Raw genomic sequence first — 112072 nt, 5'->3', positions numbered from 1 at the left:
CCCGCAGCCGCCTGCGCGCGCTGCTGGGCTGACCCGCCCACGCCGGTTGTCGCGACCGGCCGGACGGGTCAACATGACCGCCGCCTTCGACCGCCTGCGATCACCGATGAACGAACCCGCCAACCGCCTCCCCGACGATGCCAGTGCGCCCGTGGAAACCCTGTACGAGGGTCGCTGGCTGAGCCTGCGCAAGCGCGGCCGCTGGGAATACGCCGAGCGCAACAACCCCGCTGGCGCGGTGATCATCCTGGCGCTGACGCCCGAGGACAAGGTGCTGTTCGTCGAGCAGTACCGGGTGGCGATCCAGCAGAGCACCATCGAGATGCCGGCCGGGCTGATCGGCGACCTGGCCGATCAACCGGAAGAAAGCGCGCTGTTCGCGGCGCAGCGCGAACTGGAAGAGGAAACCGGCTATCGCTGCCAGCGGGTGGAGTTCGTCCATCGCGGCCCCTCGTCGTCCGGCATGAGCACCGAGATGATCACCTTCGTGCGCGCCCTGGATCTGCAGCGGGTCGGCCCCGGCGGCGGCGACGAAAGCGAGAACATCGTGGTGCACGAGATCCCCCTCGGCGAAGCCGGTGCCTGGCTGTTCGAGCGGGAGGCGGCCGGCTATTCGATCGATCCGAAGCTTTTCGCCGGGCTGTGGTTCATCGAGCATTGCCGTTCGGGCCGCTCCGAACCCTAAAGGTTTTCCGGGCATGGCCGATCTCAGGGTGCATGGTCCCCTGATTCCGGAATGCCCATCATGAAATTCAGCCTGCTTGTTTCCGCCCTGTGCCTGTTTGCTCCGATGGCAGCCAACGCAGCCTGCACCGCCACGGATTTCGTCATCAAGGATTTCTCCGTCAGTGCCGCTTCGGCCGGCATGCGTTCCAAGATGGTCATGAAGGGCGAACTGGTAAACCACTGCGCCGAAGCGGCCGCGGCCCAGATCGAAGTCCAGGCCAAGGACGGCAGCGGCAACGTGCTGCAGACCAAGAAGGGCTGGCCGGCCGGCACCACCAATATCGCGCCCGGCAAGTCGGTGCAGTTCGATCTCGGCCGCCAGTTCCATTACGACCCCAGCATGCAGACCTATGCCGCCGGCATCGTGAACGTGCGCAGCTGGTAAGCCGACCGCGGCAGCCCGCCGGATGACAACCATCCGCAGCCGGTCATCGGATGCCGCGCCGGGGCGCGCTCCCGGCTGGCTGCACGACCGCTCTAAAGTTTTCCGTGCCCCTGCCGCTTAACAGGTTTACTCCCCCCACCCGATGATGAGATAACCCGAGATGAAGAACTTTCTGCTCGCCTCCGCCCTGCTCCTTGCGGCCCCCATGGCGGCACACGCAGCCTGCTCGCCCACCGATTTCGCGATCCAGGACTTCAAGGTCGCCGCCGGCTCCAACGGCATGAGCTCGAAGATGACCATGAAAGGTCAGCTGGTGAACCACTGCGCCGAAGCGGCCGCCGCCCAGATCGAGATCCAGGCCAAGGATGCCAACGGCAACGTGATCGCAAGCAAGAAGGGCTGGCCGGCCGGCACCACCAATATCGGACCGGGGCAGTCGGTGGAATTCGATCTGGGCCGCCAGTTCCATTACGACCCCAGCATGCAGACCTACGCGGCCGGCATCGCCAACGTCCGCGCCTGGTAAGCAGACCCGACGATCGGCGCCCGTCCGACGGGCGGGCCGATCGTCGTCAGCATGCAGCTTTCGGATACGGGTCGCCATCATGGCGGCCCGTATTCGCTTGCGCGCGTTGCATCGCTGCATCGTCGACCCGGCACGGGAGTCAGTCCATGCTCCGCGCGGGACCGGTCGGTTACCACCGGTGACCGGCCCCGCTCCGGCAGATGTACAAAGGCTCCGGAACCCGGAGCCTTGAGGCACAACGCACACGCCGACGCGACGGAGTCCGCCGGGCCGGGCCCGGCGACACCCGGCCCGCCTCGCCGCGGGAATCAGTGCAACACGAACAGTTTGTCGAAGCCGGCCACGCGCAGCGTGCTGCGCAGTTCGCTGCCGGCGTTGACGATGCGGATCTCCGCACGATCGGCGCCGGCGTGTTCGCGCAACAGCAACAGCATGCCCAGCGCCGAGCTGTCCATGCTGGTCACCTCGCCGAAGTCGATGACGTAGCTGCGCGCCGGGGCGCCACTACCCAGGCAGGCGTCGTGGAACTCGCGGTGAATGCTGAAATCGAAGCGCTGGCCCAGCTGCAGGGTCAGGCAATCGTGCTCTCCATCGTGATGGACGATCATGGTGCGTTCCTCAGAACAATTCGATTTCGCCGGCGTCCATCGAGCTTTGCAGCGCCGGACCCCGTGAGCGCAAGCGCGCCTTTTCGCGTTGAACCGCCAGCCGGCTGCGCACCATCTGCGCCCGTTGGGCCAGGTTGTCGGCGTCGATCGGCGCGCAGGCCAGTTCCTCGATGTCGTGCGTGCATTCGGCGACCACGTCCTGCAGCTCGACCAGCCGGGTGCGCGTCTGCTGCAGCAACTGGCTGAGGATGTCCTCGAACTGCAGCGAGCGGATCGTGGTGGAGACATCGCTGCCGAGGCCGCGATTGATCTCGACCACCTGGTCGGCCACGGCACTGGTCCGCGCGTCGCTTTCGGTGACGTGCGCCATCATGGCGTCGATGCCGCCCTTGGCCGAGAGCGCCACATTCAGATCCTGCGAGGCCATGCTGCCGACCAGCCCGCGCAACTGCTCCATGGCCAGCCGGGCGCGTTCGACATGGCTGCCGATCTGCTCGTTGAACTGGTTGGAGTTGCTGGCCAGGTTGCGGATCTCGCCCGCCACCACGGCGAAGCCACGGCCGGATTCGCCGGCCCGCGCCGCCTCGATGGCGGCGTTCAGTGCCAGCAGGTTGGTCTCCTCGGCGATCGTGTTGACGTTCCTCAGCAAGCCGAACACGGCGTCCATCTCCTTCGCCATGCCGTCGATGCGGTAGACGATGCGCAGGCTCTCGCGCGACATCTGCACGATCATGCCGACGAAATGCTCCAGCAGGTCGCCGGTGCGGGCGGCGAAGTCCTGCACCGACACACCGCCTTTCTGTGCATCGATGATCTGCTTCAGCAACGACTGCTGCAGCCCGGTCTTCTGCGACAGGCCGTCGAAGCCGCCGCCCAGTTCCGACACCGCGTCGCGCAGCAGGTCCAGGCCCTGGTGCAGTTCGCGCGTGGCATGTCCGAGCTCGTCGACCAGCGCGCCGCGCACGTCCTCCAGCGCCTCGCGCACCGGCGTGTTGTTGCTGAGCGTGGCGACGGGAAACTCCAGCGTGACATGACGCCGGCTTTCGACGATCCATACCGCGGTGAGCACGATGATCAGCAGCGGCGCCAGCCAGGCCGGATGCCACAGCAGCGACGACGACAGCGCCAGCGTGCTGGTCAGCCAGCCGTACAGCGGGCGATTGGCGAAGAGCCGGGAAATTCGAGATATGAAAAGCATGAGCCGGTATCCGGAGTTCAGGCGCGCAAGGCACCCTCGTGAGATGGGTGCGCCAGGGCAAGCAGGCGCGCGGCAATCTGATCCAGCGGCAGCATCTCGGCTGCCGCTCCAAGCTTCCAGGCGGCGCCGGGCATACCCCAGACCACCGAGCTGGCCTCGTCCTGCACCAGGGTCGTGGCACCGGCCTGCTTCAGTTCGAGCAGACCCCGTGCGCCGTCGTCGCCCATGCCGGTAAGCAGGGCGGCAATCGTGCCCACGCCGGCGCTGGCCGCCATCGAGCGGAACAACACATCCACGCTGGGCTTGTGCCGGTTCACCGCCGGGCCGTCGTGCAGCCGGCAGACGTACTTGGCGCCATCCCACATCACCAGCAGGTGATGGCTGCCCGGGGCGATGTAGGCGTGGCCGGTCTGGATCGGCTGGCCGTCCTGCGCTTCGCAGACGCGCATCGCGGAACAGCGATCCATGCGTGCGGCGAACGGAGCGCTGAAGGCCGCCGGAATGTGCTGGGTCACCAGGATCGGCGGTGCGTCGGGCGGCATGGATTCCAGCACCACGCGCACTGCTTCGGTGCCGCCGGTCGAAGCGCCGATCACGATGATCGGACTGCCTCCGCGCGTGCCCTTGGTCTGCACGCGCGGCAATACCGCATCGGCCGACAGCCGCGGAGGCACCTCCAGCTTCCTTACGGCAGTGCGTGCCCGTGGCCGTGCCTTGGCCGCCAGCTTCACCTTGGCGCAGATCTCCTGCGCACTCTCGCCGAAACTGCTGGCCAGGTCGCTGCTCGGCTTGGCCAGGAAATCCACCGCGCCCAGCTCCAGCGCGCGCAACGTCACCTCGGCACCCTGCACGGTCAGCGACGACACCATCACCACCGGCATCGGGCGCAGGCGCATCAGGTTCTCAAGGAAGGTCAGGCCATCCATGTGCGGCATCTCGACGTCCAGCGTGAGCACGTCGGGATTGAGTTGCTTGATCTTCTCGCGCGCGATCAGCGGATCGGCAGCGGTACCGACCACCTCGATCGCCGGATCGCAGGCAAGCATCGCCGTCATCAGCTTGCGCACCAACGCCGAGTCGTCGATTACCAGAACACGCACTCTTTCCATTGCCATCCATCTCACCTGCCAGGAAACACAAGCCACGTCGCGTTCGACAGCGGCCTCGTCGATATTCACGGGGTCGAATGCCGCTAGAACAGCTCGACCTCACCCTTTATCGGGTCATTTGCCAAACGCTTGAGGTACGTGCTCTCGTCGGCGACCAGCGCGACGTCGTCGTGACGACGCAGCAGGCGCACGCGCGCGCGACCGGTATGGGGGAAGAACTGCACCTGCCGCGGGTAGACGTCGCCCAGGTCCGCGGCGCACAGGTTCAGGTTTTCGGTGGCGATGTAACGTTGCACGAATTCGATATTGCGCTGGCCGATGTCGGTGAGCTGCGCCAGCACGCGGCCGCCGCCGAAGATCTTCACCTGCAGGTCCGCGCGCTGGCCGCCGGCGGCCAGGATCGTGTTGATCAACTGCTCCATCGCGTCGCTGCCGTAACGCGCCGCGCGGCCGACGGTGGAGGTCCAGCTGTCGCGCTCCCCGCGCGGCTCGGGCAGCATGAAATGGTTCATGCCGCCGATGCCGCGGCGAACGTCATGGATGCATGCCGCCACGCAGGACCCCAGCACCGTGGTGACCAGCTCATGCTGGTTGCTCACATAGAACTCGCCCGGCAGCACCTTGACGGTCATGCACGATTGGGTCGGGTCCCAGTAGCGGCGCAGGTGCTCGAATCCGGGCAACGCCGGCGCCCGGCCCGGTGCCGTCGGACGCCTGTCGGTCAGCAGGGTCATCGGCCCAGCTTCCGGTAGACCGTGCGGCCGATCAGCTCGAACTGGTCATTGATCCCGTGCAGCGACTCGGAATGGCCGAGAAAGAGATAGCCGCCGGTGGGCAACAGGTCGGCATAACGGCGGAACAGGCGCTGCTTGGTCGGCTGATCGAAATAGATCACCACGTTGCGGCAGAAGATCGCGTCGAACGGACCACTCATCGGCCACGGATGCAGCAGGTTCAACGGTTCGATGGTCACCAGCTCGCGCAATCGCGGATGCACGCAGGCCAGCCCCTCGTATTCGCCGGTTCCGCGCAGCATCCAGCGTTGGCAGCGCTCCGCGCTGATGCCGGCCAGGCGCTCCAGCGAATACACCCCCTTGCGCGCGCTTTCGAGCGCCTGCGGCGAGAGGTCGGTGGCCAGGATCTTCGCATCCAGCGTGCCGTCGCTGCGCTCCAGCGCCTCGGCCAGCACCATGGCCAGCGCGTAGGGTTCCTCGCCGGTCGAGCAGCCGGCCGACCAGATCCGCAGGCGGTCGCCATCGCGACGCTTCTGCTGCAGCCAGCGCGGCAGCAGCTCGTCGGTGAGCAGGTCGTAGTGATGCGCCTCGCGGAAGAACGAGGTGACATTGGTGCTGATCGCGCTGGCCAGCTCACCGAGCTCGCTGTGCGGATCGCGCCGCAGCAGCTCGCAGTAGCCCTGGAAGTTCGACAGGCCCAATGCGCGCAGACGTCGAAGCAGGCGACCCTGCACCAGTTGCCGCTTCTGCTCGCCGAGGGCGATACCGCAGTGCTCGAGCACAAAGGCCCTCAGGTACTGGAACTCCACCTCACCCAGTGCCGGGCCGGTCGCACTCGAGGCGGTAGCGGTGACAGGGTCATCGAATTTGCCGGTCACCGCGTTCACTTCAGAACTCCTTCCACGCACCCGGTGCAGCGGTCGCTTCGGCCGGCATGCGCACCGGCCGCGCCGGCGCCGGAGCGGAATTGCGCACGGCGGCGAACACCGCTTCGGCCTCGGCCACGGCGGTCCTGGCACGTCCGGATTCGAGCTGATTGTTGGCTGCCACGGCGGCGTCGCTCAGCTGGAAGAAGCCGACCTGGCGCGTCAGTTCGCCGGCCTGCTCTTCCATCGCGCGGGCGGCAGCGGAGGCTTCCTCGACCAGCGCGGCGTTCTGCTGGGTCATCTCGTCCATCTGCATGACCGCATTGTTGACCTGGTCGATGCCGGCGGACTGTTCCTGGCTGGCCGCGGCGATCTCGGCCACGATGTCGGTGACCTTCTTCACGCTGTCGACGATCTCGGCCAAGGCCTTGCCGGACTGGTTGACCAGCTCCGAACCGCTGCGCACCTTCTCCGCGCTGTCGCTGATCAGGCCCTTGATCTCCTTCGCGGCACCCGCACTGCGCTGGGCCAGGCTGCGCACCTCGGTGGCGACCACGGCGAAGCCCCGTCCCTGTTCGCCGGCGCGGGCCGCTTCCACCGCGGCATTGAGCGCCAGCAGGTTGGTCTGGAAGGCGATCTCCTGGATCAGCCCCACGATGTCCGCGATCTTGCCGCTGGAGGCGTTGATCTCGCTCATCGCCATGATCGCCCTGCCCGCCACTTCGCCACCGCGCTCGGCCTGTTCACGGGCGCCACGGGCCAGCTGGTTGGCATGGCTGGCGTTCTCGGCGTTCTGCTTGACCGTGGAAGTCATCTGCTCCATCGACGAGGCGGTCTCCTCCAGGCTGGAGGCCTGTTCCTGCGTGCGCTGGCTGAGGTCGTCGTTGCCGTGGGCGATCTGCTGTGCCGCCGTGCTGACCGCATCGGAACCGCGACGCACTTCGCCGACGGTCGAGGTGAGACGTTCGTCCATCATCCGGAACGCCTCCATCAGGCGGCCCAGTTCGTCCTTGCGCCGGGTGGCGATGTTGTGCCCCAGCTGACCCTGTGAAATGGCGTTGGCGACCTTCACCGCACGATTCAGCGTGCCGACGATCGAACGGATCAGGAAGAATGCCATCAGGATCGCCAGCAGCATGCCGGCACCCAGCGCGACAAACGTCATCACGCGGATGCGCTGATAGCTGGTCACGGCCGATTCGTAGCGCTGCCGGCTCTCGTCGACCTGCATCGCGATCAGCTTGCTCATCTCCGAGCTCATGATCGACACATTGGGCAACACGTCGGAATACAGCAGCGCATTGGTGCCGTCGTCGGCCTTGTCCAGCGAGTCCTTGATTTCCGCCATCGAGGACGAAACGTCTTCGCGGGCACTCTGGAACGCCGCCCATTGCTTCTTCACGGCCGGCGACATCGAGGTCTTCGCCAGGCTCTTCAGCAGCGCCGCATTCGCGGCCTCGACCTTGGCGACGTCGTCGAGCTTCTGCTTGACGATCGCCTTGTCGTCCTTGTGGAAGGCCGCTTCGCTCAACGCGATGAAGTTGTTCAGCGATCCGCGGGCCACCTCGTTGATGCTGGTCAACGGAATCAGCTCGTCCTGATAGATCCCGCGCGCACTCTCGTTCGCCTTGGCCATGCCGCCGAGCCCGATCCAGGCGCCCACCAGCAGCATGACGCACAACAGACCGAGCACACCGACGAGGCGGGCCTTGACCGTCAGCGTGGTCAGGCGGGACAAGCTTGCTTTGAAACTCTTCATCTTCATCTCGATTCCCGGGTCAGGCTGCAACTTCAACTTCCTGGATGGCCGGCAGCGCCGCCTCCAGCGTTTCCACGTCTTCCGGACGCATCAGTTTTTCCACGTCCAGCAGCATCACCATCCGTTCGACATGGGTGGCAAGCCCCTTCAGATAGCGGGTATCGACCACCGCCCCCATGTCGGGCACCGGCTTGATCGCCGCCGGGTCGATGTCGATCACATCGGAGACCGCATCCACCACGATGCCGAACAGTCGTTCGCCGATGGCGACGACGATCATCACCGTGTCGTCCCCGTAGCTCTCGCGCTGCAGGCCGAAGCGCAGGCGCAGGTCCATGATCGGTACGACCGCGCCACGCAGGTTCAGCACGCCCAGCACGTAGTCCGGTGTTTGCGGAATGCGGGTGACGCGCGACCAGCTGCGGATTTCGCGCACGGCCAGGATGTCCACGCCGTACTCTTCGCCAGCCAGGCTGAAGGTGAGTTGTTGCAACATGGGTACCGCGGTCTGGTTGTCTTGGTACATGGGCCTGTTACCTGTGAAGGACGTCTGTTGTCGTCCTGCTGCCTTGTCTGTGTCGGCGTGCACGGCCGGAACTTGAATGCCGAACGGCCTTTTTTCAGGCCGCCTTGCTGCGCAGGCCCAGCTGCACGACACCGCCCACGTCGACGATCAGGGCGACCGAACCATCGCTGACGATGGTCGCGCCGGAGATGCCCTGCACGCGCTGGTAGTGCGCCTCCAGCGACTTGATCACGGCCTGTTGCTGGCCCAGCAGATCGTCCACCAGAAGACCCACGCGCCTGGCGTCCTGCTCGATCACCACCACGATGCCGCGCTCGATGTCGGTGATCGCCCCGGCACAGCCGAACGCCTGGTGCAGCCGGATGATCGGCAGGTATTCGTCCCTGAAACGGAACACTTCGCCGCCACCGGCGATCTTGCGCACCATGTCGGCGCGCAGCCGCAGCGATTCGACGATCGAGATCAGCGGCACGATGTAGCGCTCTTCGCCCACCGCGGTGACCAGTCCATCGATGATCGCCAGGGTCAACGGCAGGGTGATCGTGAACGTGCTGCCGTTGCCGGTGACGCTGCGCACGCCGACGCTGCCGCCCAGGTCGCGCACGTTGCGGCGAACCACATCCATGCCGACACCGCGTCCGGACAGATCGGTGGCCTGGGCCGCGGTGGAGAAGCCGGGCTGAAAGATCAGTTCGGCCACCTCGGCATCGCTGAGCTCCTGTCCGTCGTTGATCAGGCCGCGCTGCTTCGCCTTGGCCACGATCGCGGCGTGGTTGAGGCCGGCGCCGTCGTCGCTGATCTGCACCACGATGTTGCCGCCCTCGTGATACGCGTTCAGCTTGAGCGTACCGGTCTCGGACTTGCCGGCGGCCTTGCGTTGCGCCGGCGATTCCAGTCCGTGGTCGATCGCGTTGCGCACCAGGTGCACCAGCGGATCGCCGATTTTCTCCAGCACCGTCTTGTCCAGCTCGGTGCCCTCGCCGTGCAGTTCCAGCTTGACCCGCTTGTCGAGCTTGCGCTCCAGGTCGTGCACCAGCCGCGGGAACCGATTGAACACCGAGCCGATCGGCAGCATGCGGATGCGCATCACGCTTTCCTGCAGCTCGCGGGTGGTGCGCTCCAGGTGCACCAGCCCCTCGCGCAGGCGGGCCAGCTGCGACAGCTCGAATTTCTCGCCGATGTCGCTGAGCATCGACTGGGTGATCACCAGTTCGCCCATCATGTTGATCAGCGCATCGACCTTGTCGATGCCCACCCGGATCGAACCTCCCTCGCTGGAGGTCGGCGCGGATTCGCCGCCGGAGCGACCGGCGCCGGCCGGACGCGGCTGCGGTGGATTCGCCGGCGACGCCGGCACTGCCGCGACGGTGGCCGCTGCGGGCGTCTCGGCCAGGGCCTTGATCACCAGTTCGCAGTCGCCATCCAGCCAGTCGAATACCGCATCGATGTCGGCGCGCGGCACGTTGCCGTGCAGATGCAGCGCCCAGCCCAGGTAGCACGAGGTCGGATCGATCTCGGCCAGGTGCTCCGGCGCGCCATCGACGATGAACGCGCGGACCACCTCGAGCTTGCCGAGCTGCTGCAGTTCGCGGAAAAGCCGGATCGGATCGTTGCCGGTCCGCAGCAGGTGCGGCAAGGCGGTGAAGACGATTTCCCAGCCGCTCACCGCGGCGGCCTGGGCGGTGCCGGCGACAGCGCTTTCGCCCTGCTCGCCGCTGACCAGGCGCACCAGATCGGCACGCAGGGTTTCGCTTTCGGCATCGCTCACCGGCTGCCCGGCGCTCGAACGGCCCAGCATGGCGCGCAGGCAATCGACCGACCGCAGCAGCAGCTCGATCAGCTCCGCATCGACCGCCCGGCGCTCGCTGCGCACTTCCTCCAGCAGGGATTCGGCGACGTGGGTAAATGCCGCCACGTCGGCAAAGCCGAACGTCGCGGCGCCCCCCTTGATGGAATGGGCGGCGCGGAAGATCGTGTGCACCAGCTCGCCGTCGCTGGAACCCGCGTCCAGTTCGAGCAGGGCCGCCTCCATTGCATCGAGACCTTCCAGACTCTCGTCGAAAAAGGTCTTGTGGAATTGAGTCAGGTCGACCGCACTCATCAGCGTTTAGCCCAGCACGCGCTTGACGGTGGCCAGCAGTTGCTCCGGGTCGAACGGCTTGACCAGCCAGCCGGTGGCACCGGCCGCCTTGCCTTCCATTTTCTTCTCGGTGTGCGACTCGGTCGTCAGCATCAGGATCGGCACGCCCTTGTAGGTATCCAGCGCACGCAGTTCGCGCACCATCGCGATGCCGTCCATCACCGGCATGTTGACGTCGGCCAGCACCAGCTCGAACGAGCTGCCGCGAGCGATGTCCAGCGCCAGCTGGCCGTTTTCGGCCTCGGTCACCTCGTGTCCGGCGCCGCGCAGGGTGAAGGCGACCATGCCGCGCATGGATGCCGAATCGTCTACCGCAAGTATCTTTGCCATCTCGCCACCTCGAGTCAGACCGGCGCTGGGGCCGGCATTTCCAATGTTTGTGTCAGGCCGAGCACGGCGGCCGCCTCGCTCAGGGCATCGCTCGCGCCACGCCAGCTCAGGCTGCCGCCGCCCATGGCCACTTCCCGCCGGAACAGCAGCAGCAACTGCAGGACGGCCGTATCGGCGCGCTCGACCCGGCTGCCGTCGAGCACGATGGCGCCGGCGCCCAGGGCGCCCAGCAGCTGCTCCTTCAGGGATGGCTGCGCCGCCATCCGGCAATCCGCCGGCAACATGATCTCGGTCGGCCCGGCGACGCCCGCCACCGTTGCCGCCGGCGCACCGACGACCGCCTCAGCGGCCGTTTCGCCTGTTTCCCGCCTGGTTGCCGTCCGTTTGCCGGCCATGCCACGACTCCACTCACGCGAATTGCGCTGACGAGAGGCTTATCGACCGGTTCGGCGATCGCTTTAGGGATACTGCGGGCGGGTTTGCACACCTTCCGACCGACGTGGCGAAGGCCTGCTCAAGTTTGTGCCGGGGCGGCCGTTAGCCCATATGGACGAAACCCGTTCAAATCATGCCAGGCGAATCCTCGCAGGACGTTCCCTTGATCATCCAGCCCACCAGTCTCGCCGCGCTCACCTGGGCCGGCGCAGCGTCCGGCACCACTGCGCAGAGCTGGCGCATCGGCACCGTTTTGTCGGCGCGGCCCCTGGGTATCAGCCCGCAGGGACAACTGGTGCTGCAGGTCGGCGCCCTGACCGTGGAAACCGAGGTCACCAGCAACGCACTGCCGGCACAGTTCCAGGTGCGGGTCCTGAATGCAGGCGCCCAGCCGCTGCTGGAAGTGCTTTCCTCCTCCTCGTCCCCCGCCGAACAGACCTTCCAGCGTGCCTTGCTCGAACGGCTGCCCCAGCAGAACGGCTACGCGCCGCTGCTGGCCACGCTCGGGGCACTCTCCCAGCGCGCGTCGTTGCGCCAGCTTTCGCCCGACCTGCGCACCGCGCTGGCGATGCTCGAACAAGCCACGCGCACGCCGGCCGACATCACCAGCGGTGAGGGCCTGCGCCAGGCGATCCTCCGCAGCGGCCTGTTTTTCGAGGCACAACTGGCCCAGCCGCAAGGCACCACTCCGACCGCCCTGGCCGAGGACGACTGGAAAGGCGCCCTGCTGCGGGTGCTTGGCGTGCTCGGCCAGCGCCCGTCGGCCGGGTCGAACACCGCGTCGGCATCGGCAGCTGCATCAACCGCATCGTCATCATCAGGCCGTACCGATACGCCGCCGCCGCTGCTGCAGCGCGGACTGCAGACGCAACCGCGCATGCCGGTACCGCTGATGACCGAGGCCGACGATGTGAGCTCGCTGTTGAGCCGCCTGCATGGCGACGTCAAAGCCGCCGTGGCCCGGGTGGAAGTGGCTCAATTGGAAGCCACCACCGTGCCGGCCTGGATGATCGAGATTCCGCTGCAGGGCCGGGACGGCCGCGACGTCCTTCAGCTGCATCTGGAATACCTCAACGAAGCCCCCGAAGGCTGTCCCGGCTGGACGCTCGGCTTTGCGCTCGACCTGCCCTCGCTGGGTCCGGTGCAGGGCGAACTGCAGCTGCGCGAACCTCGGCTTTCGGTACGGTTGTGGGCCGAACGGGCGGAGACCGCGCAGCAACTGGAACACCAGTTCGCACCGCTGCGCCAGCGGCTCGCCGCCTGCGGCCTGCTGCTGGACCAGCTCAGTTGCCAGGTGGGCCTGCCGCAACCGGCAAGCCGGCACAGCGCCGTGCTGCTGCAGGCGACCGCATGAACACGCCCCTTCCGCCGACCTATCGCAAGGTCAGCCTGCGCCTGGCCAGTGGCGCCGGCGAGCTCAAGGCCATGCCGGCCGAATCCCTGGACCTGCTGCTGGCGCGTGCCCGCGCGCTGGGCATGCCGTTGCATCACGAACCGCAGATCGCCGCCTTGCTGGCCGCACTGAGGTTGCGCGACGACGTCCCCGTGCAGCTCTATGCCGCTGCCGCCTCGGTGCTGGCCACCGTCTACGACGCCGCGGAAGAATGAGCCCGACGTCCTGCCGCGACGTGCCGGCTCAGCGCTCGACCGGGTGCAACTGCCGGACCAGCGTGGCTTCGTCGCGCGACAATCCGCACCGGGCAATCAGCTGTTCGACGTCGGCACCCTCGCGCGCGAGCTGCTGGGCCAGCTCGTAGGACACCGCCGACCTCGTCGGCTGCTCGAGCTGGGTCAGACGGCGCTCCAGCCGTCCCAGTACGCTCACCAGCATCGAGGTCGGCACATCGGTGTAGGCCTGGCTGGCATTTCCCGCGAGCAGGCGGACACCCTGCTCGAGCCGGCGCAGGCGCCGCCACAGCGGAAACAGCAGGGCCGACTGCAACAGCGTCAGCAGCAGCACCAGCCCGATGCCGATCTCAAGCCACATCATCGCTCTCCGTGGTCAGTCGACACAGTCGACGCACGTCGAACAATGCCACGAAACCACCCTGCCAGCTCAACACGCCGCTGACCGGGTCGTCGCTGCGACTGGCCCGGCCCGGCGGCGGCGGCGCAATCACGGCGTCGCCGATGCACAGCAGCTCCCCCACCGCATCCACCCGCAGACCGACGAGCTGGCCGGCATGCGACAGCATCACGATGCGCACGCCGGCCGGGTCGGCCGGCGGCTGCTCGTGCAGGCCGAGGCGGAGCCGGCCGTCCAGCACGGGAACGATGCGTCCGCGCAGATGCGTGATCCCCAGCAGGTCGGCACTGGCGCCCGGCACCGGCGTCAGCTCGCCACCCCGGATGACTTCGCTGACCTCGAGCAGGGGCGCCGCATAGAGCTGGTGGCCGATCTGGAACGACAGCCAGTGCTGCTCCCCGTCCCGAGGGCTCGATGCGACGGCGACGGCGCTCATGCTGCCACCCCGCGACGTCCCGCGCGGTGCGGGCGCTGGTCGCTCGCCGCTCGCCGCACGGAGCCGGTCGCTCGATCCGCGGCTGCGCTTCGGCCTGGACGGACTGCACGGTGGCTGATCATGGGTTTCGCCTTTCTGAAGTGCTGCGCACGGAAGTGTCCCGTGCGCTGAGTACGGTGGGCGCCGGCGCAGCGGGTTCACGCGCCGCCACTCCCGGAGACGGATCGGGAGCGGCAGTGTCCCGGATGAGCGGTGGCGTCGGCAGCGCGCCGGCGCCGCGACTGGATGGCGAGGCACCGGCGTGGACATGCACGGTGGGCAGCGAATCCACAACGGCAGCCACCGGGTTCGGTGTCGGCATGCCGAGCTGGTCCGGCGCGCTGCGGAATCGCTCCGACGGGGCGTGGTCGCCTTCGACCACCACCAGCACCCGTCGATTCTGGTTGCGTCCGTCGCTGGTGGCATTGTCGGCAATCGGTCGCACGTCGCCCCAACCGATGATGCCGAGCCGGGCGGGGGCGACGCCGTGTTCGGCGAACAGGCGCGCCACGCTGGCGGCGCGTGCGGCCGAGAGCTCCCAGTTGGAGGGATAGACCGGCGTGCTGATCGGCACGTTGTCGGTAAAGCCTTCCACCCGCAGCGCGTTCGGGAACGGCCCCAGGATCGAGGCCACGCCCACCAGCACCCGGCTGGCCGGTGCCGACAGCTGCGCCGCGCCGCTGGAAAACAGGATGTCGGTGCGAATCTCGATTTCCAGCCGGTCCGGCGTACGCCGCAGGAGGACCAGTTTGCGGTCGATCAGCGGCTGCAGCGCCTGCTGGATCTGCTGCTCGATCCGCGCCAGCGTGGTCGGCTTCGCCGCAACGGCTTTCGCCGCGTGTTCGGCCGCCGGTGCTGCCGGCGTGCCGCGCAGCGGGATCGGCAGGCGGATCGGCGAACTGGAGGCATCGTTGGTTGCCGGAACCGTCGGCGGCGCGATCGCGCCGGTCTTGCCGGCAGCCACCGGCACCACCAGCGCCGGATGACCGTTGAACGCATCCATCATCGACTCGGACATCACCCGGTACTTGCCCGTATTGACCACCGAGACGGCGTACATCACCACGAAGAACGCCAGCAGCAGGGTCATCAGATCCGCATAGGGGATCGCCCATGCCTCGTGATTGAGGTGCTCCTCGTGCCGTTTCTTTCTCATTCGAGGTAGCCCTGCAGCCGGGCCTCGATCTGCCGCGGGTTGTCGCCCTGGGCGATTGAGGCCAGCCCCTCGATCACGATCTCGCGCATCTGTGTCTGCCGGCTGATCAGGCCCTTCAGCCTTGCCGCCATCGGCAACATGAACATGTTGGCCAGCGCCACGCCGTAGATGGTCGCCACGAACGCGGCGGCAATGCCGTGGCCGAGCTTGCTCGGGTCGGCCAGGTTCTGCATCACCGCCATCAATCCCATGACCGCACCGATGATGCCCAGGGTCGGCGAGTAGATGCCGGCGTTCTCGTACACCTTGGCCCCGGCCAGGTCGACCGACTCGCGGGTGTCCAGGTCGACTTCCAGCACGCCGCGCAGCACTTCCGGCTCGCTGCCGTCGACCAGCAGTTGCAGCCCCTTGATGATGAACGGGTCGCTTTCCGAATCGATCTGCGACTCCAGCCCGAGCAGGCCCTGCCGGCGGGATATCTCGCTCCAGCCCACGATGCGCCGGATCAGGTCGTCGGGCCGGTGACGGGGTGGCCGATAGATCATCGACAGCATCGACAGCGCGTGCTTCAGCACCTTGCCCTGGTTCTGCACCAGCAGCGCGGCGAACGTCCCGAAGAACACGATCACGAACGCCGCCGGATTCCACAGCGCGCCCACGGTCGAGCCCTTGAGCACGGTCCCGACGATGATCACCAGGATGCCCAGAATCGTGCCGATGATGCTTACCAGGTCCATGCGGCTCAGGCAGTCAGTTGCAGGGAGGGGAGAAGTTGCCCGGTGCTGTCGGCCACACTGGCCAGATCCACCACCAGCGCCAGCCGGCCATCACCGGTGACGGTGGCACCGGCGATCCCCGGCACGCCGCCGAACAGCGGGCCGAGCGGTTTGACGATGACGTCCTCGCGCCCCATGACCTGATGCACCAGGCATCCCAGGCGCACATGGCCGATGTGCAGCACCACCACATGGCGACCGGCGGCGGCTTTCGTCCCCGCCCAGCCGGCCAGGTTGGCCAGCGGCAGCGCACGGCCTCGATGGTGTGCGACCAGCCGGCCGTCGAGCAGGCGATCCTGGCCCTCGACCAGCTCGAACACCTCCTCGACATTGGACAGCGGCAGCGCGAACAGCCGCGTATCGACGCGGACCATCAGCACGCGCAGGATCGCCAGGGTCAGCGGCACGGTCAGCTCCAGTTCGCTGCCCTGGCCGAGTTTCGAGCTCACCCGCAAGGTGCCGCCGAGTTCTGCCACGCGCGTCTTGACCACGTCCATGCCGACACCGCGACCGGAGATGTCCGAGACCGTCGCGGCGGTACTGAAGCCCGGCCGGAAGATCAGTTCGTAGCATTCGTTCTCGGTCAGGTGCGCGGCCTGGCCCGCGTCGATCACGCCCTTCTCCACCGCCTTGCGCCGCAGGACCTCCGCATCCATGCCGCGGCCGTCGTCGCTGACCGAGATCACGATGCGTTCGCCGCGCTGGCTGGCGGACAGGCAGACCCGGCCCTTGCCCGGCTTGCCGGCCTGCTCGCGTTCGTCCGGCATCTCCACGCCGTGGTCGAGCGCGTTGCGCAACAGGTGGATCAGCGGGTCGGCCAGCGCCTCCACCAGGCTGCGGTCGAGATCGGTGCCCTCGCCTTCGAGCACCAGTTCCACGTCCTTGCCGAGCTGGCGGGCGAGGTCCCGCACGATTCGCGGGAAGCGCTGGAACAAGCGTCCCACCGGCTGCATGCGCATGCCCATCACGGCCATCTGCAATTCGTCGGCCACGCGATCCAGTTCGCCGGCGGCGGTGACCAGCGCCTCGCTACCGTCGCGGGCGGCCAGGCTGAGCAGGCGGTTGCGCACCAGCACCAGTTCGCCGGCGTAATTGACCAGCACGTCGAGACGGGCGGTATCCACCCGCACCGTGGTCTCGGCCACCGCCGCGGCACGCGCGAGTGCGGGCGCGGCTTCCGGCTTCGTCGCCACGGCGGCCGGCGCCGGTGCCGGCGCGACGGCCGGCACCACCGCGGTCGGGGCGGCGGTGCCGTGCAGCGCATCCAGCAGTGCCTCGAACTCGTCGTCGTCGATCGCCGGGGCACTGCTGCTCGTCGCCACCGGCAAGGGTGCCGCCTCGACGGTGCCCGGCGCGTTGGTGCCGTACATGCTGTCCAGCAGCGCTTCGAATTCGCTGTCGTCGATCGCGCCGTCGCCGGTCGGCGCTGTCGCCGGCGCGACCGCGCTGGGCGGGGCAACGACGGCGGCGCGCGGAAGCAGGGATTGCAGCAGGCCGGCCGGCGGCATGCTTACCGGTGCTTCGGCGCTTACCGCCGCCATCATGTCGTTGAGCAGGTCGAGCGCGTCGAGCAATGCATCCATGTGCCCCTGGCCGAGCATGACCTTGCCGCCACGGGCCTCGTTCAGCAGGTCCTCGGCGTGATGGCACAGCAGCACCATCGGCTCGATCGCCAGAAAGCCGGCGCCGCCCTTGACCGTATGGAAGGCGCGAAATACCGCGTTCAGCAGCTCGCTGTCGCGCGGCGAGCTTTCCAGGCCGACCAGTTGCTCACCCAGACGCTGCAGCAGTTCGCCCGCCTCGACCAGGAAATCCTGGCGCAGCTCGCTGTCGAATTCCGCATTCACGGCGCCAGAGCCTGCTTATGGTCCCCAGGCGCCCCGCGCCGGGAGCTGTTTGCGCGCAGGCCAGGGAAGAACGAAGGAGTGGACGTCCGTCCACGACCGAGTGATGACGCCGGCATGCGGGCAAACAGACCCGGCCCTTCCGGTTGCCATCGAGGGGCGGCCATGCAGCAGCGCGCGACTTGACCTGACGGCCAGTCAGGCGCTGCGCCACGCACTACCACCTGGCGGCCACTCGATGACAACGCGGGATGCTTGGGGACCATAAGCATGCGCTCGTCAAAACCCGAATTCGCTGAGCAGGCGGTCGGCATCGTCCTGACTGGATACCTTGACGGGGCTGTCCGGCTTCTCGCTGCCGGCCAGTGCGCCGGTCAGCCGAACCAGTTCCAGCAATGACGATTCCACCGTGCCGATGAAGCTGGAGACCTTCTTGATGCGCTGCCCGGTGAGATCCTGCCAGGACTGCGCCAGCACCATGTCGGCCAGCCCATTGCGGCAGTTCGTGGCGAATTCGTTCGCCTCGCGCGCCAGCACGGCGGCGGCATCGTTGCCGCTGGTCCATTCCAGCACCGCGCTGGCGTTATGCGCCAGCGACTCGGCCTGCGGCCGCAACCGGTCGGCGAAATCGAGGCTGCGATGGGCTGCCTGCGCGCTCATCTCCAGCGCGTCCTGCAGGTGCTGGCGTGCATTGGCGACCATGTCGGGCAGACCCTCCGCGGCCAGCTCGCCGCCGAGCCGGCGCACGGCATCGTGAAGATCGCGCGCCAGCTGGCCGAGTGCGCGGAACAGGCGTTGCTCGCGCTGGCGAACCATCACGTCCAGGGCCTGTTCGAAGGCGGCGCCGTCGGGACTGTTGAGCAGCTCGCGCAACTCGCTCGGCAGCACCTCGTCGACCGCAAGGGGAGTGATCATGTTCATGCGCTGACTCCACTGGCGGCGATCCGCTCGAAGATCTTGGTGAGCTTTTCCTTGAGGGTGACGGCGGTAAACGGCTTGACGATGTAGCCGTTCACGCCGGCCTGCGCCGCCGCGATGATCTGGTCGCGATTGTTCTCGGCGGTCACCATCAGCACCGGCATGCCTTTCAGGGCATCCTCGGCGCGGATGGCCCGCAGCAGGTCGATGCCGGTCATGTTCGGCATGTTCCAGTCGGTCACCACCAGATCGAACGGCTGGGTGCGCAGGATCGCGATCGCGCTCTCGCCATCGTCGGCTTCCTGGATCAACGGATTGCTGAAACCCAGCTCGACCAGCAGGTTACGCACGATCCGCCGCATGGTGGAAAAGTCGTCCACCACCAGGATTTTCATGTTCTTGTCCAAATGCTCTCTCCAAGTGCACGGTGCTGGCCAATGCGCGGCCTCAGAAACTCATGTGTATAGATCGATCAACCGCGCCAACCGGTCAGCCGTGCACGAAGCCGGATGACCGCCTGGCCATGAATCTGGCAGATCCGCGACTCGCTGACCCCGAGCACGGCGCCGATCTCCTTCAGGTTCAGCTCCTGCTCGTAGTACAGCGACATCACCAGTTTTTCCCGCTCGGGCAAGCCATCGATCGCTTCGGCCAGCGCATCGCGCATGCCGTCCCGCTCGATGTTTTCCTGCGGGTTGAGGCCGCTTTCGTCGGCCACATCGAGTACCGAACCCTCCTCGCTGTCATCCGAGGTGGTCAGGCTGAGCAGTCGCACGCAGGCCGCGTCGGCGAGTACCTGGTGATACTCCTCGGCACTGATCCCGAGCCGGCGCATGATCTCGGCATCCTCCGCCTCGGCCCCGGTTTCGGTTTCGATCTGGCGGACGACCTCGGCCACCTCGCGGGTCTTGCGATGCACCGAACGGGGCGTCCAGTCGGTGCGCCGCAATTCGTCCAGCATCGCGCCACGGATGCGGATACCCGCATACGTCTCGAAACTGGCGCCCTTGTCGGAGGCGAAATGTCGCGACGCCTCCAGCAAGCCGATCATCCCCGCCTGTATCAGGTCACCCACATCGACACTCGCCGGCAGTCGCCCCATCAGGTGATAGGCGATCCGGCGCACCAGCGGCGCATGTCGAAGTACCAGCTCGTCGGCACTCTCGCGCGAATTTTGCAGATATTCCAAGGCCACACTCATCTCAGTACCCTGCCGCCGGTGTCACCCGGTTACCAAAAAAGGCGATCCGGTCGTGCCCTGCGCGCTCAGGTTCTGCCCATGTATCGACCGCACTGGCCAATTGCTTGAATGCCAATGCCGAACGACTGGACGGCCACAGGTCCACCACCGCACTCTGACGCCGGATGGCCTGCCGCAGGCGCTCGTCGTGCGGCACCCATCCGCTGAAATTGATCACCACCTCGAGGAAGCGGTCGCTGACCCTGGACAGCTTGTGGTGCAGCTGCCGGGCCTCGCCTTCATTGCGCACCATGTTCGCCACCATGCGGAAGCGACGCACCCCGAAATCGCGGCTGAGCACCTTGATCAGGGCGTAGGCGTCGGTGATCGAGGCCGGCTCGTCGCACACCACCAGCACCACGTCGTCGGCGGCGGCGGCGAACATCGCCACGCTGTCGGTCAGGCCGGCCGCGGTGTCCACCAGCAGGTATTGCGGCGGCCGGGTCAGCTCGTCGAACGCGCGGATGATCGCGGCATGCCCGTTGCTGTCCAGCTGCGCCAGCCGGCGCGCGCCGGACCCGCCCGGAATCACCTGCAGCCCCCGCGGCGCGGTCAGCAACAGATCCTCCAGCCCGCACTCGCCATCGAGCAGATGGCCGATATGGCGCGACGGCGCCAGCCCGAGCAGCACGTCGACGTTGGCCAGTCCCATGTCCGCATCCAGCAGCATCACCTCGTGGCCGGCCATCGACAGCGACATGCCGAGATTCACCGCCACGGTGCTCTTGCCGACGCCACCCTTGCCGCCGGCCACGGTGATCGCGTGGCAGCGCGGGCGCGGTTGTCCGGCTGCGGCGAGCAGGCTGCTGGCCTGGTGACCCGGAGCGGGCGGCAGCTCCTGCCGGCCGACCATCGCCGACAACATGTTCTTCAGACCCCAGGCCTGATCCATCGCGAGTGCTCCGTTCATGCGCTTGCCACCGCCAGACCGAAGCGCTCGGCCATCAGGCTTTCGTCCGGCACGTATCCCTTCAGCGACTGCGCGGCGCGGCATACCAGCACCCGCGCATCGGCAGCCGCGATGTCCTCCGGCACGCGCTGTCCGTCGGTGGTGTAATCCAGCGGCAGGCGGTGGCGGATCAGCACCGACAGCGCGCCGCCGAGGTTCGGCGCCTCGTCCAGCTTGGTCAGGATGCAGGCGCGCGGTTTCAGCGGCAGATAGGCGCGCACCGCCTCGTCCAGCGACTGCGACTGCGCGTTCGCGGCCAGCACCATGCAGGCATGCAGTTCGCCCACCTGCGAGAAGATCTCCATCTGCTGCGCCAGCCGCGGATCGTTGCCGGCCACGCCGGCGGTGTCGATCAACACGGTATGCCGGCCGCGCAGCAACTCCAGCACCTTGCGCAGGCTTTCCGCGTCGTAGGCCGGGTAGACGCGCACGCCGAGCAGTCGACCGTAATGTTCCAGCTGCGCCGAGGCGCCGATGCGATAGTGATCGGTGCTGATCAGGGCGACCTGCTCCGCGCCGTGGCTCAGCACGGCGCGTGCGGCCAGCTTGGCGATGGTGGTGGTCTTGCCCACTCCGGTCGGGCCGACCAGGGCGGTGACGCCGGCGCTGGCGGAGACGGCGCGACCGCTGACCGCGAGGCTGCTGCTGAGCATCCCCAGCGGCAGGTAGCGCGCCTGCTCGGCATTGATCTGGGCGGGCAGTTCGGCGACCAGCTTGCGTGCCACATCGGCATCGATGCCGATCCGGGTCATCTCCCGCAGCACCCGCGCCCGCAGCGGCTGGCGCCGCTCCATGTCGTTCCAGGCCAGGCTGGACAACTGGGTCTCGAGCATTTCGCGCAGGCTGCCCAGTTCGTTGCGCATGCGCGCCGTGTCCTGCATCGCCCGCTCGATCATCGGATGCGCCGGCGGGACTTCGTTGGCAGCCACCGCGCTCGCCGGCGCGGGAACCGCAACCAGCGATGGCGGCGGCGACGGAATGTGCTGGCGGCGCGAGGGACGCGCCACCGCTGCGGCCGGCCTCTGTTCGACGGCGGGCGGCGGCGGGCTGGCGGGCGCGATGGACGTGGCGGGCTGGGCGGGCGCGGCCGGCTGCAGGTCCGCCGCCACCGGGGCGCCGTGCCGTGCCGCTTCGCGCACCAGCGACTCGTCGTAGTCGATGGCGGCGATCACCTCAATGCCTTCGTCGATGCGGCGGGTGGACAGGATCACCGCTTCCGGGCCCTGCTCCTCGCGCACCTCGCGCATGGCCGCGCGCATGTCGGCTGCCACGAATCGTTTGATCTTCATGCCGACCTGCCCCCGCGCGAGATGGCGCCCGGGGCATGCGCGGCAGAACCTTCACCGTTCGCGCTGCACGGCACGCCGCGCGAGCGCGTACCGCCCATCCGTTGCCGCTGTCCTGCTGCCGATTCGTGCATCATCTCGTTCACCTCGATCATCGTCCCAATGCCTGCACCAATCGCACCCGGCGGTTGTCAGGAACCTCGTTGTAAGCCAGTACGTGCAGGTTCTGTGCCACGTGACGCGTGAAGCGCGCGAGCCACGGTCGCAACTGCGGCGCGACCAGCAATACGGCCGGTTCGCCACTCGCTTCCTGGCGTCGCGCAGCGTCCGCCACGCTCTGCTGCAGACGATCGGCCAGGCCCGGCTCAACCGCCGCCCCAGCTACTCCGCCGCCGCCCGAGAGGGAGGTCAGCAGGATCTGTTCGAGCTCCGGCGCGAGCGTGATGACCGGCACCTCGGTGCCCAGGCCGGTGATCTCCTGCAGGATCTGCCGGCCCAGCGCCACCCGCACCGCGGCGGTCAGAACGCCGGGATCCTGACTCTGCCCGGCGTGCTCCGCCAAGGATTCGACGATGCTGCGCATGTTGCGGATCGGCACCCGCTCGGCCAGCAGGTTCTGCAGCACCTTGACCACCACGCCCAGCGCCAGCCGCTTCGGCACCAGGTCCTCGACCAGCTTCGGCGCGGTGGCGGCGAGCCGGTCCAGCAGTTGCTGCACGTCCTGGTGGCTCAGCAGCTCGTGCGCATGGGTCTGCAGGATGTTCGACATGTGGGTGGCGATCACCGTGGCCGGATCGACCACGGTGTAGCCGTAGCTCTGCGCCAGTTCGCGCTGGCCGCTGTCGATCCACACCGCCTCCAGGCCGAACGCCGGATCCTGGGTGGGAATGCCCTGCAGGGTCCCGTGCACCTGGCCGGGATTGATCGCCATCAGCCGGTCGTTGTGCACCTCGGCCTCGCCCATCGGCACGCCCATCAGGGTGATCCGGTAGATGTTCGGGGCCAGGTCCAGGTTGTCGCGGATGTGCACCGCGGGCACCAGGAAGCCCAACTCCTGCGACAGCTTGCGCCGCACCGACTTGATCCGCCCCATCAGCTCGCCGCCCTGATGGGTGTCGACCAGGGGGATCAGCCGGTAGCCCACTTCCAGGCCCAGCGGGTCGACGCTGGCGACGTCTTCCCAGCCGAGCTCCACGCGCTCGGCCGGCTTGGCCGACGCCGGCGCCTCGGCCACCGCCTCGGCCAGCTGGGCGCGGGTCTCGCGCTCGCGCTTGAACAGCAGCCAGGCGGCACCGCCGCAACTGGCGCCGAGCAGCAGGAAGGCCATGTTCGGCATGCCCGGGATCAGCCCCATCACGGTCAGCACCGTGCCGGCCACGGCCAGCGCACGCGGCTGGCCGAACACCTGGCCGATCACCTGCTTGCCCATGTCCTGCGACTTGGATACGCGGGTGACGATGATCGCGGCGGCCACCGACAGCATCAGCGCGGGCACCTGGGCCACCAGGCCATCGCCGATGGTCAGCAGGGTGTAGGTCCGGGCCGCCTCGCCGGCCGACAGGCCGTGCTGCAGCACGCCGACGAAGAAGCCGCCGATGATGTTGATCAGCAGGATCAGGATGCCGGCGGTGGCGTCACCACGCACGAACTTGGACGCGCCGTCCATCGAACCGTAGAAATCCGCTTCCTCGCGCACCTCCTGGCGGCGCTCGCGCGCCTGCTCCTGGGTCAGCAGGCCGGCGTTGAGGTCGGCATCGATCGCCATCTGCTTGCCGGGCATCGCATCGAGGGTGAACCGCGCGGTGACTTCGGACACGCGGGTGGCGCCCTTGGTCACCACCACGAAGTTGATGATGGTGATGATCGCGAACACCACCAGGCCGACCGCGAAGTTGCCGCCGATGACGAACTCGCCGAACGCCTCGATCACCTTGCCCGCGGCGGCGGGGCCGTCGTGGCCGTGCAGCAGCACCACACGCGCCGAGGCGATGTTCAACGCCAGCCGCAGCAAGGTGGCCATCAGCACCACGGTGGGGAACGCGGCGAACTCCAGCGGCCGCATCACGTAGATCACCGCCAGCAGGATCACCAGCGACAGCGCGATGTTGAAGCTGAACAACATGTCGAGCAGGATCGGCGGCAACGGCAACATCATCATCGCCAGCATCACCAGCACGGCTACCGGCGCACCGATGCCGCGCCGAGCCAGATGCCTGAAGTTGCCCAGTAAGGTCTCGCCCGTCATTTGCATGGCCTGTTACACATCACGATAAGGTCCCATCAGGTCGGGATCGACCTCGGGGCTTGGCGGCACCGGCGCGGTCTCGCCGTGTGCAGTCGCCTGTTTCAACTGGTAGACATAGGCCAGCACCTGCGCCACCGCCACGAACAGGGCGGCGGGGATTTCCCGCCCCAGCTCGGTGGTGGCGTAAAGCGCGCGAGCCAGCGGCGGCGCCTCGACCAGCGGAATCCGGTGGCTGGCGGCGACCGTGCGGATCTGCTGCGCCAGCAGGTCGATGCCCTTGGCGACGACCCGCGGCGCGCCCATGCGGCCGTCGTCATAGACCAGCGCCACCGCGAAGTGGCTGGGATTGACCACCACCACGTCGGCGCGCGGCAGCTCCTCCATCATGCGGCGGCGCGACTGCATCTGCTGCACCTGGCGAATGCGCCCCTTGAGTTCCGGGTTGCCCTCGCTGTCCTTCATCTCGTCGCGGATTTCCTGCTTGGTCATGCGCAGGCGCTTGCCATGGTCGAACTTCTGGTAGGCCGCGTCGATGCCGCCGATCAGCGCCAGGATCGAGCCGAACCACAGCGCCGCGTTGCCGAGCAGGCTGATCGACTGGGTGATCCCGGCCATCACCGAACCGCGTCCGGTCGCCTGCAACTGGCCCTGCCAGTGACGCAGCAACATAAGCAGCACGGCACCGATGAACAGCAGCTTGAGCAGCGCCTTGGCCAGCTCGACCAGCCCGCGCATGGCGAAGATCTTGCCGAGGCCCTTGATCGGATCGAGCCGTTCGAACTTCGGCTGCAGCGCCTCGGCGCTGAAGCCGATGCCGCCCAGCAGCAGCGGCGCGGCGAATACCGCCACCAGGGTCGCCGCCGCCACCGGCCCGAACAGCGCCAGCGCCTCGTGCAGCGACGCATGCAGGACCCGGCCAGGCAGCTCGTCGGAGAACAGCGCCTCGCGCGGGTAGTCCAGACCCAGCGCGAAGATCCGCCGCGCGTGCAGGAACGCGCCGTGGGCGCCGTTCATCAGGGCGGCCACGCCGGCCAGCACGACCAGCGCGCCGGAGAGGTCGCGCGAACGGGGAACATCGCCCTTCTCGCGGGTTTCGCGCAGGCGTTTTTCGGTAGGTTGTTCGGTTTTTTCCTGGTCGCTGTCTTCGGACATGACCTCATCCTCCGATCAGTTCGTGCATCAGCGACCATGCGCTGACCTGCAGCGCATCGAATGCACCCGGCAGGCTGCGCAAGGCCAGCCACAGCGCGATGAAACCCAGCGAGATGGTGATCGGGAAGCCGACCGCGAACAGGTTCATCGACGGCGCCGCGCGGCTGATCGCGGCAAAGCCGATATTCACCACCAGCAGCGAGGTCATCGCCGGCAGCGCCACCCGTACCGCGCCGGAAAACAGGCTGGTGCCGAAGCTGACCACCGCATACAGGCCGTTGGCATCGATCGCGGCCTGCCCCGGCGGCAGGCTGTGGAAGCTGTCGGCGAGCAGGCTGATCAGGCGCAGATGGCCGTCCATCACCAGGAACAGCAGGGTGACCAGCAACAGGTAGAACTGGGTCAGCACCGTGGAGCTGCCGCCGGCCTGCGGATTGACCACCTCGGCGAAACCCAGGCTCATGCTCTGCGCGACCAGCTGGCCGCCGAACGCCACCGCCTCGAACACCAGTCGCAGCGTGAAACCCACCGCGGCGCCGATCAGGATCTGGCTGGCCAGCGTGGCCACGCCCTGCGCCGTGAGCGGATCGATCGTGGTCGGCGCCAGCGGCGCCAGCACCAGGGTCAGCACCAGCACCAGCCCGATCCGGAGCCGCGGCGACAGCACCGTGGCGCTGAATACCGGCGCCACCAGGAACAGCCCGCCGACCCGGCCCATCGCCCAGAACAGGCCGCCCAGCCACGCGGGGATCTGCGCCAGGTCCAGCGCGCTCATCTGACCGCGTCCGGCAGGCTCTGGATCAGCTGGCGGGTGAACTGCACCAGCACGCGCAGCATCCACGGGCCGGTGATCAGGCCCACCAGCGCCATCGCGATCAGCTTCGGGATGAAGCTGAGCGTCATCTCGTTGATCTGGGTCGCCGCCTGGATCACGCCGATCAGCAGGCCGACCGCCAGCGCGGTCAGCAGCAACGGCGCCGCCACCAGCATCGCCACGTACAGCGCGTGCTGGCCGAACTCCATGATCGATTCGGGCGTCATGTGTAGAAGCTCCCGGCCAGCGTGCCCAGCAGCAGGGTCCAGCCATCGACCAGCACGAACAGCATGATCTTGAACGGCAGCGAGATGATCATCGGCGAGACCATCATCATGCCCATCGACATCAGCACGCTGGCCACCACCAGATCGATGATCAGGAACGGGATGAACAGCAGGAAGCCCATCTGGAACGCGGTCTTCAGCTCACTGGTGAGAAACGCCGGCATCGCCACCACGAATGGCACATCGGCCTTGCTCGCATACGGCTTTTCCTTCGCCAGCCGGGTGAACAGCTGCAGGTCGGCGTCGCGGGTCTGGTCGAGCATGAAGTGCTTGAACGGTCCCGATGCCGCCGGCAACGCCTGCTCGGCGGTGATCCGGCCATCCATGTAGGGCTTCACGCCGTCGTTGTAGCTGCGCGTGAGCACCGGCGACATCACGAACAGGGTGAGGAACAGCGCCAGCCCCAGCAACACCTGGTTCGGCGGCGTGGACTGCGTACCCAGTGCCTGGCGCAGGAAGCTCAGCACGATGATGATCCGGGTGAACGAGGTCATCATCAGCACGATCGCCGGCAACATCGTCAGCGCCGTCATCAGCGCCACGACCTGCAGCGACAGCGTCCAGTTCTGCGCACCGCCGGCGGCGTTGTGCATGGTCAATACCGGGATGCCCGCCGACGCCGACGGCAGCGCCGGCATCGTCAGCGCCGCCGGTGCCGGCGGGGCCGCCATCGCCACGGGCGCCGCGAATGCCCACAGCGGCAGCAGCCACAGCGCGATCGCCAGCAGGCGGGGCCAGCTGCGCCGGCGGATGTTCGCGTGGTTCATGGCGTGCGCCTCCAGCGGGCCAGCAGCTCGGCAAAGCCGGGGACCGGGCTGGCCGGCGACATCGCCTCGAGCGCCGCCGGCTCGCTGCCGTCGTATACGTGCAGCGTGCGCATGCCGCCCTGCCCCACGCCGATCAGCAGGCGCTGGCCATCGGCGTTGATCAGCAGCAGGCGGTCGCGCGTGCCCACCGCGAACGTCTCCACGCAGCGAATGCGCCGGCCGCCCGCGCCGCTGCTCACCCGCAGCCGACGACTCAACCAGCCGGCGGCGAGGATCAGCACGATGATGCCGACCAGGCTCAGGATCACCCGCAACAGTTCGCCGCCCACGTTGATGTCGGGTGCGGCGATCGAGGGCGCAGCTGCGATCAGGGCAAGCATGATCAGCGCAGCTTGCGCACGCGCTCGGCCGGGCTGATCACGTCGGTCAGGCGGATGCCGAACTTCTCGTTGATCACCACGACCTCGCCATGCGCGACCAGGGTGCCGTTGACGAACACGTCCAGCGGCTCGCCGGCGGAGCGGTCCAGCTCGACCACCGAGCCCTGGTTCAGCTGCAGCAGGTTGCGGATGCTGATGCGGGTGCGGCCGACTTCCATGGCCAGCGTCACCGGCACATCGAGGATCATGTCGAGGTTGACCTCGCCGCCCTCGATCGGTGCACCGTTCAGCGTGTCGAATTCGACGCGCTCGCTGGTTCCTGCAAAAACGCCTTCAGTGGGCTGGCTCATACTGGCTTCTTCTCGGTGGCATGGTCGCCGGCCGAGCGTCGTTCGCGCCGGCCAGCCTGGGTGTGGAAACGTACGGCGTTGCGGCCGTTGGACTGGCCATAGCGGCCGCGAAAGACGGGCACGTCCTCGGCGTACACGGTCGCCAGCTCGGGCAGCTGCACCGGGATGACGTCGCCGGGGCGCAGGCGCAGGAATTCGCCGATGCTGAGTCGCGCCTCGAGCAGCAGGGAGCTGAGCCCCACCTCGGCGTCCAGCACCTCTTCCTGCAGGGTCTCGGCCCAGCGGCCGTCGCGGTCGGCGCGATCGCTCTGCACGCCGGCGTCGAGCAGGGTGCGGATCGGCTCGATCATCGCGTAGGGAATGGTCAGGTGGACCTCGCCGCCGCCGCCATCCAGCTCGACGTGGAAGCGCGACACCACCACGGTTTCGGTCGGGCTCACGATGTTGGCGAACTGCGGGTTGATCTCGGAACTCTGGTAGTCGAATTCCAGCTCCAGCACGGGCGCCCACGCCTCGACCATCGCGGTGAACAGCTCGGCCAGCATGATCTGGATCACGCGGCTTTCGGTGCTGGTGAAATCACGACCCTCGATACGCGCGTGATAGCGGCCGTCGCCACCGAAGAAGTTGTCGATCACGGTGAACACCAGGCGCGGCTCGAACACCACCAGCGCGGTACCGCGCAACGGCTTGATCCGCACCAGGTTCAGGTTGCTCGGCAAGGTGAGGCTGTGCACGTACTCGTTGAACTTCACCATCTTCACGCCAAGCACCGACACTTCGCAGGTCTTGCGCAGCACGTTGAAGACGCCGGTGCGGAAGAACCGGGTGAACCGGTCGTTGACCATTTCCAGCGTCGGCAGGCGTCCGCGCACGATGCGGTCCTGCTGGGTGAAGTCGTACTGAAGCACGGTATCGGGCGGCAGCGGCTCGTCGTTGCCGGTCTCCACCGCACCGACCTCGACACCGTTGAGCAGCGCGTCGATTTCGTCCTGGGAAAGCAGATCGCTCATGGGCAGGCCATCCCGGTCACTGGATCACGAAACTGGTGAAATACAGCGCGTCGACACCGTTGCTGCCGATGCGCGCATGGACGATCTTCTGCACCGCGGCCAGCGCCTTCGCCTGCAGCTGGGTGCGGCCGGCGGGATCGATCATGGCCGAGTAGTCCTGGCTGCTGAACAGCGCGAGCAGCGCGTCGCGGATGACCGGATCGGCACCCTTGACCGCATCGATCGCCCTGGGGTCGTGCGTCATCAAGGTGATGCCCACCTGCAGATAACGCAGCGAGTCGGCATCGCGCAGATTCACCACGAACGCCGGTTCCAGTGGCAGGTACAGCACATCCTTGCCCACCGGATGCTTCGCCGCGACCTTGCCGCCCTTGTCGGCGTTGCCATGCCCGCGCGTGAACGCATAACCGACGGCAACGGCGATCAGGAGCAGCACGATCACACCGATCAGCAGCGGCCCGCGCTTCGGGGAAACCGCCACCGGGGTCTCGATCACATCGTCTTGTTCGGGCTCAGCCATGAAAATCTCTATCCGGGATGGGTGGGAGGGGGGAGCCCGCGCAACGGAGCTTCGAAGGGACAAAAGCAAACGGCGTGCCATCGCGCGCAATCGCCGTCAGGGCTGGGTTTCCGGGGATCTCCGCGATCGTCGCGGCGCTTTCTTGACGCCCGTCAGCGGGTCGCCGCGACGCGATCTCGGCGGCGACGGAATAGCTGCGCCAGCGCGCCCGCCCACGTCGGCCGTTCGCTCGCCGGCGACGCCGGCCAGGGCCTGGCATCGGGCCGGCTGGATGGGGATTGGGCGGTGCGGCGTGTCGTCCTGCCCACGCCGGATCACGGACGAAAATCAGGTCACGGCCCGCCCGCCCCGGCGGACCGACGGCATCGCCTGACGCCTTGCGGTTGTCCGCGCGCGGAACCGCCGGAAGCGCGACCGGGCTGTCGCCGGACGGTCTCAGGCAAAGGCGTCGAGCAGGCCCACCGCGCCGCTGGACACTCGAAGCTCGATGCCCTGGACGTCCTCGACCTCGCCCGCCGCCAGCAGCGGCCGCGCGTGGCTGCGGGCATCCTGGCGATCGCCGCGTTGCTGCTGATTGACCTCGGCGTGACCGAGCGACAGGCCGTGTTGCGCCAGCAGATGATCCAGCTGCGGCAGCGTCTGCTGTACCGCGGTGACCGCCGCCGGGTGCTGGGCGTTGAAGACCACGTCGACCCGCCCCTGGTTCATGCTGATTTTCACGTCTAGCTGGCCAAGCTCCTCCGGGTGCAGCCGGATCGAGGCCTGCTTCACGCCCTGCCCGGTCAGCCACGCCACCTGCTGGCCCAGCTCATGACCGAAGGCGGGGCTGCCGGCCGGCACCTGCACCTGGAGAATCTGCGGTGCCGCCGACACCGCCGCCGGCGGTGCCGCCAGCAGCGCGGTCAACTGAGCCGGATCGTCACCGGGAGCCTTGCCCGAATCGGCCGGTGGCGGCACCGCTGCGGCGGCGGTCGACAGGACATCGTGGCCTGCGACGAAGGCACTGGCGGCGGCAGTCAGCGCGGCGTTGCCCGCGTCGCCCGTCGACAGCGGCGTGGCAGCGCCGGTATCGACAACTGCCGTGGCTCCCGTGCCGGGTCCGGTCGCCGCAGCGGAACTCCCCGTGGTGGCGGTGGCGCTTCCGCCCGGTTGCAGTGCGGCAGCGGCGGAAGGCAGCAGGGCCAGCATGGCTCCGGCCAGCGATGCGGCAGCCACGCTGGCCGCCGCATGATCCTCGAGCGGGCTGGCCGTGGCCACAGCGGTTTCATCCGCGGCCACGTCCGGACCCGGATTCGCCGGCGTCAGCGTGGCGACAGCGGCAGCCGCGGTCGATGCGCCAGCCGCTGCCTGGGCAGCGCTCGCGGGGCTGGCCGGCTTGCCGCCGGCCTTCTGCGGCTGATCGTGCGCTGGCCGGTCGGCATCGTGCGGTCGTGCGGATGCGTCGCGGCTGTCCGTCGGATGCTGCGCGTCATGGTCCGGCGCGCGCTGTTGCCTGGCGGCCTGGAATTGTCGATCGAAGCTGCCGGCGTCGCCCGCGGGATCGCGGAGGTCGACGCCCCTGGGGCTCGGCAAGGCGCTCGAAGCGGTGGCGGTGGCGGCGGTGGCGATAGCGGCGGTGGCAGTCATGGTGAAAGATTTCCTTCAGGGGAATCCACGCGTGCGGATGCGGGCATCCACACGCAGGCAGGGCGCACGTGCGCATGCGGCAGGCCGTCGGGCCGGCATCGCGCTTTCATCGTGTGCGCCGGTATTGCATGCGTTCGTCCATTTCCGCCTGTTCGTGCCGATCCGCGGCCCGGCGCTCTTCCTCGACGTAGCGGTCGACCACCGAACCCAGGGCGCTCTCGCGGGCGTGCGCATGGTGCCAGTGGGCGCGCACCTGTTCGAACTGGCGCTGCAGGCGGCTGATCTCGGCGGTCTGCTGAACGATCGCCTGATCGATGCGATCGACGAAGCTCTGCCGGTTGAGCAAGGCACTCACCGACAGCGGACCCTCGCCGCCGGCGGCGTACTCGAGCCGATAGCGACGCAACTCGAGCAGCTGCTGTTCGGCCTTGGCCAGGCGCTGCTGATGCGTCGCCATCTGCGCCAGCGCGTCCTCGCTGCGCTGCCTGGCCTGGTCCACGGCCGGCAGCAGCGGTTGCGCGCGCGAGCTCATCCGGTCACCTGCTCGGCGAGGCTGCCCAGCGACTTGATCGCTTCTTCCAGCGTCATCGGTTCATCCACTTCTTGCTGCAGGAATTTGCGCAGTTGCGGCCACAGCTCGATCGCCTGATCGACCTGCGGATCGGAGCCCTTCTGATAAGCGCCCACCGCGATCAGGTCGCGTTGCTGGCGGTAAGCCGAATAGACCTGGCGAAACCGTTGCGCCGCGCGAAGATGCTCGCGCGTGACCACCGCGGGCATCACGCGGCTGATCGATGCTTCGATGTCGATCGCGGGGTAGTGCCCGGCCTCGGCCAGATCGCGCGACAGCACGATGTGGCCGTCCAGGATCGCGCGGGCCGCATCGGCAATCGGATCGTGGCGATAGTCGTCGCCCTCGGTCAGCACGGTATAGAACGCGGTGATCGAACCGCGGCCCTCGGCATCGTTGCCGGCCCGCTCGACCAGCGCCGGCATCATCGCGAAGACCGACGGCGGGTAACCCTTGGTCGCGGGCGGCTCGCCGATGGCCAGCGCGATCTCGCGCTGCGCCTGTGCATAGCGGGTCAGCGAATCCATCAGCAACAGCACGCGCAGACCGCGATCGCGGAACCACTCGGCGATCGCGGTGGCGTATTGCGCACCGCGCAACCGTTTCAGCGGGGGGGCGTCGGCGGGTGCCGCCACGATGACTGCGCGGCGGCGCCCTTCCACGCCCAGCGTGTGCTCGACGAACTCCTTGACCTCGCGCCCGCGTTCGCCGATCAGCCCGACCACCACGACGTCGGCATTGGTATAGCGGGTCATCATGCCGAGCAGGGTCGACTTGCCCACGCCGGAGCCGGCGAACAAGCCCAGCCGCTGGCCGCGACCGACCGTCAGCAAGGCGTTGATCGCGCGCACGCCCACGTCCAGCGGCGCGTCGATCGGCTTGCGTGCCATCGGATTGATCGGCTTGCTCTTGAGTGCGGCGTGTTCATCGGCCTCGAGCGGACCGAGCCCGTCCAGCGGCACGCCGTCGGCGCCGATCACGCGGCCCAGCAGTGCCGTGCCCACCGGCAGGCCGCCGCTGCGCGCGCAGGGACGCACCCGCGCATTCGGGAGCACGCCGTGCATGTCGCCCACCGGCATCAGCAACAGTCGCTCGTCGGCGAAGCCGACCACTTCGGTATCCAGTTTCGCGCCGTCGGCGGTATCCACCAGGCAGCGCGCGCCCAGGGCTGCCTCGCAGCCCTCCGCTTCCAGGGTCAGTCCGACCACCCGGCGCAGGCAGCCTTCCACGGTCAGCGGGCGCACGGCTTCGGCACGCGCGCGGCGTATCGCCAGCTGCTCGCGCCAGCGCGCCTGCCGGGCATCCAGGCCGGTGGCTTGTGCACTCATGCGCGGAACCTCCACTGAGCCGGCGAGCCGCGCCCCGCTGTCGTCATGGACTGTTTCATTCGCCGGCCTCCGCGTTGACCGCGTCATCGCCGAGCACCGCATCGATCACCGCCGCCAGGCGGGTTTCCACCCGCGCGTCCAGCCGCGAGCGCTCGCTTTCCATGCGGCAGTCCCCCCGCGCCAGCGCCGGATCGACGAGCAGCTGCCAGTGTTCCTCGGCCGCGCCGAGCTCGCGCAGCAAGTTCAGGTCGTCCGGGTGCAGATGCACGCGCAACTCGCGGGTCGCGGCGGGCAGCGCAGCCGCCGCCTCGCGCACGGTCTGCACGATCAGGGCCGGCGCAAGTTGCAATTCCCGCCCCACCACCCGGCTTGCGATCAGGGAGGCCAGCCGGGCCAGCTCCAGCTCGGTCTGTGCGTCCAGCGATTCCAGCGGCCGGGCCGCCGCCTCGTACAGCGCGGCAAGTCGGGCCAGTTGTTCGTCGAGTTGCTGCCTGCTCGCTGCCAGCCCTTCCGCGTGGCCGGCCGCATAACCTTCTTCCCGCGCCTGCTGTTCCAGCGCTTCCAGTTCACGCACGGTGGGCTGCGCCGGCGAGGCCGTCTCGCTGGCCGACGTCGCGGTACCGACCTCGGGCAGTTCCCAGCGCCGGAATTCGGCCACGGCGTCCTGGAACGCGACGGCCATCAGACGTACTCCTCACCGCCGGAAGACAGATTGAGCTGGCCGGCATCGGCGAGCCGGCGGGCCGTCGTCAACACCTCTTTCTGTGCCGCATCGACTTCGCTCAGGCGCACCGGCCCCTTCACTTCGAGGTCGTCGCGCAGCATGTCGGCGGCACGCTTGGACATGTTGGCGAAAATCTTTTCCCGGATCGCCGGCTCGGCGCCCTTCATCGCGATGGTCAGCGTGGCCGAAGGCACCTCGCGCAGCAGCACCTGCATGCCGCGATCGTCCAGATCGGCCAGGTCCTCGAACACGAACATCAGGTCCTCGATGCGTCCGCCCAGTGCCTCGTCCTGACTGCGAATGGCCGATATCAGCTCGGTTTCACGGCTGCCCTCCATCGCGTTGAGGATGTCGGCGGCGGCCTTCAGGCCACCCACATTGGCGGACTTCAGCTTCTTGGTATTGCCGGAGAACTGGCGCTCCATGATCTCGTCGAGCTCGTTCAGCGCATGCGGCTGCACGCCGTCGAGCGTGGCGATGCGCATCAGCGCATCGGAACGCACGCGCGGCGGCAGGTAGCCGATGACCTCGGCCGCCTGGTCCGGTTCCAGGTGTGCCAGCACCAGCGCGATGATCTGCGGGTGTTCCTGGTTGATCATCTCGGCGATCGCACGACTCTCCATCCACTTCAGCGATTCCAGGCCCTTGCTGCTGCGGCCGAGCAGGATGCGGTCGATCAGTCCACCGGCCTTGTTCTCGCCCAGCGCGTTGACCAGGATCTTGCGGATGTACTCCTCGGTGCCGACGCCCAGCGAGGTCTGCCGGCCCATATCCTCGTTGAGCTTGTCCAGCGCGCGCTCGACATGCTCGCGGGTCACGCTGGTCAGCGCCGCCATGGCGCTGCCCACCGCCTGCACGTCGCGCGCGCTGAGATGCTTGAGCACCTCGGCGGCATCCTGCTCGCCCAGCGTCAGCAGCAGGATCGCCGCGCGCTGGGCACCATTCACCTGCGTCTGATCAGCTGGCATCTTCGCTCACCCAGTTCTTCACGACTTGTGCAACCTGCTTGGAGTTCTCGCCGACCATGCGTCGGGCGACACCGATTCGTTGTTCGTAGGCGAGCACGTTCGACGCGCCGCTGAGCCGCGCCGGCTCGTCATCCTGCGGGGCATCGTCGACGCGCACGGAAATCTTCTGCGCCGGCATCGGCAGCGCGCGCGCCGACGAGTCGCCACGCAGCACCCCCTTCAGCAACGGTCGCAGCAGGCCGAAGGCCACCAGCAGCGCAACCAGGATGCCCAGTCCCTGCTTGATCAGATCCATCGCACCGGGCCGCTGCCACAGCGGCACTTCCGGCAGCGCCTCGATCGCCGGGCCATGCTGGAACGGCTGGTTGACCACGCTCACGCTGTCGCCGCGGGTGGCGCTGAAGCCCACCGCGTTCTTGGTCAGGTCGGTCAGGTGCTGCAGTTCCTGCGCGCTGAACGGCACGCTTTTGGCCGGGGGCGGCGTGCCATCGTCGGTAGCCTTGCCGGGCACCAGCTTGTCGTCCACCACCACCGCCACGCTGAGCCGGGTCAGCCGGCCCGCCGGATCGCTGACGTGGCTGATCGTGCGATCGAGTTCATAGTTGCGGGTGGCGCTGCTCGAACTTTCGCTGGGGCCGCTGGCAGCGGCGGTGGCCGCACTCGCGGCGGCGTTGGGCGCCGCGACGTTCGGCTTGGCTGCGGTGGGCTGCGCCACCGTGTTCGGCGGCTGGTTGCTGAGCGCTCCGGGCACGCCGCCCGAGGCGTCGGCCGAACTGCGCTTTTCGCTGCTGGTCTGTTCGCTGCGCATGACCGCCGATTTGGGGTCGAACGTCTCGGTGGCCTTCTCGGTCTGGCTGAAATCCAGGTCGACGTAGACCTGGGCATGCACCCGGCCGGGACCGACCAGCGGCGTCAGCAGCTGTTCGATGCGCGCCGCATAGGTATTCTCGATCCGGGTCGCCAGCCGCAGCCGGGTGTCGCTGATCGCCCCGGGGCTGTCCGGATCGGTGGTCAGCAACTGGCCCTGCTGGTCGATCACCGAAACCTGACTGGCATTCAGGTCCGGCACGCTGGCCGACACCAGGTGCACGATCGCCGCGACCTGGCTGGCATCGAGCTGGCGCCCCGGATACAGCGTGACCAGCACCGACGCGCTCGCCGCCCGGCTGTCGCGGATGAACGCCGACTGCTTCGGCAACGCCAGATGCACGCGCGCGGCGCGCACCGACTGCAGGCCGCTGATGGTGTTGCCGAGATCGGCTTCGAGCTGCTGCTGGTAGCGCGTGCGCTCGGCCAGGTCACTCATGCCGAACGGCGAATCTCCCGCCGGCGAGGCGCTGCTGGCGGCGGTACCCTGCGGCAGCCCGCGCCCGGCCAGCGTCAGGCGCAGGCCGGCCAGATCCGCGGCCGGCGCCATGATCGAGGAGCCGTCCGCGCTCAGCTGGTAGGGCGTATTGGTGGATTGCAGTTCCTGGGTGATCGCCGAGGCGTCTTTCTGATCCAGGCCGCTGTACAGCAGGCCGAAGTTCGGCCCGCGCGACCACAGCACCACCGCCACGCCCAACGCGACCGCCGCAGCCACCCCCACCAGCAGCAATAGCTGGCGCGTCGCAGGACTGCGAGTGAATTGCTTGAGGGGATCCAGGCGCGAACCGTTATCGGTGGTCGCGATGGCATTGTCGGCCATGCTTGTGCTCGTTATCTAGGAGACGTGGGTGGCGATCGACGGGAACGTCAGACCGGCATGTTCATGATGTCCTTGTAGGCCTCCACCAACTTGCTCTGCACCTGCACCATCGTGCGCAGCGAGAGATCCGCCTTCTGCACCGCGATCATCGTGCTGGCCAGGTTCGCGCCCGGATCGCCGCGCTCGAAACTCGTCGCCATGCGGCCGGCTTCCATCTGGGTCTGCCCCACCGCCGAGATCGACTGCTTCAGCAGGCTGGCAAAATCCCCCATGCCCGCTGCGGCCGGTGCCGCCGGCTTGAACGCGGTTTCGGGAACGCGTACCTGCGCCGTCATCTGGCGCATCTGGGAAAGAAGGTTGTTGACGTCGATCTGACTCATGACGGTTTTCCAGCACATGACGGTGGATATGAGGGGAGGTAGCACAAGCCGTGCCATGCTCCGGCGTTGCCCGACAGGTATGCGTGCGGGGCCGGCCGGTCGCGACACAGCGGGCGGCGTGGATGAATTTCATCTACCATCCGCATCCGGGTCGCCACCACTCGCTAGGCCGCGAGGCTGCTCTGCAATCCGTACTTGCGCAGTTTTTCCACCAGGGTGGTGCGCTGCATGCGCAGCAGCCGCGCGGCATGGGCCACCACGCCACCGGTGGCGTCGAGCGCCTGGCGGATCAGGCCCACTTCGATGTCGGCCAGATGATCCTTCAGGTCCAGCCCGTCCTCCGGCAGGATCCCCAGCGTATCGACTGCCGCATGGGCGCAACCGAGTTCGCCCGGCATCGCGCGATCTTCCATCAGGGCCAGCAGTTCGGCACTGCGTGCGTCGTCGCCGGACATCTGCCCGCGATATTTCTCCGGCAGATCGTTGACGCGGACCTCGCTGTGCGGATGCAGGATGGCCATGCGCTCGACCAGGTTGGACAGTTCGCGCACGTTGCCCGGCCACGGATAGGCATTGAGTGCCTGCATCGCTCCGGCGCTGAAGCGCACCAGTCCCAGCCCGCGCCGGGCCAGCCGCTTGTTGAACTCCGAAACCAGCAACGCCATGTCGTCCAGGCGCTCGCGCAGCGACGGCAGCTCGAGCGGGAACACGCTGAGGCGGTAGTACAGGTCCTCGCGAAAGTGATCGCAGGCGATCGACTGTTCGAGGTTGCGGTGGGTGGCCGCGATGATCCGCACGTCGCAGCGCTGGGTCTTGCTGCCACCGACCCGCTCGAACATGCGTTCCTGCAGCACCCGCAACAACTTCACCTGCATCGGCAGGCTCATGTCGCCGATCTCGTCGAGGAACAGCGTGCCGCCCTCGGCCAGCTCGAAACGCCCCTTGCGCATGCTGATCGCACCGGTAAACGCGCCCTTCTCGTGCCCGAACAATTCGCTTTCCAGCAATTCGGCGGGGATCGCACCGCAATTGATCGCCACGAATGGCTTGTCGCGTCGCGGCGAACCCTCGTGGATCGCCCGCGCGACCATCTCCTTGCCGGTACCCGATTCGCCGAGCACCAGCACGCTCGAATCGAACGGTGCCACGCGACGGATCAGCGCATTGACCCGCGCCATCGGCGCCGAATTGCCGACGAAGCGGATGCCGTCAGGCTGACCGCCGAGCAGACGCCCGTGAACGCGGCGCATCACGTCCGCCATCTGCTCGTAGCGCAACGGGAATTCGACGATCCCGGTTCGTGCCGCGAAGGGAGAGCCGGCATCGCTCAGGCGCTGGATCCATTCCGAGTCGGCGGCCAGCAGCACCGGCACGTAGGCGGCCGCTGCGCCAAGCAAGGCCAGCTGGCGCTCCGCCTCGACGGTATCGGCGATGTGCCCGACATAGACGGCACACCAGTTCGGGGTGAAATCGCCGGCCGCCTCGCAGTCCTCGCTGCGCCATGGGTTGTAACCGAGAAACTGCAGCGCCGACATGACCGATGCTGCGCGCACTTCGTCTGATTCGATAACGAGGAAGTCCATTTTTTTCATGGCGATCGTGAACTCTCTTCTGCTGTGGTTCCGTGGCTTGAATCGAAGCCACTCCTCCGGATGCCGATCCGCCCGCTGACTGCTCGTCAGTGGCTGACAGGAGGAAGGGAGCAAGAAGAGGGCCAGCGATGCCGGCCGGCGCGTTGGAAAAACATCACCACGACATCGCGATGACGCGACGCGCCATCGAATCATCCGGGGGCAATTCAACGGAAATGCCCACAGATCGTTGGCTTGCAATGAATTTATCGTGAGGAACGACGAATGCACGATGGCAATTGTGCGCGGCAGGCACCCACCAAAAGCGTCAAGGAAACTTCCCTAATCGTGACGGGCGTCACATTGGCGATCGATCTGCTCCGGACGGCAAACGTGACGCAGGTCACGCTTGCCGTCTCGACGGCTCAAATCGTCACGACAGGGACTGACGCGTTTCGGCAACTTTGCGCCGATGCAGGCGGAACACGAGACGCTCCAGCGCGTCACACGTGCCTTCGCCAAGATCGGCGAACGCCACGAAGGCCAGTCCGTCATCAAAACGGCGCAGGATTCTTGCCGGCAGCTCCAGCGGCAGGCTCGGACAGACATCCGGATGAAGCCGCAGCAACACGGCATCGCCAACCGGCAGCAACCCCGCCGGCAGGACGGCGCCCACCGGGTTGAAGCGGACGGTCTGCCGGGGCGGCAGGCTGTCCGGCGGAAGCAGCAGGCGATTGACGATATCCACCAGGGCGGTGAGCTTGGCATCCAGCCGGACCATTTCCTGCAAAAGCGGGTTGTCCTCGTCGACGCCCTCGGTGCGACGTTCTTCCAGCGCCCCGATGGTGGCCAGCGCATGGGCGTTTCGCTCGGCCAGACGGCGGATCTCGCCGCTCGGCAACGGCCATTCGATCGTCACGCACTCGGCAGGCCAGCGGTTCTCGCAGCTCACCCGTTCGGAAAACGCCTGCCAGGCATCGTCATGCATGAGATAACCATCCTGTCATGGGATCCACACAGCGGCAGACCCGTCTGCCGCGCCGAAAGGACGATAGCCCATAACCGTCGCCCCACCTACCCGGGCGCCGGGGTACAGGCTCAGTCCTCGTCGCAGGGCAGAAGGTAGGCGTTCAATGCCCGGTGGTTGCGGCGCTGCTGCTCCAGCTGCCCGGCGATCGAATCACGGGCCCGGGCCGTCAACTCCACCAGTTGCTGGTGCTGCTGTTGCACCTCGAGCAAGGTGCTGCGGGCGATGTCTTTCGCCGGAGCACCCTGGCGAAGCAGCGCGTCGTATTCCGGACGCAGCCCGGCAACCGCTTTCCAGTCACCCTCCCGCGCCGCACCCAGCATCTGCGTGCCCAGTTGCAGCGCCTGTTCCAGATCGGCCTGGCCCGGGACGTTCATCGCATCGCACCGGCAACCTGCCGGTTGCCCGTCAGATAACTGTCGCGGATGCCGTGCCAGCCGTCGCGAATGGGCGTGAGCAGCCGGGCCACCTCATCCAGCGCCTCCGGATCATTGTTCAGTTGCGCGAAGAGCAGCCGGCGCGACACGTACTCGTAGAGCGAATCCAGCCGCTGGCTGATCACCCGATCCGCCTTGTGATCCAGGCTGTTGCGCAGCTCGCCGACGATTGCCAGGGCGCGCGAGATGCTGCTGCCCTTGGCTGCCACGTTGCCGTGGACCATGTGCCCGCGAGCCTGGACGACCCGTTCGATGGCCCCATCCAGCAGCATGCCCACGAGCTGGTGCGGATCGGCATCCTCGATGCCGCCGCGAATGCTGTTCTGCTGGTAGATCGCGCTGGCGTTGCGCATGTATCCGTTGGTCATGTCGGCTGCCCTTCCGGTCAGTTCTTCGAGGGATTGGTCAACTGCGCCAGCGTGGTGCTCAGGAAGCTGCTGGTGGTGTTGAGGCTCGACATCAGCGTGTCCAGGTTGGTGTACTCGGCCTGCAGCTGCTGCTGGTACACGGACATGCGCGAATTCAGTGCGGTCTGCTGGTCGCTCAGTTTGCTGAGGCTGGCGGTGAGGCTCTTCTGGCGGGTCGCGATGATCCCGCTGCTCGAGGTAAACCCGTCGATCGCCGCGTTCAACCGGGTGGCGTAGCCCTTGCTGCCGCCGAACAGGTCCTGCACGGCGGCAGGGTTCGCGCCGAGCGCACTGGTCAGCTTGGTGCTGTCCAGCGAGATCGTGCCGTCGGCCGCGCGGGTCATCCCGAGGCTGACCAGCGAGCCGATGCTGTTGCCGGGCACCGCGCTGCTGAGCACGCTGGAGATCTGCCGCTGCACGGAGTTCAGGGTGGAATCGCCCAGCAACACGCCGGAGGTCCTGGTGGTCGAGTCGTAGCTGGCCAGCGAGCCCACCGCGCTGACATAACTGTTGTAGGCGGTGACGAAGCCCGCGACCGCGGCCTGCGCTACGCTGGTGTCCTGCTTCACGACAAGCTGGGTGGTTCCGGTCGTCGTGAGGTTCACGGTGACGCCGTCGATCGCGCCGCTGACCGCATTGCTGGCACTGCTGATGCTGATGCCGTCCAGAGTCAGCTGGGCATCCTTCGCTTCATTGCTGCCTGCCGTATTCAGGCTGGTGGCCAGGCTGCCCAGTCCCGCGCTGCTGCCGCTGACGGCGCTGATCGTGAAGCCGTTCGCCACGCCGGTCTTGTTGGAACTCAACAGCAATTGCGAACCACTGGCGCCGTTGACCACGGTTGCCGTCACGCCGGGGTTGCCGGAGGCGCCGTTGATCGCCGTCGCAATGTCCGTGAGGCTTGCCGTGGCCGATACGGCGACGCTGACGCTGGCGGTACCGATGCCGATGTTCAGCGTGCCGCTGCCGATCGCCGCACCGCTCGCGTAGGCGGCGCTGCTGCGCTTCTGGGCCGTGGCGAGCTGGGTCACGTCCAGTGCGTAGCTGCCTGGCAGCGCGTTGCTGCGCGTACTCACGCTGCCGATCGAGGCATCGGCCAGCGTCCCTGCATAGCTGTTGAACGTGCTCGCGTCAGTCAGTGCGGCCGCCGCGGTCTGCAGCGTGGTCAACGCGGATTTCAGCGTCGAAAGGCCAGTCAGCAGGCTGTTGGTCTGGTTCGTCTTGTTGGTGATCTGGGCCTGCGGCGCCGCCTGCTTGGCATTGACCAGCGCGGTCACGATCGAGGTGACGTCCAGGCCCGAACCCACACCGGCGGCGCTCAGGATCGAGTTGCCCGTACCCTTGCTGCCGGAACCCGACGAACTGTTGAGCAGGGAGGTCACGCTGGACGTGGCGCTGGTGGTGGTCATGACGATCCTCGTTGGGTGAGACCGGGTCCGTCGATCAATCGCGGAGCCCGCGAGTCGCCTGCAAAAACCTCGTCCGGGACAAGGGCTTTGCGGGCGGCTCCTGCCAGGCTGGCGGTGGTGCCTGCGCACCCGCCGCCAGCCTGTTTCGAAGCCAGTGGCCCACCGGTCGCCGCACAGGACGGCGACGACCGGACAGATCACTGTTACTGAAGCAGCTTCAGCACCTGCTGCGGCTGCGAGTTGGCCTGTGCCAGCACCGAGATACCGGCCTGCTGCAGGATGTTCGCCTTGCTCAGGTTGGCCGTTTCGGCAGCGAAGTTCGCGTCCCGGATGGTGCTCTGCGAAGCGGACAGGTTGTCCGACTGCGCGTTCAGGGTCGAGATCGTCGACTGGAAGCGGTTCTGGATCGCGCCCAGCGTGCTGTTCAGCGTGCTGACCGAGTTCAGGGCCACGTCGATACGCGAGATCAGGTCATTGGAGGAATCCACCGTGCCGACGCTGCCGGTCGCCAGGCTGCCGCCGACCGCTGCGGTGCTGCCTGCGGTGTAGGTGGCCGCCGTGTTGGCATTCTTCGCGTTGGCGCCGATCACGTTGCCGCCGGTATCGGCGATGGTCAGGCCCTTGGTGGCATCGCTGGAGTACAGGTTGATGCCCTTGCCATCCTGGCTCACTGCGGCGGTGACGCCGGAGACGCTGGCCGCATTGAGCGCGTCCGCGACGTCCTGCAGGCTCTTCGCACCCGAGAGATCCACCGCCGTGCCGTTGATCGAGAGACCTTCGCTGGCCAGGCTGGTGGCCGCGCCGGCAGTGGACACGGGTGCCGCACCCACGGCACTCGCAGCGCCGGCGCCGGCGATCACCGGAGCGGCCGAACCCGCACCCGTGGTGTTGTTCTTGAAGGTCAGCACGCCACTCGCATCGGCGCTGACGGTGTAGGCACCGGGAGCGGCTGTGTTCAGCTGGCCCTGAATGTCGGTCACCAAGGCAGCCGCGGTGGTATCGGCGGCCAGGGTGGTGACGCTGTTGCCGTCGACCGTGAAGGTGTACGGCGTGCCGGTGACGTCCGCCGCGGCGCTGCCGGTGACGCTGCCCGAGGTCGGGTTGAGCGCCGCACTGATGTCGCCGGTGGTGACTTCGGCCACGGCACCCAGCTGGCTCGCCTTGACGCCCTGGCTGACGTTCACGCTGATGGTCTGGCCGACGTTGGCGCCGACCTGGAAGCTCAGGTTGCCGAGCGAACCGTTCAGGACCTTCTGGCCGTTGAAGTCGGTCTGGTTGGCGATGCGGGTGACTTCCGCCAGGCGCTGCTGCACTTCGGTGTCGATCGAGGTGCGATCGCTGTTGGTGTAGCTGCCGTTGGCCGACTGTACGGCCAGGTCGCGGATCGCCTGCAGGTTGGAGGTCACCTGGTCCAGCGCCGACTGCGTGGTCTGGGCCAGCGAGATGGCGTCGCTCGCGTTCGAGCTGGCCTGGCCGAGGCCGCCGATCTGCGTGGTGAAGCGGGTGGAGATCGCGTAGCCGGCCGCGTTGTCCGTGGCGCTGTTGATCTTCAGGCCCGAGGACAGGCGCTGGGTGGCCTGCTGCAACGCGCTCTGCGACTTGTTCAGGTTGTTCTGCGCGGTCAGCGAGTTGATGTTGGTGTTGATGACGAGTGACATGGAAATCTCCTAAAGGAAACCAAGAGCCGGTTTGTTTTGGCGTTCTGCATCCCGGCGGTCAGGTTCCATCGTTGGAATTCCATCCGCCTCGGAAAGCTTTTCGGCGCCTCGTGGAAATACTTGAGTGTCGGCTATGGATTTTTTTCAGTGCACGTGCAAGGAATTCCAATCCATGCCTCCACTCGCGAGCTTTCCCCGCCCCTCGGCGCGCGGACCGGGGCCGCTGCGCCATCAGGCGTAGACCGGGCATCCGGTCCGATCCGCACTACTTGATGTAGTTGAACAGGGTCATCGACTTGACCTGCGCAAAGACCTGCTGCGAGGCCTGCAGCGCGGCGGACTGCGACGACAGATTGCTTATGGCCGTATAGACGTCCACATCGCGCACACCGGACAACGTGTCCTTGTAGGTGACGCCGAGATCCTGATAAGCGGCCTGCTGCTGGTTGATGGTGTTGATTCGCCCGCCGATCGACACCGACGTGCTGGTCACGACGCTTTGCGTCTGATCCAGCGACTCGATCTGCCGATTGAGACTGTTGGACAGGTCGGTGCTGCTGCCGTTGCTGCGCAGCGCCGCGATCATGTTGTCCAGCGTGGCAAAGATGTCCTGCGTGCCGCCCGACTTGACGTTGACGGTATCACCCGCGGCGGGCGTGCCGCTCATGCTGATCGACAGGCCGTTGAAGCTGATGCTGCCGCCATCCTGGTAGGTGCCGCCGACCGGGTTGCCGCTGCCGTCGAGCACCGGGTTGCCGTTGGCGTCGGCCGCCGTCCAGCTGCCGTTGGCGCCGAAGCTGATCGCATAGCCGCCGCCACTGGCGGCGCTGGCGGCGTTCCACGCGACCGGGTCGCTGACGGTGTTTTCGCCGACCACGAGGGTGCCGGTGTTGGCGATGCCCGCGCTGGCGGTGAAGCTGCCGTTTCCGGCGGGGATGTTCATGAACACGGCGCTGCCGGCATCGCTGGTCGGCACCTTGAGCCCCGGCCCGACCGCAGCCATCAGTACCGAATCGTTGCCGGCATAGCTCACCGATCCACCGGCACCCTGGACGAACGGTGCCGCGGTGGTGCTGGTGCCGGCGAACAGCGCGTTGCCGTTGCTGTCGCTGGTATTGGCCATCTGCACGAGCTGCTCGCGCAGCTGGCTCAGCTGGGTCGCCATGCCCGCACGATCGCTGCTGGACAGCACGCCGTTGATGCCCTGCAGCGCCGTCGAACGCGCGCTGTCGAGCAGGTTGCCGACCGAACTCAGCGTCGTCTGCTCGGTCGAGAGCCGGGTATTTGCGCTGTCGATGTTGCTCGAGTATTGCCCGTTGGCGGCCAGGATGTGGCCCAGGCTGACCATCTGCCCGGCGCCGGCGGGATCGTCCGAGGCGACGTTGATGCGCTTGCCGGTGCTGACCTGGTTCTGGGTCGCGGCCAGCGTGGCTTGCTGGCTCAGCATCGTGCTGGTCGATTGTTGGTACATCCAGCTGGTGGAAAGGCGCATGTCGACTATTCCCGGATCACGGTCAATGGATCGCGTTCAGCAGGCTGCTGAAGATCGTCTGCGAGGTCGAAATGATCTGCGCCGACGCCTGGTAGGCCTGCTGGAACCTGACCAGGCTGGCGGCCTCTTCATCGAGGTTCACGCCGGAAACGCTCTGCTGGGCCGATACGGCCTGGTTGTTGAGGCTGGTCTGGGTGGTCAGGTTGGTGGCCGCCTGGCTGCCGACGTTGCCGATCTGCGTGGTGAGGCTGGCAAAGGCGTTCAGCACCGAGGTGTTGCCGCCGGCGAGCACGCCCTGCGTCGCCATGCCGGCCAGCGCCAGCGCATTGCTGTTGTCGTTCAGCCCATTGGTATTGGCCGCCACGCTGAAACTGTCGCCGGTCGCCGGCGCACCCGAGAGCGTCACGCTCCAGCCGTTCGCCGAGATCGGCTGGCCGGAGACGTACGCGCCACTGGCCAGCACGGTGCCGCTGCCGTCGGTGACCTGGTAGGCGTTGGGTGCGGTGAAGGTCACCGAGGCATTGCTCAGCAAAGCCGGATTGGCCGGGTCCGTCACGCTCACCGCACCGGCCGTCGCGCTGCCGGCATTGCCGCTGCCCGCGCCGATGTCCAGTGCCGCCGCGGCCGCCACGCCCGCGGGATTCGTCAGCACCACGGAAAGCCCGGACGCGGCATTGCGGGTGGGCTGGATCTGATAGCTGTCGCCGGCCTGTGCCGTCCCGGAAACGGTGAACGTCAGCCCATCGGCCGACAGGCTGCCGTTCGCGTTCGTGGTCAGCGCGACGTTCTGCCCCGCCGTGGTCTGCAGGTTCCACTGGCTGCCGTCGTAGCTGAGCTTGTAGTCCGACGTGGTCAGCTGCGAAACGTCGCTGATGCTGGCCGCGATACCGGCATTGCCCAGGTTGCCGGCGGCACCGAGCACGGTTGGCGAGGGCACGCTGAAGATCGCGCCACCCTGCTGTCCGCTGAGATCGAGTCCCTTGGCCTGCTGGGTGTTGACGCTGGTAGCCAGCGCCACCGCCGCCTGCCCCAGCCCGTTCTGCACCGGCGCGAGCACGTTGGCCCGATAGTCCAGCAAGGCGCCGAGCGAACCGCCGCTCAGCCGGCTGGTGATGTTGTTGCCGGAACTGTCGAACACATCCGGACTGGTCGGATCGTAGCTGTTGCGGCCGGTGGACAGCTTGTAGGCATTGCTGCCGCTGACCAGCGCCTGCCCGCTCGACGAATACACGCTCACCGTGCCGTTCTTCTCGGCCACGGCGGTCACGCCCAGATAGCCGGACAGCGTGCCGATCAGGGCGTCGCGTTGATCGAGCAGCGCGTTGGGCTGGCCGGTGGCGCTGGCCTGGTTGATCTGCTGGTTGATGTCCGCGATGTTGCCGATCACGCTGTTGATGCTGGTGACCGTGCTGGTGATCTGGCTGTTGACCTGGCCCTGCTGCGAACTCAGCTGCTGGCCGAGCGTGTTGAACACGGCCGCCAGCGTGCCGGCGCTGCCCAGCAGGGCCTGCCGGCTGGACGTGCTGCCCGGCGCATTCGCCACGGCGCTGAACGCACCATAGAAGCTGTCGAGCGAGCCCTGCAGGTCGCCGCTGGCGCTGAGCGCGCTGTTCAGCGTGGTCGCCAGATCGTTGTAGGTCGACGCCCGCTGCAGGCTGGCATGGCTGTTCCACACTGCACTGGTCAGGTATTCGCTGTAGGCGCGCTGCACCGCCACCACGTTGACGCCGCTGCCGATCGTGTAGCGGCCGTTGGACTGCGTGACGGCATCGGTCTGCTGCACCAGCTGCCGGTCGTAGCCCGGCGTGTTGGTGTTGCTGATGTTGTTGCTGACCGTGCTGAGCGCCACCTGCGCGGCATTGAGCCCGGAAATACCGGTGCTGAGCATGTTAGCCATGGGTCATTCCTGGGCGCTTCATTCTGATGATGTCGGCAATTTGACGGCGTTCTTGAGCGCCGACAGCGCCTGACGCATGGCGGGACTGTTGGCGATGGCGGCGATCTTGGACGCATACGCCGGGTCGGTCGCGTAGCTGCCGCTGATCAGTCCGCGGGCGAAACCGAGCACGTCGTCGCCCTTGCCCAGGGCGGCGGCATAGCGCGGGTTGTCGCCGATCAGGCGGGCATAGTCGTCGAACGACTGCTGCGGCGATTCGTAGGCGCGGAAGTGGGCGTGTCGCCTGACCGCAACACCCCCCTCGAATTCCAGCGTCGGCACGTTGACCCGGCCACCGTCCCAGCCGGAGCCGGCCTTGATGCCGAACAGGTTGTTGCTGCTGCTGCCATCGGCATGGGTCGGCATGTGCTTGCCCCACTGGGTTTCCAGCGCCGCCTGGGCCAGCACGGCACGCAGCGAGACACCGAGTTTCTCGGCGGCCTTCTTCGCATACGGCGCCAGTTGCCGCACGAAATCGGCAGGGTCGCCCGGCACCCACCTGGATACGCTCTCGCTGGCGGAGCTCACCGCGTCGACTACCGTGCCCAGACGCTCTTTCCAGTTGTCCGGCGAACCTGCCGCCGGCTGGCCCGGATCGCCCGCGGCCACCGGTTGTCCCGCGGCACCCGCGACATGGCCGCCGAGCTGGCGCACCAGCATGTCCGCGATGCCCAGGCCATGCCCCTTGCTCGACAGGCTCACCGAAAGCTGCTGATCGAACAGGCCCTGCCACGCATCGCCGGCCTGGCTGTCGAACAGCTTGTCGCCGTAGTTGGCTTCCCGCATCGACTTCAGCACCATCTGGGTAAAGATGGATTCGAACTGTTTCGCGACGACCGGCAGCGCCGCCTTGCTGTCAGTCTGCGCCTGTTGACGCAGGGCACTGAACCCGGACAGATCGGTCCAGGTGTTGAGGCTCTGCATCGCCGGGTCGCCACCGATGGCCATCAGATCACGACCAGCTCGGCATGCAGGGCGCCGGCCTGTTTCAGCGCCTGCAGGATCGAGATCAGGTCGCTCGGCGCGGCGCCGACCTGATTGACCGCACGCACGATGGTATCCAGGCTCACGCCCGGATCGAACTTGAACATGTGCCCGCTGCCTTCGCTGATCTGCACGCTGCTGTTCTGCACGATCGCGGTCTGGCCGTTGCTGAACGGTCCGGGCTGGCTGACCTGCGGCTGCTCGCTGATGGTGACCTGGATCGAACCGTGGGCAACCGCGGCCGCGCTGACTTTCACGTCCGAACCGATCACGACCGTGCCGGTGCGCGAATTGATCACCACGCGGGCCGGCGGGCTGCCGGGCGTGACATCGAGGTTCTGGATCGCACCCAGCCAGGCCACCTTCTGCGACGGGTCCTGCGGCGAGCGCACCGACACCGTGCCGCCATCGACAGCGGCGGCCGTGCCGGCACCGTAGGCATGGTTGACCGCTTCGGCGATGCGCGCGGCGGTGGTGAAATCCGGGGTGTTGAGATTGAGCATCAGGTTGCCGTCCTGGCTGAACGACGAGGCCACGCTGCGTTCCACCGACGCGCCGTTGGGGATGCGGCCGCTGTCGGAGATGTTCACCTGCACGCTGGAGCCGCTCTTGCCCTGCGCACTGGCGCCGCCGATCACCACGCTGCCCTGCGCGATCGCATAGACATTGCCGTCGGCACCGCGCAGCGGCGTCATCAGCAGCTGGCCGCCGCGCAGGCTCTTGGCATTGCTGATCGAGGCCACCGTGACGTCGATGTTCTGCCCCGGCTTGGCGAATGGCGGCAGGTTCGCGGTGATGACCACGGCCGCGGCGTTCTTCAGCTGCGGGCGGGCACTGGCCGGCACCGTCACGCCGAACTGCTGCAGCATGTTTTCCAGGCTCTGGGTGGTGAACGGCGATTGCGTGGTCTGGTCGCCGCTGCCATCCAGACCGACCACCAGGCCATAGCCGATCAACTGGTTGCTGCGCACGCCGCCGACCGAGGCGAGGTCCTGGATCTTGTCGGCATGCGCCGGCACCGCCAGCCCCAGCATCAGGCAGGCCAGCACCAGCGTACCGGTGGCGCGCCAGCGCAACAGCACTTCGCGTATCGCGATGCGGCGCAACTCGGCGGCCCGCCTGCCGTCATGCACGTCCATGCGCGGCATCGGCACGACCGGTCGGCCATGGCCGCCGCCCGCGGGTTCCGCCGCGGGGGCATGCACGGCCACCGGCCTCATCATTCGGCGCGCTTTCATCAGAACGGCATCCACTTGGAATTGAAGAAGCGCGCCAGCCAGCCCTGCGTATTCGCATCGGCGAGTGACCCGCGCCCGGTATAGGCGATGTGCGCATCGGCCACGCGCGTGGAGGGAATGCTGTTGTCCTGGCTGATGTCCTGCGGGCGCACGATGCCCGAAATGCGCACCAGCTCCTGGCCCTGGTTGATCGTCAGCCATTTCTCGCCGCGCACGAACAGGTTGCCGTTGGACAGCCGCTTCGCCACGGTGACCGTGATCTGGCCGGTGAGCTGGTTGCTCTGGCTGCTCGACCCCGCGCCGTCGAACGCATTCTTCCCGTTCAGGCCGACGGTCCCCGGGTTGCCCCCGATCGACAGCGACTGCCCCAGGATGGTCGGCGAGGCGAGCGCCACGCTGTCGTTCTTGCTGGTGCTGGTGGTGGCCTTCTTGCTGGCCTGGGTGCTTTCCTGCAGCACCACGGTGAGGATGTCGCCCACGCGATGCGCACGCGAATCGGTGAACAGTTCCAGGCTTTGCGCATCGTGGTAGATCGACCCGTCGGCCGGCGGCGCCCGATCGACCTCGCTCGGCGCGGTCGCGGCCCACTGCGAGTCGTCGTGCACCACGTGCGTGACGCAGCCGGCCAGCAACAGCCAGCTCAGTGCCGTGAACCCGCGCAGGATTGAAGTCATCGAGGCCATGCCGTACTCACATGTTGGTCGTCAGGTTCTGCAGCATCTGGTCGGCGCTGCTGATCGCCTTGGAGTTCATTTCGTAGGTGCGCTGGGTCTCGATCATGTCGACCATCTCGCCGACCACGTTGACGTTGGAGGATTCGAGCGAGCCCTGCTGCAGCGTGCCAAGGCCGTTCAGTCCAGGCTGCCCGGTCTGCGGCGAACCGCTGGAGCTGGTTTCCAGATAGAGGTTGTCGCCGCGTGCCTCCAGGCCGGCCGGATTGACGAAGTTCGCCAGTTGCAGCGCGCCCACCTGCACCGATGCCGCCGTGCCGTTGGTGGTGGCCGAGACCGTGCCGTCGTTGCCGATGGTGATGCTCTGCACGTTGCTCGGCAGGGTCACCGGCGGATCCAGCGGGTAGCCGTTGGCGGTCACCAGCTGGCCATTCGCATCGGTCTGCAGCGACCCGTCACGGGTGTAGGCGGTGCTGCCGTCGGGCATGCTGACCTGCAGGAAACCGCTGCCCTGGATGGCCACGTCCAGCGAGTTGCCGGTCTGCGTGATGCTGCCCTGGGTGAACAGTTTCGCCGTGCCGACCACGCGCACGCCGGTACCCAGCATCAGCCCCGAAGGGGACAGGGTCTGCTGCGTGGTCTGCCCGCCGGGCTGGCCCTTGTTCTGGTACATCAGGTCCTGGAACGATGCCCGCGACGTCTTGAAACCGGTCGTGTTGGCATTGGCCAGGTTGTTGGATATGACGTCCATGCGCGTCTGCTGCGCATCGAGGCCGGTCTTGGCGATCCAAAGGGAAGAAAGCATGGTCAGTCACTCCAGATGATGGGCACAGTCGTCGGTCAGTTCGACTGCAGAAGTTTGGTGGCGGCGGCGGCGTTGTCCTCGGCACTCTTGATCGACTTGATCTGCATGTCGTACTGACGCGACAACGCGATCATCTTCACCAGCTCGGCCGAGGCATTGACGTTGCTGGACTCCAGCGCACCGGAAGTGACCCGCACGCCGGGATCGACCTCGGCCTGCCCGCCATCGGCCAGGTGCATCAGGCCGTCGCTGCCCTGGATCATCCCGGCCGGGTCGGGATTGACCAGCCGGATCTGATCCAGCGCGGCCACCGTGTTCGGCCCGTCGCCGGCCGGCACCGCGGAAATCGTGCCGTCCTCGCCGATCCGGATGTGCTCGCTGTCGGCCAGGCTGATCGGGCCGGAGCTGCCCAGCACCGGATTGCCCTTGGCATCGGTCAACTGGCCGGCGGAGGTCAGCTGCAGTTCGCCGGCGCGGGTATAGCCTTCCGAACCGTCAGGCGACTGCACCGCGATCCAGCCGCTGCCGTTGAGCGCCACGTCGAGCGGTCGACCCGTGCTGGTGGTGGCGCCCTGCCCCTGATCCTGACCGACGCCCACCGCCACCGCGTTGACGCGCGTGGGCAGTCCTTCGCCCAGCACCGGCAGGCTCCTGAATGCGCTCAGCTCGCTCTTGAAGCCGACCGTGGAAGCGTTGGCCAGGTTGTTGCTGACCACCTCCTGCGCACGCATCATCTGCGTGGCGCCGGTCATTGCCAGATAGAGGGAACGATCCATGACGGTCGATTACCTGGAGACGGCGTTGAACAGCGCGGAGGCCAGCGTGCTGTCGGTCGACAGCACCTGCGCGTTCGCCTGGTAGTCGCGCTGCGCCTGGATCATGTTGACCAGCTGCGAGGTGGTATCGGCGGTATTGGAGCCCTCCAGCGCACCGGACTGGATGGCGCCGAACTGGCCGGCCCCGGCCGTACCCATCACCGCCACGCCGGAGTCGCCGCTGGCCGCCCAGGCGCTGTTGCCGAGCTGACGCAAGCCCTGCAGGTTGGGGAAATTCGCCAGCGCGATCTGACCCAGCTGGGTGCTCTGGTTGTTCGAATAGTTCGCCGTCACCACACCCTTGCTGTCGATGTCGATCGACGAGAAGGAGCCGGCCTCGAAACCGTTCTGGGTGATCGTGCCGGGCGAGTAGCCGGTGCCGAACTGGGTGGTGCCGGAGACGTTGACGGTCAGCGCCAGCGGGGCGGAACCGTTCGCCAGGTTCACCGGGGTGAACACCAGGTTGCCGTTGGCCGGCGTGGTGAGATTGCCGTTCACGTCGAAGGTCAGTGCCTGCGTGCCGGCGCTGATCCCGTCGACGTACAGGTTGGCATCCCAGCTGTTGGTGGCGGTCTTGTTGTAATAGACGGTGCCCTGGTGCGAGCCACCCTGCGAGTCGTAGACGGTGACCGGCGTGGCGGCCTGGTAGCTGGTCGCGTCGGTCGGGCTGAACGGATTGGCGGACACCGTTGCGCTTGCCGGCAGATTCGAGGTCATCGTCACCAGCGAGGTCGGCGTGGCATTGCTTTGCGCCGCGGTCAGCTGCAGGTTGGCCAGCGTGCTGGTATCGAAACCGCCCGCGCCATTGGACGGATAGACCTGCAGGAACGCGCCGCTGGGTGTGACGATGTTGCTGTTGGGGTCCTTCTGGAAATCACCGGCACGGGTGTAGGTGACGCCGGTGCCATCGTTGATCACGAAGAACCCGTTGCCGCTGATCGCCATGTCCAGGCTGTTGTTGGTGGTCGCCACATCGCCCTGCGCAAACTGCTGGGCCACGCTGGCCAGGCGGGTGCCGCTGCCGGTCGCGGTGGAGTTCAGATTGGATCCGGTGACCGCGAAGATATCGGCGAACTGCGCCCGCGAGCCCTTGAAGCCGGTCGTGTTCGCGTTCGAGATATTGTTGGCGATGACGTTCAGATCCGCCTGTGCCGCATTGATTCCGCTGAGTGCCGTACTCAAAGCCATGATGGATTCCTCGAACGATTGAAAGAGTTGCGCCTGTACATCAGAGAATCTGCGCCACCTGGGTGAGCGGAACTCCGCCGACTCCCGCGACCTGCAGATAGGTCCCCACGTCGTTTCCGCCATACCCGACCGCGGTCACCTTGCCCGCCGCGTACGTATCCAGCGAACTGCCATTGCTGCTTGCCGCCAGCGTGTACGCGCCCTGCGCCACCGGGTTGCCGCTGTCGTCCTTGCCATCCCAGGTGAATTGCGAAAGCCCGCTGTTCCGGGTGCCCAGATCCATGCTGCGCACCACCTTTCCGGTGGAATCGAGAATGCTCACGCTGACGTCGCCGGTGCTGCTGACATTGGCCGCCCCGGTAACCGTGCTGCCGCTGTAGCTGAGGGTGGACGAAGGCACCAGCACCTCCCGGTTGACCAGGTTGGCCGAACCCAGCACCTGCGAGGTCTGCAGCGAACTGCTCAGGGTGCTGTTCAGTCCGTTCACCGAAGTGAGCAGGTCCTGGCTGCTGGAAAGCTGGCTGAACTGCGCCATCTGCGAAACGAACTGGGTGTTGTCCACCGGATGCGTCGGATCCTGCGCCTGCAGCTGCGCCGTCATCAGTTTCAGGAAGTCCGCCTGCGACAGGCTGGCGGAAACCGTCGACCCCACCGGGGAACTTGCGGCATTTGCCGCGGCATTGTTGGTGTTGACCGTGGTCATGGTGCGCTCCGTTGCCTCTTATTGGCCGATCGTCAGTGTCTTCAGCATCAGCTGTTTGGTGGTGTTCATGACCTCGACGTTGTTCTGGTAGGAACGCGAGGCTGAAATCATGTTGACCAGCTCGTCCACCGGATTGACGTTGCTGGAATAGACGTAGCCGTTGGCATCGGCCAGCGGATTGCCCGGCTCGTAGCGACTCGGGATCGCGGCTTGGCTCTCGGTAACCCCGACCACCTGGACCCCGCCGTCGGCGCCATCGCCGGCATGGCCGGTACCCGAGGCGGCAAGCGACTGCTGCTGGATCTGCGAGAACAGGGGCTCTTTCGAGCGATAGGCCGCCTGCGGCGAACTGGCCACGCTGTCGGCATTGGCCAGGTTGCTGGCCACCGTGTTCAGCCGCTGCGACTGCGCGGCCATGCCGGAACCGGCGACATTGAAGATCGAGAAGAGCGACATCAGGCCTGGCCCGTGATCGCGGTGCGCAACATGTGGATCTGCGCGGTGATGAAGGAGAGGCTCGCCTGGTAGTGCACGCTGTTCGCCGCGAAGTCGGCTTGCTGCACCTGCTCATCGACGGTGTTGCCGTCCATGCTCGGCTGGCTGGGCACCTGGTATTCGAGTGGCGCGCCCGACTGCGCCGGGGAAGATCCGATCTGCCCGGGCGACGTCGTCTCGAGCGCCAGGCTGCCCGATGCCGCGGACGTGCCGCCGGCCGCGGCGAGCGCCTTGCGGAAATCGATATCGCGCGCCAGGAATCCCGGGGTATCGGCGTTGGCCAGGTTGTTGGCCAGCACTTCACTGCGACGCTGCCAGAGGTTCAGCGCCTGGGTATGGATTCCGAAAAGGTTGTCAGGGGTCAGACTCATCGCTTCGCTCCGCGTGGCAGTTGCCGCACGAGAGAGAAGGCAAATTGCATGCCATCAGGCCGGAACCCTTGCTGGCGCTGGGCTGCGCCGGCAGCCGGTGACGCCGCCCCGACGGCCCGGGGGCACGAAGACGGATTGTTGACGCGCCCCGGAACCGTCGCTCAGGTCGCGGCGGGCTGCTCCGGCAGGAGATCCAGCACGGCCTGTGCCAGCACGTCCGGCTGGAACTTCGCGACGAAGCGATCCGCCTTGACCTCCTTGATCATGCCCTCGTTGAACAGGCCGCTCAGCGAGCTGTGCAGCACCACCTTGAGTCGGCGCAACGCCGGCGTCTCGCGGATGGCCCGGGTCAGGGCATAGCCGTCGAGTCGCGGCATCTCGATATCCGACACCACCAGGTCGATCCGCTCGGCCGGTTCGGCGTCCGCCAGTTCGAGCAGGCGTTCGAGCGCCTCGCGGCCGTCCTGTGCCACCACGCACTCGATATTCATCTTGTTGAGCAGGCCCACGATCCGGCGCCGCGCGATCAGCGAGTCGTCCGCGACGAGCACCCGTCGCGCATGGAGCAGGCGGGCACTGGCCGCCCGTTGCACGTGCGCCGACAGCTCGGCCGGTGTGCCGTCGATGCTGGCCAGGATGTGCTCCACGTCGACCACGGCAAGCAGCGCGCCGTTCACCCGGGTGACCGCATTGACCCGCGCGCCGAACCCCAGCGTGCTGGGTGGCGCCACCAGCGACTCGCCCTGGCAATGGACCATGTGCTGCAGGTCGGCGACCAGGAAGCCCTGCACCGACCGGCTGAACTCGGTGACCATCAGGTGCGCGGATGCCACGTCGCGCAGCGGCGCGTAACCCATGGCGGCGGCCAGGTCGATCACCGGTATGGTCTGCCCGCGATAATCGCAGGTGCCGGCATGCAGGGCATGCTGACCGGGCATGCGCTCGAGCGGCGGGCGACGCAGCACTTCGCGCACCTTGAACACGTTGATGCCGAACAATTGCGTGTCGCCCAGCCGGAACAGCAGCATCGCCACCCGGTTGTGCCCGGCCAACCGGGTGTGTTGCTCGACCTTGTCCAGCAGCGTGCCGCTCATGCAGATCCCTCGGATAAGGAGATACCGCGTCTGCGGCCCCGTGCCATGCGTATCGACCGCAGCAGGCCCGGCTTGAGCGGCGGCCGCGCGCGACGGCGCCATGACTCATGGCATGCGACTTGCTTGCTCAAGTTCCGAGCTTTCTTGACGATGCATCCCTGAGCAATCCCCGCTATCCAAGGTGACGTCCGCCTCATGAGTTTTATCTGGAAACAGCATCTGGCAGCCCTCGTGCAGGCGGCCGCTGCAGGCAACGACGCACAGGTCGCCGTCCTGCGGCGCAAATATCCACGCACCGCACGGGCGATCGAGCCATTGCTTGCCTGCGCCGTCGCCAAGCCGCCCGCCGCCGTGGCGTTGCAGACCATGGAACAGCAGAGCCTGGTGCTGGGCGCGGTGCAGCAACTCGCCCGCGAACAGACGGCGCTGGACCGGGCCACCACGGAAAGCCGCAGCAGCGTCGATCGTTTGACGGCCGGCAGCGCCGGGATATCGACGGCACTGCAGCAAGCCGGGGTCGACCTGGGTCAGGCGGGCCTCTCCGGGCTTTCCGGCGAGAGCAGCGTCAGCGAGCTGGACGGCCAGCTGCGGCTGCTGCGCAGCGCGCTGTCGGCGATGAATCGCAACCAGAGCAAGCTGGCCGAGCAAGTCGCGCAGATCCGCAAGCTCACCGGCGTCGTGCAGGAAATCGCCCACCAGACCAACCTGGTGGCGTTGAACGCGGCGATCGAGGCCGCGCGCGCCGGTGAAGCCGGCCGGGGCTTTGCCGTCGTGGCCGACGAGGTCAAGCAACTGGCCGAGAAGACCACCCTGACCACCACCGAGATCGAGACGGTGACCGGCTCGATCGGCGACTTCTCGCTGCAGCTCGACGGCGACGTGCAGCACGGCCTGCGCCAGCTCGAACGGGCACAGACGGGTATCGTCCAGGCCGGTTCCGCGTTGCGCCAGGGCAGCGAGGCCTTGCGGGCGGTCACCGAGCGGGTCACCGGCCTGCAGCAGAGTCACGATACACAGCACGCCCGCGCCACCGCGACCCAGGCCGCGCTGGGCGCCCTGCAGCGACGCGGCACCGAAGCGCGGCGCCAGGCCGAGGCGCTGAACCGGGCCGCGCTGCTGGCGCACCGGCTGGGCCTGAACTGGCTGGAGAGCGAAAGCGGCAGCGATCCGGCCAGCCTCAGCCTGACCGTGCGCGAAACCGCCTTCAGCCTGCGCCAGGCGATGGACCTCGCCCTGCTGGAACCGAGTGCGCTGGATCGCCGCTGGTTCGACACCCATGCACTGAATCGCAGCATCGCGCGGCTGGCCGCCCTTCACCGGGATCTGCCGGCCGGCGCCGCCCTCAGCACGGCCGGTGCGCAGTTGCTCCAGCAAAGCAGCCAGTTCGTCGACCTGCTGAGCGAAGGTCAGCTGGAAAAGGCCACGCAACTGTCGCAGGAGCTGGAATCCGGGCGCGAAGCGCTGCTGGGACAGCTGGGCTCGTTGCTGGCGGACGCATGAGAAAGGCGCGGGCCAGCTGCTGTCGGCGAGTCATGGCGGCGTGCCTGGCCACGCTCCCGTTCGCCTCGCCCGGCTTCGCCGCGCCGGCGACGCCGATGCAGTCGCTGGCCGAGGTGCGCGCCGCCGCCGCGCTGGCACTGCGCCAGCACTATGAATCGCCGGGCAGCCGGGTCGTCGTCGGCACCCGGCCTTTCGACCCGCGCCTGAAGCTGGCCCGCTGCCCGCTGCCGCTGCAGGCCACGGTGCCGGAACGCGCGGCACCCTCCTCGTTGATGGCGGTGCAGGTGCGATGCCCGCAGCCGGGCGGCTGGATCGTGCGAATCCCCCTGCGCCTGCAGCTGTTCCGCCCGGTATTGGTGACCACGCGCCCGTTGCAGCGGGGCGACGGCATTCACCCTGGCGACGTCCGTGTCGAGGAACGCGACGTCACCCGGCTGGGCTACGGCTATATAGGGAACCCGGATCAGCTGACCGGCCGCACGCTGGCGCGCCCGCTGGTGGCCGGCAGCGTGCTCACCCCTGCCGCCATGGGCGGCAGGCGCATGGTGCGGGCGGGCGACCACGTGCAGCTGATCGCCCAGCTCGACGGCATCGAGGTGCGCGCCAGCGGTATCGCGCTGGGAGGCGGCGACAACGGTGCCCGCCTGCGCGTGCGCAACGACAGTTCGGGACGGGTGATCGACGCCATGGTCAGTGCACCGGGGGTGGTGCTTGCACTGCCCTGAACCGTGCGACCGCCTCCTCCGGCGGGAGGCCGGGGCCGGGCCCGGCCGAATTCGCGCTAAAGTTTCCACCGCCACGGCCGATCTTGAGAGTTAACAGGGCCAACACCGCATCGAGAACGGACCCATGAACACAACTATTTCCAACAACGGATTGCCCGGCTTTGCACAGGCCACCGGCAGCAGCAAGGGAAGTGGCGGCGCATCGACGACGGCTGCCCCGGGAGGTTCCGGCGGCACCGCTCGCCCCGCCGACGACCAGCTCAAGCTGACCGATTCGGCCCGCGCATTGCAGCAGGCGGCGCGTCCCGATGACTCCGCCGCGATCGATCCGCTGAAGGTCGAGCGCGTGCGCCAATCGCTGGCCGACGGCAGCTACCAGATCAATTCCGGTCGCATCGCCGACCGCATGCTGGCGATGGACCAGCAGATCGGCGGCACGGGCAAGGCATGAGCCGGCAACTGCAGGGCGAGCTGGACAGCGCGCTCAAGGCGGTCGTCGACGACATGCAGCGTGCCGTCGACGAGCTGGCGCAGGTTCTCGAAGCGGAGCGCACGGCGCTCGGCGCGGGCGACAGCGAAGCGCTGAACCAGGCCGGCACGCGCAAGCAGGCCCTCATGTTCCAACTCGAACAGCTCGACGCCGAGCGCCTGCAGCTCAGCCGTGAATCCCCGGCCACGGCGACCCGGCTCGAGCAGGACTGGGCACAGGTCGTGCAGTCGCTACGCGACTCGCAGCGACTCAATCAACGCAACGGCGACGAGGTCAACCAGCGGCTGCGCCAGGTGCGCAAGGCGCTGTCGATACTGACCGGCCACGCCGGCGAAAGCGGCCTGTACGGCCGCGCCGGCGAGCTGCATGTCAATCTGCGCTCGCGCGCACTGGCCGAGGCCTGACATCTTGATCCGCTAAAAAGCACCGCCGCCAGTTCTTCACAGACGGCACCCCCTTGATTGCGAGACAGGTCCCGGCCCGTTCCGCGTTAATCGCGATGATTGATCATGAGCAACCCAAACGCCTCCGCAAGCACCTCCGCATCGGCTGCCATCCCGGGCCCCGACGGGATAGTTCTTCCGCTGCCGCTGCCGGTGCTGCGGGTGCCGATGCTCGATCGCGAACGCCAGCTGTTCGCCTATGAAATCGTCTTTCATGGCGAAGTCGGCGGCGACGAATCGTTCCTGCAGCGGGTGCTGTCCACGGTGACCGATGGCGCGCTGAACCGCCTCGTGCGCGGCAACCGCGCGTTTCTGAAGATGCCGGCCGAGTTGCTCCCGGAGGACTCCGACGTGCTGCTGCATCAGCCTCGCCTCGGCGTGGTGCTTCAACCGCACGTGGCCGACGACGCGGCGCTGATGAAGCGCCTGCAGAAGATGGCGGAGCGCGGCTGCCAGTTCATGATCGACGCGGGCGACATCGATCTGGAAGCAAGCCTGCCGCTCGAAACCCTGCTGCAGATGGTCCAGTTCGTGCGCCTCGATGCGAGCCGGTTGACGCCGGAACGGCTGCAGGAACGCGCCGAGCATTTCCATACGCGTGGTATCCGCGTCGTGGCCGACCAGGTCAACGACCACCCCACCTACGAACGCTGCCTGCAACTCCCGCTGCAGGCGATCCAGGGACGCTATCTTCTGATTCCGCAGCCGATCGAGGTGCCGGTACTGACCGCCAGTCGCCTGAGCATGCTGCGGTTGATGAGCCTGCTGCAGGAAAGCAATCCCGGCCCGGTGGAGATCGGCAACATCATCCGCACCGATGCGGTGCTCAGCTACAAGTTGCTCAGCTGCGTCAACTCGGCCTATTTCGCGTTGCCGCGGCAGCTGAAATCGGTGGAACAGGCGGCGATCTTCTTCGGCGTCAAGCGCATGCGCAACTGGATCGACACGATGGCGCTGTGCGGCATGGACGATCGTCCGCCGGAGCTGCTGCGTGCGGCCCTGATCCGGGCCCAGATGTGCGAAAAGCTGTGCGCCGGAAAGGGCCAGGGGGAAATGGCATTCACCGTGGGCCTGTTCTCGCTGCTCGATACGCTGATGTGCGCGCCGATGGATTTCCTGCTGACCCATCTGCGGCTGGCCCCCGAAATCAGCGACGCGCTGACCGGTCGCGGTGGCCCGTTCGGACCGTTGCTGCAGCAGATCCTCGCCTGGGAAGCCGGCGAGCTGACCAGTGCGCAGGTGCCTCCGCTGCGTATCCAGCGGATGGCCACCGTCTACATGGAAGCCACGCAATGGGCGGATGAGGTCTTTGCCAGCGCCAATGGCAAGACAGTCGCCGAGTAACCGTTCGGCGCGGTCAGCCGCGCGTGCTGCGGCCGCGACATCGGCCCGGCAATCGATCGCATGAAGCGGAAGTGAGCCATCGTGGATGGCCCGCTCAGTCGGGACGACGCAGCCGCCACCCGACCAGCAGCAGGCCAGCCAGCGTGACCGCGAGCCAGCCGCCCAGGTTGGGCGCGCCGCCGCCCAGCCACAGTACGCTGGCCACACTTCCGACGACCAGCGCACCGAGGCCCAGCGCCAGCAGGCCGTCACGCCGGCGACGCTGCGTGGAGAGCAGCACGTAGGCGCCCAGCGTGGCCAGCAGCACGGCCAGAATCCGCCAAGTCAGCGCGAACTCCGGCGGCACCGGCAGATCCGGAAACATGTTCAGCAGCGACACGTCGCCAACCTGCACGCTGTAGCCCTTGCCGTCGCCGGCGTCAGCCGCCGCCACCAGGCGGTCGCCGTCGAGGCGTCCCACGATGGTCACCTGCTGCAGCGGCACTTCGTCCCAGCTCACCCGGACATCGCCCAACCGCGGGTCGCCCGGATGGGCACTGGTCACCAGGTAGTCGTGGTAGCGGCTGAAACTGGCCGCGAGATTTTCCGGCAGTGCCGCGGAATCCGGCGTGACCCGGGCCGAACCGGGCAGCGCATGTATCAATACCGGCCCCAGCCTGAATCCACCCATCTGCACCAGTCCGGCGTCGAACTGCTTGCCGCTGAGCGGAAAGCTGCCCGGATTCATGTGCCCGCGCGGATTGACGAAATGACTGGCATCGACCGGCCGGTCCACCCAGTCCAGCTCGTAGTGCACGTTGCCGCCGATGTCGATCTCGCGCCACTGGAACATTTCGACGTGGCGCACCAGCACCGGCGAGTCCACCCGCAGGTTGAACTCCGCGTCGCGCGGCGCCTCGACCACGCGCGGGGTTCCCACGACGCGCGCCATGAAACCGTGCTGACCGGCCTGCGGCTGGGCATCCGCGCCGAGCTCGATCACCTCGCCACCGTGCCGGCTCGCTGCCTGGCGATAATTGAGCAGGCCGCGTGCAGTCATTGCGACCAGCCCGACGCCGGCCAGGACCAGCACGGCACCGACGACGTTCAGCGCCAGCAAGCGCATGGACAGTCCCTTGTGCAAATCCATCACACCACCCCCGCCGACGGCTGCGCGGGCATGCCCTGCAGCACGGGCTGCTCGTCGGCCGTGCCGAAGCGGCCCCGCTCGTCGCGCGTCACCCGCGCCAGCGCGCAATCGTGATCGTGGGTGAAGAACAGGCGCACGTCCCGCGCCAGCTTGTCCTCCAGAAACACGCGTTTTTCGTCGATCAGCTTTTCGGGCCAGCGGTCGTAGCCCATGGTGATCGGCAAGTGCACCCAGAAACGGCCGGGAATCAGGTCCGCACAGAACACCACGCCGGCGACTTCGGCCAGCATCAGCCCCGGCGTATGGCCGTCCGAAAAACTGAAGCGCACGGCCTTGCCCAGCGTCTGCGAGTATTCGCCCTCGACCCGTTCCAGCCGGCCACTGGCCTCGAGCAGCGGCGGCAGCTCGGGGATGAACGAGGCGCGGTCGCGCGGATGCGGATGCTGCGCACGGCGCCAGTGTTCGGCACCCGTCACGAAGCGCGCGTTCGGAAACAGCAGGCGCGGCGGACTGCCCTCTTCCCACGCCGCCAGCAAGCCGCCGGCATGGTCGAAATGCAGGTGCGAGAGCACCACCACGTCGATGTCCTCATGGCCCAGGCCGACCGCCGCCAGCGAATCGAGCAACACATGCCCGGGCTCGACCACGCCATAGCGCTCACGCAACGCCGGCTCGAAGAACGCCCCGATGCCGGTCTCGAACAGCACGTTGCGGCCGTCCAGATCCTTCACCAGCAGGCAGCGGCAAGCCAGCGGAATGCGGTTCTGCTCATCCGGCACGATCCAGCGCGACCATAGCGCCTTCGGCGCATTGCCAAACATCGCGCCGCCATCCAGTCGCTGCGAATTGCCGAGGATCGAGAACAGTTCCATGCGTGCCCTACTGCACCTTGCCCAGGCCCGAGGGATGGCGCGGATCGCTGGCCGCATCGAGCTTGTTGGTCTTGCGGTCCCAGGTGATCGCGTTCATGAAGCCCCACGATTCATGCTGCTTGAGCGTGTAGCCCATGTCGGTCAGCGTGGCGCTGGTGGCAGGATCGAACGTGTCCTTCTCCACCATCACCATGTCCGGCAGGTACTGGTGGTGGAAGCGCTTGTCCGCGACGATCTGCTGCGCATTTTCGCCGTCGATGAAATGCAGGATCCCTTCCAGCACCTGGGTGATGATGGTGGAGCCGCCGGGCGAGCCGATCACGGCGACGCGGTTGGCCCCGATCACGATGCTCGGCGACATCGACGACAGCATGCGTTTGCCGCCCTCGGGCGCATTCGCCACGCTGCCGAGCAGGCCGTACACATTCGGCTTGTTCGGCACCAGCGCGAAATCGTCCATCTCGTCGTTCAGCAGCACGCCGGTACCGGCGGCGACGAAGTTGGAACCCATGGTGTAGTTCACCGTGGAGGTCACCGCCGCCATGTTGCCTTCGGCGTCGATGATCGAGAAATGCGTGGTGTGCATGCCCGGCTCGTGCGCCTGGGCGCGCGGCAGCATCGACGACGGCGTGGCCCGGTCGGGCAGGATGCCCTGGCGCAGGCCGTCGGCGTAGTACGGCGACAGCAGCATGTCCAGCGGCATCTTCACGAAGTCCGGATCGCCCAGATAATCGTTGTGGTCGCGGAATGCGCGGCGCATCGCCTCGACGATGTAGTGCACACGCTCCGCCCGGCCCATCTTCGTCAGGTCGTAGCCGGACAGGATGTTGAGGATCTCGGCGATCGCCACGCCGCCGGAGGACGGCGGCGGTGCGGTGATGATGCGATAGCCGCGGTAGTTCACCTCGATCGGGGTGCGCTCCCTGGCGCGGTAGCCGGCCAGGTCGGCCAGCGTCCAGTTGCCGCCGGCCGCATGCACCGCGGCGACCAGCTTGCGTGCCGTCGCGCCGCGATAGAAGCCGTCGTTGCCGTGTGCGGCAATCTGCTCCAGCGTGCGCGCCTGCTCCGGGTCGCGCCAGAGCACGCCCTCCGCCGGCGGTTTGCCGCCGGGCAGGTACTTGGCGACCGAGGCCGGCCAGCGCCGCAGATCCTGCTGCACGCCCGCGATCGCGCCACGCAGGCGCGGATCCGGCTTGAAGCCGTCGCGGGCGAGGCGGATCGCCGGGGCCAGCGACTGTTGCAGCGGCAGCCGGCCGTAGCGCTCGGCCATCAGCACCAGCCCGGCCGGCTCGCCGGGAATGCCGGCCGACAGCGGGCCTTTCAGTGCCGCGTCGCGGTTCGGGCTGCCATCCGGCTTGAGGTAATCCTTGCGGTTGACGGCCGCGGGCGCGGTCTCGCGCGCGTCGATGAAGACGTCATGGCCATCCTTCGCCTGATGCAGCACGGCCATGAAGCCGCCGCCGATGCCGGAACTCTCCGGCTCCACCACCGACAGCGCGGCGGCCACTGCAACCGCCGCGTCGAACGCGTTGCCGCCCTTGTCCAGCACTTCGAAGCCGGCGTTGGTGGCGAGGAAATTCGCGCTGGCGATCGCCGCGTGGCCGGGCGGGCGCAGCCGCATCGGCGGCACCAGCATGACTCGCGCGGGCGCCGTTTTCGGCGCGCCGTCGGCCGCCGCCGCGGTTCCCGCCAGCAACACCAGGCCCAACGACAACAGCGCCGACCACAGTCGACGCCAGTTCGGGGAAAAGCTCATGCCGCGGACTCCTTGGCCATCAGGTGGCGATATTTCAGCTCGAGCTGCGCGGTCGACTCGACGTGCCCGGGATCGCTGATGATGCATTCGACCGGGCAGACCACCACGCATTGCGGCTCGTCGTAATGGCCGACGCACTCGGTGCACAGGGCCGGATCGATCACGTAGTACTCCTCGCCCAGCGAGATCGCCTTGTTCGGGCAAGCCGGTTCGCAGACGTCGCAGTTGACGCAGGTATCGAGGATTTTCAGGGACATGGCAGTCGATACTACATGCTGGGGAGGGGCGCCCCGGAAAGGCGCACCAGCCGGCTGGGGCTTCGCCGCAACCGGCTTCGAACCATCGGCCTCACGTCGTGGGAGAGAGGCCGATGTGGCCCTCCGCGCCGGCGCTGCCGTCGCGGAGGGCCACCTGCATCCTTACATCTGGACGAAGCGGATCGTCGCGCCGGTCGGCTTCAGGGCGTCGGTCACGCGCTGCTCGTCGGCCTTGTCGCCGATGAACAGGATGATCACGTCCTTGAACGAGCCGGGCTTGGCATCCTTGAACGCCTCGATGACCAGGTCGGCGGTCTTGGTCGAATCCGGGCCGCCGAAGGCCAGCAGGTTGCCGGGCAGCACGCCGCGGGCGACGGTGTCCTGCACGCTCTGCAGCTGGCGGTCGTTCTGCGCCTTGGTGTCGTCGGTGAGGCCGGCGGTGACCATGTAGGCATAAGGCTGGTTCGCGCGCATGCCCTGCATGTTGTTCTGCACGATCTGCCCGAGGTAGGCGCCCCACGCCTTGGAGTCGCTCGGATCGGTCGGCTTCGGCGCCTGCTGTGCCTGCTGGGCGGTCGACTGATCTTCTTCGTGCTTGCCGCAGGCGCTCAGGCCCAGGCAGGCGGTCAGCGCCACGACAACAATGAGAGCAAATTTACGCATGGTTATCACCTTCCGTTTCGGGTTGCTTGTTTGGGCCAGTCCGGCCCTTGTGCCAGCGCTGACGCATGGCCTGTTGTACCGCGGGATGCACGAAACCGGAAATGTCGCCACCGAGGCGGCCGATCTCGCGTACCAGCGACGAGGATATGAAGCTGTATTGTTCCGCCGGGGTCAGGAACAGCGTTTCCGCCTGCGGGATCAGGTGGCGGTTCATGCTGGCCAGCTGGAACTCGTATTCGAAATCCGATACCGCGCGCAGGCCACGGATGATCACGCCGGCGCCGATTTCCTCGACGAAGGTGGCCAGCAGGCAATCGAAGCCGCGCACCTCCACGTTCGGCAGGTCGGCCAGCGCCATGCGCGCCAGGCTGATCCGCTCGCCGAGGCTGAAGCCGGGGCCCTTGGTGGAACTGTCGGCCACCGCCACGATCACCCGGTCGAACAGCGGAGCCGCGCGCGTCACCAGGTCGGTATGGCCATTGGTGATCGGATCGAAGGTGCCCGGGTAGACGGCCAGGCGCGGATTGCCCAAAGGTTTTCTCACGAGACGAAAGCGTCAGCGGCTGCGGAATTGACCCTAGCTTAACGGAAGCGCACGCCGATAGAGAGCAAAGCGCACCTCGCCGGCATGGCCCTCCCGGTGCAGTTGCCAGGTGGGCGGCAGTTCGAGCACGCCGCCACGGGGCGATTCCACGTAAATCCATGCCCGCGCGGCCAGCCAGCCGCCCTGCTCCAGCTGTCGCGCCAGCCCGGACCACAGCCCCAGCGTGAACGGCGGGTCCAGGAACACCAGGTCCTGCGGCTGCGGCGCCGCCGCGAGAAACGCGGCCGCATCGACCGCGGCCACCCGGCCGGTGGCGCCCAGCCCCAGCCGCGCCAGGTTGTCGCGCAGCGCCTGGGCCGAACGCGGCTCGCGCTCGACGAACTGCACGCTGGCCGCCCCGCGCGACAGCGCCTCGATCCCCAGCGCCCCGGTGCCGGCGCACAGGTCCAGGCAGCGGGCGCCGTCGATCACCGGCGCCAGCCAGTTGAACAGGGTCTCGCGCACCCGCTCGGCGGTCGGCCGCAGGCCCGCCAGCTCGGGCACGTCGAGCCGTGAATTGCGCAGGCTGCCGCCGATGATGCGGATGCGCCCGGGCGGCTTGCCGCGGACGCCGCTCAAGGCCGCCGTTCCTCAGCGGCCAGTACAGGTTGGAGTGTTAGCATGCCGCCCATTGTCTTTGAATCACGGCCGCAATGCTCAAGTTCTGGAAGAAAAAGCCCGCCGGGAAGGGGTCGGAGCAACCCGCCGACGCGACGCCGGCCGACGCTGCCGCGCCGGACGCCCGCGACCCGGCACCGATGCACGAATCGCCGGCGCCGGCCGCCCCGACACGGGTGGAAACCCCGCCGGCCGACGCGCCGGCGCCGGCCGCGCCCGCCGCCGTGGCCGAGCCGCCCGCCGCGGCCAGGCGCAGCTGGCGCGACCGCCTGTCCGGCAACTCGTTCGCGCGCGGGCTCAGCACCCTGTTCGTGCGCCATCCGCGGCTCGACGACGAGCTGCTCGACGAGCTGGAAACCACCCTGATCACCGCCGACGTCGGGGTCGAGGCCAGCACCGAGCTGGTCGAGGACCTGCGCAGGCGCATGCACAAGCGCGAGTTCGCCGACGCCCCGGCCCTGCTGGCCGCCCTGCGCCAGGCGCTGGTCGCCCTGCTCAAGCCGGTCGAACGGCCGCTGGACGTGCGCGGCAGGAAGCCGTTCGTGGTGCTGGTCGTCGGCATCAACGGCGCCGGCAAGACCACCACCATCGGCAAGCTGGCCCGTCGCTGGCGCGACGAACGCCAGGCGGTGATGCTGGCCGCCGGCGACACCTTCCGCGCCGCCGCGGTCGAGCAGCTCAAGACCTGGGGCGAGCGCAACCAGGTGCCGGTGATCTCGCAGGGCCAGGATGCCGACGCCGCCAGCGTGATCTTCGACGCCCTGCAGGCGGCGCGTTCGCGTGGCATCGACGTGCTGATCGCCGACACCGCCGGGCGCCTGCACACCCAGGGCGGGCTGATGGACGAACTGGGCAAGATCGCCCGCGTGCTGAAGAAGATCGACGCCGACGCGCCGCACGAGGTGCTGATGGTGATCGACGGCACCACCGGCCAGAACGCGGTCAACCAGGTCCGCCAGTTCCGCCAGATCGTGGGCGTCACCGGGCTGGTCGTGACCAAGCTGGACGGCACCGCCAAGGGCGGCGTGGTGTTCGCGCTGGCGCGCGAGTTCGGCCTGCCGATCCGCTATGTCGGGCTGGGCGAAACCGCCACCGACCTGCGCGTGTTCGAGGCCGAGGCCTTCGTCGACGGCCTGCTGCCGGCCAGCCTCGGCGGCGGGGAAAGCGGCCATGACTGAATCGCGCCGGCGGGCCTGAGTCGATGTCGCGCCGACTGCGACTGATCCTGCTGACCCTCGGCGGCCTCGGGCTGGCGCTGGTGCTCACCGCGGTGATCGCGGTCTACCTGCTGCTGCAACCCGAGCGCTTCACCGCGATGCTGCAGACCCAGGCCGAAGCGGCCGGGCTGGAGCTGAACCTGGCCAGCCCGGCCAGCCCGACCCTGTTCCCGCGCCCGGCGCTCGACCTCAGCGGCATCACGCTCAGTGCCGAGGGCGCCAACGTCCCGATCCTGCTCGCCGCCCGCGGCCAGCTGGCGCTGCCGTGGCGCACCCTGCTGGGCGGCCCCACCGTGATATCGCAACTGCAGATCGACTCGCCGCGGGTCGACCTGGATGCGCTGCAGGCCTGGCTGTCCGCCCTGCCCGCGCAGCCCGCCGGCCGCCCGCCGAACATTCCGCGCATCGAGACCGGGGTCAGCATCACGCATGGCAGTCTGGTGCGCGGCAACGCCGTGTTGCTGGACAACGTCTCGCTCGATGCCGGCAACCTGATCTCGGACGAGCCGTTCCCGCTCAACCTGTCCGCCACGGTGGGCGGCGTGCCGTGGCGGCTGCGGCTGTCCGCCACGCCGCGGATCGAAGGCAACATCCTGCAGCTCAACGCGATCGCCCTGCACCTGTCCCAGGACGGCACCACGACGCTGGCGCTCGAAGGCAGCGCGCACTGGCATGGTGCGGCGGACGCCTCGGCCCGGCTCGTCGGCAAGCTCGATCACGCCGATGCCGGGCAGTACGACATCTCGCTGGTGCTGACCCCGGCCGACCAGGACAACCCGCTGCTGCTGGCGCTGAAACTCGACGGCCCGGACAACCACGCCGACCTGCGCCTGCCGCCGCTGGCGCTGGCGCGCTGGTGGAGCCGGCTCGGCGACCCGCAGCAGCCGCAGCTGGCCGTGCCGCCGGGCAGCGGTTCGGCGCAGATCGCCACGATCGACACCGGCAGCGTCCATATCGAGGGGCTCACCCTGCAGGCCGGCGACAGCGTGCCGGCCCCGGCCAGCAGCGCCCCCGCCACCGCGAAACCGGCCGGCACGCCCCGGCCATGAGCAACACGTTTGCCCGCCGCCTGCTGCGCTGGTTCGACCAGCACGGCCGCACCGACCTGCCGTGGCAACACCCGCGCGAGGCGTACCGGGTGTGGCTGTCCGAGGTGATGCTGCAGCAGACCCAGGTCGCCACCGTGGTCGCTTACTTCGAGCGTTTCGTCGGCGCGCTGCCGACCCTGCGCGACCTCGCCGCCGCCGACGAGGACACCGTGCTGGCGCTGTGGTCCGGGCTCGGCTATTACCGCCGCGCACGCTTCCTGCACCGCGCCGCGCAACTCTGCGTGGCGCAGCACGAGGGCGAGCTGCCGCGCGAGCTCGCCGCGCTGATCGCGCTGCCCGGCATCGGCCGCTCCACCGCCGGCGCGATCCTGGCGCAGGCGCACGGCCTGCGCTTCCCGATCCTGGACGGCAACGTCAAGCGCGTGCTCACCCGCTACCACGGCATCCACGGCGATCCCGGCCAGGCCGCGGTGGAGAAGCAGCTGTGGCTGCACGCCGAAGCGCATACGCCGTCCGCCCGCGTCGCCGACTACACCCAGGCGATCATGGACCTGGGCGCCACCGTGTGCGTGCGTTCAAGCCCGCGCTGCGAGGCCTGCCCGCTGGCCGCCGACTGCGTCGCCCGGCGCGACGATCTCACCGCGCAACTGCCCGGGCGCAAGGCGACGAAGAAAATCCCCACCCGCGCCACCGTGATGCTGGTGCTGCGCGACAGCCACCGCCGCGTGCTGCTGGAACGGCGCGGCCCGCAAGGCGTCTGGTCCGGCCTGTGGAGCCTGCCCGAAGCGACCGACCCCGATGGCGCCTGGCGCCTCGCCCAGCAGCATGCGCGGATCGACGACGCGCAGACGCTGCCCCCGTTCACCCACGTGTTCAGCCACTACCGGCTGAACATCGAACCGCTGCTGTTCGATCGGGCGACAGCCCAGCACGGCATCGCCGATAATCCGCAGTTGCGCTGGTGCAGCGCCGACGAGCTGAACGCGCTGGGCCTGCCCGCGCCCGTGCGCACACTCTTGCTGCAGATCAACGACACGCACTGAGCGCATGCGGCAGACTGCACCCCTCACCCCGGCCGCGCCCGACCCGGACGCGCCGACAAGGAACCCGACCATGAGCCGCACCATCCATTGCAGCAAGCTCGACATCGACGCCGAAGGCCTCGATTTCGCCCCCTGGCCCGGCCCGCTCGGCCAGCGCATCTACGCGGAGATTTCCAAGCCCGCCTGGCAGCAGTGGCTGGCCCACCAGACCACCCTGATCAACGAATACCGGCTCAACCCGCTCGACCCGAAATCGCGGAAATACCTCGCCGAACAGATGGAACATTTCCTGTTCGGCGGCGACGTCGCCCAGGCCGCCGGCTTCACCCCGCCCGACCCCGAGTCTTGACGAAGCGCCGCGCATTCGGTCTAATGCGCGGCTCCACGCAACATCGGCAGCCCCCGCGGTCGCCAGTGGTTGCCAGTTTCCGGCCGGGTAGCTCAGTTGGTAGAGCAGGGGATTGAAAATCCCCGTGTCGGCGGTTCGATTCCGTCCCCGGCCACCATGCATAGCAACGTCTTGGGCCACCCTCACCGGGTGGCCTTTTTCGTTGGGTCCGGCCCGCGTCCGGTAAATTGCGGCATGTCCACGGGCAGCATGCGCAGGACGTATTCACCGCGTCACCAGCATGCGCCGATGCGCTGCCGGGCGCGCGCAGGCATTCGCCTACCGCAACGAGGTACGCCAAGTGTCGCAGCCAGACAGCGCAATGAAGCGCGCGTCGGGGAACCGATGCACTGCCTCCACGCAGTCGCCGGGGATCGCGCACGTTGCATGCGCCTCAAATCGAACAGGCTCATCGACAACTTCGCCGTGGTGGATCAGATCGCGACGCGCAATGGACATTGCCGCCGAGAACGTACCCGACAGCCAAGCCACGGGCACAGCGGCCTGGACGATGCACGGCGCGCCAAGCTGGCGCAACGCAGAAGCGACGGTCGCGTCCGCCTCGTGTGCCCAATACATCGCCTCACCACCCCAATAACTCAACAGGCGATAGAGGCCACCTTCGCTAACTTCGCAAGGCGGGAAGAAACAAAACCAGATCATGCCGGCGCGGTTGTGCGCGGAACCTTGATGCCCAGCGCGCAAAATGTCGCCCACAGCCGCCGGCAATGTGCCGCGCTGCACTTGGGTGGCGATACGCCGTTCGATCAGATCGGCACTCAAGGGAGCCAAACCGTCCCTCTGCACTGTGACCGCCTCGTCTTCTGTCAGGCGCGTGCAGTGCCACCCACGGACGGAGTACAGGCGCAGTGCGTTGCCGAGCGCAGTGATCGCGGGATCGAAGTCGGCGGCACTCTTTGTCGGCAAGTCCAGCTCCCACGCGCGCATGACGGGGCGCACGTCGGCGAGCGTGGCCTTCAAGGCGTCGGGCCACTCGTCGGGCAAGTCGAGATTCAAGAGGGACGACATACCGGCAAGCCTAGCATTCCTTTCGATAGGGTCAGGCCAGCACGCCACGTGCCCGGATCGGGTGAACGGCGCAAAGAAAAAGCTCCGGGGTTGCCGGAGCTTTGCAGTCACCAGGTAACAGAGCAGCCTGCATGCACTGCACCCCAGTCATCGGTTCGATGACCCTCCTCAGCCGGCTCGGGCCCGACTCCTGCCGGCTGGGCCTGACTCGCGAGGCGGCCTCAGCCCGCCCGCTGCCTAGCGTGCGAGGTGGCGGCGAACAACACACCATCGTGTAGGCGTCACACATAGATGCCATGCGGCGGCCACCACGGCGCACAGTAAAAGCATTGGCGGCCTGTAACGCCATAGAATGCTCACACGCAATCGGGGAATCGTACTGTGATGCTAACGTCTTGGATATCCGTCATCGCTCAAGCCGCACCAGCGCCGGCTGACCATTCTGCTTTGTGGACGATACTGCTTACCCAAGCCGTGACCTTAGGGCTTTTCTATTGGGCACTACGCGAGGCACGACGAAAGGATCGCAAGGCGAGAAAAGCTGAACGTCGAAAAGATCAAAAGGCACTCGAAAATCATCGCGAAAACGAACGAGAAACGCTGCGCCTGAACTTGAAACGAGAAGTGTTCTTGGAAGTTGCGCCAGCCATTCAAAACAATTATCTGGCGCTGGCCGCGTTCGTCGATTTGCAGCTTTCGATCCACGACCTTCAGGAAAATACGCGGAACACACTTGCACAATCGGGCGGCGCGATCGCCAAGCTTCAAGCGGTCGCGGCGGATGAAACGCTTGAGGCGGCACGACAAGTCCAGACCTTGCTCGGTACCATCTATATCCGATTGATCGCGGCCCGCGGCGCATTAGAGGAACGCAACGACCTAGATGCGATTAGGGAAATCGCACGACTTTGGAGGAACGAAGTTGCGGCATTCCCGCCGCTGATATCCAGCCTGATCGAACATGTACGCCAAGAATTGCATTTGCCATTTGACAGAGAACGATTCGTAGCCGGCGTCGTCGATTCAAATTCGCGGATGTTCGCCGAGTTGGAAAAGATAATGGGGCCATTAGGTTAACTGTCGAGCGAATCAGGGTATTGGCTCGACGCGCAGCGGGTGCGGGTACGGTTCCACGGGGCGGGCGCGATGCTCTGCGGGCAGCAGCAAACGATACCGGTGCAGGTAGTGGGCTTGCGTTTCGAACACCAGCTCGTCGGGATCGTCGCAACCGGGTTCCACCCCGTTTTCGCGAACAGTTGAGTTAAGACCATGGACTTGCCCGACTCTGGTAGACACTTCGGCCCTATGATTGGACCTGCCCGGTATCGAAGCCCGGCCCTGCGTCGCATCCGGTGATTGTGGGTGCATTCGATGCAGCCAAAGACATCGGGCCGTGCGTAGGCGAGGATCAGGTAACCATTCAGCCGCCACCAAGCATTCATCCCCACCATGCCAGACTGCCCCTCGCGCCGGCGCCATGAGTCGGCTGGCGCGTCTCGGTCGTGCTCGTCTGCGCGGCTTCCGCCGGCGGCATCGGCTCCATCCATGTTTCAAGGGACACTCATGCACTCTGTTGCCTGGATCGCCGCCATCGGCGGCTTGCTGCTGCTGACTTCGCTGTTGTCGGGGTGGATCCGCGATTTTCCGATCACCAACTTCGCGATCTACCTGGTGGCGGGCGTGGTGGTGGGGCCGTGGGGGCTGGACCTGGTGCATATCGATCTGCGCGGCTACGGCGCGTGGCTGGCCAACCTCACCGAGATGGCGCTGGTGGTTTCGCTGTTCATCACCGGCCTGAAGCTGCGCCTGCGCTTTCGCGATCCCGCGTGGCGGGACGCGATCCGCCTCGCGTTTCCCGCCATGCTGCTGACCGTGGCCGGGGTCAGCGCGATCGCGCACGGCTGGCTGGGCCAGTCGTGGGGCATGTCGCTGCTGATCGGCGCGCTGATCGCGCCGACCGATCCGGTGCTGGCCAGCATCGTGGCGGTGGACGATGCGCGCGACGCCGACCAGATGCGGGTGGCGCTGTCCGGCGAGGCGGGCCTGAACGACGGCTTCGCGCTGCCGTTCCTGCTGCTGGCGCTGATGATGATCGCGTCGCCCGACGGCGCGCTGACCGCCTCGGTGACGCTGCACTGGCTGCTGGTGGGCGTGCTGTGGGGGTTCGCGGCCGGCCTGTCGCTGGGATTCGGGCTGGGCTGGCTGGTCGGCCTGCTGGGCTCGCGGCTGAAGAGCGCGTCCCGGGATGTCGCGCCCAGCGACTTCCTGGCGCTGGCCCTGATGGCGCTGGCCTATGCCGGTGCCGAGGCGATCTCGGCCTCCGGCTTCCTGGCCGCGTTCGCCGCCGGGCTGGGTTTGCGCAGCGCCGAGCTCTACGTGGTCTCCCGTCATCCGCATCCGCAGTTCACCGAGGCGGACGCGGCAAGCGGCGGCGACGGCATCCATCCACCCGCCGAGGTGCTGATCAATCCGAACCGCCGCGACAGCGACAGCGCCGACCATCCGGCCGCCTCGGTGGGCCTGATGGTGTCCGATGCGCTGTCGTTCGGCGACACGCTGGAGCGCCTGATCGCCTCGTCGCTGGTGCTGCTGGCGGGCGTGGCCTGCGCGCGCTACTGGAGCCTCGAGGGCGTGCTGATGGCCGCCGCGCTGTTCCTGCTGGTGCGACCGGTGTCGGTATGGATCGGCATGCTCGGCTCAAAGGCACCGCAGTCGCGCCGCCTGCTGATCGGCTGGATCGGCATCCGCGGCATCGGCACGCTGAACTATCTGGCCTATGCGCTCACCCACGGCCTGGACAAGACGCAAGCCATGCTGGCCGCGCAGATCGCCGTCACCATCGTGGTGCTGAGCATCCTGGTGCATGGCATGACCGCGCCGCCGCTGATGGCCTGGCGCCACGCGCGGATGAACGCGCGCGACGCCGACGCCGAGGCTGGCTGAAGCCGGTCACGCATGCGCCGGCGCGCCATGTGCGAAAATCCGGCCTCTTCCTGACACTTCCCTGCATCCATGACCTCTTCGAAATACGACTTCCGCCAGTTCCAGGAAGAACTGGCCAGACTCGAGCGCAAGGTGGAAAAGCAGCCGCCGGCGGCCAAGCCGCTGGGCAAGAAAGCCGCCGCGGCCCAGCGCCTGGCGATGGCACGCGAGGAATTCCTCGGGCTGCGCAAGCGCCATGACCTGACCGTGGCGGACGTGGTGGCGTTCTTTCCCGAGGAAGAAGGCATCGCCTACCTGCAGGAGCTGATCGCGGCGGCCCAGGCGAAACCGCGGCGGACGCGCAAGACGTCCTAGGCCGGTTTTGCACCGACGCCCGAATCGCGCCGGCATGCACTGTCCACACCGCTTTCAGCAAGCACCGGCGTACCACCCACCTCGTTCGCGGCAGCTCCCATAGGCGTGCCTCGATGCGCAACTTGTGCGTTGTCGTGCCCGCGAGGGTTGCGCACACGCTGCCGCGCCGAGCTGGTCGGTAACGCGAGAGAAAAAAGCGCCGGGGCCAGCGCTGCGCGGGCGACAGGACAGCGCAAGATCAAGCCCTGACGCGTGCCTTTGCCTGGCGAGGTTTGGGTGCAGCCTTGGCTGTTTTCGCGATGGTGCTGCGCTTGACCTTGGCCTTGGCCGGCTTGACGACCATCCGCACGCCGAGGGCACCCATGATCTTCGAGATTGTTACGAAGCCCGGTTTCGCGCCGGGGCGCAGCGCCTTGTAGAGGCTTTCGCGGCCAAGACCGCTATCTTCAGCCACCTTGCTCATGCTCCGCGCGCGCGCAATGTCGTCGAGCGCGGATAGAAACAGGTCCGAATCGTTCTCTTCAATGACCTCGTTGAGATATGCGGCAATGGCTTCGTCACTGTCGAGATACTCGGCAGCATCGAACGCCGAGAATTTGGTGGACATGACACACTCCTTTCCTGGTATTACCTGTCTGGGCACTACGCTGGCGAAGAACTTGCGGCCAGTATCTTCTTTGCTCTTTCGATGTCCTTTTGCTGGCTCGACTTATCGCCGCCGCACAGCAACAGGTACAACGTCTTTCCTTTCCTGGCGACGTAGATCCGGTAGCCCGGACCGTAGTCGATACGCAGTTCGCTGATACCGTCGAAGTGCTTTGCGTCGCCAGGAGGCTGTCGGGCTTTGATGGTCGAGGCGAGAATTCGGCTGCGCGAAAACAGATTTTCGACGATTCGCCGACCCATAGTGGTTCTATGGGGCAAGAAGCGGCGGAAATATGGATCGCGCAGGCGGATTCGCAGACCGGCCGATCAGAGCCCGACAGCCTCCCTGATTGCCTTCGGCGAGCCGCTTGATGCGCACCAATACCTTGGCCTTCGCAGTCTGGTCCCTCAGACCTTTGAGCCACTCCCTGAATTCACCGGACTGCTGGACGGTGTTCACCCGATCATTGTATCCATATGGATACGAATGTCAAAACGGTTGTCGAACAGCCTCAGTGGGGCCGAGGCGCGCTCGGCGACGGCTCGGAAACTGATCCAGGACACACGGCGCACGCTTGGTCAGATCGGGGGCTTGACTCTTTCTAATATTTCCATAATTCTGGAAATATGAAATCAACTGACGCACTCGCCTGCCTCAACGCGCTGGCCCAGGAGCATCGCCTGAACCTGTTTCGCCTGCTGGTGCAGGCGGGCGAGGACGGCATGGCCGTGGGCGAACTGGCCGCGGCGACCGGACTGGCCGGGGCCACCCTGACCAACCACCTGCACATCCTGCGTCGCGCTGGCCTGGTCAGCGACGAGCGGCGCGGGCGGGTGATCCAGTGCCGCGCGAACTATCCGCAAATGAATACCCTGCTCGGCTTCCTCACCGAGAACTGTTGCGCGGGTTCGGCCACCGCCGACTGCGCGCCCGCCTCCACCTGCAAACCCGCCGGGAGATCCCGATGAAACGCTTCCATGTGCACCTGAACGTCGATCAGCTCGACAGCAGCATCCGCTTCTACACCACCCTGTTCGGCACGCCGCCCAGCGTGCTCAAGTCCGATTACGCGAAGTGGATGCTGGACGACCCGCGGATCAACTTCGCGATCTCGCAGCGCGGCCGCGCGGCCGGCGTGGATCACCTGGGCCTGCAGGTCGAGGACGATGCCGAGCTCGCCGCGATCGGTGCGCGGCTGCAGTCCGCCGATGCCGTGGCGCTGGCGGAAAAGGCAACCAACTGCTGCTACGCGCGTTCGGACAAGTTCTGGGCCGAGGATCCGCAAGGCGTGCGCTGGGAAAGCTTCCGCACGCTGGGCGAAGCGACCACCTATAACGACGCCACCGACGCCGCGACCACCGGCAAGGGCGGCGCCTGCTGCGGCCCGGCCGCCGCCACCGCGCCCGCCGCTGCCTGCGGCCCGAACGCCGCCACCGGCTGCTGCTGAGATCGCCATGTCGACCCGAATCTTCAACGTCCTGTTCCTGTGCACCGGCAACTCCGCCCGCAGCGTGATGGCCGAGGCGATGCTCAACGTGCTGGGCGAAGGCCGCTTCCATGCCTTCAGCGCCGGCAGTTTTCCCAGCGGCACGGTGCAGCCGATCGCGGCGGAGCTGGCACGCTCCATCGGCTACCAGGAGCCGCTGCGCAGCAAGAGCTGGGACGAGTTCGCCCGGCCCGACTCGCCGCCGATCGACATCGTGATCACGGTCTGCGACAACGCCGCCGGCGAGGTCTGCCCGATCTGGCCGGGCCATCCGGTGACCGCGCACTGGGGCATCCCCGACCCGGCCGCCGTCCAGGGCAGCGAGCAGGAACGCCGGCACGCGTTCCAGTCGGCGTGGATGATGCTGCGCCGACGCATCGACCTGCTGCTGGCGCTGCCGCTGGACAAGCTCGACCGGCTGGCCACCCAGCGCGAGCTGCGCGCGATCGGCGAAACGGAACGCGCGCATGAGCACTGAACCGGCCGCGCCCGCGCTGCCGCGCATCGCGTTCTTCGCCCGCTACCTGAGCGTCTGGGTCGCGCTGTGCATCGTCGCCGGCATCGCGCTCGGCCATCTGTTTCCCGCGGTGTTCGAGACGCTGGCGGCGGCCGAGCTGCAGCACATCAACCTGCCGGTGGCCGGGCTGGTGTGGCTGATGATCGTGCCGATGCTGCTGAAGGTCGACTTCGCCCAGCTGGCCGGCGTGCGCCGCCAGGTGCGCGGCATCGGCATCACCCTGCTGGTGAACTGGGCGATCAAGCCGTTCTCGATGGCGCTGCTGGGCTGGCTGTTCATCCGCCACGTGTTCGCTGCCTGGCTGCCGGCCGACCAGCACGACGCGTACATCGCCGGGCTGATCCTGCTGGCCGCCGCGCCGTGCACGGCGATGGTGTTCGTGTGGTCGCGGCTGTGCGGCGGCGAGCCGAATTTCACCCTGGCCCAGGTGGCGCTGAACGACACCATCATGGTGGTCGCGTTCGCGCCGATCGTGGCCCTGCTGCTGGGCGTGGCGTCGATCCACGTGCCCTGGGGCACGCTGCTGCTGTCGGTGCTGCTGTACATCGTGGTGCCGGTGATCATCGCGCAGCTGTGGCGCGGCTGGCTGCTGCGCCGACGCGGCCAGGCCGCGCTGGAAGCGACCCTGCACCGGCTCGATCCATGGTCGACCGCGGCGCTGCTGGCGACCCTGGTGCTGCTGTTCGGATTCCAGGGCGAGGCGATCCTGCGCCAGCCGCTGATCATCGCGCTGCTGGCGGTGCCGATCGTGATCCAGGTCTACCTCAACGCGGCCATCGCCTACGGCCTCAGCCGCTGGCTGAAGGTGCCGCATTGCGTGGCCGGTCCGGCCGCGCTGATCGGCGCCAGCAACTTCTTCGAGCTGGCGGTGGCGGCGGCGATCAGCATCTTCGGACTGCGCTCGGGCGCGGCGCTGGCCACGGTGGTGGGCGTGCTGGTGGAGGTACCGGTGATGCTGTCGGTGGTGTACATGGTCAACCGCACCGGCCACTGGTTCGAGCCGGAGCCTGCGTAAACGGCGGATACTGGGCCGCGACGACCCTGCCCGGTGGGCCACGGACCCGCCTCACTCCATGCAAGAGACCACCTTCAGACTCGCGCTGTTCCTCGCCCTGCTGGCCCTGCTCGGCCTCGCCGAATGGCGCTGGCCGCGGCACATCCAGCAGCCGCGCCGGCGGCAGCGCTGGTCGGTGAATCTCGGGCTGGGCCTGATCAACGCGCTGTGCCTGCGCCTGCTGCTGCCGTGGCTGGCGGTGGACGCCGCGCTGTGGGCGCAGGCGCATGATGTCGGCCTGCTGCATCAAGCACGCATGCCGGCCTGGTCGGCGGCGGTGCTCGGCTTCGTGGCGCTGGATCTGCTGATCTACGCGCAGCATCGGCTGATGCATCGGGTCGGCTGGCTGTGGCGGCTGCACCGGGTGCACCACACCGACCTCAGCCTCGATGTCAGTTCGGGCGTGCGCTTCCACCCGCTGGAGATCCTGCTGTCGATGGGGATCAAGATTGCCGCCGTGCTGCTGCTCGGCGTCGCGCCCATCGTGGTGGCGGCCTTCGAGATCGTGCTCAGCAGCTTCGCCCTGCTGACCCACGCCAACCTGGACCTGCCGCCCCCGCTCGAGCGCCGGCTGCGCTGGGTGTTCGTGACGCCGGACATGCACCGCATCCATCACTCGGTGCTGCGCGAGGAACACGACAGCAATTTCAGCTTCCATGTCTCGTGGTGGGATCGCCTGTTCGGCAGCTACCGCGCGGCGCCGCGGCAGCCGCAGCCGACCATGGCGCTGGGCCTGGAGGTATTTCGCGATGCCGCGGCCCAGCGCCTGCCCAGCCTGCTGCTGCAGCCGCTGCGCAAGAACCGCTGAGTCAGGCCGGCATCATCCGCGCGCCACGGACGGCTCGACCCGGCCGAGCGTCAGCCGCAGCCAGTCATGCAGGAATCGCTGCGCCGGCACGGGTTCGACCAGCGCCGCCAGCGCCTCGAGCAGCACCGGCAGATCGGCGGCGCTGTCCACATCGGTGAGCGTGGGCACCTGCGCCACGCCACCGTGCGGCGCCAGCCGCTCGCGCAATTCGGCGGCGGTCCGTGGCTGCGAATAGCGCACCGAGGTCCAGACCTCGCGCGGCATCGGTTGCCGCCCGCCGAACAGCCAGAAGCCGCCGTCGCTGGCTTCGCCCATCACGAACGGCGCGCCGTCGTCGCGCAGCGCGTCGACGGCCGCCTGCAGCAGCGAGGGCGTGAGCTGCGGCGCGTCGGCGCCGATCAGCAGCACCCGGCCATGCCGCGCCTGCAGCTGCGCATAGACGTTGTGCAGGCGCTCGCCGAGGTCGCCCTCGCCCTGAGGCAACGAGGCGAAACCCGACCAGATCGCGGCTGCGGCCGGATCGGCTTCGGCAATCGCCCAGTACGGCGTCAGCAGCGGTTGGCAACGGGCGGCCACCGCCGCGGTGGCGGCCGCGGCCAGCTGATGGAAACAGGTGGCGGCGGCCGACCCCAGGCTGGCGGCCAGACGCGTCTTCACCGGCGACAGCCCCGGCGTCTTGACGAAGATCGCCAGCGCCGCCGTCATGGCCGGGACCGGTGCGAGGCGCGCCAGGCCGGCCACGCCTGCAGCGCGGTGAGTCGCCAGTGCCGCAGCGTGGTGATCAGCCAGCCGTGCCGGGCATATTTGCGCGCGCTGGTTTCCAGCACAGCGGGAACGTGACGCAGCGGCAGCCCGGCCTGGCGCGCGGCCCACACCAGCAGGTGATCCTCGCCGCAAGCCAGCTGCTCGTCGAAACCGTGCAGCGCCTGGAAGCGATGCCGCGGCAGCAGCAAGCCCTGATCGCCGAACGGCAGGCCCAGCCAGCGTGCACGCCAGTTCGCGCCGGCGGCGTTCAGTGCCGTCCAGCGCGGGCCGTCGTCGCGAAACGCCAGCGTGAACCAGCCCAGCGCCTCCTCACCGCGGGCGATGAAGCGCTGCAAGGCGGGCACGGTTTCGCGGCGCAGGCGCGAGTCGGCGTGCAGGAACCACAGCCACTCGCCGCGGGCCACGCTGGCGCCCAGGTTCTGCTGGCGGGCGCGACCGGCAGGACTGCGACAGACGCGATAGTCGAGCGGCGACGGCCAGCCTTCCGGCGTCGGCCGCGGCGTGTCGTCCGCCGCCACCAGGATGACCTCGCTGCCCGCGGGCAGCCCGGCCAGCTGCCGCACGAGTTCCGCCCACTCGGTTTCAGCGGGCGCCAGCGGCACGATCACCGACAAGCCACGCTGCGTCCGCCCGCTCGCCACGTCGTCCACCGTGCTCAGCAGCAAGCCGCCGCCGCGCCCGGCGCCGCGACTGCCGGCGCGCAGTCGAACAGGCCATGGTGCCGGCGCTTGTCGCCGTCGATGCGGAAATGGGCCGCGTAACGGCTGCCGGCCAGCATGTCGGCGGTGTTGCCGCAGACCAGCATCGGCCGGTCGCGCTCGAACAGATGGTGATCGTCCAGCGCGAAGCGATGCGGATGCTCGGGCACGCCGCCGAGGTAGGTCGCGACCTGGCCGTAATCCTCGCAGCGGTCCTCCAGCGGCAGCTTGAATGCACGCCAGGTGATCGACTCGAAGCGGGCAAAGCCGATCTTCCGCTCGATCGCCGCATCGGTCAGCTCGATCGGGCTGCGTGCGCACACCCGCGCATCGGCGACGCCGAGCTCGTCCATCAGCCGGCGAAAATCCTCCACGTACAGCGCGCCGGCCAGGCACTCGCCCAGCAACACCGGATCGGCCAGCAGTTCGCGCGGCAGGCGGCGATCGCTGAACACATCGGAGAAATACAGCTCGCCGCCGGGCTTGAGCACACGCATGATCTCGGCGAACGCGCGGCGTTTGTCCGGCACCAGGTTCAGCACGCAGTTGGACACCACCACGTCGACCGATGCATCGGCGATGCCGAGCGCGGCCAGATCGGCCAGGTCGCCCAGATGGAAGCTGACATTGGATCGCGCGTGGCCGAACGTCTGCGCATGAAACTCGCGATGGCGCGTGGCCACGTCGAGCTGCTGCGCGGTCATGTCCACGCCGATCACCCGGCCGCTCTCGCCGACCAGGCTCGACAGCAGGTAGGCATCGCGACCGCTGCCGCAGCCGAGGTCGAGCACGGTGCTGCCGTGCAGCGCCGGCGGCAGCGGCGAGCCGCAGCCATAGAAGCGGTCGCGCACTTCCGGATGCAGCCGGGCCAGGATCGCGCGCAGGTATTCGGGCATCGCGTCGATGCTGCAGCAGGCGGTGGTGCGCAGGTCGCCGCTCGATTGCAGGGTTTCGCCGTAGTAGCTGCGCACGGCCGACTGCTGGGCCTCGGCGCTCGTTGCCGTGTCGTGTTCCATGTTCATGCCAGTGCGCCTCCACAGGAGCTGCCCGCGCCGGCGGTGCAGCCATAGCAATGATCGGCGAACGCGATCGGTTCGCGCTCGATGTCGGTGAGCGATGCGATATCCCACAGGCTGCGTCGGTGGCCGCCCAGCGGCAACTCCAGCGCCTGGTTGAAATCGCAGTCGTACAGCTGGCCGCGCCAGTCCACCGAGAGCAGGTTGCGGCACATCACGCCCAGCGCCGCCTGCGGATTGAACGCGTCGAGCAGGGTCTGCATGTAGCTGTCGTAGCGATCCTCGCGCTCGAGCAGATGCAGGAAGCGCTTGATCGGCATGTTGGTGATGGTGAACAGGCGGTTGAACACGATGCCGAAGTGCTCGGCCAGCTCGCGCCGGTAGGTCGCCTCCAGCGCCAGCTGCGACGGCGGCAGCGTGGCGCCCAGCGGGTTGTAGACCAGGTCCAGTTCCAGCCCCGAGTCCGCCTGGCCGTAGCCGAGCGCGTTGAGCTGGTGCAGCGCACGCAGACTGGGATCGAACACATGCTGGCCGCGCTGCTGCTCGACGTTGGCCTTGGTGTAGCACGGCAGCGAAGCGACCACCTTGACACCCTGCGCCGCGAGGAAATCGGCGGTGTCTTCCTGGCCGGGGCGGAACAGCACGGTGAGGTTGCAGCGGTCGATCACGGTCTTGCCCAGCGCGCGTGCGCCGCGCACCAGGGTGCGGAAATGCGGGTTCATCTCCGGCGCGCCGCCGGTGAGGTCCACGGTATGGATGGCCGGCGCGCCGGCCAGCAACGCGAGCAGGCGTTCGACCGTGGCCGCCTGCATGATCTCGGTGCGCTTGGGCCCCGCTTCCACATGGCAGTGCTGGCAGGCCAGGTCGCACAGCTTGCCCACGTTGACCTGCAGGATCTCCAGCGGCATGCGCGGCAAAGCCAGCCCGTGCGAGCGCAGGGTTCGCGCAAACGATGGTCGTGCAGGGGCGATGACGGCGTTCACTTGAAATACTCCTGCCCGGTCGGGCCACGTCCGGTCGCGATGGTCATGGCGTGCTCACCGACGCCGCCATGCGTGATAGCGCGCCAGCCAGCCCAGCACGCGCTCGGGAGCATGCGCCTTCTTCCATTGACCGGCAGCGTACTTGTTCGCCTCGGCCCAGGTCGGATACGCATGGATGGTTCCGAGGATCTTGTTCAGGCCCAGCCCGTGGCGCATCGCCAGCACGAACTCGGCCAGCGTCTCGCCGGCGTGCTGGCCGACGATCGTGACACCGAGGATACGATCCTTGCCAGGCGCCGTCAGCACCTTCACGAAGCCGCTTGCGAGGTCCTCGGTGATCGCACGATCCAGCTCGTCCAGCCCGTAGCGGGTCACCTCATGCGCGATGCCCTGTTCGGTCGCCTCGCGTTCGTTGAGGCCGACCCGCGCCACCTCGGGATCGACGAAGGTGACCGCGGGGATCACCGAATAGTCCGCGCGAAAGCGCCGGAACTGGCCGAACAGCGCGTTGACCGACGCATACCAGGCCTGATGCGCCGCGGTATGGGTGAACTGGTACGGGCCGGCGACGTCGCCGCAGGCGTAGATGTTCGGGTACAGCGTGGCCAGGTACGCGTCCGTTTCCACCGTGCGCGCGGCCGGGATGCCCAGCTCCTCCAGGCCGAAGCCGGCAGTGCGCGGCTTGCGTCCCACCGCCACCAGCAAGCGGTCGAACGGCAGCCGCACCCGCCCGCCGGCCGCCTCGCACACCAGCACCGGCTGGTCGCCATCGCGCTCCACCGCCACCGCCTTGTGCCCGCAGCGCACGTCCACGCCGTCGGCCGCGAGCCGGGCCTGCACGAAAGCCGACACCTCGTCGTCCTCGCGCAGCAGCATTCGCTCGAAGGCCTCGACCTGGGTCACCTGCGAACCGAGCCGGGCAAATGCCTGCGCCAGTTCGCAGCCGATCGGTCCGCCACCCATCACCAGCAGCCGCGGCGGCAGTTCGCGCAGTTGCCACAAGTTGTCCGACGTCAGGTAGTCCACCTCGCCGATGCCGGCGATCGGCGGCACGAAGGGTTCCGCGCCCGAGGCAATCACGATCGCCCGGGTGGAGATCGGCTTGCCGTCGAGCTCGACGATCCACGGCGAGACGATGCGCGCGTGGCCTTGCTGCACGTCGACGCCAAGCCCGCGGTAGCGCGCCACCGAGTCGTGCGGCGCCACGGTCTCGACCGCCTGCTGCACCTGTTCCATCACCGCGCGGAAATCCACCCGCACCTCGCCCACCTGCACCCCGGCACGAGCGGCACCACGCGCCTGCGCCGCCAGCCGCGCCGCATGGATCAGCGCCTTCGACGGCACGCAGCCGGTGTTGAGGCAATCGCCGCCCATCGCCTGTTTTTCGATGAGGGTGACTTTCGCGCGCACGGTCGCCGCGATGTAGGCGCTGACCAGGCCGGCCGAGCCGGCACCGATCACCACCAAGTTGCGATCGAAGCGTTTCGGCCTGGGCCAGCGCGCATACACCCGCCGCGCCTTGACCCGCGCCACGATCCAGCGCGCCAGCAACGGAAACACGCCGAGCAGGGCAAACGAACCGAGCACCTTCGGCGAGGCGATGCCGGACAGCGAGTGCAGGCTGGCCAGCTGCGTGCCGGCGTTCACGTAGACCACCGTCGCGGCGAGCATGCCGACCTGGCTGACCCAGTAGAACGTGCGCACCGGCAACTTCGTCAGTCCCATCACCAGGTTGACCACGAAGAACGGGAACAGCGGCACCAGCCGCAGGCTGAACAGGTACAGCGCACCCTCGCGCCGCATGCCTTCGTTGATCGTCTCCAGTCGCTTGCCGAAGCGCTTCTGCACCGCCTCGCCAAGCACGAAGCGGCTGGCCAGGAACGCCAGGGTGGCACCGATGCTGGAGGCGAACGAGACCAGCACAGTACCTTCGAGCAGGCCGAACACGGCACCCGCGGCGAGGGTCAGCAGGGTGGCCGCCGGCAGCGACAGCGCGGCGAAGGCCACGTAGACCAGGAAGAATCCGGCGGCCAGCAGACCCGGGTGCGCCTGGCGATAAGCGTCCAGGTCATGCTGGCGCGCCTTCAGTGCCTCCAGGCTGAACTGGTGCTGCAGGCCCAGCGCAAAAAAGGCCAGCACCGCACCGAGCAGGGCGACGACCACCAGCCAGCGGATCAGCGTGAGCTTTTTCATGCGTTGAACGACCCGGGCGACATGGCAGTGCGCAGCATACCGATCCGACGCATGCACCACGACATCCCGGCGCATCGACCGCCCGAACGGCATGCCGCCCGGCAGCGGTCGAATCGTCGCGCGCGCCGCCGGCAGCGCCCACTGCGTCGATATTCCGGTTCGCGCGGCACGGAATCATCTCGCATCGATCACCTCGGCTTCGAACAGCATGGGCGGGCTTCGCCGCGGCGAAGCCCATGCCACTACGTTCGCCGGCTGGAGGCTGCCGGTTACCTGCAGGATGCGGCGCCGCCCGCAGGCTGGCGCTCATCCAGCGAGCGTGCCCGCTGCCGTCATGCCGCCGCGGACAGGCCCGCAGGGAGCCCGGATCGGCCGATCCCCGGCAGCCGAAAACTCCAAAACGGTCGCGGCAAATCGTGCGGCGGAACGGCAAGACTCGACGGCAAAGCAGATGGAACGCACCAAACGCCTAAAATTTCGCTACATTGTGCGGGCCGCGAGGCCTCCGAGCCCTGAAAAGCCGGAGTTTCCCATTACCGAGATCAAATACATGGCTACCAAAACCACTGCCAAGAAAGCCCCTGCAAAAGCTGCCAAGAAAGCTCCCGCCGTCAAGGCGGTCGCATCGGTCAAGCCGCTGGGCGAAGCACTGTCGAAGTCCGGCCTGATCGCGCACATCGTCGCGTCCGCCAATGTCGAGGCGAAAGCCGTCAAGGCCGTGCTTGCCGGTCTCGAGGCAGCCGTGCTCGCTTCGGTACACAAGAAGGGCGTGGGCCAGTTCACCCTGCCCGGCCTGTTCAAGATCAACGCCGTCAAGGTTCCGGCCAAGCCGAAGCGCAAGGGCAAGAACCCCTTCACCGGTGAAGAGCAGACCTTTGCCGCGAAGCCGGCGACCGTCAAGGTCAAGGTGCGTCCGCTGAAGAAGCTGAAAGACGCCGCCGTCTGATCCTGCGCCAGACGCCTGTCCGTCGAACGACACGGACAGGCGTCTGGCGGTTTTTCCGGAATTCCCTGCTCGCCGCATTCCGCAGCGAAGCTTTCGCAAAACCCCTCCGGCCACGGCCTTCGCCGTTACGCCAGTTCGGAACTCCGCTGCTGCGATGACAACGGCTGCGACGCGTCGATCCCGTCGATTGCCGCCGGCTCGGTCAGCACGGCCACGTTGAGCCAGTCCGAAACGATCGCCGCCACGTCCGCCGCGCTGATGTCGCTGGTCTCGATCGCTGCATTGGCCGGTCCGTAGGGACCGTATTTCTTCGAACAGGTGACCGAGAACAGGCCGAGCGTCGGCGTGCCGCTGGCCGTGGCCAGATGCATCACGCCGCAGTCGGCACTGATGAAGCCGTCCATGTTCGCGATCACCGCGGCGAGCCGACGCAGGTCGCGCGTGTAGTAGGAGTCGAAGTTGCCGCCCAGTTGCGTGCGTCCGTGCTCCGCCACCACGTCGACGATCAGCAGATCCGGCTGCCGCAGCAGCAAGGCAGTCATGAACCGGGTCCACCATTCCTCGCCATAGCGCTTGGCGCCCGTGGCGTTGGCGAATATGCCGATCACCGGTCGCGTGGCCGCATGCCGATGCGATGCATGGAAGACCGCATCGAGAGCCTGCCCCGCCTGCTGCCTTTCGGCCTCCGACAAGCGCAGGTTGAGTGGAATGCAGTCGCGCTCGACTTTCCCCGCATAGGCCTCCCGCAGCAGGAATACGCTGCGCTGTCCCAGATGGTCCGGACACGACCAGCCCTGCCAGGCCGATCCCGCGGGCGTGCTGGCATCCGGGAATCCCAGCTTGAAGCGGGCCTTGACGATGGCCAGCAGCAAACGGCCCGACTGCGAGCCGTTGCAGGCATCGATCGCCAGATCATAGGAGTCGCGGCGCAGTTGCCGCAGCAGCACGATGGTCGACCACAGGTGGCGCGCCACCTTTCGCGGCAGGCTGAATACCCGGCGCACCTGGAAGCGGTCGGCGAACAGGCTTTGCGCCGCGTCGCCGCCACTGACCAGATCGATCTCGGCACCCGGATACAGCGCTTCGACCTCGGCCAGCAACGAGCTGATCAGCACCGCATTGCCGAGCCGGTGGTTCGGGCGGCATATCAGCACCCGGTGGATGCCGCGCGCTGGCAGCTGTCCGGGCTCGCACAGCGTTTTCGCCACCGCGCCGAACAGACGTCCAAAACAGAAATTCACCGCCCGATGCCGCAGGGGATCCCAGCGTCGCGCCCTGCGCGGGGTGGTCGTGGCGGGAATCGGCGCTGGTGCGCCGTGCGGCAGCCCGGTGGTTTCATTCATTGCGGCATGCCGAGAGCGAGGAAAATCCGAAGTCCACGATAGGCTTGCATGCTTAGATCACCCTTAAGCCCGGATCGCAGGAAATCGCGCCGCCCGGCCACCCACCCGAACGGCAGGCGGCGTTCTCACCCGGATGCTGCAGACGCGAGAAATTGCGCCCGGACCGATCCGGGAAAAACCTTCAGGAGGAAACGGGCGGCAGCGCCTCGCGCCAGGCATCGACATGCCCGCGCGCACGGACCGCGATCGACTAACGCGAGGCTTGCCCTGCGCTCCCGTGCACAGACCCGCAGCGCGGGCCGGCCATACCCTTCATGAACGAACACCGCGAGGCGGTCGCCCCATTCACCCTCTGTTTGCGTCGGCCGTTCAAGACTCGGGCTTCACGCAAGCAACGAGGCACGGCCCATGAAGAACAGGATCGCAACGCTGACTTTCGCGCTGGCGGCAGGCGCGCTCTCACTTGGAACCTGCGGCATCGCGATGGCGCAACAGGCGAAGACGCAGCCGCAGGTGCAAAGCGAGCTCACCGCGCAGGGCTATACCCGGGTGCACGATCTGGAATTCAAGGACGGCATGTGGCGCGCGAAGGCGAAGAGCGCCGACGGCAAGCACGTGAAGCTTCGCATCGACGCCAGCACCGGCCAGGTCTATCCGGACGAGCAGGTGTCGCACTTGAGCAAGAGCGATATCGAGGCGGCGCTGGAAACCCAGGGCTATACGCACGTCCACGACGTCGATTTCGATGACGGCATGTGGAAGGCCAAGGCGAAGAACGCGGCGGGCAATCGCGTCAAGCTCAAGGTCGATGCCACCAGCGGCAAGGTGATCGGTATCGAGTGATACCGGCGGGACGGAAGGAGGTCCCGGCGCATGCCGCGGCATGTGCCGGGACCGCGCGCATGGATCATCACGGGAATGTTCACTAGTATCGGGTGTCCACTTCCCCCGACAGGTGACTGCCCGTGAAGCGATTGCTCCTCTCTGTTCTCGTCATGTCCGCGTGCTCAGGCGCGCTGGCTTCGACTGCACCGACCTTCAGTACCCGGCGGCTGTCCGCCGAGGTCAAGATGCTTTCCTCGGACGCCTTCGCCGGCCGCGGTCCGGCCACGCCGGCCGAAACCAAGACCATCGACTACGTGGTGGCGCAGATGAAGGCCGCCGGCCTGCAGCCCGGTGGCGACCTCAAGAACGGCAAGCGGGCGTGGACCCAGGCGGTGCCGCTGCTGCGCACCCAGATCATCGGCAAGCCGCAACTCATGCTGACCCTGGGCGACCAGCACGAGTCGCTCGACCAGGGCAAGCAGATCGCGGTGCGCGCGCCGATGGACGGTTCCACCTCGGTGGCGATCGAGAATGCCCCGCTGGTCTTCGTCGGTTACGGCGTCAACGCGCCGGAGCGCCACTGGGACGATTTCAAGGGCGTCGACCTGCACGGCAAGATCGCCGTGGTGCTGGTCAACGACCCGGACTTCGAGACCGGCAAGGGCGACTTCGGCGGCAAGGCGATGACCTACTACGGTCGCTGGACCTACAAGTACGAGGAGGCCGCTCGCCAGGGCGCACTCGGCCTGCTGGTGATCCACGAGACCGCGCCGGCATCCTACGGCTGGGCCACGGTGAAGAACTCCAACACCAACACCATGTTCGACATCGTGCGCGACAAGCCGTCCGCCGTGCACCCGCAACTGGAAGGCTGGATCCAGCGCGACCTGGCGGTGCAGATGTTCAAGCATGCCGGACTGGATTTCGACACCCTGAAGAAGCAGGCGCAGACCCGCGCGTTCAAGCCGGTGACCCTGCAGGGCGAGAGCCTGTCGGCCAGCTTCAAGGTCGACAAGAGCGTGATCACCTCGCACAACATCGTCGGTCGCGTCGAAGGCAGCAAGCATCCGGACGAAACGGTGATCTACAGCGCGCACTGGGATCACCTGGGCGTCGGCCAGCCCGATGCCAGCGGCGACCGCATCTACAACGGCGCCGTCGACAACGCGACCGGCACCGCATCCCTGATCGAGATCGGCCGCGCGTTTGCCCATGCACCGCGGCCCGAGCGTTCGGTGGTCTTCCTCAACGTCACGGCCGAGGAGAAGGGCCTGCTCGGCTCCGAGTACTACGCCGCCAATCCGCTGTATCCACTGGCCACGACCGTCGGCGTGATCAACATGGATGCGCTCGATCCGCACGGTCCCGCGCGCAACTTCAGCATCTCGGGAAGCGCCCGGCTCGGCCTGCTCGACGATCTGATTGCGGACGCGAAGACATTCGGCATGGTCTACTCGCCCGACCCGAAGCCGGAAGCCGGTCACTTCTTCCGCTCCGATCATTTCTCGTTCGCCAAGCGCGGCGTGCCGGCGCTTTCGTTCGAGTCGGGCAATGACTGGGTAGACGGCGGCGTCAAGGCCGGCAAGGCAGCCGGAGACGAATACGTCGCCAGGCACTATCACCAGCCGTCCGACCAGTGGCAGGCCAGCTGGCCGTTCACCGGCATGGCGCGCGACCTGCAGGTGCTCTACACGGTGGGCAGCCAGCTGGCGAACTCGGATCAGTGGCCGGACTGGAGCAAGGACTCCGAATTCCGCGCCACCCGCGATGCCACGGCGGCCGAACGCAAGTAGGCCTGCCCCAAGCCTCGGCTGAAACCAGGACGCCGCCCCGGATTAACGGGGCGGCGTCTTTCGTTCCATGGTGCCAATGCGGGCTTGCCCGCGTGAATCAATCGAGCCGGGCGAACCACGCGCCGTAGCCGGGCAGGTGCAGGCAGCTGCCTTCCAGCCGGGCCTGCAACAGGCCATGGCCTTCGATCACGGTCGGCTTTCCCGGCGCCTGCGGCAGATCGAATTCGATGTCGGCATCGGCCAGATTGAACACGACCAGCAGGGTCTCGCCATCGAGCCGGCGGGTGAACGCCAGCACCGGCTCGGGCGTGTCGAGGAAACGGATTTCGCCCCAGCGCAACGCGGGCTGCGAGCGGCGCCAGTGCATGAACGTGCGGAAGCCGTTCAGCACCGATTGCGGGTCAGCGTCCTGGTGGGTGACGGCCAGCGCGCGATGTTCGTGCGGTACCGGCAACCACGGCCTGCCCTGGCTGAAGCCGGCATAGGCGTCGTCGTCGTTCCACGGCATCGGCGTGCGGCAACCGTCGCGGCCCTTGAACTGCGGCCAGAACGCGATGCCATAGGGATCCTGCAGCGATTCGTAGGGCACCTCGGCCTCGGTCAGGCCGAGTTCCTCGCCCTGGTACACGCATACCGAGCCGCGCAACGAACAGACCATCGCCGTGAGCAGGTTGGCCAGCGGCGTCGAGGAGTGACCCTTGCCCCAGCGTGTCAGCACGCGTTCGACGTCGTGGTTGGAGATCGCCCAGCACGGCCAGCCTTCGGTCAGCTGCGCCTCGAGTGCCTGCACCGTGCCGCGGATGTGCGCGGCACTGAAGTCGTCGGTCAGCAGCTCGAAGCTGTAGCCCATGTGCAGGCGACCGTTGCGGGTGTATTCGGCCATCGTCGCCAGCGAATCCTCCGAGGAGATTTCGCCCAGCGCGGCCACGTCCGGATAGCGATCCATCAGCGCGCGCAAGTCGCCCAGGAAGGCCAGGTTCTCCGGCTGCGTATTGTTGTAGTAGTGGTACTGGAACGCGTACGGATTGTCCGGGCTGAAGCCGCGCCCGACCCGCTTGTCCTTCGGCTTGGGCGGGTTGTCGCGCAGCTGCCGGTCGTGGAAGCAGAAGTTGATCGCGTCCAGCCGGAACCCGTCCACGCCCCGATCCAGCCAGAAGCGCACGCTGTCCAGGATCGCCGTGCGTACCTCGGCATGATGGAAATTCAGATCCGGCTGCGAGGCAAGGAAGTTGTGCAGGTAGTACTGCCCGCGGCGCGGCTCCCATTGCCACGCCGACCCGCCGAACAGCGACAGCCAGTTGTTCGGCGGCGTGCCGTCCTCTTTCGCGTCGGCCCACACGTACCAGTCGGCGTGGGGGTTGTCGCGGCTCTGCCGGCTCTCTCGGAACCAGGCGTGCTCGACCGAGGTGTGACTGAGTACCTGGTCGATCATCACCTTCAGGCCGAGGCCATGCGCCTTGGCCAGCAGGCGATCGAAATCCTCCAGCGTGCCGAACAGCGGATCGACATCCCGGTAGTCGGCGATGTCGTAACCGAAATCGGCCATCGGCGAACGAAAGAACGGCGCGATCCAGATCGCGTCCACGCCCAGGCTGGCCACGTAATCGAGTCGCTCGACGATACCCGGCAGGTCACCCACCCCGTTGCCGTCGGTATCCAGGAAGCTGCGTGGGTAGATCTGGTAGGTGACGGCTCCGCGCCACCAGCTTGAATCGGTCATGCCGCGAAACCCCTGCCTTAAGCAAAATGCGCCTTCCGGATCACTAGATTGGCGAACGGCGCCAGCTTAGCCGCAGGTTCCTGCTGGCTCGCATGGCTCTGCATACGTATTCATGTCTGCTGCAACCGCATAATCCAGCCCACCCTGGGCAGTTGCGCGATGTGCGACGGAGCCCGGCAAGCACGCCTTCAAGCGAGCATACACAAGGTCTCGACGATGGCGACCAGGTATCCGCCGGCCATCCGGATGACCGATGTTGCACCGCGATCAGGTGGCAACCGGGCCAATCATGAATACGTATGCAGGTATGGGCGCGACACGGAAACACAGCCTTAACATCGCCACACGCCGCTGGTCATGCTCGACCAGCGCAACCTGCCGACGGTCGTCGCCGACGAAAGTGCAGGCAAGCCAGAGTTGAAAGAAAACGGCGATACCTTCGTGGGGAGACGAGAACATGCTTTTGAAACGCAACCTGATGGCTCTGGCTTTGATGTCGGCCGGTTTGTGCTGTACCGCTGTCGTGAACGCAACGCCCGCCACTCCCGCCGCTCCCGCCGCTCCGGCGACCGGCACTCCGCAAAGCAGCCAGGATCAGGCTTCGTCACAGGCGCCCGCTGACACCACCAAGTCGAGGAAGGCCAAGAAGTCGACCTCGATGCAGGCTGTCGTGGTCCACGGCTTCATCAGCAGTATCGAGAACTCCACCGCGATCAAGCGCAACTCCGACAGCATTGTCGAAGCGGTATCTTCCGAGCAGATCGGCAAACTGCCCGGCACCAGCATTGCCGACTCGCTGGGTCGCCTGCCCGGCCTGGCCGTGCAGACGGTCAGCGGCCGCCCGCAGGTACTCACCATTCATGGTCTGGGCCCGGACTTCTCCACCGCACTGGTCAACGGCGGCCAGCAGGTATCGACCTCCAACAACCGTGACGTGCAGTTCGATCAGTACCCCTCCAGCTGGTTCAACGCCGTCGTGGTGCACCTGAGCCCGCAGGCCGATCTCATCGGCCAGGGCCTGGCCGGCACGGTGGACATGCAGACGATCCGTCCGCTCGAGAAGAACAAGCCGGAAGCGGCGGTGAACGCCCGCTACATCTGGAACGGCAACTCCCAGCTCGCCAATGGCCCGGGCGTCAGCGACAAGGGCTACAACGTCAACGGTGTGTGGGTGGACCAGTTCGCCGACCACACGGTAGGCGTCACGCTGGGCGTGGACCTGGAGTCCAACCCGGCACAGATCGAGCATCAGGCGCCATGGGGCTACCCGTCCGACCCGAACGGCAACGCGGTGGTCGGCGGCGCGAAGAACTACGGCATTTCCGACACGATGAAGCGCAGGGGTCTGCTCGCCACCGTCCAGTGGGAGCCGAATGAGCACTACACCGGTACGATCGACATGACGTACGACAACTTCAAGGAAGTCCAGCAGGCCAAGGGCATGGAGTTCCCGCTGCTCTGGAGCTCGGCCACGCTGCAGCCCGGCGGCACCGTGCAGAACGGCCTGATCACCAGCGGCACCTACACCAACGTGTCGCCGGTCATCCGCAACGACTACAACAGCACCAGCGCCCGGGTCTACAACTTCAACTGGGACAACAAGTTCAAGATCGACGAGAACTGGTCGGTCGACCTGGTGGGCAACTACTCGCGCGCCACGCGTCACGACGTCAACCTCGAGAGCTATTCCGGCAGCGGCTACAACAAGAGCGGTCCGCTCGACACGCTGAACTTCACCGAGCAGAGCAATGGTCTGCTGTACGTCAACAACTCCGTCGACTACGGCTCCGGCACGGTACTGACGGATCCGCAGGGCTGGGGCTCGGGCAACAACGTGGTGCAGACCGGCTTCATCAACGCGCCGCGCACGGTCGACTACCTGGCCAACCTCAAGCTCAGCGCCGAGCGTGATTTCATGAGCGGCCCGTTCTCCAGCCTGGAGTTCGGTGTCGCGGAAAGCACCCGCAACAAGACCTACAACATCGACCAGAACTTCCTCACCCTCGGCGGCGGCATGCTGGACCAGGGTGCCGTCCAGTCGGCGCCCTATACCGGTGGCACCTGCTCGCCGCTGGCCTGGATGGGCGTCGGCGCCCAGCCCTGCTACGACCCGTTCGCAATGATCCGCAACGGCACCTACACCGAGATCCCGGTGTTCATGTCGAGCCTGCCGCTGCCGCCGAACTGGAAGGTGCACGAGCGTGACACGACGCCTTACTTCCAGTTCAACCTGGACACACAGGTCGGCAATGTCACTCTGCGCGGCAACTTCGGCATGCAGGTAGCTCGCACCCACCAGACCTCGACCGGTGAGCGCGTAGCCCCGGGCAGCTCCGTCACGGGCGGCCAGACCCAGCTGATACCGGTCACCGGCGGCACCACCTACACCCGCTACCTGCCGAGCGCCAACCTGATCTTCGGCCTGACCCCCAACGACGACATCCGCGTCAGCGCGGCCCGCACCATGGCCCGCCCGCGCATGGATCAGATGAACGCGAGCCAGTCGATCAGCGGCGACACCACCCACCTGACCTCGACCGACCCGAATCAGGCGTTCTTCAGCTCCAACGGCGGCAATGCCAAGCTGAAGCCGACGATGGCGGACAACTACAACGTCAGTTACGAGCACTACTTCGCGAACGACGCCTCGGGCTACCAGTGCAACGCGGCCGATGCCAAGCAGTCGGATCTGTGCCGGGGCGGCGGCGGTGGCTACATCGCGGTGTCGGGCTACTTCCTGAAGCTGAGCGACTTCATCAACGCGAACTCGGCCTACCTGTATGACTTCGCCGCGTTCGTCCCGTCCTACCTGACTCCGGCGCAGCAGGCGCAGCTCGGCACCACCATGGGCATCGTCAGCGGCCCGACCAACGACGGCCACGGCTACGTGAAGGGCGCCCAGCTGACCCTGAACCTGCCCGCCAACCTGATCAGCCCGGCGCTCGACGGCTTCGGCGTGATCCTGACCGGCAATCGCACCAAGAGCTCGCTGGTCTACGCCGGCAACAGCAACCCGATCACCGTGCCGGGTCTGTCGAAGTGGGTGGCGAACGGCACGCTGTACTACCAGCACAGCGGTTTCGAAGCGCGTGTGAGCGACAGCTACCGTTCCAGCTTCCTGGGCGAGGTGTCGGGCATCAGTGCCTCGCGCATCGAGCAGACCCTGAAAGGTGGCAGCAGCTTCGACGCGCAGGTCAGCTACACCTTCGACCAGGGTCCGCTGAACGGCCTGACGGTCATCGCGCAGGGCTCCAACCTGACCAACAAGACCTTCGTCACCTACCAGAACAACGATCCGCGCCAGGTGCAGAACTGGGAGAGCTACGGCCGCCGCTTCGAGATCGGAGTCTCCTACAAGTTCCTGTAAGCCACATAGCCATACCCTCTGCCAGCCCCGTTGAGTTCATCCAACGGGGCTTTTTTTTGACAAGGCCGTGGCGAACCGCTAGTTAACGGCTTTCATGTATTCCAGGCATACGCATGCAGGCAAATCCCATCCAACGCGTGGTCATCGTCGGCGGCGGCACCGCCGGCTGGATGACCGCCGCCCTGCTCGCCCGCGCGCTCGGGTCGCAGGTGAAGATCCAGCTGGTCGAGTCGGACGAGATCGGTATCGTCGGGGTCGGCGAGGCCACCATTCCCTCGATCCGCCTGATCAACCAGTTCCTTGGCCTGGACGAAGACGACCTGCTGCGCGCCACCCACGGCACCTTCAAGCTCGGCATCGAATTCAACGACTGGCGTCGGCTGGGCGATTCGTACATGCACGCCTTCGGCGACATCGGCCTGCCACTGGGGCTGATCGGTTTTCACCATTACTGCTTGCGGGATATGCATGAACGCACGAATGCCGCGAGCGCAGGAGCGGCTGACAGCAAGCGTGCCGGCGCGCCGGACCTGTGGACCTATTCGCTCAACGCGACGGCGGCGCGCCAGCATCGCTTCGGCCGCATGGAGCGTGTCGGCAGCAGCCCGCTGACCGGCATCAAGTACGCCTACCAGCTCGACGCCATCGCTTACGGCCAGTACCTGCGCCGCCACATCGACCCGGCCATCGTCCAGCGCATCGAGGGCAGGATCGTCGACGTGCAGCTGCGCGCCGACGACGGCTTCATCGAATCGGTGCAGCTGGCCAGCGGAGAACGCGTGGCGGGCGACCTGTTCATCGACTGCTCGGGCTTTCGCGGCCTGCTGATCGAGGGCGCGCTGAAAACCGGCTACGACGACTGGACACAGTGGCTGCCGTGCGACCGTGCACTGGCGGTGGCCAGCGAGCGGGTGGGGCCGATGCGCCCATACACCCAGGCCAGCGCGCGCACCGCGGGCTGGCAATGGCGCATCCCGCTGCAGCATCGCAGCGGCAACGGCCACGTCTACTGCAGCCGGTTCGTCAGCGACGACGAGGCCACCGCCCAGCTGCTGGCCAACCTCGAAGGGGCTCCCTTGGCCGACCCGCGGCCATTGCGCTTCACCACCGGCATGCGCCGGCAGTCATGGAATCGCAACTGCGTGGCGCTGGGGTTGTCGGCCGGCTTCATGGAGCCGCTGGAGTCCACCAGCATCCATCTGATCCAGTCTGGCGTGAACCGGCTGCTGGCGCTGTTTCCCGACCGCCATTGCGATGTCGCCCTCAGCACCGAATACAACCGCCAGACGCGCTTCGAGTACGAGCGCATCCGCGACTTCCTGATCCTGCACTACAAGGCCACCGAACGCGACGACAGTCCGTTCTGGCGGCAATGCGCGCAGATGGAGATTCCCGAATCGCTGGCGCGGCGGATCGCGCTGTTCCGCGGCAATGGCAGCATCTTCCGCGAAGCCGACGAGCTGTTCACCGAGGTCGGCTGGCTGCAGGTGCTGCTCGGCCAGGGCATCGAGCCGCAGCGCCATCACCCACTCGCCGACGCACTCGACCAGGACCAGCTCGACGAATTCCTGGGCAATATCCGCACTCTGGTCGGCCGCGCCGCGGGCACCCTGCCACCACACGAACGCTTCGTCGCCGAACACTGCAGGGCACCGGACGCACCAGCCGGGGCCTGACGCCCACCCCGGCACCCGATGGACCGCGCTAGACCGGCGCGGCGCGGCAATGCCGGTCGATGTATTGCTGGTGCGTCGGCATGTGGTGCACCGCCTCTTCGATTACCCGGCGCAGACCGCGCAGACGACCGGCGGCGTCGACCTGGCTGCGCATGTCCGTCAGCGGATGATGGCGCTGCGGCCATACCTCCTGCCCCACCAGCACCGCCAGCCAGTTGGAGTTCTGGAACAGCTCCATGCTCTCGGCCACCAACCGGCCGCCGCTGCGGAATTGCTCGATCTTGTATTGCAGCGTGTCGGGAATCGCCATCGTCGCGGTCTGGCGCCACAGCGGCTCCTCGCGCTGCACCGCGTGGTAGTGCAGGATCACGAAATCGCGGATCCGCTCGTACTCGGTCTGCGTGAGGCGGTTGAATTCGCGCGCGGCGAACGGATCGAAATCGCGATCGGGAAACAGCGCCAGCAGGCGCGTGATGGCGGTCTGGATCAGGTGGATGCTGGTGGACTCCAGCGGCTCCATGAAGCCGGCCGACAGTCCGATCGCCACGCAGTTGCGATTCCATGACTGCTTGCGCCGCCCGGTGGTGAAGCGCAACTGCCGCGGCGAACCCAGCGGCTCGCCTTCCAGGTTGCCCAGCAGAGTCGCCGCGGCCTCGTCATCGCTGATGAACTGGCTGCAGTAGACGTGGCCGTTACCCATCCGGTGCTGCAGCGGAATGCGCCACTGCCAACCGGCCGCGTGCGCGGTGGAACGGGTATAAGGCGTCGCCTCCTTGCGGTGAGCGCAGGCCACCGCCACCGCGCGATCGCAAGGCAGCCAGTGCGTCCAGTCGTCGTAGCCGGTCTCCAGCGCGCCCTCGATCAGCAAGCCGCGAAAACCGGAGCAGTCGATGAACAGGTCGCCCTCGATCACCGTGCCGCCATCCAGCGTCACACTCTGGATGAAGCCATCCCCGGCGCGCAGGGCGACATCGACCAGCTTGCCCTCGGTCCGCCGAACGCCACGCTGCTCGGCATACTGGCGCAGGAAACGTGCGTACAGGCTGGCGTCGAAGTGATAGGCGTAATCGAGGGACGACTGCACTTGGCGGCGATCGGCCACCGGCAGGTCGAACTTGCCGGCGCGGGCGGCCGCCCAGGCCAGCGCGTAATCCTGCAGCGGCTTGTCATCGCCACGCTCGCGCTCGCGCAACCAGTAATGATGCAGCGGCACGGCGTCGAATTCGGTGCCGAACTGGCCGAACGGGTGGAAGTAGCGTTGCCCGTAGCGGCTCCAGTCGACGAACTCGATGCCGAGCTTGAAGGTGCCCTGGGTGGCGGCCAGGAACGCGTTCTCGTCGATACCCAGGGTGCGGTTGAAATACTTGATCGGCGGAATGGTGGCCTCGCCGACACCGATGCTGCCGATTTCCCCGGACTCGACCAGGTCGATCCGGCAACTTCCCTGCAGTGCATTGGCCAGTGCGGCGGCGGTCATCCAGCCGGCCGTACCTCCTCCGACGATCACGATGCGGCGGATGGGGCGTTCAGTCATGTCGAGGTTCCATCAATCAGGGCAGCTGCATTCGGCAGGGCATTCATCTCATCCGCCGGTCGCGCCGCGTCGTCCAGCGACAACGGCTGGCGGTCGCCGCCGGACGCGCGCAATCGCGGCGCGACCAGCGGCACGGTGAGCATGGTGCTGACCACGGCCATCAGCAGCAACGCGGTAAAGGTATCGGCGGTGATCAGGTGCCGGTCGAGCAGGATGTTGACGAAGATGATCATGATCAGGGCCTTGGTCTGCAGCAGCCAGCCGATGCTCCAGGCCTCGCCCCTGCCCCAGCCCAGCAGGCGGCCGGCGATGTGCACACCGGCCAGCTTGCCGCCCACCGAGGCCAGCAGCAACAGGCCGGCGGCCACGAATACCGCTGCGCCGCCCACGCTCCAGCCGGTACGCAGCCCGGTCGAGAGGAAGAACACCGGCATCACCACCAGCAACACGTGATGACGCAGCAGATCCATGCGCGTCTGGTCGAACCATTCGCGATCGATCACCGCACCGGCCAGGAACGCACCCACCATGTAGTGCAGGCCGGCACGATCGGCGGCCAGTCCGCAGGCTGCCAGCCAGATCAACCCGACATACCAGCGATCCGATTCCGCCAGCCGGCGCATCAGCCGGCGGAACAACCACGCCGCACAGACGAACAGCAGCAGGAACAGCAACTGCCGGCCGACCCGTTCCCAATCCAGCAGGATCACTGCCAGCACCGCCCAGATCGCGATGTCATCAAGGCTCGCGTAACGCAGGATGCGCTGCCCCAACGGCAGGCGCAGGATCGCGAGCTTCTCCATCAGCAGGATCAGGATCGGCAGCGCGGTCACCGCGCAGGCCATGCCCACGCCGAGCACGAACTGCCACGGCGCAGCCGCCGCACCGATCCAGCCACCTTGCCAACCCAGCAGCATGATCGCGGCGATACTCCCGAACACCAGCGGCACGCCGAGTGCCAGGCTCGCGGTGATACCGCACTCGCGGCGACGCGCCCACACCTGGGCCAGGTCGAGCTCGATGCCGGCGATCCACACGAACAGCATCACCGCCCACCAGGCCACGCCATTGAGCGCCTGGATCACCGTGCCACTGAACACCGTGTCGTAGTAATGCGGAAAGGCCGCCCCCAGAATGCCCGGCCCCAGCACGATGCCGGTGAGTATCTGCACCACCACCAGCGGTGCGTAGTAGTCGAGCCGTGCGAGGCGCCAGATCAGATAGGGCGCACCGAAGATGATCATCATCGCGACCAGGAAAATGTCCGTGCTGTTCATCGATCCACCCCCGCTCGCGCCTGCCCGGCCAAGAGTAGCGGATGCGGGCGCGGCCACAGCTAAATCACCTTGCATCGCAGCATGAAAAACTGCGTCGCTTCACGATGAATACGTATGCAGACATGCGTTGCCGACCTTGCCACCGACCTACCATGCAGTAGCTCCCGGAATTCATTCGGACGTCTACTGCAAGCCACCGCATTCGACTGACGTGGACCCCGGCAACCTTGATCCGCTGCAGGAGTCACGATGCTCCGTCGTCCCGCCTTTGCCTCGATCATCCTGTGTGCGGCGCTGCTGGCGCCGGCGATCACCGCGAGCTCCGCCTCCGCCGCGCAATCGGTGCAGGCGACGACGCACCGCGAGCCGCCGTCGGCGAGCTCCGGCGTGTACTACGAAATCTTCGTGCGCAGCTGGTACGACACCAACGGCGACGGCGTCGGCGACCTCGACGGTGTCACCGCGAAACTCGACTACCTCAAGTCGCTGGGCGTCAGCGGGATCTGGCTGATGCCGATCAACCCCTCGCCCAGCTATCACGGCTACGACGTCACCGATTACTACGGCATCGATCCGCAGTACGGCAGCATGGCCGACTTCGAGCGCCTGCTGGCCGAAGCGCACAAGCGCGGCATCAAGGTGATCCTCGACCTGGTGATCAACCACACCAGCAACCGGCACCCCTGGTTCGTCGCCGCGCAGCATCCGCAGGATCCCCACCACGACTGGTACAGCTGGGCCACGCCCGGCACCGACCTCGCCGCTGCCAGTGCAGCCGGCGACAAGGCCTGGCAGGCGCTGCCGGACGGCCGCCACTACCTGGGGATCTTTTCGCGCGGCATGCCGGACCTGGACTACGACACGCCCGCGGTGCGCCAGGAAATGATCAAGGTCGGCCAGTTCTGGATGCGCAAGGGCGTGGACGGCTTCCGGCTGGACGCGGCGCGCCACATCTACCTCAACTTCAGGTCGCAGGAAGGCGACCCGGCGGTGCTGCGGAAGAACCTCGCCTGGTGGCAGCAGTTCATGCAGGGCGTGCGCGCGGTGAATCCTGACGCCTATGTGGTCGGCGAAGTCACCGAAGGCTCATGGCGACAGCTCGCGCCCTGGTACGGCGCGCTGAGCGCGGTGTTCGACTTCCCGCTGGCGAACCGGATGATCGACGCGGCGCGCAGCGAACGGGCCGGCGATCTCGCCCGGCAGTTGCAGCAGCGCTATGCCGCGTTCGCAGCCACCGCCGGCCAGCCGGGCGCCGATGCACCGTTCCTGTCCAACCACGACCAGAACCGGGTGATGAGCCAGCTCGATGGCAACCTCGCGCACATGCGTGTGGCTGCGGCGCTATTGCTGACCCTGCCCGGCCATCCGTTCGTGTACTACGGCGAGGAGCTCGGCATGCGCGGGGTGAAGCCCGACCCGGACCTGCGCGAGCCGATGCGCTGGGACCGCCCGGCCGATGCGCCGGGCGAGACCACCTGGAAAGCCTCGACCGCACATGCCGGCGCGGCGGTGTCAGTGCAGGCCGAGCAGGCCGATCCAGACTCGCTGCTCGACACCTACCGCACGCTGATCGGCTGGCGCCGCGAGATCGCTGCGCTGCGCGACGGCGCGGTGCGCGCTTTCGCGGTGAACAACCCGGCGATCGTGGCTTATCGCCTGGACGACGCCAGCAGCCACGTGCTGGTGGTGCACAACCTGTCCGGCAAGGCGCAGTCGGTCGCACTCGATGCCGCCGGCGGCACGGCATACGCCGACATCGCCAGGCAGGCCGTGCCGGGCGTGACGCTGGCCGGACACCGTCTCACCCTGCCGCCCTACACCACGGCGATCCTGCGCTGACGCGCTGTCGCCCGGGTCCCCACACGTTTCAGATCGAGGCTTGCCCATGCGCTCCAACCCGATGCTTTCCCGCCGCCTCGCCGCCGCCATCAGTCTTTGTGTCGGCATGGCCGCGGTACCGATCACCGCCGTGTCCCATGGACAGGCGGGTACCACCACGCCGACCGGCGCCAGCGTCGATCACGGCACGCTGAACCTGCCCCTGGACGGCGGCCGCCTGACGGTGGCGTTCATCGCGCCCAACGTGGTGCGCGTGCACTACCTGCCCGACGGCAAGGCCGGGGCACCGTCGCTGGTGATCGACCCCAGGGCATCGCTGACCCCACTGGCCAATGTGAAGGTGGACGATGACGCCGAGGCGATCACGCTGGGCACCGGCCGGGCCACGCTGCGCTGGCATCGCCACGACGGCACGCTGCAATTGTCCGACGCCGACGGCCGCACGCTGCTGACCCAGGGTCAGCTGGCCGACCTGGCACGGGGCCGTCTGCTGCTCGATCACGCCCGCGGCGATGCGCTCTACGGCATCGGTGGTTACAACGCCACCGAGGATGCCAGCGCCGGCATGCTGCGCCAGGGCAAGCAGGTCATCACTGCCGGCGAGCAGGGCCATGCGGGCGCGCCGCTGGTCTGGAGCACCGCCGGTTACGGCGTGCTGATCGACACCATCGGTGGTGCGTTCCACCTGGAGGGCGATACGCTCAGCGCGACCGGCACCTCGCGCAAGGACCTCGACTACTACCTGATCGCCGGCACCCCGGCACAGATCTTCACCGGCGTGGCACAGGTCAGCGGGCACTCCCAGCTGTTCCCGAAGTGGGCGATGGGCTTCACCAACAGCCAGTGGGGCATCGACCAGAAGGAACTGCTGCAGACCGTCGACACCTACCGCAGCAAACACATCCCGATCGACAACTTCACCCTCGACTTCGACTGGAAGGCGTGGGGCGAGGACTGGGGCGAGTTCCGCTGGAACACCAGTAAGTTTCCCGACGGTCCGGACGGCAGGCTGGAGCGAATGCTGGATGCGCGCGGCATGCACCTCACCGGCATCATGAAGCCGCGCGTGCACGTGGACACGGTCGAGGGACGCTACGCCACCGCGCACGGCTTCTGGTCGCCGGCCAGCAAGGTCGCGCCGGACTATTTCTCGAAGAAGCCGATCCGCGAGCTGGATTTCGACCAGCCCGCGGTGCGCGCATGGTTCTTCAACGACCAGCTCAAGCACTCCTTCGACACCGGTATGGTCGGCTGGTGGAACGACGAGGCCGACGACATCGGCAGCGACACCCAGTTCACCAACATGGAACGCGCGCTGTACGACGGCCAGCGCGCATATTCGCCGCTGCGCGTGTGGTCGATCAACCGCACGTTCTACCTCGGCGCGCAGCGCTATGCCTACGGCATGTGGTCGGGCGACATCCCCACCGGCTTCCCCAGCATGGCCGGCCAGCGCGCACGCATGCTCAGCGCGGTCAACGTCGGCGCGATGCAGTGGGGCATGGACGGCGGCGGCTTCAAGGACGGCACGCCCACCCCCGAGAACTACGCACGCTGGATCGAGTTCGGCGCGTTCACGCCGATCTTCCGCGTGCATGGATCATTCGGCCAGAAGCGCCAGCCGTGGGTGTACGGACCGGTCGCCGAGAAGGCCGCGACCGACGCGATCCGCCTGCGCTATGCGCTGATCCCGTACATCTACAGCTACGAATACCGTCGGCACGTCGATGGCGTCGGCCTGGTCCGGCCGCTGATCTTCGACTGGCCGCACGATCCGAAGGTGCGCAACGACACCGACAGCTGGCTGTTCGGCGATTACCTGCTGGTCTCGCCGGTGGTCCGGCAAGGCCAGACCAGGAAGGACGTCTACCTGCCGGCCGGACAGTGGACCGACTGGTTCAGCGGCAAGGTCTACCAGGGCGGCCAGAGCGTCGGGCTGGCGGTCGACAGCAGTCACTGGAGCGACATCCCGCTGTTCATCCGCGACGGCGCGATCATCCCGACCCAACCGCCGGAAGATTATGTCGGGCAGAAGCCGCTGGTCCAGCTCGAGGTCGAGGTATTCCCCGCCGCCCGCCGCAGCACGTTCGATTACTACGACGACGACGGCAGCACCTACGGCTACGAACACGGCGCCTGTTTCATGCAGGCCCTGGCGGTGCAGCGGCAGGCACGCTCGGTGCAGTTCGACATCGGCAAGGCCGGCGGCACGTTCAGGCCGGCGTTGCGGTTCTATCTGCTGAAGATCCACGGCACGGCGGCAACTAAGGTCACCGCCGACGGCGCACTGAAATTCTTCGACAGCCTTGCTGCCCTCGAGCATGACGGCGAAGGCTGGGCCAGGGGCAACGATCGGTTCGGCGCGGTCACCTATGTCCGGGTGAGTGCGGCCACGGCGCGGCACATCGCGCTCACATGGGGGCGCTGAAGCGGCGCATCCGCTTTCGTCGCCCATAGGGGAAACAGCGATGACGCCGTCGTCCCGGCAGCTGCCGGGAACCAGCGATTGCATCGACGGTTTCCGATGCATCCATGCCTGCATGGATCACTCACTGGAGAGAAAGTCGATGTTCAATCAACGGATACCGTTTCAGGGGAAGACACCACGTCGTTCCGGCACCGCGCTATGGCTGGCCCTGTGCGCCGCACTGGCGGCCGGCGGCGTGACCACCCCGGCGCAGGCGGCCAGCAACGACAACAACGTGGAGTGGAACGGCCTGTTCCATGACCAGGGCCCGCTGTACGACAACCACGTCGAACCCACCGCCAGCCAGGCGGTGACGCTGACCCTGCGCACGTTCAAGGGCGACATCACCAGCGCCACGATCAAGTACTACGACAGCGGCACCAGCTCGTTCCATACCGTGGCGATGAGCTGGTCGTCGAACGATCCCACCGGCACGTTCGACTACTGGAAAGGCACGATCCCGGCCAGCGCCTCGGAGAAGTACTACCGCTTCCAGATCCACGACGGCACCTCGACGGCTTGGCTCAACGCCGCCGGCACCACCTCGAGCGAGCCGTCCAGCGGCGACTTCTTCATCATCCCCGGCTTCACCACACCGGGCTGGATGAAGAACGGCGTGATGTACCAGATCTTTCCGGACCGCTTCTACAACGGCAGTACCGCCAACGACGTGACCAACGGCCAGTACACCTACTCCGGCTGCGCCACCGAGAAGCATGCCTGGGGTTCCAGCGTCTATGCCAACGTCAGCGGCTGCAACACCGCCGTGTTCTTCGGCGGCGACCTGGCCGGCGTGGACCAGAAGCTGGGCTACATCAAGAACACCCTCGGTGCGAACATCATCTACCTCAACCCGATCTTCCTGTCGCCGAGCAACCACAAGTACGACACCGAGGACTACATGACGGTGGACCCGGCGTTCGGCAGCAACAGCACCCTGCAGACGCTGGCCGGCGACATCCACAGCACCGGCAACGGACCGAAGGGCTATCTGGTGCTCGATGGTGTGTTCAATCACACCGGCGACACGCACAAGTGGTTCGACCGCTACAACTGGTGGACCGGCATCACCGGTGCGTACGAGTCGCAATCCAGCCCGACCTACGGCTACTACACCTTCCAGAACTGGCCCAACACCTACTCGGCCTTCTTCGGCTTCTCGTCGATGCCGAAGCTGGACTACGGCGCCAGCGGCTCGGCAGTGCGCAACGCCATCTACGGCTCCTCCACCTCGGTGGTGCAGACCTACCTGAAGTCGCCCTACTCCATCGACGGTTGGCGGCTGGATGCGGCGCAATACCTCGACGCCAGCGGCGGCAACGGCAGCGACGCCACCAACCACCAGATCATGGCCGAGCTGCGCACGGCGGTGAAGTCGGTCAACCCGAACGCCGACATCCTCGGCGAGTTCTGGGGCAACTCCGGCCCGTGGACCACTGACGGCAAGCAGTGGGACGGCGCGATGAACTACGACGGCTTCACCCAGCCAGTCTCGGAGTGGATCACCGGCAAGGACTACAGCGGCAACGCCGCGTCGATTCCCGCCTCGCAGTTCGACAGCTGGCTGCATGGCACGCGGGCCAACTATCCCACCGACGTGCAGCAGGCGATGTCCAACTTCCTGTCGAGCCATGACATCAGCCGTTTCGGCGGCCGCGCCGGTGGCGACATCTGGAAGACCTATCTCGCACTGTTCTTCCAGATGACCTACGTGGGCACGCCGACGATCTACTACGGCGACGAATACGGCATGCAGGGCGGTGCCGATCCGGACAACCGTCGCACCTTCGACTGGACCGTCGGCAGCATCACCAACAGTGCCGTCGCACTCACCCAGAAGCTGATCGCGATCCGCAACGCCTATCCGGCGCTGCGCACCGGCTCGTTCATGACCCTGCTCACCGACGATACCAACAAGTTGTATTCCTACGGCCGCTTCGACGCGACCAACCGGATCGCGGTGGCGCTCAACAACGACTCGGTGACCCACACGATCACGGTGCCGGTCTGGCAGCTCAGCGTGGCCAACGGGAGCCAGCTCACGGAACTTGTTTCCGGCACGGTCTATACCGTACAGAACGGTCAGGTCAGCGTCGCGGTGAACGGTCACTACGGCGCGATCCTGGCGCAATAGCCAGGCAGGTTTTCCCTCGCGGGAGCGGCTGCAGCCGCGATCGGCTTCCCTCCGGCCACAAGGGTCGAGGCAGGAGTCGCTCCCGCTTTTTTTTTCTACGCGCACGCCACGCAGGCGAGGCTCACCCTGACCCGCGCCTGTCGCCCCTCGTCAGTAACCGGCGGCGAGTCCGGCGGGACGCCGCCGATCGTTGGCACCTTCCAGCCGATGCGTCTTCGGATCGACCAGGATCGCCTCGTCCGCGCCCCACGACTTGACCGCCTTGAAGTGGTGTCCCATCGCTTCCAGCTTGTGCTGCGCCGAGGGCGTGAGCAGGCCGGGCTCGGCGAACACCTGATCGGGCAACCACTGTTCGTGCAGGCGCGGCGCGTCCACCGCCTGCTGCATGTTCATGCCGAACTCGGCCACGTTGAGGAAGCTCTCCAGCGTGGTCGAGATGATGGTGGAGCCGCCCGGACTGCCGGTCACCATGAACAGCTTGCCGTCGCGCAGCACGATGGTCGGCGACATCGAACTGAGCGGACGCTTGCCCGGTTCGATCCGGTTGATCCGCCCCTGCACCAGGCCGAACGAATTGGGCACGCCGGGCTTGGAGGTGAAATCGTCCATCTCGTTGTTGAGGAAGAAGCCGGTGTCGCCGGCAATCCGGCCGACGCCGAACAGGTAGTTGATGGTGTAGGTCACCGCGACGGCGTTGCCATGCGCGTCGACGACCGAGTAATCGGTGGTGTTGGTGCCCTCGACCGCGCCCAGGCTGCCCTTGACCCCGGACGACGGCGTGGCCTTGTCCGCGCTGATGCTGGCGCGCATCGTGGCCACGTGCTCCGGCGACAGCAGCTGGCCGATCGGGTTGTGCACGAAGGCCGGATCACCGAGGTAGGTGTTGCGGTCGGCGAACGCGCGGCGTTCGGCCTCGACCATGTAGTGCACGCTGTCGACCGAGCCGTAGCCCCAGCGGGCCAGCGGATACGGCTTGAGGATCTGCAGGATCTGGCAGATGGTGGCGCCGCCGGAACTGGGCGGCGGGTCGGAGACGACGGTGTAGCCGCGGTAGTCGCAGGTCAACGGCGTGTCCCACACCACCGAATAGTCGGCAAAGTCCTTCATCGACAGGATGCCGCCATGCGCCTGGCTGGCCTCGACCACCTTGCGCGCGATGCTGCCCCGGTAGAACGCCTGGGTGCCGCCTTGCCCGATCAGCGCCAGCGTGTGCGCCAGCTGCGGCTGCCGCAGCCGATCGCCCACCGCATACGGCTTGCCATGGTCGAGGAAGGTCGACGCCACATTGGGATGTTGGGCGAAATCCTTGACCCGCTCGTTGAGGATGTTGACGTCGCCCTGCTGCAGCACGAAGCCGTCGCGGGCCAGCTTGATCGCCGGCGCGATCACCTGCCGCAGGGGCATGCTGCCGTACTTCTCCAGCGCCTCGTCCAGGCCCATCACGGTGCCGGGCACGCCGACCCCGAGGTAGCTGCCGGTGCTCTTGCCCGCGATCACGTTGCCGCTGGCATCCTGATACATGGTGGGGCTGGCTTTCAGCGGCGCCTTCTCGCGGAAGTCCAGGAACAGGTTCTTGCCGCCGGCCAGGTGCACCACCATGAAGCCGCCGCCGCCGATGTTGCCGCAGCACGGATGCACCACGGCCAGCGCGTAGCCCACGGCGACCGCGGCATCCACCGCATTGCCACCCTGCCTGAGGATGTCGACCCCGGCCCGGGTGGCCAGGTGCTGCGCGGAAACCACCATGGCGTGTTTCGCGATGACCGGCCTGGCCCTGGCCAGCGCGGCCAGCGTGGTGGGCGCGGCGGTGGCGTCGAGCGCTTGGCGGGGAATGTTGCGTTGGGCCGACGATGGCTGGGTCGCCCACGCCGCGGGCGTCGCGGCGAGGATGGCGATCGCCATCCATGCAGGGAATGCGTTGCGCATGATGGTCACTCGGTAAATGCGGGGAATGGGAAGAGAGGGCGGAAACGCGACGCGCGGATTTCAGGCGCACGCGGATTCGCCCGGCGCACGGGGATGCCCTGATGCGGGCGTCCCCGTGCGCGACCGTGTCGTGTCCGGACTGCCTTACCAGTGGTAGGCCACGGTGCCGTAGTAGTAAGCACCGCTGAAGCCGAACGGCGAGGACCCGCTATAGGGAAGGATGCCGTGGTAGTTGTTGGCGCTGCTGCTCTTTTCCGGGTAGGCGTCGTTGATGTCGTTGCCGCCGAGGGTGAAAGTCCAGTCGTTCCAGTTGTAGTTGACCGAGGCATCGAGCACGAAGCGCGCACCGTAGGTCTGGTCACTGCTGGACGTCGTGCCGAGCGTGGTGAATTGCCCGTAGCGGGTGACCTGACCGTGGAAGTTCCAGTTGCTCACATGCCAGTCGGTAGCCAGGAACGCCTTGGTGCGCGGGCTGCCCCTGGTGATGCGGCCTTCCTCGGCGCGGTCGATGATCGGCAACGTCAGCCCGGCCAGTCCCAGCTGTGGCGGATTCGCCGCAATCGCACGGATGTCGGTCTTGTTGTAGTTCAGGCCGCCGGTGAACTTCAGCGACGAGTTCTGCAGTTCCACCGGGTAGGTGCTGACCAGGTCGACACCTCGGGTACGCGTATCGACCGCATTGGTGAAGAAGCGGCCGCCACTGACGAACGGAATGCCGACCGACGTGAGGTAATCCTGCACGGCCGTGCCCACCAGGTTGCCGCTGAGGACGATGCGATGGTCGATGTCGATCTGGTAGACATCGAGCGTGGTGTACAGGCCACTGGTCGGAGTCAGCACCAGGCCGAAGCTGTAGTTGCGCGATTTCTCGGGCTTCAACGACTGCGCACCCAGCGCCTGTGCGGCGGCGTCGCCCACCGGAAACGTGCGGATCGTGTAGGGGATCAGGTTGCCGCTGCCATCGGCGACGAAGTTGATCGCCGTGCTCGAGTAGTACTCCTGCTGCAATGAGGGTGCGCGAAAGCCGTTGGACACCGTACCGCGCAGTGCCACCGTCGGGTTGAACTCGTAGCGGCCGGACAGCTTCGCCGAGGTGGTCCCGCCAAAGTCGCTGTAGTGCTCGTTGCGGACCGCCAGTCCGGCGGACAGCTTGCTGGTCAGGTCGCTTTCCAGGTCGACGTAGATCGCGTGGCTGTTGCGCGAATGCGAACCGGCATCGCCCGGCTGGTAGCCCGGGTACACCTGGGCACCGGCACCGGCAAAGGAGGCCGCGTCACCGTGCTTGATCTCGAAATTCTCGTGGCGATACTCCAGACCCCAGGCCACCGTCAGCGGGTTTTCCAGCATGGCGGGATTGAACTCCCTGTTGAAGTCGGCGTTGTACAGGTTCTGCCGGTCGCTCAGGGTGCCGATGTAGAAGCCGGTGGGCGAGGCGCTACCCAGTGAATAGTTGTACGTATCGCTGGTATTGAGCTTCCAGTGGTTGCCACCGGTGTTGGCACTGAAATCGTAGTCCCACCCGGCCACCTTGCCGCGCACGCCCACGACCTCGGAGTCGTCGCGGATGGCGCTGTTCTCGGTGGGCAGGAAGCCATTCGGGTAGACCGCCGCGGCGTCCGGATGGCTGCCGGAATAGCTGGACAGCGAGCGGAAGAAGCCGCCGGCGCTGACATCCCGCTTGTTGAAGAGGCTGAACGCGTAGATCTGCGCGTTCGGCGTCAGGTCGTATTGCAGGTTGATCGCGCCCTGCCTGGCCTTGATCAGCGGCAGGCCGTAGTGGAAGGTGACGGTGCCGAAGGTCGGGTCCCCGGGGTAGCGGTTGTCGGGGCCGGCGCGGTTGGTCGGGTCCTGGTGCATCGCGTTGAAGCTCAGGTGCACCCAGCCCTTCTTGCCCAGGGCGAAGCCGCCGTCGGCGCCGCCCTGCCAGGTGCTGCCGTCGCCCTTGGTGAACTGACCGCCGGTGATGCTGGCCGATCCATGCTGGCTGCCGCCCTTGAGGATGATATTGATCACGCCCGCGATCGCGTCCGAACCGTACTGGGCCGCAGCGCCATCACGCAGCACCTCGACGTGGTCGATCGCATTCACCGGGATGGCATTGATGTCGACCGGCGAGGAGCCACGGCCCAGCGAACCGTTCACGTTGACGATGGCGGTGGTGTGTTGCCGCTTGCCGTTGATCAGCACCAGCGTCTGGTCCGGCGCCAGGCCACGCAGCTGCGCCGGCTGGATCGCATCGGTGGCGTCGGTCACCGACGGCTGCGGGAAGTTGAACGAGGGCAGCAGCGTGCGCAGCGCCGAGGCCAGATTCGTGGCGCCGGTACCGACCAGGTCCTCCGGCGTCAGCACGTCGATAGGCGACAGCGAGGTGGCCTCGGTGCGATCGAACGAGTGCGTGCCGGTCGTGACCACGACGGCCTGCAGGCTCACCGTCTGCTTGCTGTCCGGCTTCTCCGACGAGGACGCGCCGGGTGCCGGCGGATCATCCGCCGAATAGATCGTCACCGTCTTGGCATTGAGGAAACGGTATTTCAGGCCGGTGCCCTTGAGCAGCCGTTGCAGGGTCGCCTGCTGTGACAGGCCGGCGGGTGCACCCTGGGTGCGCATGTCGTCCGCGATCTTCGAGACATAGACCAGTTGCAGATGTTCATGCTGCGCGAAGGTACTGAGAGCCTTGTTCAACGGCATCGCCGGAATCACGGTGTCGGAGACCGCCGGCGTCTGGAATGGAGCCGCCATGACGGGACCGGCGAGCCCGGCGCCGACCAACGCCGCCAGGCAGCACTTTGCAAGAATAGACTTACGCATGAATCGGTTCCCCTGCTGGATACCACGGTGGTGCACACACCCGCAGTCGACGCTGGCTTGATGTGATGCGCTTGTTACTTACGAGCCCGATCGTGCGAAACCGGGTAATGCTTTTTTTGACGTGATCGCCACGTCGTGCCGATCCGGCTTCAATCACGATGCTTCCCCGCGGCGCGGCCGGTGACGATGATGCGTCGTTCCTGCGTTCGCACATGCACCCCGGGCATGGTGCCGAGGAACGCGACGAAGGTGGACACATCATGTGCGGCAAAGGTGCCGCTGATCGGCAACAGGCCGATTCGCCGGTCGTCCACGCGGATCTGCAGATTGTTGTAGCGATTGAATTGCGCCGCCACCGCGGCGATGGACTCGTCCTCGAAGACGATGTTGCCCTGGAGCCAGGCGGTGGCCTGCTCCAGATCGACCGGACCTTGCGATTCCAGCCGGCCGGAGGCGGCGATGCGTGCCTGATGGCCGGCGACGAGATCGACCAGCGGATGTCCCCGCCCTGCCGCAGCCGGCTGCCGGGCGCGATGCAGCCAGGCGGTGGCAGGTGGTGCCGGCGGCGCCGGCCATACCTGCACCTGGCCTTCGGTCACCGTGACCGTGGTTCCCGTGGCCTGCCGGTAGACATCGAATGCCGTGCCGATGTCCTTGATCAGCAGGCTACCGACGCGCACGCCGAAAGGCCGTTCCGGGTCTTTCGCCACCTCGAAATAGGCCTGGCCGCGTATGACTTCGACGAGGCGGCGGTGCTGACTGAAACTGACCGCGATGGCCGAATCGGAGTTGAGCCGCACGAAGGTGTTGTCCGGTAGCTGCAGGCTGCGCTGCTCGCCGTGGCTGGTGGCGTAGTTCAGCACTTGCGGCCGGGACGCGAACCACCGCAGGCCGAAAATCAGGGCCGTCGTCGCCAGCATCAGCGCCGCGACATTCGCCCAGCGCGCGAGGGAACGCGTCGCCGCACGGGACGGGTGTGCATGATGCCCGGCACGGGTCCTGACCCGGTGTTCCTGCGGCGAGAGCATGCTCAATACCGATGCGCCGCCAGCGGCGTGAATCGGCACCACGCGATCCATGCCACCGGCGTCGCCCAGCAGTTGCTGCAGTGACGTGGTGTCCTGCCGCGCCGCGTCGCCGATGTCCCGTGCGACTCCGGCGATGGCCAGGTATTCGGCCACATGCATGGGCGAGGCGCGCAGCCAGCGCATGAAAGCCTGCTGTTGCTGCATGCCGAGCGTGCCGTCGCGATGCGCCACATACCATTCCGCAGCCTGTTCCGCGATGAGATCCTGCAGTCGCTGGTCTTCCTTGTGCATGATGATTACTCGTACCGGGCCAGGCCGCGGCGACACAACGCCAGCGCCTTGACGACATATTTCTTGACCATGTGATTGGACACTCCCAGTTGCGCGGCGATTTCGTCGTAGCTCATGCCGTCGCGATGCTGCATCAGCATCACCGCCTTGCAGCGGGGCGGCAGACGGTCGAGCACCGTGTGCAGCCGTTGCCGCCGGAATTCGCGCTCGGCCTCGGCCTCGGGCGTCCCTTGCGGAGATTCCAGCTCCGGCAACATCTGCGTGATGTCCACGCTGAGGCCGCGCCGTTTTTGCAGTACGGCATGCTCCTTGACGAGATTGGACGCCACGGTGAACAGGTAGGCTTCCGGATTGGCGATGATGCTGTCCTCGCCACCGTCGACGCGCAACAGGCGCACGAAGACTTCCTGGGCCAGATCCTGGGCATCCCAGCGATGCGCCACGCGGCGCCGGAAAAAGCCGTTGAGCGTGGCCTGATGCGTAACGAACATCCGCGCCCAGAAAGGGCCTCTGTCGGAACTCATGGACTCCCTCATTCGCCGGCATCTGCAATGCGGCCGCCTACACTATAAGAGGGTGAGGAGGAGAATCCGGGTACCGGAGAATTCGGCGGGACCGGGATTCGATGACGGAATCGACGCGAACGGGCCTTTGACGCATGCCATCGGGAACCCCGGCGTCGGCGCGGACTCCTCGAAATGCGGAGCCGCAGGGTACGGCACCCGTGCGGCCGTCCCTGCAGGCATTTGTCGGATCGGCTGCCGTCGGGCCCGGCGGCAGTTCCCTGTCCATCCATTTCATGCCGTGTCACTGGACGGCGCAGGCCGACTGTAAGAGACTGCCGTGCCGGCCATGTAAACGTTTACACGGCCATCCTTCGAGCAGGCCGATGCGGACCTGTTCCGCCTGACGACAAGGAATCCCGATGATTCGTCCAAGCACGATCCGCCGCTTGCTGCTGAGCGTTTGCGCGGCCGCCTTGATGGCCGGCCATGCGATCGCCGCCACAGCCGCCGACACGGTGCGCATCCACGTCGATGCCCAGGCCCAGGGCATACCCTTCCCGCACTTCTGGGAGAAGATGTTCGGCTCCGGCCGGGCCTCGCTGGCGCTGCGCGACGACTACCGCAAGGACCTCGACGCGGTGCACCGGGCCACCGGCTTCAGCTACATCCGTGCACACGGCATCTTCGACCACGACGTCGGCCTGGTCCGGCGCGATCCCGACGGCAAGGTCCGCTACAACTTCTCCTACGTCGACCGGATCTACGATGGCCTGCTCGAGCACGACGTCAAGCCGTTCGTCGAACTGAGCTTCATGCCGCCGGAGCTGAGCTCCGATCCGAAGGCATTGCAGGAGTTCTGGTACCACCCGAATATCGCGCCGCCGAAGGATTACGCCGAATG

At 67.1% G+C, this 112072-nt stretch carries 109 protein-coding genes, 1 tRNA gene and 1 pseudogene (2 of these 111 cut by a window edge); 34 read left to right on the top strand and 77 right to left on the bottom strand.

Features of this window, described 5'->3' with window-relative positions; all coding sequences use genetic code 11:
* From ACFPPA_RS03695 to ACFPPA_RS03680, 4 genes are all read left to right on the top strand, one after another.
* Positions 1-32, top strand: the 3' end of a protein-coding gene (locus tag ACFPPA_RS03695; RefSeq protein ID WP_377317394.1) for a 5'-3' exonuclease. The gene continues 883 nt to the left of window position 1, outside the view; the window shows 32 of its 915 coding nt (coding positions 884-915); its start codon lies off the left edge, out of view; its stop codon occupies positions 30-32.
* A 74-nt stretch (positions 33-106) separates the two neighbouring features.
* Positions 107-685 carry an NUDIX hydrolase gene (locus ACFPPA_RS03690; protein WP_377317392.1) on the top strand — a complete coding sequence of 193 codons (579 nt, stop codon included), beginning with the start codon at positions 107-109 and terminating at the stop codon, positions 683-685.
* Between the two features lie 60 nt (positions 686-745).
* Entirely contained in the window at positions 746-1111 is a 366-nt protein-coding gene (locus ACFPPA_RS03685) for a hypothetical protein (RefSeq protein ID WP_377317390.1), read from the top strand.
* 160 nt (positions 1112-1271) lie between these two features.
* The gene (locus ACFPPA_RS03680) at positions 1272-1637 is read left to right on the top strand and encodes a hypothetical protein (RefSeq protein WP_377317388.1); all 366 of its coding nucleotides are present in this window, start codon (positions 1272-1274) and stop codon (positions 1635-1637) included.
* A gap of 308 nt (positions 1638-1945) precedes the next feature.
* Here the strand turns inward: ACFPPA_RS03680 and ACFPPA_RS03675 are convergent, their stop codons facing one another.
* The 10 genes from ACFPPA_RS03675 to ACFPPA_RS03630 form a co-directional block, all read right to left on the bottom strand.
* Entirely contained in the window at positions 1946-2245 is a 300-nt protein-coding gene (locus ACFPPA_RS03675; protein WP_377317386.1) for an STAS domain-containing protein, read from the bottom strand.
* Positions 2246-2255: 10 nt separating this feature from the next.
* Positions 2256-3443 carry a methyl-accepting chemotaxis protein gene (locus tag ACFPPA_RS03670; protein WP_377317384.1) on the bottom strand — a complete coding sequence of 396 codons (1188 nt, stop codon included), beginning with the start codon at positions 3441-3443 and terminating at the stop codon, positions 2256-2258.
* A 17-nt stretch (positions 3444-3460) separates the two neighbouring features.
* Complete coding sequence (locus tag ACFPPA_RS03665) at positions 3461-4552, bottom strand: protein-glutamate methylesterase/protein-glutamine glutaminase (RefSeq protein WP_377319438.1); 1092 nt, start codon at positions 4550-4552, stop codon at positions 3461-3463.
* An 83-nt stretch (positions 4553-4635) separates the two neighbouring features.
* Entirely contained in the window at positions 4636-5286 is a 651-nt protein-coding gene (cheD, locus tag ACFPPA_RS03660) for a chemoreceptor glutamine deamidase CheD (protein WP_377317382.1), read from the bottom strand.
* Positions 5283-6173, bottom strand: coding sequence for a CheR family methyltransferase (locus ACFPPA_RS03655; RefSeq protein WP_377317380.1), 891 nt, complete (start codon positions 6171-6173; stop codon positions 5283-5285). Before ACFPPA_RS03655 ends, cheD begins: the two co-directional genes overlap by 4 nt.
* A gap of 1 nt (position 6174) precedes the next feature.
* Positions 6175-7917: a methyl-accepting chemotaxis protein gene (locus tag ACFPPA_RS03650; protein WP_377317378.1), complete on the bottom strand. Its 1743-nt coding sequence runs from the start codon at positions 7915-7917 to the stop codon at positions 6175-6177.
* Between the two features lie 13 nt (positions 7918-7930).
* Complete coding sequence (locus ACFPPA_RS03645; protein WP_377317376.1) at positions 7931-8437, bottom strand: chemotaxis protein CheW; 507 nt, start codon at positions 8435-8437, stop codon at positions 7931-7933.
* 94 nt (positions 8438-8531) lie between these two features.
* Positions 8532-10538 (bottom strand): chemotaxis protein CheA, encoded by a 2007-nt coding sequence (locus ACFPPA_RS03640; RefSeq protein WP_377317374.1) that lies wholly within the window; start codon positions 10536-10538, stop codon positions 8532-8534.
* A 6-nt stretch (positions 10539-10544) separates the two neighbouring features.
* On the bottom strand, positions 10545-10907 hold the full coding sequence (locus ACFPPA_RS03635) for a response regulator (protein WP_377317372.1): 363 nt from the start codon (positions 10905-10907) through the stop codon (positions 10545-10547).
* A gap of 14 nt (positions 10908-10921) precedes the next feature.
* Complete coding sequence (locus ACFPPA_RS03630; RefSeq protein ID WP_377317370.1) at positions 10922-11302, bottom strand: STAS domain-containing protein; 381 nt, start codon at positions 11300-11302, stop codon at positions 10922-10924.
* Positions 11303-11505: 203 nt separating this feature from the next.
* On the opposite strand from ACFPPA_RS03630, the gene fliK reads away from it, so the two are divergent.
* Together fliK and ACFPPA_RS03620 are read left to right on the top strand one after the other, a co-directional pair.
* A complete protein-coding gene (fliK, locus tag ACFPPA_RS03625; protein WP_377317368.1) occupies positions 11506-12696 on the top strand; it encodes a flagellar hook-length control protein FliK in 1191 nt (396 codons plus the stop codon).
* On the top strand, positions 12693-12950 hold the full coding sequence (locus ACFPPA_RS03620) for a flagellar biosynthesis protein (protein ID WP_377317366.1): 258 nt from the start codon (positions 12693-12695) through the stop codon (positions 12948-12950). The genes fliK and ACFPPA_RS03620 overlap by 4 nt, the downstream gene beginning before the upstream one ends.
* Before the next feature lie 28 nt (positions 12951-12978).
* Here the strand turns inward: ACFPPA_RS03620 and ACFPPA_RS03615 are convergent, their stop codons facing one another.
* The 44 genes from ACFPPA_RS03615 to ACFPPA_RS03400 all read right to left on the bottom strand — a co-directional run bounded on the left by ACFPPA_RS03615 (position 12979) and on the right by ACFPPA_RS03400 (position 55122).
* Positions 12979-13329, bottom strand: coding sequence for a DUF2802 domain-containing protein (locus tag ACFPPA_RS03615; RefSeq protein WP_377317364.1), 351 nt, complete (start codon positions 13327-13329; stop codon positions 12979-12981).
* Positions 13319-13804 (bottom strand): chemotaxis protein CheW, encoded by a 486-nt coding sequence (locus ACFPPA_RS03610; RefSeq protein WP_377317362.1) that lies wholly within the window; start codon positions 13802-13804, stop codon positions 13319-13321. The genes ACFPPA_RS03615 and ACFPPA_RS03610 overlap by 11 nt, the downstream gene beginning before the upstream one ends.
* Positions 13805-13922: 118 nt before the next feature.
* Positions 13923-14999: a flagellar motor protein MotD gene (gene motD / locus ACFPPA_RS03605; protein ID WP_377317360.1), complete on the bottom strand. Its 1077-nt coding sequence runs from the start codon at positions 14997-14999 to the stop codon at positions 13923-13925.
* Positions 14996-15736 carry a flagellar motor protein gene (locus ACFPPA_RS03600; protein WP_377317358.1) on the bottom strand — a complete coding sequence of 247 codons (741 nt, stop codon included), beginning with the start codon at positions 15734-15736 and terminating at the stop codon, positions 14996-14998. The genes motD and ACFPPA_RS03600 overlap by 4 nt, the downstream gene beginning before the upstream one ends.
* Positions 15737-15741: 5 nt before the next feature.
* Entirely contained in the window at positions 15742-17622 is a 1881-nt protein-coding gene (locus tag ACFPPA_RS03595) for a chemotaxis protein CheA (protein WP_377317356.1), read from the bottom strand.
* Between the two features lie 276 nt (positions 17623-17898).
* Entirely contained in the window at positions 17899-18540 is a 642-nt protein-coding gene (locus ACFPPA_RS03590) for a protein phosphatase CheZ (RefSeq protein WP_377317354.1), read from the bottom strand.
* The gene (locus tag ACFPPA_RS03585; protein ID WP_377317352.1) at positions 18537-18944 is read right to left on the bottom strand and encodes a chemotaxis response regulator CheY; all 408 of its coding nucleotides are present in this window, start codon (positions 18942-18944) and stop codon (positions 18537-18539) included. The genes ACFPPA_RS03590 and ACFPPA_RS03585 overlap by 4 nt, the downstream gene beginning before the upstream one ends.
* A 65-nt stretch (positions 18945-19009) precedes the next feature.
* A complete protein-coding gene (locus ACFPPA_RS03580) occupies positions 19010-19738 on the bottom strand; it encodes an RNA polymerase sigma factor FliA (protein ID WP_377317350.1) in 729 nt (242 codons plus the stop codon).
* A gap of 1 nt (position 19739) precedes the next feature.
* The gene (locus ACFPPA_RS03575) at positions 19740-20669 is read right to left on the bottom strand and encodes a MinD/ParA family protein (RefSeq protein WP_377319437.1); all 930 of its coding nucleotides are present in this window, start codon (positions 20667-20669) and stop codon (positions 19740-19742) included.
* A 14-nt stretch (positions 20670-20683) separates the two neighbouring features.
* Entirely contained in the window at positions 20684-22015 is a 1332-nt protein-coding gene (gene flhF / locus ACFPPA_RS03570) for a flagellar biosynthesis protein FlhF (RefSeq protein WP_377317348.1), read from the bottom strand.
* Positions 22016-22163: 148 nt separating this feature from the next.
* Positions 22164-24257 carry a flagellar biosynthesis protein FlhA gene (flhA, locus tag ACFPPA_RS03565; RefSeq protein WP_377317346.1) on the bottom strand — a complete coding sequence of 698 codons (2094 nt, stop codon included), beginning with the start codon at positions 24255-24257 and terminating at the stop codon, positions 22164-22166.
* A 12-nt stretch (positions 24258-24269) separates the two neighbouring features.
* A complete protein-coding gene (gene flhB, locus ACFPPA_RS03560; protein ID WP_377317344.1) occupies positions 24270-25409 on the bottom strand; it encodes a flagellar biosynthesis protein FlhB in 1140 nt (379 codons plus the stop codon).
* Positions 25410-25413: 4 nt separating this feature from the next.
* Positions 25414-26184, bottom strand: coding sequence for a flagellar biosynthetic protein FliR (gene fliR, locus ACFPPA_RS03555; RefSeq protein WP_377317342.1), 771 nt, complete (start codon positions 26182-26184; stop codon positions 25414-25416).
* A complete protein-coding gene (gene fliQ / locus ACFPPA_RS03550) occupies positions 26181-26450 on the bottom strand; it encodes a flagellar biosynthesis protein FliQ (RefSeq protein ID WP_377317340.1) in 270 nt (89 codons plus the stop codon). The genes fliR and fliQ overlap by 4 nt, the downstream gene beginning before the upstream one ends.
* Entirely contained in the window at positions 26447-27277 is an 831-nt protein-coding gene (fliP, locus tag ACFPPA_RS03545; protein WP_377317338.1) for a flagellar type III secretion system pore protein FliP, read from the bottom strand. Before fliP ends, fliQ begins: the two co-directional genes overlap by 4 nt.
* A complete protein-coding gene (locus tag ACFPPA_RS03540) occupies positions 27274-27657 on the bottom strand; it encodes a FliO/MopB family protein (protein ID WP_377317336.1) in 384 nt (127 codons plus the stop codon). Before ACFPPA_RS03540 ends, fliP begins: the two co-directional genes overlap by 4 nt.
* A gap of 2 nt (positions 27658-27659) precedes the next feature.
* The gene (gene fliN / locus ACFPPA_RS03535) at positions 27660-28007 is read right to left on the bottom strand and encodes a flagellar motor switch protein FliN (protein ID WP_377317334.1); all 348 of its coding nucleotides are present in this window, start codon (positions 28005-28007) and stop codon (positions 27660-27662) included.
* Entirely contained in the window at positions 28004-29020 is a 1017-nt protein-coding gene (gene fliM / locus ACFPPA_RS03530; protein WP_377317332.1) for a flagellar motor switch protein FliM, read from the bottom strand. The genes fliN and fliM overlap by 4 nt, the downstream gene beginning before the upstream one ends.
* A 16-nt stretch (positions 29021-29036) precedes the next feature.
* Positions 29037-29540, bottom strand: a complete 504-nt coding sequence (locus tag ACFPPA_RS03525) for a flagellar basal body-associated FliL family protein (protein ID WP_377317330.1) — start codon at positions 29538-29540, stop codon at positions 29037-29039.
* Between the two features lie 435 nt (positions 29541-29975).
* Entirely contained in the window at positions 29976-31166 is a 1191-nt protein-coding gene (locus ACFPPA_RS03520; protein WP_377317328.1) for a flagellar hook-length control protein FliK, read from the bottom strand.
* Positions 31167-31272: 106 nt separating this feature from the next.
* Positions 31273-31698, bottom strand: coding sequence for a flagellar export protein FliJ (gene fliJ, locus ACFPPA_RS03515; protein WP_377317326.1), 426 nt, complete (start codon positions 31696-31698; stop codon positions 31273-31275).
* A complete protein-coding gene (gene fliI / locus ACFPPA_RS03510) occupies positions 31695-33065 on the bottom strand; it encodes a flagellar protein export ATPase FliI (protein ID WP_377317324.1) in 1371 nt (456 codons plus the stop codon). The genes fliJ and fliI overlap by 4 nt, the downstream gene beginning before the upstream one ends.
* Before the next feature lie 55 nt (positions 33066-33120).
* Positions 33121-33747 (bottom strand): FliH/SctL family protein, encoded by a 627-nt coding sequence (locus tag ACFPPA_RS03505; RefSeq protein WP_377317322.1) that lies wholly within the window; start codon positions 33745-33747, stop codon positions 33121-33123.
* Positions 33747-34736 (bottom strand): flagellar motor switch protein FliG, encoded by a 990-nt coding sequence (fliG, locus tag ACFPPA_RS03500; protein ID WP_377319436.1) that lies wholly within the window; start codon positions 34734-34736, stop codon positions 33747-33749. The genes ACFPPA_RS03505 and fliG overlap by 1 nt, the downstream gene beginning before the upstream one ends.
* A 10-nt stretch (positions 34737-34746) precedes the next feature.
* Positions 34747-36444 (bottom strand): flagellar basal-body MS-ring/collar protein FliF, encoded by a 1698-nt coding sequence (gene fliF / locus ACFPPA_RS03495; protein ID WP_377317320.1) that lies wholly within the window; start codon positions 36442-36444, stop codon positions 34747-34749.
* 47 nt (positions 36445-36491) lie between these two features.
* On the bottom strand, positions 36492-36824 hold the full coding sequence (gene fliE, locus ACFPPA_RS03490) for a flagellar hook-basal body complex protein FliE (protein ID WP_377317318.1): 333 nt from the start codon (positions 36822-36824) through the stop codon (positions 36492-36494).
* A 164-nt stretch (positions 36825-36988) separates the two neighbouring features.
* Positions 36989-38416 carry a sigma-54 dependent transcriptional regulator gene (locus tag ACFPPA_RS03485; protein ID WP_377317316.1) on the bottom strand — a complete coding sequence of 476 codons (1428 nt, stop codon included), beginning with the start codon at positions 38414-38416 and terminating at the stop codon, positions 36989-36991.
* Positions 38417-38828: 412 nt separating this feature from the next.
* A complete protein-coding gene (locus tag ACFPPA_RS03480) occupies positions 38829-39296 on the bottom strand; it encodes a PilZ domain-containing protein (protein WP_377317314.1) in 468 nt (155 codons plus the stop codon).
* Positions 39297-39493: 197 nt separating this feature from the next.
* Positions 39494-39799, bottom strand: a complete 306-nt coding sequence (gene fliT / locus ACFPPA_RS03475; RefSeq protein WP_377317312.1) for a flagellar protein FliT — start codon at positions 39797-39799, stop codon at positions 39494-39496.
* On the bottom strand, positions 39796-40227 hold the full coding sequence (fliS, locus tag ACFPPA_RS03470) for a flagellar export chaperone FliS (RefSeq protein WP_377317310.1): 432 nt from the start codon (positions 40225-40227) through the stop codon (positions 39796-39798). The genes fliT and fliS overlap by 4 nt, the downstream gene beginning before the upstream one ends.
* 17 nt (positions 40228-40244) lie before the next feature.
* Positions 40245-41672, bottom strand: coding sequence for a flagellar filament capping protein FliD (fliD, locus tag ACFPPA_RS03465; protein ID WP_377317308.1), 1428 nt, complete (start codon positions 41670-41672; stop codon positions 40245-40247).
* 203 nt (positions 41673-41875) lie between these two features.
* Positions 41876-43330 (bottom strand): flagellin N-terminal helical domain-containing protein, encoded by a 1455-nt coding sequence (locus ACFPPA_RS03460; protein WP_377317306.1) that lies wholly within the window; start codon positions 43328-43330, stop codon positions 41876-41878.
* 265 nt (positions 43331-43595) lie between these two features.
* Entirely contained in the window at positions 43596-44822 is a 1227-nt protein-coding gene (flgL, locus tag ACFPPA_RS03455) for a flagellar hook-associated protein FlgL (RefSeq protein ID WP_377317304.1), read from the bottom strand.
* Positions 44823-44844: 22 nt separating this feature from the next.
* Entirely contained in the window at positions 44845-46719 is a 1875-nt protein-coding gene (gene flgK / locus ACFPPA_RS03450) for a flagellar hook-associated protein FlgK (protein WP_377317302.1), read from the bottom strand.
* Between the two features lie 18 nt (positions 46720-46737).
* Positions 46738-47706 (bottom strand): flagellar assembly peptidoglycan hydrolase FlgJ, encoded by a 969-nt coding sequence (gene flgJ / locus ACFPPA_RS03445; RefSeq protein ID WP_377317300.1) that lies wholly within the window; start codon positions 47704-47706, stop codon positions 46738-46740.
* Complete coding sequence (locus tag ACFPPA_RS03440; protein ID WP_377319435.1) at positions 47706-48776, bottom strand: flagellar basal body P-ring protein FlgI; 1071 nt, start codon at positions 48774-48776, stop codon at positions 47706-47708. The genes flgJ and ACFPPA_RS03440 overlap by 1 nt, the downstream gene beginning before the upstream one ends.
* Positions 48777-48979: 203 nt before the next feature.
* Complete coding sequence (flgH, locus tag ACFPPA_RS03435; RefSeq protein ID WP_377317298.1) at positions 48980-49663, bottom strand: flagellar basal body L-ring protein FlgH; 684 nt, start codon at positions 49661-49663, stop codon at positions 48980-48982.
* A gap of 7 nt (positions 49664-49670) precedes the next feature.
* Positions 49671-50456, bottom strand: coding sequence for a flagellar basal-body rod protein FlgG (gene flgG / locus ACFPPA_RS03430; protein ID WP_377317296.1), 786 nt, complete (start codon positions 50454-50456; stop codon positions 49671-49673).
* Between the two features lie 35 nt (positions 50457-50491).
* Entirely contained in the window at positions 50492-51232 is a 741-nt protein-coding gene (gene flgF, locus ACFPPA_RS03425; protein WP_377317294.1) for a flagellar basal-body rod protein FlgF, read from the bottom strand.
* A gap of 9 nt (positions 51233-51241) precedes the next feature.
* Entirely contained in the window at positions 51242-52459 is a 1218-nt protein-coding gene (flgE, locus tag ACFPPA_RS03420; RefSeq protein WP_377317292.1) for a flagellar hook protein FlgE, read from the bottom strand.
* A 40-nt stretch (positions 52460-52499) separates the two neighbouring features.
* Positions 52500-53162, bottom strand: coding sequence for a flagellar hook assembly protein FlgD (locus tag ACFPPA_RS03415; RefSeq protein WP_377317290.1), 663 nt, complete (start codon positions 53160-53162; stop codon positions 52500-52502).
* 18 nt (positions 53163-53180) lie between these two features.
* Positions 53181-53618 carry a flagellar basal body rod protein FlgC gene (flgC, locus tag ACFPPA_RS03410; RefSeq protein WP_377317288.1) on the bottom strand — a complete coding sequence of 146 codons (438 nt, stop codon included), beginning with the start codon at positions 53616-53618 and terminating at the stop codon, positions 53181-53183.
* Complete coding sequence (gene flgB, locus ACFPPA_RS03405) at positions 53618-54028, bottom strand: flagellar basal body rod protein FlgB (RefSeq protein WP_377317286.1); 411 nt, start codon at positions 54026-54028, stop codon at positions 53618-53620. The genes flgC and flgB overlap by 1 nt, the downstream gene beginning before the upstream one ends.
* Before the next feature lie 161 nt (positions 54029-54189).
* A complete protein-coding gene (locus ACFPPA_RS03400) occupies positions 54190-55122 on the bottom strand; it encodes a chemotaxis protein (RefSeq protein ID WP_377317284.1) in 933 nt (310 codons plus the stop codon).
* 195 nt (positions 55123-55317) lie between these two features.
* Here ACFPPA_RS03400 and ACFPPA_RS03395 point away from each other — a divergent pair, with 195 nt between their 5' ends.
* The 5 genes from ACFPPA_RS03395 to ACFPPA_RS03375 all read left to right on the top strand — a co-directional run bounded on the left by ACFPPA_RS03395 (position 55318) and on the right by ACFPPA_RS03375 (position 59624).
* Positions 55318-56622 (top strand): methyl-accepting chemotaxis protein, encoded by a 1305-nt coding sequence (locus tag ACFPPA_RS03395; protein ID WP_377317282.1) that lies wholly within the window; start codon positions 55318-55320, stop codon positions 56620-56622.
* 32 nt (positions 56623-56654) lie between these two features.
* A complete protein-coding gene (gene flgA, locus ACFPPA_RS03390) occupies positions 56655-57347 on the top strand; it encodes a flagellar basal body P-ring formation chaperone FlgA (protein ID WP_377317280.1) in 693 nt (230 codons plus the stop codon).
* Between the two features lie 124 nt (positions 57348-57471).
* Positions 57472-57798, top strand: coding sequence for a flagellar biosynthesis anti-sigma factor FlgM (flgM, locus tag ACFPPA_RS03385; RefSeq protein WP_377317278.1), 327 nt, complete (start codon positions 57472-57474; stop codon positions 57796-57798).
* Positions 57795-58241 (top strand): flagella synthesis protein FlgN, encoded by a 447-nt coding sequence (locus tag ACFPPA_RS03380; RefSeq protein ID WP_377317276.1) that lies wholly within the window; start codon positions 57795-57797, stop codon positions 58239-58241. The genes flgM and ACFPPA_RS03380 overlap by 4 nt, the downstream gene beginning before the upstream one ends.
* 105 nt (positions 58242-58346) lie before the next feature.
* On the top strand, positions 58347-59624 hold the full coding sequence (locus ACFPPA_RS03375; RefSeq protein ID WP_377317274.1) for an EAL and HDOD domain-containing protein: 1278 nt from the start codon (positions 58347-58349) through the stop codon (positions 59622-59624).
* A 94-nt stretch (positions 59625-59718) separates the two neighbouring features.
* On the opposite strand, the gene ACFPPA_RS03370 is transcribed toward ACFPPA_RS03375, so the two are convergent.
* The 7 genes from ACFPPA_RS03370 to rsmD all read right to left on the bottom strand — a co-directional run bounded on the left by ACFPPA_RS03370 (position 59719) and on the right by rsmD (position 65463).
* Complete coding sequence (locus ACFPPA_RS03370; RefSeq protein WP_377317272.1) at positions 59719-60753, bottom strand: TMEM43 family protein; 1035 nt, start codon at positions 60751-60753, stop codon at positions 59719-59721.
* Positions 60753-61625: an MBL fold metallo-hydrolase gene (locus ACFPPA_RS03365; protein WP_377317270.1), complete on the bottom strand. Its 873-nt coding sequence runs from the start codon at positions 61623-61625 to the stop codon at positions 60753-60755. The genes ACFPPA_RS03370 and ACFPPA_RS03365 overlap by 1 nt, the downstream gene beginning before the upstream one ends.
* Before the next feature lie 7 nt (positions 61626-61632).
* The gene (gene ggt / locus ACFPPA_RS03360; RefSeq protein WP_377317268.1) at positions 61633-63381 is read right to left on the bottom strand and encodes a gamma-glutamyltransferase; all 1749 of its coding nucleotides are present in this window, start codon (positions 63379-63381) and stop codon (positions 61633-61635) included.
* Positions 63378-63638 carry a YfhL family 4Fe-4S dicluster ferredoxin gene (locus ACFPPA_RS03355; protein ID WP_377317266.1) on the bottom strand — a complete coding sequence of 87 codons (261 nt, stop codon included), beginning with the start codon at positions 63636-63638 and terminating at the stop codon, positions 63378-63380. The genes ggt (ACFPPA_RS03360) and ACFPPA_RS03355 overlap by 4 nt, the downstream gene beginning before the upstream one ends.
* A gap of 162 nt (positions 63639-63800) precedes the next feature.
* Positions 63801-64301 carry a hypothetical protein gene (locus ACFPPA_RS03350; protein WP_377317264.1) on the bottom strand — a complete coding sequence of 167 codons (501 nt, stop codon included), beginning with the start codon at positions 64299-64301 and terminating at the stop codon, positions 63801-63803.
* On the bottom strand, positions 64294-64833 hold the full coding sequence (gene coaD, locus ACFPPA_RS03345; protein WP_377319434.1) for a pantetheine-phosphate adenylyltransferase: 540 nt from the start codon (positions 64831-64833) through the stop codon (positions 64294-64296). The genes ACFPPA_RS03350 and coaD overlap by 8 nt, the downstream gene beginning before the upstream one ends.
* 45 nt (positions 64834-64878) lie before the next feature.
* Positions 64879-65463: a 16S rRNA (guanine(966)-N(2))-methyltransferase RsmD gene (gene rsmD / locus ACFPPA_RS03340; RefSeq protein ID WP_377317262.1), complete on the bottom strand. Its 585-nt coding sequence runs from the start codon at positions 65461-65463 to the stop codon at positions 64879-64881.
* 74 nt (positions 65464-65537) lie between these two features.
* Here rsmD and ftsY point away from each other — a divergent pair, with 74 nt between their 5' ends.
* The 5 genes from ftsY to ACFPPA_RS03315 all read left to right on the top strand — a co-directional run bounded on the left by ftsY (position 65538) and on the right by ACFPPA_RS03315 (position 69317).
* Entirely contained in the window at positions 65538-66680 is a 1143-nt protein-coding gene (gene ftsY, locus ACFPPA_RS03335) for a signal recognition particle-docking protein FtsY (protein WP_377317260.1), read from the top strand.
* A gap of 23 nt (positions 66681-66703) precedes the next feature.
* Positions 66704-67768 carry an AsmA family protein gene (locus ACFPPA_RS03330; protein ID WP_377317258.1) on the top strand — a complete coding sequence of 355 codons (1065 nt, stop codon included), beginning with the start codon at positions 66704-66706 and terminating at the stop codon, positions 67766-67768.
* Positions 67765-68811, top strand: a complete 1047-nt coding sequence (gene mutY, locus ACFPPA_RS03325; RefSeq protein ID WP_377317256.1) for an A/G-specific adenine glycosylase — start codon at positions 67765-67767, stop codon at positions 68809-68811. The genes ACFPPA_RS03330 and mutY overlap by 4 nt, the downstream gene beginning before the upstream one ends.
* A 70-nt stretch (positions 68812-68881) precedes the next feature.
* On the top strand, positions 68882-69160 hold the full coding sequence (locus tag ACFPPA_RS03320) for an oxidative damage protection protein (RefSeq protein ID WP_377317254.1): 279 nt from the start codon (positions 68882-68884) through the stop codon (positions 69158-69160).
* Between the two features lie 81 nt (positions 69161-69241).
* Positions 69242-69317, top strand: a tRNA-Phe gene (locus ACFPPA_RS03315).
* Positions 69318-69478: 161 nt separating this feature from the next.
* Here the strand turns inward: ACFPPA_RS03315 and ACFPPA_RS03310 are convergent.
* A complete protein-coding gene (locus tag ACFPPA_RS03310; RefSeq protein WP_377317252.1) occupies positions 69479-70228 on the bottom strand; it encodes a hypothetical protein in 750 nt (249 codons plus the stop codon).
* Positions 70229-70612: 384 nt separating this feature from the next.
* Here ACFPPA_RS03310 and ACFPPA_RS03305 point away from each other — a divergent pair, with 384 nt between their 5' ends.
* The 3 genes from ACFPPA_RS03305 (at position 70613) to ACFPPA_RS03295 (ending at position 73525) form a co-directional block, all read left to right on the top strand.
* Positions 70613-71305 carry a hypothetical protein gene (locus ACFPPA_RS03305; RefSeq protein ID WP_377317250.1) on the top strand — a complete coding sequence of 231 codons (693 nt, stop codon included), beginning with the start codon at positions 70613-70615 and terminating at the stop codon, positions 71303-71305.
* A 486-nt stretch (positions 71306-71791) separates the two neighbouring features.
* Entirely contained in the window at positions 71792-73171 is a 1380-nt protein-coding gene (locus tag ACFPPA_RS03300) for a cation:proton antiporter domain-containing protein (RefSeq protein WP_377317248.1), read from the top strand.
* Positions 73172-73240: 69 nt separating this feature from the next.
* Complete coding sequence (locus ACFPPA_RS03295) at positions 73241-73525, top strand: 2-hydroxyacyl-CoA dehydratase (protein WP_377317246.1); 285 nt, start codon at positions 73241-73243, stop codon at positions 73523-73525.
* Between the two features lie 328 nt (positions 73526-73853).
* Here ACFPPA_RS03295 and ACFPPA_RS03290 read toward each other — a convergent pair.
* Positions 73854-74132, bottom strand: a pseudogene (locus tag ACFPPA_RS03290) (addiction module antidote protein); the annotation flags it as partial.
* 35 nt (positions 74133-74167) lie between these two features.
* On the bottom strand, positions 74168-74431 hold the full coding sequence (locus ACFPPA_RS03285) for a type II toxin-antitoxin system RelE/ParE family toxin (RefSeq protein ID WP_377317244.1): 264 nt from the start codon (positions 74429-74431) through the stop codon (positions 74168-74170).
* A gap of 366 nt (positions 74432-74797) precedes the next feature.
* Here ACFPPA_RS03285 and ACFPPA_RS03280 point away from each other — a divergent pair, with 366 nt between their 5' ends.
* From ACFPPA_RS03280 to ACFPPA_RS03260, 5 genes are read left to right on the top strand one after another with little or no spacing between them, the layout of a single operon-like run.
* Positions 74798-75139: an ArsR/SmtB family transcription factor gene (locus ACFPPA_RS03280; protein WP_377317242.1), complete on the top strand. Its 342-nt coding sequence runs from the start codon at positions 74798-74800 to the stop codon at positions 75137-75139.
* A complete protein-coding gene (locus tag ACFPPA_RS03275; RefSeq protein ID WP_377317240.1) occupies positions 75136-75618 on the top strand; it encodes an ArsI/CadI family heavy metal resistance metalloenzyme in 483 nt (160 codons plus the stop codon). The genes ACFPPA_RS03280 and ACFPPA_RS03275 overlap by 4 nt, the downstream gene beginning before the upstream one ends.
* 7 nt (positions 75619-75625) lie before the next feature.
* Positions 75626-76135: an arsenate reductase ArsC gene (locus ACFPPA_RS03270; protein ID WP_377317238.1), complete on the top strand. Its 510-nt coding sequence runs from the start codon at positions 75626-75628 to the stop codon at positions 76133-76135.
* Positions 76125-77189, top strand: a complete 1065-nt coding sequence (arsB, locus tag ACFPPA_RS03265) for an ACR3 family arsenite efflux transporter (RefSeq protein ID WP_377317236.1) — start codon at positions 76125-76127, stop codon at positions 77187-77189. The genes ACFPPA_RS03270 and arsB overlap by 11 nt, the downstream gene beginning before the upstream one ends.
* 58 nt (positions 77190-77247) lie before the next feature.
* The gene (locus ACFPPA_RS03260) at positions 77248-78036 is read left to right on the top strand and encodes a sterol desaturase family protein (RefSeq protein WP_377317234.1); all 789 of its coding nucleotides are present in this window, start codon (positions 77248-77250) and stop codon (positions 78034-78036) included.
* 12 nt (positions 78037-78048) lie between these two features.
* Here ACFPPA_RS03260 and ACFPPA_RS03255 read toward each other — a convergent pair whose 3' ends face one another.
* Genes ACFPPA_RS03255 through ACFPPA_RS03235 form a run of 5 tightly spaced genes read right to left on the bottom strand, consistent with a single transcriptional unit; the run spans position 78049 to position 83691 of the window.
* On the bottom strand, positions 78049-78741 hold the full coding sequence (locus tag ACFPPA_RS03255) for a TIGR04282 family arsenosugar biosynthesis glycosyltransferase (RefSeq protein WP_377317232.1): 693 nt from the start codon (positions 78739-78741) through the stop codon (positions 78049-78051).
* Positions 78738-79466, bottom strand: a complete 729-nt coding sequence (locus ACFPPA_RS03250) for a TIGR04283 family arsenosugar biosynthesis glycosyltransferase (protein WP_377317230.1) — start codon at positions 79464-79466, stop codon at positions 78738-78740. The genes ACFPPA_RS03255 and ACFPPA_RS03250 overlap by 4 nt, the downstream gene beginning before the upstream one ends.
* Positions 79457-80521 (bottom strand): methyltransferase domain-containing protein, encoded by a 1065-nt coding sequence (locus ACFPPA_RS03245; RefSeq protein WP_377317228.1) that lies wholly within the window; start codon positions 80519-80521, stop codon positions 79457-79459. Before ACFPPA_RS03245 ends, ACFPPA_RS03250 begins: the two co-directional genes overlap by 10 nt.
* Entirely contained in the window at positions 80518-81498 is a 981-nt protein-coding gene (gene arsS / locus ACFPPA_RS03240; protein WP_377317226.1) for an arsenosugar biosynthesis radical SAM (seleno)protein ArsS, read from the bottom strand. The genes ACFPPA_RS03245 and arsS overlap by 4 nt, the downstream gene beginning before the upstream one ends.
* Positions 81499-81552: 54 nt before the next feature.
* Complete coding sequence (locus ACFPPA_RS03235; RefSeq protein WP_377317224.1) at positions 81553-83691, bottom strand: FAD-dependent oxidoreductase; 2139 nt, start codon at positions 83689-83691, stop codon at positions 81553-81555.
* A 550-nt stretch (positions 83692-84241) separates the two neighbouring features.
* Here ACFPPA_RS03235 and ACFPPA_RS03230 point away from each other — a divergent pair.
* Positions 84242-84637, top strand: coding sequence for an HU family DNA-binding protein (locus tag ACFPPA_RS03230; RefSeq protein ID WP_377319433.1), 396 nt, complete (start codon positions 84242-84244; stop codon positions 84635-84637).
* 125 nt (positions 84638-84762) lie between these two features.
* Here the strand turns inward: ACFPPA_RS03230 and ACFPPA_RS03225 are convergent, their stop codons facing one another.
* On the bottom strand, positions 84763-85980 hold the full coding sequence (locus ACFPPA_RS03225) for a glycosyltransferase family 9 protein (RefSeq protein ID WP_377317222.1): 1218 nt from the start codon (positions 85978-85980) through the stop codon (positions 84763-84765).
* A 408-nt stretch (positions 85981-86388) separates the two neighbouring features.
* On the opposite strand from ACFPPA_RS03225, the gene ACFPPA_RS03220 reads away from it, so the two are divergent.
* Positions 86389-86823, top strand: coding sequence for a PepSY domain-containing protein (locus ACFPPA_RS03220; protein WP_377317220.1), 435 nt, complete (start codon positions 86389-86391; stop codon positions 86821-86823).
* 122 nt (positions 86824-86945) lie between these two features.
* Positions 86946-88598: a M28 family metallopeptidase gene (locus tag ACFPPA_RS03215; protein ID WP_377317218.1), complete on the top strand. Its 1653-nt coding sequence runs from the start codon at positions 86946-86948 to the stop codon at positions 88596-88598.
* A 97-nt stretch (positions 88599-88695) separates the two neighbouring features.
* Here ACFPPA_RS03215 and ACFPPA_RS03210 read toward each other — a convergent pair whose 3' ends face one another.
* Positions 88696-90318, bottom strand: coding sequence for an alpha-glucosidase family protein (locus tag ACFPPA_RS03210; protein ID WP_377317216.1), 1623 nt, complete (start codon positions 90316-90318; stop codon positions 88696-88698).
* A 357-nt stretch (positions 90319-90675) separates the two neighbouring features.
* Here ACFPPA_RS03210 and ACFPPA_RS03205 point away from each other — a divergent pair, with 357 nt between their 5' ends.
* The 3 genes from ACFPPA_RS03205 (at position 90676) to ACFPPA_RS03195 (ending at position 95361) form a co-directional block, all read left to right on the top strand.
* The gene (locus ACFPPA_RS03205; RefSeq protein ID WP_377317214.1) at positions 90676-90939 is read left to right on the top strand and encodes a hypothetical protein; all 264 of its coding nucleotides are present in this window, start codon (positions 90676-90678) and stop codon (positions 90937-90939) included.
* A 37-nt stretch (positions 90940-90976) separates the two neighbouring features.
* On the top strand, positions 90977-93685 hold the full coding sequence (locus ACFPPA_RS03200) for a TonB-dependent receptor (protein WP_377317212.1): 2709 nt from the start codon (positions 90977-90979) through the stop codon (positions 93683-93685).
* A gap of 113 nt (positions 93686-93798) precedes the next feature.
* Positions 93799-95361, top strand: a complete 1563-nt coding sequence (locus ACFPPA_RS03195) for a tryptophan halogenase family protein (protein ID WP_377317210.1) — start codon at positions 93799-93801, stop codon at positions 95359-95361.
* A 28-nt stretch (positions 95362-95389) separates the two neighbouring features.
* Here the strand turns inward: ACFPPA_RS03195 and ACFPPA_RS03190 are convergent, their stop codons facing one another.
* On the bottom strand, positions 95390-96895 hold the full coding sequence (locus ACFPPA_RS03190) for a tryptophan halogenase family protein (RefSeq protein WP_377317208.1): 1506 nt from the start codon (positions 96893-96895) through the stop codon (positions 95390-95392).
* On the bottom strand, positions 96892-98172 hold the full coding sequence (locus ACFPPA_RS03185; protein WP_377317206.1) for a cation:proton antiporter: 1281 nt from the start codon (positions 98170-98172) through the stop codon (positions 96892-96894). Before ACFPPA_RS03185 ends, ACFPPA_RS03190 begins: the two co-directional genes overlap by 4 nt.
* Positions 98173-98421: 249 nt before the next feature.
* Here ACFPPA_RS03185 and ACFPPA_RS03180 point away from each other — a divergent pair, with 249 nt between their 5' ends.
* From ACFPPA_RS03180 to ACFPPA_RS03170, 3 genes are all read left to right on the top strand, one after another.
* Positions 98422-100011, top strand: coding sequence for an alpha-amylase family glycosyl hydrolase (locus ACFPPA_RS03180; protein WP_377317204.1), 1590 nt, complete (start codon positions 98422-98424; stop codon positions 100009-100011).
* A gap of 46 nt (positions 100012-100057) precedes the next feature.
* Positions 100058-102439: a TIM-barrel domain-containing protein gene (locus tag ACFPPA_RS03175; RefSeq protein WP_377317202.1), complete on the top strand. Its 2382-nt coding sequence runs from the start codon at positions 100058-100060 to the stop codon at positions 102437-102439.
* A 139-nt stretch (positions 102440-102578) separates the two neighbouring features.
* Positions 102579-104612 carry a glycoside hydrolase family 13 protein gene (locus ACFPPA_RS03170; RefSeq protein ID WP_377317200.1) on the top strand — a complete coding sequence of 678 codons (2034 nt, stop codon included), beginning with the start codon at positions 102579-102581 and terminating at the stop codon, positions 104610-104612.
* A 150-nt stretch (positions 104613-104762) separates the two neighbouring features.
* Here ACFPPA_RS03170 and ggt (ACFPPA_RS03165) read toward each other — a convergent pair whose 3' ends face one another.
* From ggt (ACFPPA_RS03165) to ACFPPA_RS03150, 4 genes are all read right to left on the bottom strand, one after another.
* Positions 104763-106538: a gamma-glutamyltransferase gene (ggt, locus tag ACFPPA_RS03165; protein WP_377317198.1), complete on the bottom strand. Its 1776-nt coding sequence runs from the start codon at positions 106536-106538 to the stop codon at positions 104763-104765.
* A gap of 144 nt (positions 106539-106682) precedes the next feature.
* A complete protein-coding gene (locus tag ACFPPA_RS03160; RefSeq protein ID WP_377317196.1) occupies positions 106683-109346 on the bottom strand; it encodes a TonB-dependent receptor domain-containing protein in 2664 nt (887 codons plus the stop codon).
* Between the two features lie 149 nt (positions 109347-109495).
* Positions 109496-110665 carry a FecR family protein gene (locus ACFPPA_RS03155; protein ID WP_377317194.1) on the bottom strand — a complete coding sequence of 390 codons (1170 nt, stop codon included), beginning with the start codon at positions 110663-110665 and terminating at the stop codon, positions 109496-109498.
* Positions 110666-110670: 5 nt separating this feature from the next.
* Positions 110671-111189, bottom strand: a complete 519-nt coding sequence (locus tag ACFPPA_RS03150; RefSeq protein WP_377317192.1) for an RNA polymerase sigma factor — start codon at positions 111187-111189, stop codon at positions 110671-110673.
* A gap of 401 nt (positions 111190-111590) precedes the next feature.
* On the opposite strand from ACFPPA_RS03150, the gene ACFPPA_RS03145 reads away from it, so the two are divergent.
* A protein-coding gene (locus tag ACFPPA_RS03145; protein WP_377317190.1) for a GH39 family glycosyl hydrolase crosses the window boundary here: on the top strand, positions 111591-112072 show its beginning. 1069 nt of this gene lie beyond the right edge of the window; the window shows 482 of its 1551 coding nt (coding positions 1-482); the start codon lies at positions 111591-111593; its stop codon lies beyond the right edge, outside the window.

Origin of the sequence: Rhodanobacter ginsengisoli, assembly GCF_042657065.1 — a bacterium.
Lineage (GTDB): Bacteria > Pseudomonadota > Gammaproteobacteria > Xanthomonadales > Rhodanobacteraceae > Rhodanobacter > Rhodanobacter ginsengisoli.
Note: the sequence above shows the minus strand (reverse complement) of the source record. Positions and strands in the feature narration are given on the sequence as shown.

Excerpts from the sequence above, each read along its gene's own strand:
- ACFPPA_RS03690 (WP_377317392.1), top strand. The coding sequence starts at position 107 with ATGAACGAACCCGCCAACCGCCTCCCCGACGATGCCAGTGCGCCCGTG.
- ACFPPA_RS03685 (WP_377317390.1), top strand. The coding sequence starts at position 746 with ATGAAATTCAGCCTGCTTGTTTCCGCCCTGTGCCTGTTTGCTCCGATG.
- ACFPPA_RS03680 (WP_377317388.1), top strand. The coding sequence starts at position 1,272 with ATGAAGAACTTTCTGCTCGCCTCCGCCCTGCTCCTTGCGGCCCCCATG.
- ACFPPA_RS03675 (WP_377317386.1), bottom strand. The coding sequence starts at position 2,245 with ATGATCGTCCATCACGATGGAGAGCACGATTGCCTGACCCTGCAGCTG.
- ACFPPA_RS03670 (WP_377317384.1), bottom strand. The coding sequence starts at position 3,443 with ATGCTTTTCATATCTCGAATTTCCCGGCTCTTCGCCAATCGCCCGCTG.
- ACFPPA_RS03665 (WP_377319438.1), bottom strand. The coding sequence starts at position 4,552 with ATGGAAAGAGTGCGTGTTCTGGTAATCGACGACTCGGCGTTGGTGCGC.
- cheD (WP_377317382.1), bottom strand. The coding sequence starts at position 5,286 with ATGACCCTGCTGACCGACAGGCGTCCGACGGCACCGGGCCGGGCGCCG.
- ACFPPA_RS03650 (WP_377317378.1), bottom strand. The coding sequence starts at position 7,917 with ATGAAGATGAAGAGTTTCAAAGCAAGCTTGTCCCGCCTGACCACGCTG.
- ACFPPA_RS03645 (WP_377317376.1), bottom strand. The coding sequence starts at position 8,437 with ATGTACCAAGACAACCAGACCGCGGTACCCATGTTGCAACAACTCACC.
- ACFPPA_RS03640 (WP_377317374.1), bottom strand. The coding sequence starts at position 10,538 with ATGAGTGCGGTCGACCTGACTCAATTCCACAAGACCTTTTTCGACGAG.
- ACFPPA_RS03635 (WP_377317372.1), bottom strand. The coding sequence starts at position 10,907 with ATGGCAAAGATACTTGCGGTAGACGATTCGGCATCCATGCGCGGCATG.
- ACFPPA_RS03630 (WP_377317370.1), bottom strand. The coding sequence starts at position 11,302 with ATGGCCGGCAAACGGACGGCAACCAGGCGGGAAACAGGCGAAACGGCC.
- ACFPPA_RS03620 (WP_377317366.1), top strand. The coding sequence starts at position 12,693 with ATGAACACGCCCCTTCCGCCGACCTATCGCAAGGTCAGCCTGCGCCTG.
- ACFPPA_RS03615 (WP_377317364.1), bottom strand. The coding sequence starts at position 13,329 with ATGTGGCTTGAGATCGGCATCGGGCTGGTGCTGCTGCTGACGCTGTTG.
- ACFPPA_RS03610 (WP_377317362.1), bottom strand. The coding sequence starts at position 13,804 with ATGAGCGCCGTCGCCGTCGCATCGAGCCCTCGGGACGGGGAGCAGCAC.
- motD (WP_377317360.1), bottom strand. The coding sequence starts at position 14,999 with ATGAGAAAGAAACGGCACGAGGAGCACCTCAATCACGAGGCATGGGCG.
- ACFPPA_RS03600 (WP_377317358.1), bottom strand. The coding sequence starts at position 15,736 with ATGGACCTGGTAAGCATCATCGGCACGATTCTGGGCATCCTGGTGATC.
- ACFPPA_RS03590 (WP_377317354.1), bottom strand. The coding sequence starts at position 18,540 with ATGAACATGATCACTCCCCTTGCGGTCGACGAGGTGCTGCCGAGCGAG.
- ACFPPA_RS03580 (WP_377317350.1), bottom strand. The coding sequence starts at position 19,738 with ATGAGTGTGGCCTTGGAATATCTGCAAAATTCGCGCGAGAGTGCCGAC.
- ACFPPA_RS03575 (WP_377319437.1), bottom strand. The coding sequence starts at position 20,669 with ATGGATCAGGCCTGGGGTCTGAAGAACATGTTGTCGGCGATGGTCGGC.
- flhF (WP_377317348.1), bottom strand. The coding sequence starts at position 22,015 with ATGAAGATCAAACGATTCGTGGCAGCCGACATGCGCGCGGCCATGCGC.
- flhA (WP_377317346.1), bottom strand. The coding sequence starts at position 24,257 with ATGACGGGCGAGACCTTACTGGGCAACTTCAGGCATCTGGCTCGGCGC.
- flhB (WP_377317344.1), bottom strand. The coding sequence starts at position 25,409 with ATGTCCGAAGACAGCGACCAGGAAAAAACCGAACAACCTACCGAAAAA.
- fliR (WP_377317342.1), bottom strand. The coding sequence starts at position 26,184 with ATGAGCGCGCTGGACCTGGCGCAGATCCCCGCGTGGCTGGGCGGCCTG.
- fliQ (WP_377317340.1), bottom strand. The coding sequence starts at position 26,450 with ATGACGCCCGAATCGATCATGGAGTTCGGCCAGCACGCGCTGTACGTG.
- fliP (WP_377317338.1), bottom strand. The coding sequence starts at position 27,277 with ATGAACCACGCGAACATCCGCCGGCGCAGCTGGCCCCGCCTGCTGGCG.
- ACFPPA_RS03540 (WP_377317336.1), bottom strand. The coding sequence starts at position 27,657 with ATGCTTGCCCTGATCGCAGCTGCGCCCTCGATCGCCGCACCCGACATC.
- fliN (WP_377317334.1), bottom strand. The coding sequence starts at position 28,007 with ATGAGCCAGCCCACTGAAGGCGTTTTTGCAGGAACCAGCGAGCGCGTC.
- fliM (WP_377317332.1), bottom strand. The coding sequence starts at position 29,020 with ATGAGCGATCTGCTTTCCCAGGACGAAATCGACGCGCTGCTCAACGGT.
- ACFPPA_RS03525 (WP_377317330.1), bottom strand. The coding sequence starts at position 29,540 with ATGGCTGAGCCCGAACAAGACGATGTGATCGAGACCCCGGTGGCGGTT.
- ACFPPA_RS03520 (WP_377317328.1), bottom strand. The coding sequence starts at position 31,166 with ATGACTGCCACCGCCGCTATCGCCACCGCCGCCACCGCCACCGCTTCG.
- fliJ (WP_377317326.1), bottom strand. The coding sequence starts at position 31,698 with ATGAGCTCGCGCGCGCAACCGCTGCTGCCGGCCGTGGACCAGGCCAGG.
- fliI (WP_377317324.1), bottom strand. The coding sequence starts at position 33,065 with ATGAGTGCACAAGCCACCGGCCTGGATGCCCGGCAGGCGCGCTGGCGC.
- ACFPPA_RS03505 (WP_377317322.1), bottom strand. The coding sequence starts at position 33,747 with ATGGCCGTCGCGTTCCAGGACGCCGTGGCCGAATTCCGGCGCTGGGAA.
- fliF (WP_377317320.1), bottom strand. The coding sequence starts at position 36,444 with ATGGCCGACAATGCCATCGCGACCACCGATAACGGTTCGCGCCTGGAT.
- fliE (WP_377317318.1), bottom strand. The coding sequence starts at position 36,824 with ATGAGTCAGATCGACGTCAACAACCTTCTTTCCCAGATGCGCCAGATG.
- ACFPPA_RS03485 (WP_377317316.1), bottom strand. The coding sequence starts at position 38,416 with ATGAAAAAAATGGACTTCCTCGTTATCGAATCAGACGAAGTGCGCGCA.
- fliT (WP_377317312.1), bottom strand. The coding sequence starts at position 39,799 with ATGAACGTCCCGGGCCAGGCCGATCTGGAACAGGCGCTGCAACTGGGC.
- fliS (WP_377317310.1), bottom strand. The coding sequence starts at position 40,227 with ATGACCAACGGATACATGCGCAACGCCAGCGCGATCTACCAGCAGAAC.
- fliD (WP_377317308.1), bottom strand. The coding sequence starts at position 41,672 with ATGACCACCACCAGCGCCACGTCCAGCGTGACCTCCCTGCTCAACAGT.
- ACFPPA_RS03460 (WP_377317306.1), bottom strand. The coding sequence starts at position 43,330 with ATGTCACTCGTCATCAACACCAACATCAACTCGCTGACCGCGCAGAAC.
- flgL (WP_377317304.1), bottom strand. The coding sequence starts at position 44,822 with ATGCGCCTTTCCACCAGCTGGATGTACCAACAATCGACCAGCACGATG.
- flgK (WP_377317302.1), bottom strand. The coding sequence starts at position 46,719 with ATGGCTAACATGCTCAGCACCGGTATTTCCGGGCTCAATGCCGCGCAG.
- flgJ (WP_377317300.1), bottom strand. The coding sequence starts at position 47,706 with ATGGCCATCGGTGGCGACCCGGCGATGCAGAGCCTCAACACCTGGACC.
- ACFPPA_RS03440 (WP_377319435.1), bottom strand. The coding sequence starts at position 48,776 with ATGCTGGGGCTGGCGGTGCCGGCGCATGCCGACAAGATCCAGGACCTC.
- flgH (WP_377317298.1), bottom strand. The coding sequence starts at position 49,663 with ATGGCCTCGATGACTTCAATCCTGCGCGGGTTCACGGCACTGAGCTGG.
- flgG (WP_377317296.1), bottom strand. The coding sequence starts at position 50,456 with ATGCTTTCTTCCCTTTGGATCGCCAAGACCGGCCTCGATGCGCAGCAG.
- flgF (WP_377317294.1), bottom strand. The coding sequence starts at position 51,232 with ATGGATCGTTCCCTCTATCTGGCAATGACCGGCGCCACGCAGATGATG.
- flgE (WP_377317292.1), bottom strand. The coding sequence starts at position 52,459 with ATGGCTTTGAGTACGGCACTCAGCGGAATCAATGCGGCACAGGCGGAT.
- ACFPPA_RS03415 (WP_377317290.1), bottom strand. The coding sequence starts at position 53,162 with ATGACCACGGTCAACACCAACAATGCCGCGGCAAATGCCGCAAGTTCC.
- flgC (WP_377317288.1), bottom strand. The coding sequence starts at position 53,618 with ATGTCGCTCTTCTCGATCTTCAATGTCGCCGGTTCCGGCATGGCCGCG.
- flgB (WP_377317286.1), bottom strand. The coding sequence starts at position 54,028 with ATGAGTCTGACCCCTGACAACCTTTTCGGAATCCATACCCAGGCGCTG.
- ACFPPA_RS03400 (WP_377317284.1), bottom strand. The coding sequence starts at position 55,122 with ATGAGCGGCACGCTGCTGGACAAGGTCGAGCAACACACCCGGTTGGCC.
- ACFPPA_RS03395 (WP_377317282.1), top strand. The coding sequence starts at position 55,318 with ATGAGTTTTATCTGGAAACAGCATCTGGCAGCCCTCGTGCAGGCGGCC.
- flgA (WP_377317280.1), top strand. The coding sequence starts at position 56,655 with ATGGCGGCGTGCCTGGCCACGCTCCCGTTCGCCTCGCCCGGCTTCGCC.
- flgM (WP_377317278.1), top strand. The coding sequence starts at position 57,472 with ATGAACACAACTATTTCCAACAACGGATTGCCCGGCTTTGCACAGGCC.
- ACFPPA_RS03380 (WP_377317276.1), top strand. The coding sequence starts at position 57,795 with ATGAGCCGGCAACTGCAGGGCGAGCTGGACAGCGCGCTCAAGGCGGTC.
- ACFPPA_RS03375 (WP_377317274.1), top strand. The coding sequence starts at position 58,347 with ATGAGCAACCCAAACGCCTCCGCAAGCACCTCCGCATCGGCTGCCATC.
- ACFPPA_RS03370 (WP_377317272.1), bottom strand. The coding sequence starts at position 60,753 with ATGGATTTGCACAAGGGACTGTCCATGCGCTTGCTGGCGCTGAACGTC.
- ACFPPA_RS03365 (WP_377317270.1), bottom strand. The coding sequence starts at position 61,625 with ATGGAACTGTTCTCGATCCTCGGCAATTCGCAGCGACTGGATGGCGGC.
- ggt (WP_377317268.1), bottom strand. The coding sequence starts at position 63,381 with ATGAGCTTTTCCCCGAACTGGCGTCGACTGTGGTCGGCGCTGTTGTCG.
- ACFPPA_RS03355 (WP_377317266.1), bottom strand. The coding sequence starts at position 63,638 with ATGTCCCTGAAAATCCTCGATACCTGCGTCAACTGCGACGTCTGCGAA.
- ACFPPA_RS03350 (WP_377317264.1), bottom strand. The coding sequence starts at position 64,301 with ATGCGTAAATTTGCTCTCATTGTTGTCGTGGCGCTGACCGCCTGCCTG.
- ftsY (WP_377317260.1), top strand. The coding sequence starts at position 65,538 with ATGCTCAAGTTCTGGAAGAAAAAGCCCGCCGGGAAGGGGTCGGAGCAA.
- ACFPPA_RS03330 (WP_377317258.1), top strand. The coding sequence starts at position 66,704 with ATGTCGCGCCGACTGCGACTGATCCTGCTGACCCTCGGCGGCCTCGGG.
- mutY (WP_377317256.1), top strand. The coding sequence starts at position 67,765 with ATGAGCAACACGTTTGCCCGCCGCCTGCTGCGCTGGTTCGACCAGCAC.
- ACFPPA_RS03320 (WP_377317254.1), top strand. The coding sequence starts at position 68,882 with ATGAGCCGCACCATCCATTGCAGCAAGCTCGACATCGACGCCGAAGGC.
- ACFPPA_RS03310 (WP_377317252.1), bottom strand. The coding sequence starts at position 70,228 with ATGTCGTCCCTCTTGAATCTCGACTTGCCCGACGAGTGGCCCGACGCC.
- ACFPPA_RS03305 (WP_377317250.1), top strand. The coding sequence starts at position 70,613 with ATGCTAACGTCTTGGATATCCGTCATCGCTCAAGCCGCACCAGCGCCG.
- ACFPPA_RS03300 (WP_377317248.1), top strand. The coding sequence starts at position 71,792 with ATGCACTCTGTTGCCTGGATCGCCGCCATCGGCGGCTTGCTGCTGCTG.
- ACFPPA_RS03295 (WP_377317246.1), top strand. The coding sequence starts at position 73,241 with ATGACCTCTTCGAAATACGACTTCCGCCAGTTCCAGGAAGAACTGGCC.
- ACFPPA_RS03285 (WP_377317244.1), bottom strand. The coding sequence starts at position 74,431 with ATGGGTCGGCGAATCGTCGAAAATCTGTTTTCGCGCAGCCGAATTCTC.
- ACFPPA_RS03280 (WP_377317242.1), top strand. The coding sequence starts at position 74,798 with ATGAAATCAACTGACGCACTCGCCTGCCTCAACGCGCTGGCCCAGGAG.
- ACFPPA_RS03275 (WP_377317240.1), top strand. The coding sequence starts at position 75,136 with ATGAAACGCTTCCATGTGCACCTGAACGTCGATCAGCTCGACAGCAGC.
- ACFPPA_RS03270 (WP_377317238.1), top strand. The coding sequence starts at position 75,626 with ATGTCGACCCGAATCTTCAACGTCCTGTTCCTGTGCACCGGCAACTCC.
- arsB (WP_377317236.1), top strand. The coding sequence starts at position 76,125 with ATGAGCACTGAACCGGCCGCGCCCGCGCTGCCGCGCATCGCGTTCTTC.
- ACFPPA_RS03260 (WP_377317234.1), top strand. The coding sequence starts at position 77,248 with ATGCAAGAGACCACCTTCAGACTCGCGCTGTTCCTCGCCCTGCTGGCC.
- ACFPPA_RS03255 (WP_377317232.1), bottom strand. The coding sequence starts at position 78,741 with ATGACGGCGGCGCTGGCGATCTTCGTCAAGACGCCGGGGCTGTCGCCG.
- ACFPPA_RS03245 (WP_377317228.1), bottom strand. The coding sequence starts at position 80,521 with ATGAACATGGAACACGACACGGCAACGAGCGCCGAGGCCCAGCAGTCG.
- ACFPPA_RS03235 (WP_377317224.1), bottom strand. The coding sequence starts at position 83,691 with ATGAAAAAGCTCACGCTGATCCGCTGGCTGGTGGTCGTCGCCCTGCTC.
- ACFPPA_RS03230 (WP_377319433.1), top strand. The coding sequence starts at position 84,242 with ATGGCTACCAAAACCACTGCCAAGAAAGCCCCTGCAAAAGCTGCCAAG.
- ACFPPA_RS03225 (WP_377317222.1), bottom strand. The coding sequence starts at position 85,980 with ATGAATGAAACCACCGGGCTGCCGCACGGCGCACCAGCGCCGATTCCC.
- ACFPPA_RS03220 (WP_377317220.1), top strand. The coding sequence starts at position 86,389 with ATGAAGAACAGGATCGCAACGCTGACTTTCGCGCTGGCGGCAGGCGCG.
- ACFPPA_RS03210 (WP_377317216.1), bottom strand. The coding sequence starts at position 90,318 with ATGACCGATTCAAGCTGGTGGCGCGGAGCCGTCACCTACCAGATCTAC.
- ACFPPA_RS03205 (WP_377317214.1), top strand. The coding sequence starts at position 90,676 with ATGCTCGACCAGCGCAACCTGCCGACGGTCGTCGCCGACGAAAGTGCA.
- ACFPPA_RS03200 (WP_377317212.1), top strand. The coding sequence starts at position 90,977 with ATGCAGGCTGTCGTGGTCCACGGCTTCATCAGCAGTATCGAGAACTCC.
- ACFPPA_RS03195 (WP_377317210.1), top strand. The coding sequence starts at position 93,799 with ATGCAGGCAAATCCCATCCAACGCGTGGTCATCGTCGGCGGCGGCACC.
- ACFPPA_RS03190 (WP_377317208.1), bottom strand. The coding sequence starts at position 96,895 with ATGACTGAACGCCCCATCCGCCGCATCGTGATCGTCGGAGGAGGTACG.
- ACFPPA_RS03185 (WP_377317206.1), bottom strand. The coding sequence starts at position 98,172 with ATGAACAGCACGGACATTTTCCTGGTCGCGATGATGATCATCTTCGGT.
- ACFPPA_RS03180 (WP_377317204.1), top strand. The coding sequence starts at position 98,422 with ATGCTCCGTCGTCCCGCCTTTGCCTCGATCATCCTGTGTGCGGCGCTG.
- ACFPPA_RS03175 (WP_377317202.1), top strand. The coding sequence starts at position 100,058 with ATGCGCTCCAACCCGATGCTTTCCCGCCGCCTCGCCGCCGCCATCAGT.
- ACFPPA_RS03170 (WP_377317200.1), top strand. The coding sequence starts at position 102,579 with ATGTTCAATCAACGGATACCGTTTCAGGGGAAGACACCACGTCGTTCC.
- ggt (WP_377317198.1), bottom strand. The coding sequence starts at position 106,538 with ATGCGCAACGCATTCCCTGCATGGATGGCGATCGCCATCCTCGCCGCG.
- ACFPPA_RS03160 (WP_377317196.1), bottom strand. The coding sequence starts at position 109,346 with ATGCGTAAGTCTATTCTTGCAAAGTGCTGCCTGGCGGCGTTGGTCGGC.
- ACFPPA_RS03155 (WP_377317194.1), bottom strand. The coding sequence starts at position 110,665 with ATGCACAAGGAAGACCAGCGACTGCAGGATCTCATCGCGGAACAGGCT.
- ACFPPA_RS03150 (WP_377317192.1), bottom strand. The coding sequence starts at position 111,189 with ATGAGTTCCGACAGAGGCCCTTTCTGGGCGCGGATGTTCGTTACGCAT.